86 protein-coding genes (1 of these 86 running past the window's edge) are annotated in these 115,343 nt (G+C 68.4%); 47 read left to right on the top strand and 39 right to left on the bottom strand.

Translation table 11 applies throughout. The annotated features are described in order from the left end of the window. Both ENSA7_RS18250 and ENSA7_RS18245 read right to left on the bottom strand, forming a co-directional pair. Positions 1–493, bottom strand: the 5' portion of a protein-coding gene (locus ENSA7_RS18250) for a hypothetical protein (protein ID WP_146157829.1). Its footprint begins 404 nt before the window's first position; only the first 493 of its 897 coding nucleotides appear in the window; it begins with the start codon at positions 491–493; the stop codon falls past the left edge of the window. 67 nt (positions 494–560) lie between these two features. Next, positions 561–1,190, bottom strand: a complete 630-nt coding sequence (locus ENSA7_RS18245; protein WP_106090577.1) for a hypothetical protein — start codon at positions 1,188–1,190, stop codon at positions 561–563. Positions 1,191–1,333: 143 nt separating this feature from the next. Here ENSA7_RS18245 and ENSA7_RS18240 point away from each other — a divergent pair, with 143 nt between their 5' ends. Beyond that, a complete protein-coding gene (locus ENSA7_RS18240; protein ID WP_146157828.1) occupies positions 1,334–3,172 on the top strand; it encodes a lysyl oxidase family protein in 1,839 nt (612 codons plus the stop codon). 26 nt (positions 3,173–3,198) lie between these two features. Then, on the top strand, positions 3,199–3,885 hold the full coding sequence (locus tag ENSA7_RS18235; RefSeq protein ID WP_106090575.1) for a carbonic anhydrase family protein: 687 nt from the start codon (positions 3,199–3,201) through the stop codon (positions 3,883–3,885). A gap of 38 nt (positions 3,886–3,923) precedes the next feature. Here the strand turns inward: ENSA7_RS18235 and ENSA7_RS18230 are convergent, their stop codons facing one another. Genes ENSA7_RS18230 through ENSA7_RS18220 form a run of 3 tightly spaced genes read right to left on the bottom strand, consistent with a single transcriptional unit; the run spans position 3,924 to position 8,342 of the window. Beyond that, positions 3,924–5,099 carry a sialidase family protein gene (locus ENSA7_RS18230; protein WP_106090574.1) on the bottom strand — a complete coding sequence of 392 codons (1,176 nt, stop codon included), beginning with the start codon at positions 5,097–5,099 and terminating at the stop codon, positions 3,924–3,926. After that, positions 5,099–6,640, bottom strand: a complete 1,542-nt coding sequence (locus ENSA7_RS18225; RefSeq protein ID WP_106090573.1) for a DUF1552 domain-containing protein — start codon at positions 6,638–6,640, stop codon at positions 5,099–5,101. The genes ENSA7_RS18230 and ENSA7_RS18225 overlap by 1 nt, the downstream gene beginning before the upstream one ends. A gap of 19 nt (positions 6,641–6,659) precedes the next feature. Continuing rightward, a complete protein-coding gene (locus ENSA7_RS18220) occupies positions 6,660–8,342 on the bottom strand; it encodes a DUF1592 domain-containing protein (protein ID WP_106090572.1) in 1,683 nt (560 codons plus the stop codon). Positions 8,343–8,564: 222 nt separating this feature from the next. Here ENSA7_RS18220 and ENSA7_RS18215 point away from each other — a divergent pair, with 222 nt between their 5' ends. Further along, entirely contained in the window at positions 8,565–11,024 is a 2,460-nt protein-coding gene (locus tag ENSA7_RS18215) for a GcvT family protein (protein WP_244923840.1), read from the top strand. Between the two features lie 15 nt (positions 11,025–11,039). Here the strand turns inward: ENSA7_RS18215 and ENSA7_RS18210 are convergent, their stop codons facing one another. Further along, the gene (locus ENSA7_RS18210) at positions 11,040–12,503 is read right to left on the bottom strand and encodes a ferritin-like domain-containing protein (RefSeq protein WP_106090571.1); all 1,464 of its coding nucleotides are present in this window, start codon (positions 12,501–12,503) and stop codon (positions 11,040–11,042) included. Positions 12,504–12,743: 240 nt separating this feature from the next. On the opposite strand from ENSA7_RS18210, the gene ENSA7_RS18205 reads away from it, so the two are divergent. The 8 genes from ENSA7_RS18205 (at position 12,744) to ENSA7_RS18170 (ending at position 25,167) form a co-directional block, all read left to right on the top strand. Then, entirely contained in the window at positions 12,744–14,177 is a 1,434-nt protein-coding gene (locus tag ENSA7_RS18205) for an AAA family ATPase (protein WP_181233867.1), read from the top strand. Further along, positions 14,111–16,756, top strand: a complete 2,646-nt coding sequence (locus ENSA7_RS18200) for a tetratricopeptide repeat protein (protein WP_146157827.1) — start codon at positions 14,111–14,113, stop codon at positions 16,754–16,756. The genes ENSA7_RS18205 and ENSA7_RS18200 overlap by 67 nt, the downstream gene beginning before the upstream one ends. A gap of 128 nt (positions 16,757–16,884) precedes the next feature. Beyond that, on the top strand, positions 16,885–20,337 hold the full coding sequence (locus ENSA7_RS18195; RefSeq protein ID WP_106090568.1) for a GMC family oxidoreductase N-terminal domain-containing protein: 3,453 nt from the start codon (positions 16,885–16,887) through the stop codon (positions 20,335–20,337). Continuing rightward, a complete protein-coding gene (locus tag ENSA7_RS18190) occupies positions 20,337–21,905 on the top strand; it encodes a GMC oxidoreductase (protein ID WP_106090567.1) in 1,569 nt (522 codons plus the stop codon). Before ENSA7_RS18195 ends, ENSA7_RS18190 begins: the two co-directional genes overlap by 1 nt. A gap of 2 nt (positions 21,906–21,907) precedes the next feature. Continuing rightward, positions 21,908–22,870, top strand: coding sequence for a sigma-70 family RNA polymerase sigma factor (locus tag ENSA7_RS18185; RefSeq protein WP_106090566.1), 963 nt, complete (start codon positions 21,908–21,910; stop codon positions 22,868–22,870). 104 nt (positions 22,871–22,974) lie between these two features. After that, the gene (locus tag ENSA7_RS18180; RefSeq protein ID WP_106090565.1) at positions 22,975–23,382 is read left to right on the top strand and encodes a VOC family protein; all 408 of its coding nucleotides are present in this window, start codon (positions 22,975–22,977) and stop codon (positions 23,380–23,382) included. 131 nt (positions 23,383–23,513) lie between these two features. Further along, entirely contained in the window at positions 23,514–23,876 is a 363-nt protein-coding gene (locus ENSA7_RS18175) for a DUF1428 domain-containing protein (protein WP_106090564.1), read from the top strand. A 100-nt stretch (positions 23,877–23,976) separates the two neighbouring features. After that, positions 23,977–25,167 (top strand): DUF4215 domain-containing protein, encoded by a 1,191-nt coding sequence (locus ENSA7_RS18170; RefSeq protein WP_244923839.1) that lies wholly within the window; start codon positions 23,977–23,979, stop codon positions 25,165–25,167. A 30-nt stretch (positions 25,168–25,197) separates the two neighbouring features. Here the strand turns inward: ENSA7_RS18170 and ENSA7_RS18165 are convergent, their stop codons facing one another. Continuing rightward, positions 25,198–25,614, bottom strand: coding sequence for an MAPEG family protein (locus tag ENSA7_RS18165; protein ID WP_106090563.1), 417 nt, complete (start codon positions 25,612–25,614; stop codon positions 25,198–25,200). A gap of 22 nt (positions 25,615–25,636) precedes the next feature. Next, positions 25,637–27,148, bottom strand: coding sequence for a c-type cytochrome (locus ENSA7_RS18160; protein WP_106090562.1), 1,512 nt, complete (start codon positions 27,146–27,148; stop codon positions 25,637–25,639). A 946-nt stretch (positions 27,149–28,094) separates the two neighbouring features. Here ENSA7_RS18160 and ENSA7_RS18150 point away from each other — a divergent pair. Further along, complete coding sequence (locus tag ENSA7_RS18150) at positions 28,095–29,243, top strand: AAA family ATPase (protein ID WP_106090560.1); 1,149 nt, start codon at positions 28,095–28,097, stop codon at positions 29,241–29,243. Positions 29,244–30,572: 1,329 nt separating this feature from the next. Here ENSA7_RS18150 and ENSA7_RS18140 read toward each other — a convergent pair. The 4 genes from ENSA7_RS18140 to ENSA7_RS18125 are packed head-to-tail and all read right to left on the bottom strand — an operon-like array spanning position 30,573 to position 43,342. Continuing rightward, positions 30,573–31,904: a reverse transcriptase family protein gene (locus ENSA7_RS18140; RefSeq protein ID WP_106090558.1), complete on the bottom strand. Its 1,332-nt coding sequence runs from the start codon at positions 31,902–31,904 to the stop codon at positions 30,573–30,575. Positions 31,905–31,906: 2 nt separating this feature from the next. Further along, positions 31,907–33,805 (bottom strand): hypothetical protein, encoded by a 1,899-nt coding sequence (locus tag ENSA7_RS18135; RefSeq protein ID WP_106090557.1) that lies wholly within the window; start codon positions 33,803–33,805, stop codon positions 31,907–31,909. Continuing rightward, positions 33,802–40,512, bottom strand: coding sequence for a HEAT repeat domain-containing protein (locus ENSA7_RS18130; protein ID WP_106090556.1), 6,711 nt, complete (start codon positions 40,510–40,512; stop codon positions 33,802–33,804). Before ENSA7_RS18130 ends, ENSA7_RS18135 begins: the two co-directional genes overlap by 4 nt. Before the next feature lie 43 nt (positions 40,513–40,555). Continuing rightward, complete coding sequence (locus tag ENSA7_RS18125) at positions 40,556–43,342, bottom strand: hypothetical protein (protein WP_106090555.1); 2,787 nt, start codon at positions 43,340–43,342, stop codon at positions 40,556–40,558. Positions 43,343–43,633: 291 nt separating this feature from the next. Between ENSA7_RS18125 and ENSA7_RS18120 the strand changes: the two genes are divergently transcribed. Beyond that, the gene (locus ENSA7_RS18120) at positions 43,634–44,965 is read left to right on the top strand and encodes a hypothetical protein (RefSeq protein WP_106090554.1); all 1,332 of its coding nucleotides are present in this window, start codon (positions 43,634–43,636) and stop codon (positions 44,963–44,965) included. After that, the gene (locus ENSA7_RS18115; RefSeq protein WP_106090553.1) at positions 44,962–47,148 is read left to right on the top strand and encodes an ATP-binding protein; all 2,187 of its coding nucleotides are present in this window, start codon (positions 44,962–44,964) and stop codon (positions 47,146–47,148) included. Before ENSA7_RS18120 ends, ENSA7_RS18115 begins: the two co-directional genes overlap by 4 nt. Position 47,149: 1 nt before the next feature. On the opposite strand, the gene ENSA7_RS18110 is transcribed toward ENSA7_RS18115, so the two are convergent. After that, on the bottom strand, positions 47,150–47,974 hold the full coding sequence (locus tag ENSA7_RS18110; protein WP_181233866.1) for a hypothetical protein: 825 nt from the start codon (positions 47,972–47,974) through the stop codon (positions 47,150–47,152). 22 nt (positions 47,975–47,996) lie between these two features. After that, on the bottom strand, positions 47,997–49,412 hold the full coding sequence (locus ENSA7_RS18105; protein ID WP_106090551.1) for an MATE family efflux transporter: 1,416 nt from the start codon (positions 49,410–49,412) through the stop codon (positions 47,997–47,999). Positions 49,413–49,727: 315 nt separating this feature from the next. On the opposite strand from ENSA7_RS18105, the gene ENSA7_RS43835 reads away from it, so the two are divergent. From ENSA7_RS43835 to ENSA7_RS18085, 4 genes are all read left to right on the top strand, one after another. Then, entirely contained in the window at positions 49,728–50,411 is a 684-nt protein-coding gene (locus ENSA7_RS43835) for a hypothetical protein (RefSeq protein WP_181233865.1), read from the top strand. 51 nt (positions 50,412–50,462) lie between these two features. Further along, complete coding sequence (locus tag ENSA7_RS18095) at positions 50,463–53,228, top strand: MSCRAMM family protein (protein ID WP_106090550.1); 2,766 nt, start codon at positions 50,463–50,465, stop codon at positions 53,226–53,228. A gap of 545 nt (positions 53,229–53,773) precedes the next feature. Next, positions 53,774–54,787, top strand: coding sequence for a formylglycine-generating enzyme family protein (locus tag ENSA7_RS18090; RefSeq protein ID WP_181233864.1), 1,014 nt, complete (start codon positions 53,774–53,776; stop codon positions 54,785–54,787). Between the two features lie 108 nt (positions 54,788–54,895). Beyond that, positions 54,896–56,881, top strand: coding sequence for a DUF4215 domain-containing protein (locus tag ENSA7_RS18085; RefSeq protein WP_106090548.1), 1,986 nt, complete (start codon positions 54,896–54,898; stop codon positions 56,879–56,881). 5 nt (positions 56,882–56,886) lie between these two features. Here ENSA7_RS18085 and ENSA7_RS18080 read toward each other — a convergent pair whose 3' ends face one another. After that, on the bottom strand, positions 56,887–57,750 hold the full coding sequence (locus ENSA7_RS18080) for a pirin family protein (RefSeq protein ID WP_181233863.1): 864 nt from the start codon (positions 57,748–57,750) through the stop codon (positions 56,887–56,889). 215 nt (positions 57,751–57,965) lie between these two features. Between ENSA7_RS18080 and ENSA7_RS18075 the strand changes: the two genes are divergently transcribed. The 5 genes from ENSA7_RS18075 (at position 57,966) to ENSA7_RS18055 (ending at position 62,325) form a co-directional block, all read left to right on the top strand. Then, entirely contained in the window at positions 57,966–58,346 is a 381-nt protein-coding gene (locus tag ENSA7_RS18075) for a hypothetical protein (protein WP_146157826.1), read from the top strand. Between the two features lie 307 nt (positions 58,347–58,653). Further along, positions 58,654–59,550: a sulfotransferase family protein gene (locus tag ENSA7_RS18070; protein WP_106090545.1), complete on the top strand. Its 897-nt coding sequence runs from the start codon at positions 58,654–58,656 to the stop codon at positions 59,548–59,550. After that, complete coding sequence (locus tag ENSA7_RS18065; RefSeq protein WP_106090544.1) at positions 59,547–60,176, top strand: RNA polymerase sigma factor; 630 nt, start codon at positions 59,547–59,549, stop codon at positions 60,174–60,176. The genes ENSA7_RS18070 and ENSA7_RS18065 overlap by 4 nt, the downstream gene beginning before the upstream one ends. Positions 60,177–60,229: 53 nt before the next feature. Further along, positions 60,230–61,447: an RCC1 domain-containing protein gene (locus ENSA7_RS18060; protein ID WP_106090543.1), complete on the top strand. Its 1,218-nt coding sequence runs from the start codon at positions 60,230–60,232 to the stop codon at positions 61,445–61,447. 20 nt (positions 61,448–61,467) lie between these two features. Then, positions 61,468–62,325: a metal-dependent hydrolase gene (locus ENSA7_RS18055; protein WP_106090542.1), complete on the top strand. Its 858-nt coding sequence runs from the start codon at positions 61,468–61,470 to the stop codon at positions 62,323–62,325. A gap of 146 nt (positions 62,326–62,471) precedes the next feature. On the opposite strand, the gene ENSA7_RS18050 is transcribed toward ENSA7_RS18055, so the two are convergent. After that, the gene (locus ENSA7_RS18050) at positions 62,472–63,326 is read right to left on the bottom strand and encodes a DUF4215 domain-containing protein (RefSeq protein WP_244923838.1); all 855 of its coding nucleotides are present in this window, start codon (positions 63,324–63,326) and stop codon (positions 62,472–62,474) included. A 388-nt stretch (positions 63,327–63,714) separates the two neighbouring features. On the opposite strand from ENSA7_RS18050, the gene ENSA7_RS18045 reads away from it, so the two are divergent. Together ENSA7_RS18045 and ENSA7_RS18040 are read left to right on the top strand one after the other, a co-directional pair. Further along, entirely contained in the window at positions 63,715–64,302 is a 588-nt protein-coding gene (locus tag ENSA7_RS18045) for a carboxymuconolactone decarboxylase family protein (RefSeq protein ID WP_106090541.1), read from the top strand. Next, a complete protein-coding gene (locus tag ENSA7_RS18040) occupies positions 64,299–65,174 on the top strand; it encodes an RNA polymerase sigma-70 factor (protein WP_106090540.1) in 876 nt (291 codons plus the stop codon). The genes ENSA7_RS18045 and ENSA7_RS18040 overlap by 4 nt, the downstream gene beginning before the upstream one ends. 50 nt (positions 65,175–65,224) lie before the next feature. Here the strand turns inward: ENSA7_RS18040 and ENSA7_RS18035 are convergent, their stop codons facing one another. The 5 genes from ENSA7_RS18035 to ENSA7_RS43830 all read right to left on the bottom strand — a co-directional run bounded on the left by ENSA7_RS18035 (position 65,225) and on the right by ENSA7_RS43830 (position 69,077). Continuing rightward, positions 65,225–65,413 carry a hypothetical protein gene (locus tag ENSA7_RS18035; protein ID WP_106090539.1) on the bottom strand — a complete coding sequence of 63 codons (189 nt, stop codon included), beginning with the start codon at positions 65,411–65,413 and terminating at the stop codon, positions 65,225–65,227. Next, positions 65,370–66,164: a GNAT family N-acetyltransferase gene (locus ENSA7_RS18030; protein ID WP_106090538.1), complete on the bottom strand. Its 795-nt coding sequence runs from the start codon at positions 66,162–66,164 to the stop codon at positions 65,370–65,372. Before ENSA7_RS18030 ends, ENSA7_RS18035 begins: the two co-directional genes overlap by 44 nt. After that, positions 66,161–67,615 (bottom strand): hypothetical protein, encoded by a 1,455-nt coding sequence (locus tag ENSA7_RS18025; RefSeq protein WP_106090537.1) that lies wholly within the window; start codon positions 67,613–67,615, stop codon positions 66,161–66,163. Before ENSA7_RS18025 ends, ENSA7_RS18030 begins: the two co-directional genes overlap by 4 nt. 9 nt (positions 67,616–67,624) lie before the next feature. Beyond that, positions 67,625–68,851, bottom strand: a complete 1,227-nt coding sequence (locus ENSA7_RS18020; protein WP_106090536.1) for a hypothetical protein — start codon at positions 68,849–68,851, stop codon at positions 67,625–67,627. Positions 68,852–68,915: 64 nt separating this feature from the next. Then, positions 68,916–69,077 carry a hypothetical protein gene (locus ENSA7_RS43830; protein ID WP_181233861.1) on the bottom strand — a complete coding sequence of 54 codons (162 nt, stop codon included), beginning with the start codon at positions 69,075–69,077 and terminating at the stop codon, positions 68,916–68,918. Positions 69,078–69,298: 221 nt separating this feature from the next. Between ENSA7_RS43830 and ENSA7_RS18015 the strand changes: the two genes are divergently transcribed. The 6 genes from ENSA7_RS18015 (at position 69,299) to ENSA7_RS17990 (ending at position 76,357) form a co-directional block, all read left to right on the top strand. Continuing rightward, positions 69,299–70,117, top strand: a complete 819-nt coding sequence (locus tag ENSA7_RS18015) for an efflux RND transporter periplasmic adaptor subunit (protein ID WP_106090535.1) — start codon at positions 69,299–69,301, stop codon at positions 70,115–70,117. Continuing rightward, a complete protein-coding gene (locus ENSA7_RS18010) occupies positions 70,114–72,330 on the top strand; it encodes a peptidase domain-containing ABC transporter (RefSeq protein WP_106090534.1) in 2,217 nt (738 codons plus the stop codon). The genes ENSA7_RS18015 and ENSA7_RS18010 overlap by 4 nt, the downstream gene beginning before the upstream one ends. Beyond that, positions 72,327–73,256: an efflux RND transporter periplasmic adaptor subunit gene (locus tag ENSA7_RS18005; protein ID WP_146157825.1), complete on the top strand. Its 930-nt coding sequence runs from the start codon at positions 72,327–72,329 to the stop codon at positions 73,254–73,256. The genes ENSA7_RS18010 and ENSA7_RS18005 overlap by 4 nt, the downstream gene beginning before the upstream one ends. Further along, positions 73,253–73,837, top strand: coding sequence for a 2OG-Fe(II) oxygenase (locus tag ENSA7_RS18000; protein ID WP_106090532.1), 585 nt, complete (start codon positions 73,253–73,255; stop codon positions 73,835–73,837). The genes ENSA7_RS18005 and ENSA7_RS18000 overlap by 4 nt, the downstream gene beginning before the upstream one ends. Next, a complete protein-coding gene (locus tag ENSA7_RS17995) occupies positions 73,809–75,449 on the top strand; it encodes an alpha/beta hydrolase (protein ID WP_181233860.1) in 1,641 nt (546 codons plus the stop codon). The genes ENSA7_RS18000 and ENSA7_RS17995 overlap by 29 nt, the downstream gene beginning before the upstream one ends. A gap of 359 nt (positions 75,450–75,808) precedes the next feature. Next, positions 75,809–76,357 carry an RNA polymerase sigma factor gene (locus ENSA7_RS17990; RefSeq protein ID WP_106090530.1) on the top strand — a complete coding sequence of 183 codons (549 nt, stop codon included), beginning with the start codon at positions 75,809–75,811 and terminating at the stop codon, positions 76,355–76,357. 10 nt (positions 76,358–76,367) lie between these two features. Here the strand turns inward: ENSA7_RS17990 and ENSA7_RS17985 are convergent, their stop codons facing one another. Further along, a complete protein-coding gene (locus ENSA7_RS17985) occupies positions 76,368–81,254 on the bottom strand; it encodes an nSTAND1 domain-containing NTPase (protein ID WP_106090529.1) in 4,887 nt (1,628 codons plus the stop codon). Positions 81,255–81,312: 58 nt separating this feature from the next. Here ENSA7_RS17985 and ENSA7_RS17980 point away from each other — a divergent pair, with 58 nt between their 5' ends. Continuing rightward, positions 81,313–82,101, top strand: a complete 789-nt coding sequence (locus ENSA7_RS17980; protein ID WP_106090528.1) for an energy transducer TonB — start codon at positions 81,313–81,315, stop codon at positions 82,099–82,101. Here the strand turns inward: ENSA7_RS17980 and ENSA7_RS17975 are convergent. Beyond that, on the bottom strand, positions 82,088–83,905 hold the full coding sequence (locus tag ENSA7_RS17975) for a sensor histidine kinase (protein WP_106090527.1): 1,818 nt from the start codon (positions 83,903–83,905) through the stop codon (positions 82,088–82,090). The genes ENSA7_RS17980 and ENSA7_RS17975 overlap by 14 nt on opposite strands. Positions 83,906–84,140: 235 nt before the next feature. On the opposite strand from ENSA7_RS17975, the gene ENSA7_RS17970 reads away from it, so the two are divergent. Together ENSA7_RS17970 and ENSA7_RS17965 are read left to right on the top strand one after the other, a co-directional pair. Further along, positions 84,141–85,025 carry a hypothetical protein gene (locus ENSA7_RS17970; RefSeq protein WP_146157822.1) on the top strand — a complete coding sequence of 295 codons (885 nt, stop codon included), beginning with the start codon at positions 84,141–84,143 and terminating at the stop codon, positions 85,023–85,025. Between the two features lie 18 nt (positions 85,026–85,043). Then, positions 85,044–85,940 (top strand): radical SAM protein, encoded by an 897-nt coding sequence (locus ENSA7_RS17965; protein WP_106090525.1) that lies wholly within the window; start codon positions 85,044–85,046, stop codon positions 85,938–85,940. Between the two features lie 3 nt (positions 85,941–85,943). Here ENSA7_RS17965 and ENSA7_RS17960 read toward each other — a convergent pair whose 3' ends face one another. Both ENSA7_RS17960 and ENSA7_RS17955 read right to left on the bottom strand, forming a co-directional pair. Continuing rightward, the gene (locus ENSA7_RS17960; protein ID WP_219908002.1) at positions 85,944–87,656 is read right to left on the bottom strand and encodes a histone deacetylase family protein; all 1,713 of its coding nucleotides are present in this window, start codon (positions 87,654–87,656) and stop codon (positions 85,944–85,946) included. Positions 87,657–87,666: 10 nt separating this feature from the next. Further along, entirely contained in the window at positions 87,667–88,482 is an 816-nt protein-coding gene (locus tag ENSA7_RS17955) for a class I SAM-dependent methyltransferase (RefSeq protein WP_181233859.1), read from the bottom strand. A 128-nt stretch (positions 88,483–88,610) separates the two neighbouring features. Here ENSA7_RS17955 and ENSA7_RS17950 point away from each other — a divergent pair, with 128 nt between their 5' ends. After that, a complete protein-coding gene (locus ENSA7_RS17950; RefSeq protein WP_106090522.1) occupies positions 88,611–89,738 on the top strand; it encodes a D-alanine--D-alanine ligase family protein in 1,128 nt (375 codons plus the stop codon). Next, positions 89,725–90,153, top strand: a complete 429-nt coding sequence (locus tag ENSA7_RS17945) for a GNAT family N-acetyltransferase (RefSeq protein ID WP_181233858.1) — start codon at positions 89,725–89,727, stop codon at positions 90,151–90,153. Before ENSA7_RS17950 ends, ENSA7_RS17945 begins: the two co-directional genes overlap by 14 nt. Here the strand turns inward: ENSA7_RS17945 and ENSA7_RS17940 are convergent. The 4 genes from ENSA7_RS17940 to ENSA7_RS17925 form a co-directional block, all read right to left on the bottom strand. Beyond that, positions 90,140–90,949 (bottom strand): UPF0158 family protein, encoded by an 810-nt coding sequence (locus ENSA7_RS17940; RefSeq protein WP_106090520.1) that lies wholly within the window; start codon positions 90,947–90,949, stop codon positions 90,140–90,142. The two genes, ENSA7_RS17945 and ENSA7_RS17940, sit on opposite strands and share 14 nt — an antisense overlap. Positions 90,950–90,969: 20 nt before the next feature. After that, entirely contained in the window at positions 90,970–92,322 is a 1,353-nt protein-coding gene (locus tag ENSA7_RS17935; RefSeq protein WP_146157821.1) for a tetratricopeptide repeat protein, read from the bottom strand. Positions 92,323–92,354: 32 nt separating this feature from the next. Further along, positions 92,355–93,671, bottom strand: a complete 1,317-nt coding sequence (locus ENSA7_RS17930) for a hypothetical protein (RefSeq protein ID WP_106090518.1) — start codon at positions 93,669–93,671, stop codon at positions 92,355–92,357. A gap of 113 nt (positions 93,672–93,784) precedes the next feature. Continuing rightward, positions 93,785–95,698: an adenylate/guanylate cyclase domain-containing protein gene (locus ENSA7_RS17925; RefSeq protein ID WP_181233857.1), complete on the bottom strand. Its 1,914-nt coding sequence runs from the start codon at positions 95,696–95,698 to the stop codon at positions 93,785–93,787. A gap of 73 nt (positions 95,699–95,771) precedes the next feature. On the opposite strand from ENSA7_RS17925, the gene pheS reads away from it, so the two are divergent. From pheS to ENSA7_RS17910, 3 genes are read left to right on the top strand one after another with little or no spacing between them, the layout of a single operon-like run. Further along, positions 95,772–96,860 carry a phenylalanine--tRNA ligase subunit alpha gene (pheS, locus tag ENSA7_RS17920; protein ID WP_106090516.1) on the top strand — a complete coding sequence of 363 codons (1,089 nt, stop codon included), beginning with the start codon at positions 95,772–95,774 and terminating at the stop codon, positions 96,858–96,860. A 36-nt stretch (positions 96,861–96,896) separates the two neighbouring features. Next, positions 96,897–99,431 carry a phenylalanine--tRNA ligase subunit beta gene (gene pheT, locus ENSA7_RS17915; RefSeq protein WP_106090515.1) on the top strand — a complete coding sequence of 845 codons (2,535 nt, stop codon included), beginning with the start codon at positions 96,897–96,899 and terminating at the stop codon, positions 99,429–99,431. Between the two features lie 56 nt (positions 99,432–99,487). After that, entirely contained in the window at positions 99,488–99,886 is a 399-nt protein-coding gene (locus tag ENSA7_RS17910) for an amphi-Trp domain-containing protein (protein ID WP_106090514.1), read from the top strand. A 29-nt stretch (positions 99,887–99,915) separates the two neighbouring features. Here the strand turns inward: ENSA7_RS17910 and ENSA7_RS17905 are convergent, their stop codons facing one another. Next, positions 99,916–100,971, bottom strand: coding sequence for a hypothetical protein (locus ENSA7_RS17905; protein WP_146157820.1), 1,056 nt, complete (start codon positions 100,969–100,971; stop codon positions 99,916–99,918). Positions 100,972–101,031: 60 nt separating this feature from the next. Beyond that, positions 101,032–101,931 carry an alpha/beta hydrolase gene (locus tag ENSA7_RS17900; RefSeq protein ID WP_181233856.1) on the bottom strand — a complete coding sequence of 300 codons (900 nt, stop codon included), beginning with the start codon at positions 101,929–101,931 and terminating at the stop codon, positions 101,032–101,034. A 76-nt stretch (positions 101,932–102,007) separates the two neighbouring features. Here ENSA7_RS17900 and ENSA7_RS45785 point away from each other — a divergent pair, with 76 nt between their 5' ends. Next, a complete protein-coding gene (locus tag ENSA7_RS45785) occupies positions 102,008–102,142 on the top strand; it encodes a hypothetical protein (protein ID WP_280524016.1) in 135 nt (44 codons plus the stop codon). Positions 102,143–102,340: 198 nt separating this feature from the next. Here the strand turns inward: ENSA7_RS45785 and ENSA7_RS43825 are convergent, their stop codons facing one another. After that, complete coding sequence (locus ENSA7_RS43825) at positions 102,341–102,511, bottom strand: hypothetical protein (RefSeq protein WP_181233855.1); 171 nt, start codon at positions 102,509–102,511, stop codon at positions 102,341–102,343. On the opposite strand from ENSA7_RS43825, the gene ENSA7_RS17895 reads away from it, so the two are divergent. Genes ENSA7_RS17895 through ENSA7_RS17885 form a run of 3 tightly spaced genes read left to right on the top strand, consistent with a single transcriptional unit; the run spans position 102,491 to position 104,238 of the window. Then, entirely contained in the window at positions 102,491–102,820 is a 330-nt protein-coding gene (locus ENSA7_RS17895; protein WP_106090511.1) for a hypothetical protein, read from the top strand. The two genes, ENSA7_RS43825 and ENSA7_RS17895, sit on opposite strands and share 21 nt — an antisense overlap. 11 nt (positions 102,821–102,831) lie before the next feature. Continuing rightward, complete coding sequence (locus tag ENSA7_RS17890) at positions 102,832–103,107, top strand: hypothetical protein (protein ID WP_106090510.1); 276 nt, start codon at positions 102,832–102,834, stop codon at positions 103,105–103,107. Between the two features lie 39 nt (positions 103,108–103,146). After that, positions 103,147–104,238 carry a DUF2855 family protein gene (locus ENSA7_RS17885; RefSeq protein ID WP_106090509.1) on the top strand — a complete coding sequence of 364 codons (1,092 nt, stop codon included), beginning with the start codon at positions 103,147–103,149 and terminating at the stop codon, positions 104,236–104,238. Positions 104,239–104,241: 3 nt separating this feature from the next. Here ENSA7_RS17885 and ENSA7_RS17880 read toward each other — a convergent pair whose 3' ends face one another. Both ENSA7_RS17880 and ENSA7_RS17875 read right to left on the bottom strand, forming a co-directional pair. After that, the gene (locus ENSA7_RS17880) at positions 104,242–104,517 is read right to left on the bottom strand and encodes a hypothetical protein (RefSeq protein ID WP_106090508.1); all 276 of its coding nucleotides are present in this window, start codon (positions 104,515–104,517) and stop codon (positions 104,242–104,244) included. Between the two features lie 134 nt (positions 104,518–104,651). Further along, positions 104,652–105,194 (bottom strand): lipocalin family protein, encoded by a 543-nt coding sequence (locus ENSA7_RS17875; protein ID WP_106090623.1) that lies wholly within the window; start codon positions 105,192–105,194, stop codon positions 104,652–104,654. Positions 105,195–105,397: 203 nt separating this feature from the next. On the opposite strand from ENSA7_RS17875, the gene ENSA7_RS17870 reads away from it, so the two are divergent. From ENSA7_RS17870 to ENSA7_RS17860, 3 genes are read left to right on the top strand one after another with little or no spacing between them, the layout of a single operon-like run. After that, positions 105,398–106,507 carry a hypothetical protein gene (locus tag ENSA7_RS17870; protein WP_106090507.1) on the top strand — a complete coding sequence of 370 codons (1,110 nt, stop codon included), beginning with the start codon at positions 105,398–105,400 and terminating at the stop codon, positions 106,505–106,507. A gap of 45 nt (positions 106,508–106,552) precedes the next feature. After that, positions 106,553–107,782: a sigma-70 family RNA polymerase sigma factor gene (locus ENSA7_RS17865; protein ID WP_106090506.1), complete on the top strand. Its 1,230-nt coding sequence runs from the start codon at positions 106,553–106,555 to the stop codon at positions 107,780–107,782. 32 nt (positions 107,783–107,814) lie between these two features. After that, positions 107,815–109,170 (top strand): hypothetical protein, encoded by a 1,356-nt coding sequence (locus ENSA7_RS17860; protein ID WP_106090505.1) that lies wholly within the window; start codon positions 107,815–107,817, stop codon positions 109,168–109,170. 309 nt (positions 109,171–109,479) lie between these two features. Here the strand turns inward: ENSA7_RS17860 and ENSA7_RS17855 are convergent, their stop codons facing one another. Beyond that, positions 109,480–110,493 (bottom strand): RHS repeat domain-containing protein, encoded by a 1,014-nt coding sequence (locus ENSA7_RS17855; RefSeq protein ID WP_219908000.1) that lies wholly within the window; start codon positions 110,491–110,493, stop codon positions 109,480–109,482. A gap of 120 nt (positions 110,494–110,613) precedes the next feature. Then, a complete protein-coding gene (locus ENSA7_RS17850; RefSeq protein WP_106090504.1) occupies positions 110,614–110,892 on the bottom strand; it encodes a hypothetical protein in 279 nt (92 codons plus the stop codon). 186 nt (positions 110,893–111,078) lie between these two features. Here ENSA7_RS17850 and ENSA7_RS43820 point away from each other — a divergent pair, with 186 nt between their 5' ends. Beyond that, complete coding sequence (locus ENSA7_RS43820) at positions 111,079–111,234, top strand: hypothetical protein (RefSeq protein ID WP_181233854.1); 156 nt, start codon at positions 111,079–111,081, stop codon at positions 111,232–111,234. A gap of 1,252 nt (positions 111,235–112,486) precedes the next feature. On the opposite strand, the gene ENSA7_RS46155 is transcribed toward ENSA7_RS43820, so the two are convergent. The 3 genes from ENSA7_RS46155 to ENSA7_RS17830 all read right to left on the bottom strand — a co-directional run. Further along, positions 112,487–112,663: an HNH endonuclease gene (locus ENSA7_RS46155; protein WP_106090502.1), complete on the bottom strand. Its 177-nt coding sequence runs from the start codon at positions 112,661–112,663 to the stop codon at positions 112,487–112,489. 261 nt (positions 112,664–112,924) lie between these two features. Continuing rightward, on the bottom strand, positions 112,925–113,194 hold the full coding sequence (locus tag ENSA7_RS17835) for a hypothetical protein (protein ID WP_219907998.1): 270 nt from the start codon (positions 113,192–113,194) through the stop codon (positions 112,925–112,927). Then, positions 113,194–115,343: RHS repeat-associated core domain-containing protein (locus ENSA7_RS17830; protein WP_181233853.1), on the bottom strand; the 2,150-nt coding region annotated here is incomplete at its 5' end. The genes ENSA7_RS17835 and ENSA7_RS17830, both read right to left, overlap by 1 nt.

Raw genomic sequence — 115,343 nt, 5'->3', positions numbered from 1 at the left:
GAGGCGGGCAGCTGTCGGCGTTGCCAGCCTCACAGAACACCTGGCAGTAGCCCTCGAGCTCGTCGAGGCTGTCGACCACGCACATGGTCCCCTCGGGGCAGTTGTCGAGGCAGCTGCCGTCGTAGTCCTGGACCTCGCAGCGATCGCCCAGCGACACGGGCGAGCCGGACAGCGCGCAACACTTGGTCGAGTCGGGGATTCGATCGGGCTTCTCGGACCACGGCATGCACTTGAGCATCGGGTCCATGCAGTCGTTGGCCGCGTACAGCTGACACTCGCCACCGGTGTTGCCGTCGTCACCGTCTCCGTCACCGTCTCCGTCGCCGTCTCCGTCCCCGTCGCCCGCGTGGGTCTCGGATCCGGTCGCGTTCGACGACTCGCCGCTGTGCTCGGCGACGCCTTCGTCGGCGTCAGGCGTGCCACAGGCGAGCGCCCACACACACGCGAACACAGCCAACAACCGCGACGACCAGGTCCAGCCTCGTGCGCACATGCGGGTACGACGCTACCAAAGTTGGCGTCAAACTACACGCTCGCGCACGCTCGCGGCCGAGTCGCGACTAACTGGATTCGGGAGCGGCGACCGACGCGCCCACGGGATCGGCGGCGACCTGTGACTGGTGGGCCTGAAGCCGGGCTTGAACCTGGGCCAGCCGCTGTTGGATGGCTTCGCTCTGCTCGTAGACCAGCTCGCTGGAGGCGGCCATGGGCAAGACGTGCCTGGGTTGGGTGTCGACACCCGCGAAGGCCTCCGCGGGCGGTGTCCTGGCGCCGAAGCGATCGCGCAGCGCCGTGATCCGAGCCTGCGCCGTGATGATCTGATCACCGAGACCGACGGCACGCACCGCGACCCCGAGCTCGTTCCAGCGGTGCGACTCGATGTTGGTCCCCAGCCAGGCGGCAGCCTTGGCCAGCGCGAGGTTGTGCCGGTCGGCCGTGACCACCGCGACCGGCAGATCGAGCTCGCGCATCAGCCGGGTCACCCGGCGCCACTGCTGATGCGAGGGCTGCGTCGCCCCCCACGAGCACAGCATGACCGCCGCGACACCTGGACGACCGATCGCCTCCATCCACTCGTCCCACAGCTCGTCGCTGAACTCGACCTCCTCTTCCAGGTAGGTGATCAGGCAGCGACTCACCATCAACCAACGAAGCTCGCGCTTACCCTCGAACGAGACTTTGGTGGCCATACGGACACCTTACTGTCCTTTGGGACAAGTTCCAATACCAATCAGGATCTTTTTATAATACTGCAATGATTCCAGTGTGGTGTTGTGGGACATTTCCATTGCGCACTGCTCAGACATCGTTTGAACTCGGTTAGACTCCGCGGGTGCAGACTCGACGCGCGCTCCTGCGGCTGGCGGCTTTGGCGTCGCTGCTCGCGTGCGCGGATTCGGACGGCACCGAGCAGGCCGAGCACGATGGCTCGAGCGCGAGCTCGGACACGCAGATTACAACGGAGAGCGAGAGTGACACCGACACCGACACCGACACCGACACCACGACGGAGACGGGCACGGGCACCGATGAGCTCCCACCTGCGCCAACCCTGAGCAGCCCCAGCGACGGCGCGACCCAGCTCCCGATCGAGACCGAGCTGTGCTGGAACCTGGTCGACGATCCCGAGGGCGAGCCGCTGCGCTACCGCGTGTTCATCGACGACACCGTGCTCACGCAGGGCGTGCTCGAGCCCGAGGCCGGCTACGAGGGTCCGTGCGTGGGTCCGCTGCTGTTCGCGCTCGAGCGCAGCTACGTGTGGCAGGTCGAGGCCTTCGAGCTCGACGACCCGACGCGCAGCTCACCCAAGAGCGAAGCGTGGACCTTCTCGACGATCGGCGACGGGCTCAGCGAGACCGTGTTCGTGGATCCCTTCGACGAGGATCTCGGCTGGGCGGTGTCGGGCGACGCGAGCTCCGGCGCGTGGGTCCGCGGCGATCCCCGAGAGGCGCTGAACGACGGCGAGCGCTCGCAACCTGGCGTGTGCGCAGGCGGGACCAGCTGCACCTTCACCGGCCAAAACCCGGATGGGCTGGCGGACCAAGCTGACGTGTCGGGGGGCGCGACGATCCTGACCTCGCCGGCCTTTGATCTGAGCGGCGCCGCGACGGCGAGCGTGCGGCTGCAGCGGTTCTTCTACAAGTCCGAGCTGCTGTCGGGCCCGGCCCTGAAGGTCGAGCTGCTGGTCCCAAACGACGCCGCCCCCGACGGCTACGACGCCCATGATCTCGAGCTGCTCGAGACCGCGACGACCGAGCTGGCGCTCAACGCCTGGAGCCCGCGGGAGTACGTCGCGTGTGGGCTGCCGATGGCCGCGGGTTCGCGCCTGCGGATCACCGCGACCGACTCGGGCGCGGGGATCCTCGAGGCGGCGATCGACTCGGTCTCGGTCCATGCCTACGACGATCCAAGCGTCTGCGCGGCCGCGCTGGGCGGGGCGTGTGATCCGACGCTGGCCAACCCGTGCCCCGGTGAGCTGCTGTGCTGCTCGCAGGGGGCCGTCAACGTCGGCGTGCATCGCTGCGAGCAGCCGGTCGCGGGGCTCGACTTCGACAACCCGCCGCCGACCCCGGCCGACCCTGGCACCGGTCCGCTCGGCTGCGACGCACCCGATCTGATCGTCGACCCGACCTTCATCGAGCCGCTGTTCACCGACATCTTCATCACCGACGCCACCTGTGAGCTGCTGGAGGGCTGCGTGGGCTCGACCGGCTGGCGCACGGTCATGCTGTTCACCCTCGCAACCCCCAACATCGGCTCGACCGACATGGCGCTGGGTGTCCCCGCCAACCTGCCCGATCTGTTCCACTACAGCGCGTGTCACGACCACTACCACTTCGATGAATTTGCGCGCTACGAGCTGCTCGACGGCGACACCGTCGTGGCGACCGGGCACAAGCAGGCGTTTTGCTTGCTCGATCAGAACAGCTGGGCCTGGCCGTTCGAGCTGCCCAAATTCGACTGCGCGAACCAGGGCGTGAGCCGCGGGTTCACCGACGTCTACGAGGCGGGGCTGCCGTGTCAGTGGGTCGACGTGACCGACACGCCTCCGGGTAATTATATGCTGCGCGCGACCCTCAACCAGCCCCGCCCGGCCCACGCGCAGCCCACCCTCAACGAGCGCGACTACACCAACAACACCCTCGAGTTCCCGGTCGTGATCCCCGACTAGGGACGACCCAACTTCAAAACAACCAGATGCGAACACACACCAAAGAAACCCAAGCCACCGTCACCCCCGCCAAGGCGCTCGCGTTCTTGCGCGAGGGCAATGAGCGGTTCACCAACAACCTCCGCGCCCACCGCGACTTGCTCGAGCAGGTCAACCAAACCAGCGAAGGCCAGTTCCCCTTCGCGGTGATCTTGAGCTGCATCGACAGCCGCACCTCGACCGAGCTGATCTTCGATCAGGGCCTCGGCGACGTGTTCAGCGTGCGGCTCGCCGGCAACGTCGTGAACGACGACGTGCTAGGCTCGATGGAGTTCGCGTGCCGCTACGCCGGCTCGAAGCTCGTCGTGATCCTTGGCCACACCGCGTGTGGGGCGATCAAGGGCGCGTGTGACGATGTCCAGCTCGGGCACCTCTCCACGCTGCTCAACAAGATTCAGCCGGCCGTCTACCACGAGCAAGAGACCAAGGAGAACCGAACGTCGAGCAACACGACCTTCGTCCGCAACGTCACGGATCTGCAGGTCCGCCGCTCGGTCGAGATGGTCATCGAGAACAGCGTCGTGCTGCGCTCGATGATCGAGGCTGGTGAGGTCGGGCTCATCGGCGCGCGCTACTCCGTGGAGGACGGCAGCGTGGAGTTCTTCGACGACACGTATATGTGCGGCGAGGTCAAGCACGTGTTCCTGGACTTCCCCGTGGCTGCGCGCGGGTGACCCTGCGCGGCTGATCCTGTGAGGTGGGGCCCGCTGCGTCACTCGACCGGCAAGAACGCCAGGTCGCGCAGCGGGAACCCGCCGTGATTGACATATGCCCACGCGTCCAGCACCTCCGAGGTGCCGCGCTCGTAGTAGCGCAGGCCGGCATAGACGCCGTTGCCGAACACGATCTCGGCGGGGACGCCGGTCGGCGACTCGACGTGGGCGGACCAGCTCTGGCCGTCGACGCTGGTGCTGACGCCGTCGAGGTAGGTGATCACGAAGCGATCGCGCGTGAAGCTGACCGCGCCATAGTTCGCGCCGCCAGCCCCACACGACTCCCAGCTCCCGCCGTCTGCGCTGCGCAGGCACTGGTTGGGACCCACGGCCACGAACACCTCGCCGTTGGACGCGACCGAGCTCAGGTAGTCGCCGTCGTCGCCAGAGTAGACGGGGGCCTCGAAGCTCAGGCCGTTGTCGCTGCTGCGATGCACGTACGCGACCTTGGGCGCGTCGTAGGCGTCCTTGTGGCTGCCGACCAGCACGAAGGTGCCGCCGTGGCCGGCGACGCCGAACGCCGTGGTGTCGCTGTGGTGCTCGGCGTAGACCCGCGTCCAGGTCGCCCCGCCGTCGTCGCTGCGCAGCACGTGGGTCTGGTGGCCGGCCGCGATGAACACCCCGTCCGCGAAGCCGACCGCGTCGAGCTTGCGCTCGTCGAGGCCCTCGAGCCCGCCGACCAGGTCCTCGTCCCAGGTCTCGCCGTCGACGCTGCGCATGATCATCGCGTTGCCGTTCCACTGGGCGCCGCCGCCACCCACCGCGATCACCACGCCATCCCCGACCGCGACGGCGCGAAGGATGTCTTCTTCGCCGGTCTCGGCCTGGGTGTCGACGACGCCGCTGCCGATGATCTCGGTCCAGCTCAGCGCGTCGTTCGAGCTGGCCCGGCGGCCACCGTCACCCACGGCCACGAACACGCCTTGCGGACCGGGGTCGCCGGTCTCGCCGCTGTCGGGATCGCTGGTGGTGTCGTCGCCGTCGCCGTCGCCGTCGCCGTCGCCGTCGCCGGTTGGGTCCTCGCTGCCCTCGGTCTGCCCGTCTGCGGTCTCGCCCACGGTGTCGCTCTCGTCCGCGAGCTCGGCCCCGCCATCGTCCCCGCCGCACGCGAGGATCGAGCAGGCCGCGATCACCAGCGCCGCGTAGCCGTAGCCATGCGCATGCAACCCACGCATCAGCCGTACAGCCTGGTCATGGGACCGGTCAGACCGATCTCGACGGTGTCGCCACCCGGGAACGTGCCCGTGATGCTCTTGCGCCCGAAGTGGTTTTGCTCGCCGCCCATGGCCTGGATCACCGAGACCAGCAGCGGGTTGTAGGGCTGACCCACGAGGCCCTCGGGGTACCAGGCCTGCCCCTGCGGGACCGGGCGCGGCGTGGTCTGACCGAAGCGCAGGTACCGACCGGTCGCGAAGGGGGTGTTCTTGCCGGCGATCATGACCACGGGCACCTGATCGTGGGTGTGGCCGCCGGTCGCGAGCTCGCTAATCCACAAGATGATCGTGTTGTCCATCACCGTGCCCCCGTCCTCGGGGATCGCGGCCAGCTTGTCGGCCATCAGCGCGACCTGCCCGGCGTGCGCGGCCCCCTGCGCCGTGACCACGTCGACCTTGTCCTGACCCGCCCCCGGCGCGGACTGGTGCGCGAAGTCGTGGTGATAGTCGCCGGCCCCACCGAGCATCGAGATCGGCGGCACGTCGGTCTGAAAGCTGACGATCCGGCTGATCCGGCATGACAGCGCGGCGCTGGCGAGATCGAGCATCGCCGGCAGCCGATAGCCGTACATCTCGGGCGTCCACTCCCAGCCGCCGTTCCAGGGCTCGAGGATCGGCTCGTCGCAGACCAGGTTCTCGAGGGCCTCGACGCGATTTTGGAGATCCGCGATCAGCTCGCGATGCAGCTCGAGCTTGGTCTGATCCTCGCTCGACAGCCGCGGCATCAGCTGCTCGTACTGGGCCGCGGCCCGAGCCAGCACGTCGGTGCGCGCGGCCGCGACGGGGTCGCCCTGGGTGTCCGGGAACAAGGTTGCGAACGCGGCCGCGGGATCGACCACGTGCGGGACCTTGATCGCGCTGCCCTGCGGATCGAGCCCGTAGTGCATCTGGTGAAAGGTGCCGTCCCACGGGCGGATCCCGTACTCGAGCGACGCGAGATCGGTGAGCGAGGGATCTTCGGCCCGCACGATCTGCTTGATGACCTGATCAAACGACGGCGTGAGCGCGTGACTCTTGACCTCGTCGTAGGTCTCGCGCGCGTAGTTGCCCGTCATCGCGGTCATCCAGCCCTTGGCGTGGCCGTCGCCGTAGGGGTCGGACATCGCGGTCAGGTAGGCCAGCCCGTCGAGCACGATCATCTTGTCGCGGTGGGCGTGGAGCGGCGCGAGGATCGGGCTGAACTCGGCCTGGCTGAGGTTGCCGAGACCAAACTCGAAGTCGAGCTGATCCGACGCGGGCGAGTTGGGCAGGCGCATCTTCCAGCTGTCGTAGTAGACGCCGTGCTCGTGGAAGAACACGACGAGCCGACACGGCGGCCCGTCGTTGGGCCCGGCGTGGCTGTCACGCGAGATGCTGGGCAAGAACAGCGACGCGCCGCCAACCCCTGCGGCCTGCAGGAACTGTCGGCGACGCAGCGCGGTCGACTTGGTCGACTTGGTCGACTGGGGGGAGGACGGGGCCGAGCGGCGGCGGGAGCGGATGTCAGCGTGTTTGATCTTCATGGTCGTGAGCTCCTGTCGCTCAGTTAGGTGCCGCGTAGCTGCTAAACCGGGGGTGGGTGACGATCGCCACCATCAACTCGGTGATCGAGAAGTCGGCGTCGGCGAAGCTCCCCTCGGTCTGCGGCAAGATGTCGGGGGTCAGCAGCACGCGGCCGCCACCGTAGGCGAAGCGCAGCCACTTCTTGGACACGCAGCGGTGCACGTCCGAGCGCTGCGCGAGCTGGCTCATCATCTCGGGCGCGCCGTTGAACATCGCCTCTTGAAAGTGGCCCGAGGCGTCGACCGGGTTGCCGTTGTCCTGGTCACGCCAGGCCCCGAGCGTGTCGTAGTGCTCGAACGCGAAGCCGACCGGGTTGATGATCTCGTGGCAGAACTGGCACTCGTCGGCGGCGGTCAGAGCCTCGTAGGCCTCGCGGTTGGTCTGCCCGTCGGGCGCCTCGGGGATCATCATGGCCTCGGCGACCGGCGGCGGGGCGCCGAGCGGCCAGCACAGCACGTCCTTGAGGCTGTAGACCCCGCGCAGCACGGGCGAAGGGTTGAGCGGGTGCCCGTGCCCGGCCAAGAACGCGACCTGGGTCATGAACCCGGCGCGCTGGGTCGGGTCGAGCTCGACCTCCGCCCAGACCCCCGGCTCGGGCGGCGCGACCCCGTAGATCGCCGCGAGCCGCTCGTCGACGAAGGTCCGATTCGAGGTCAGGAGATCGTCGAGCGTCCCGTCCTCGTCGAAGATCACGTGCTCGATGAAGCGCAGCGACTCCTCTTTGGCCGAGGCCCGCATCTGGTCGTCGAAGTTGTGCTCGGGCAGCTTCGAGACCGTGTCGATCCGTCCGAGGTCGAACCATTGCTCGTGGAAGTGCAAGAACGCGTCCTTGGCCCGATCGTCGGCGAGCATCCGCCGGGCCTGGGCCTCGAGCTGCGCGGGGGTCGAGAGCGCCCCGTCGTCGGCGGCGGCCAGCAGGGTCTCGTCGGGCATCGAGCTCCACAGGAAGTAGGACATGCGCGAGGCCACCTCGTGCTCGCCCAGCGGCGCGAACTCTCCGGCGGCGGGCAGCTCCTCGCCCTCGGCCGGGAGCTCGAGTCGATACAGAAACTGCGGGCTCTGCAAGAACAGCTGCAGCGTCAGCTCGGCACCGACGCGCATGTCGGCGCTGCCGGGTGACTCGAGAAAGAACGCCATGAAGTCGGCGCGCTCGGCCGCGGTCAGCGGGCGGCGGAACGCGCGGCGGCCAAACTCGTCGACGAACAGCTGCGCGCAGCTCTCACCCTCGGCCGGATCGCAGCCGAGCAGCGTGGGGAGGTCTTCGGTCGCGAGCTTGGCGATCGCGCGCGCGTTGTTGTCGTACTGCTCGATCAACAGGCCCGACGGCACCAGCGCCTCGCCGTCGTTGTCGAACCCCTCGGAGCTGGGGTCGGCGGTCATGTCGAACACCGGGACCTCGATGTGCGGGAACAGATCGCGCAGCGTGTTCTGATACTCGAAGTGACTCAGACGCCGCGCGGGCAGCTTCATCCCCGCGTCGGGGACCTCGCCGTCGCCGTCGCCCGAGTCGCTGGCGTCGCCGTCGCCGTCGCCGTCGCCCGTGGTGCCATCCTCGGCCTGCGTGTCGGTCACGGGGTCATCGCCCCCGCACGCGATCATCGCGAGGCTCACGCAACACGCCACGGTCACCCCGTGTAAATGCAGACCAGCTCGTGGCTTCATGTGACAGATGGTAGTGCGATAGGGCCCGCAATAGCGCGCGATCTTACGTTTGCCCAATTACCCCGAGAACATGCGACGACGTCTGGGGCCCATGACACCCAGAGTCAACTCGCGCGGTCCCGACCCCGAGCAGCGACGCGATAAAATCAGTCCCGGTGGGGGTCGAATCCATGGTCGCAGCGCTCCTGGCCGATCGGCATGGATCTCTGCTACATGCCCGCGATGGCCCCCCAGCTCCCTTCGCGAGCACGCGTCGTCGTCATCGGCGGCGGCGTGATCGGCACCTCCGTCGCCTACCACCTCGCGCACATGGGCGAGCGTGACGTGGTGCTGCTCGAGCGTGATCGCCTGACCTCGGGCACGACCTGGCACGCGGCTGGCCTGATGGTCTGCTTCGGCTCGACCTCCGAGACCTCGACAAAGATGCGCCTGTACACCCGTGACCTGTACTCGCGGCTGGAGGCCGAGACCGGGCAGAGCACCGGGTTCGCGCCGATCGGGTTCATCGAGGTCGCGGGTGATCGGGACCGCCTCGAGGAGTACCGCCGGGTCTCGGCCTTCAACCGCCACTGCGGCGTCGAGGTCCACGAGATCTCGCCGGCCGAGGTCAAAGATCGATTCCCGCTCGCCGATACGCGCGACATCCTGGCTGGCTTTTATGTCGAAGGTGACGGGCGCGTGAACCCGGTCGACGTGACGATGGCCCTGGCCAAGGGCGCGCGCATGCAAGGCGCGAAGGTGCTCGAGGGGGTGGCGGTGACCGGCGTGACCCAAAAGCGCGGCGTGGTCACCGGGGTCGACACCGATCACGGCCACATCGAGGCCGAGGTCGTGGTCAACTGCGCAGGCATGTGGGCCCGGCAGCTGGCCGCGCGCTCGGGCGTGAACGTGCCGCTGCAGTCGGCCGAGCACTACTACTTGATCACCGAGCCGATCCCCGAGCTGTCGTCGAGCTGGCCCGTGCTCGAAGACCCGGGCTCGTACGGGTACTTTCGTGAAGAGGGCGGCGGCCTGATGATCGGCCTGTTCGAGCCAGTCTGCGCGCCGTGGAAGGTGGGCGGCGTGCCCGAGGACTTCTCGTTTGGGACCCTGGCGCCCGACTGGGATCGCATGAGCCCCTACCTCGAAAAGGCCATGAGCCGCGTCCCCGTCGCGCTCGACACGGGCGTCAAGCTGTTCTTCTGCGGGCCCGAGAGCTTCACCCCCGACCTCGCGCCGATCGTGGGCGAGGCCCCGGAGCTGAAGAACTACTTCGTCGCCGCGGGGCTCAACTCGATCGGGATCCTGACCGGCGGCGGGCTCGGCCGCGTGCTCGCCCACTGGATCTCGACTGGGCGGCCCGACGTCGACGTCACGTACATGAACATCGACCGGCTGCACGGCTACCAGGCCAACCCCGAGTATCGAGCGACGCGCACGGTCGAGTCGCTGGGCATGGTCTACCAGTGTCACTACCCCACCCGCTCGATGCAGACCGCGCGCGGGGCCAAGACCTCCGCGTTCTACGAGCGGCTGGTCGCGCAGGGGGCCTACTTTCGGGATGTCTCGGGCTGGGAGGGCGCCGACTGGTACGCGGGCGCGGGCCAGCAGCCAGATCCGGGCCCGCTGTCGTGGGGGCGACCGAGCTGGTTTGGTAACTGGGCGCAAGAGCACGCGGCCGCGCGCGAGGGCGTGGTCGTGATGGACATGTCGTTCATGGCCAAATTCCTGGTCCAGGGCCGCGACGCCGGGCCAGCGCTCGAGCGGCTCAGCGCCAACAAGGTCGACGGCAAGGCCGGGCGGATCACCTACACGCAGTGGCTCAACCACGACGGCAAGCTCGAGGCTGATCTGACGGTCACCAAGCTCGACGCCGAGCGGTTCTTGGTCGTCGCCTCGGACACCGCCCATCGCCACGTCCACACGTGGATGCAGCGGCAGTTTCCGGCTGACGCCCACGCGTTCGTGACCGACGTGACGTCTGGCTATGCGCAGCTCAATGTTCAGGGGCCGCGCTCGCGCGAGCTGATGCAGGCGGTCACGACCCATGATCTCTCGAATGAGGCGTTTGGGTTTCGCAGCGTCGCCGAGCTCGACATTGGGTTTGCGCGAGTGATCTGCGTGCGGATCACCTATTTGGGCGAGCTTGGATACGAGCTGTACATTCCGACCGAGCAGGCCCTGCACGTCTATGATCGGATCGTCGCCGCGGGTGCTCCGCTCGGGCTGCGACATGCCGGGCTCAAGGCGCTATCGAGCCTGCGCATGGAGAAGGCCTACCGCGACTATGGCCACGACATCGACAACACCGACACCGTGCTCGAGGCCGGGCTCGGGTTCGCGGTGCGGCTCGACAAGCCAGGTGGGTTCATCGGCTGCGAGGCCGTGCGCGCGCAGAAACAGGCCGGGCCGCTGAGCAAGCAGCTCGTGCAGATCTTGATCGAGGATCCCGAGCCGCTGATGTTCCACGCAGAGCTGGTGCTGCGCGACGGCGTCGAGGTCGGGTACATCCGCGCGGCGTCGTACGGGCACACGCTCGGCGGGGCGGTGGGGTTGGCGATGATCGAGGCTGAAGGGGTCGCGCTCGATCAGGCGTACCTCGACGCGGGCAAGTGGGAGGTCGAGATCGCGGATCGTCGCTACCCGGCCCGGGCGTCGTTGGCCCCGCTGTATGATCCCCGGAACCTGCGCGTGAAGGCGTAGCGCGCGGCAGTAGCCTCAAGCTTGGCCGCTGATGAGCGCCTGGGCGAGCGGGGCGAGCACCCGGGCGCTCGCTTCGCCGTGCAGCTGGGCGCGCCGTCGGCCGCCGAGTACACCGTCGTCCGGCCGACCGAGATCGTTCGCGCTCCCGCTGGCTTCGCCGACCGAGGCGATGGTCCGGTCGAGCAGCGCGAGCGCCCACCGCCGATCGTCGGCATCGACCGAGGCATCACTGAGCAACCACTCGAGGCTCTGCCACGCGAGCTGTGCGTGGCGCAGCTCGTCGGCGGCGATCCGCTCGAGCACCTCGCGGACGGCCCCCTCGCGCGCTCGCTCGGCGGCGGCCATGGCCTCGGCGACGCCCAGCGTCTCGCCGACGCAGGCCTCGACGATCAACCCGTGCACGACCTCGCGCCAGCTGGCCTCGACCACCAGATCATGCAGATCCAGCCGCCCAGGTCCGATCGGCGCGCCACCGTAGGCAGACGCCAGGCCGTAGGCGAGCCGCGCGTGCTCGACCTCGTCGCGCGCGGCCTGCTTGCACGCGAGCAGCAGCCGAGCCGGCGCACCCAGGGCCAGCAGCTGACTGCCGAACCGAGCGAAGCTCGCGACCGAGGCGTGCTCCAGCGCGGCGATCTCTGCCCAGTGAGCGGCGAGCTGCGGATCCTCGGCGAGCGCGCAAACGCCCGGCGCGAGCTCGGCCCAGTCGGTTCGTTCGCACGGCGCGGCCGTGCATGGGTGGGCGTTGACGAGCAGCGGTCGCCCGATCGCGCAGCCGGAGTACTCGCAGGTCCAGGTCTCGTCGTAGTGCGGGAAGCAGCCCGCACCAGGGTCGCAGTCGTCGTGGGTATTGCAGGCATCGCTGGTCGTCCGGCACTCGGCGGTCTGGTTCCAGCCGCATCCGTCGTCGAACGCCCCGAGCCCGCACTCGCCACACTCCCCGCAGTCGCTGTTGATCGTGCAGCCCCCCGCGATGCAGGTTGGCCAGTTGGGGAGGCCTTCGAGCACGCCCGGTGGCACACACGCGCTGTCCTCGTCGCAGTCGCTGTCCGTCGCGCACGCCGAGACGCAGCCGCAGTAGGTGAACTCATCGCCCTCTAGGAACGAGGTCGCGCTGATGCACTTGCTGTACTCGCCCGGGCACTCCGCGTCGCTCGTGCAGTCGAGGACCTCCTCGGTCCCGAGGCAGCCGGGCGCGTCGATGGCCGGATCGAAGGTGCCGCCGCCGACCCGGTTGATGCGACCGTCGGCACACTCGACGACGCCCTCGGCGATCTCGACGCCCTCGCAGACGTCCTCGCACACGGGGCCATCTTCGCCCGTGCTCGTGTCGGTGTCGGTGCCCTCCGAACCACCGCTGGTGGTCGAGCCGGAGCCCATGCTCGTCGTCGTCTGGCCTTCTGCTCCGCCGTCTTCGACGTCGACGGCACACCCGGTCAAGCCGGCCAACAGGGACACTCGCAACCAGTCCAAGCGCTTCATGGTCCGGTTCTAACACGAACGCGGCGGTCCGGCGCAGGCCGACAGCAGGGTTAGTTTTCCTGTCCGCCATGGCCCGTGTGGCCGACACTGTCGCCACGACCTAGGTGGACGCCAAGGCTTGGCCACTGGTTGCCGAGCGCGGCGCCACCGGATCCGTGTGGGGTGCCACTGAGGCGGCAGCGACAACATGCACTCGTGGCTGCCCTGACCCCCTGGCCAGGTCCTGGTATGGTGCACGGAATGAGCGACGCTCGTCGGTTCTGGCAGGAGACTCATCACTGCTTCGACCCGTCGGAGCCAGTCACGATCGATCAATCTTGGCTCCACGCCGAACGCGACCCTCGCTACAACCCGATCGCCCAGATCGAGCGTCAGCTCCGGCACGTGAGCCAGGACCGCAGCCGGTTCCTGCTCACTGGTGCCGTCGGCAACGGCAAGACCTCCGAGCTCAACCACTTCGCTTCCAAGCTGACGCAGAGCCGCATCGTCGTGCTGGTGGACCTCTGGGAGCACGTTCAGAACAACGTCCGCGATCAGAACGCCCTCGATCGGCTGGAGATGTGGGAGCTGCTCGGTCTGATCGGCGTCGCGATCTACCGAGCGGGCGAAGACAGCCTGGGGCACCAGTGGAAGGACGAGCCAAAGCTGCTTCAGCGCGCGCTGGAGTCTCTGCGTGCGGCGGAGGGAAACGGTGACGGAGCCGAGATCGACCTCGTCAAGCTCGCGCGCGGCATGACCGTTGCGGCTGGCGGTGTGATGGGCGCGGTGCTCGGCGGGCCGGTCGGCGCCGCGGCCGGGGCGGCGATCGGCGAGACCGCGACCGAAGGTGGCACGGCGCTGGTCAAGGCGGTCGCGGACTCGAGTCGGTGGACCTGGAAGGTGGGTCTGCCGGGGACACGTCCCCGCGGAGACCAAGACGGCGAGCTGCGACAGGTCCTCAACGCCGTCAATCGCCTGATCATGAGTCTGCAGCACAGCTACGCGCGCCCGCTGCTGGTGGTCATCGACGGTCTGGACCGGATCCGCGACGAGGAACGGACCCGCGCGCTCTTCATCGACTCGTTGATGCTGAGCGAGCTCGATTGCGACGCGCTGATCACCGCGCCTGTGATGCTGATGCGGCGCCAAGGTCAGAGCGTGGATCACTTCATCGTGAAGGATCTGAACAACATCCCCGTGCTCGATCGAGACGCGCCAGCCTCACCAGGACCTGGCCTCGCGTTCTTCCGTGACCTCGTTGCCAGGCGGGTCGCGTGGATCGGCGAGACTCTCGCGAGCGCTGGTCTCACGCCGCCGCCAGCGCCGTTCCCGGTAGAGATCGTGGACCAGCTCGCGTACTACAGCGGCGGCCTCGCCCGAGAGTTCATCAATTTGGTTCGCCTCGCGGCGATCGAGTCGCTCGACCGTGGGGTCGAGCAGCTCGACCGCGACGTGCTTCAACGAACGCTCCGCGAGGCTCGGACGCATCGTGAGTACTACATGACCAAAGCGGAGATCGAGCTGCTCGAGAGGGTGATGCGCGATCCAGACCGCGAGCTACCGGGCGACGAGCTCGCGCTCACCCTCTTGCAGCAGCGGCGCCTGTTGGCCTATCCAAACGAGACGACATGGTACTACCCGCACCCCCTGCTGACCCTGGCGCTGCTGAAGCCCGAGCGTGGCTCGAAAAAGTAGTCGGGCAGCTCGAGCTCTCGCGGCGACAGATCCTGATCGGGCTTCGGGGCGCGGTTCCGAGTCAGCTCGGTCCGGTCGTGTGGGCGCTGTCCAAGCGCGAGCCTTGGGACGTCGAATTGAACGAGACGCCAGAGCCGCGAGAGCTGCTCGAGGTCTGCCTCCGGGCGCCGGAGCTCGCTTCGCTCGAGCCCGGCAGCCGGGTGCTGCTTCGTGTCCGTGCCGAAGACCTGGGCTGGCTCAACGTCTATCGGCCGATCTTCGCGGACAAGCAGCTGCGCGTCGTGCTCTGGATCGAGGAGGCCGTGCTAGACGGTCTCATGCGGCAGGCTGTGGACTTCTTCGACTGGGTCTCGCGGCTCATCCCGGTCCCCAGCAAGCCTGCGCCAGACTTCGCCGTTGCGGGTGTTCGGGCGGCGCTAGCGGCTGGCGTCGCGTTCTCCTGGCGTGGCGAGTGGCTCGAGGAGACGCTCCAGGCGAGCGGCGCGAAGCAGGATACCGTCAGGATCCAGGCCAGCCGCCCCTACCGCGAAATACTCGAGCGGCTGCGCGAACCGGGGCTGGTGATCGCTGCGGACATTCGAAGCGAGCGTGACGCGTGGCGAGTTCGGATGGCGCTCGCACACGTCGGGCGCGACGATGTTTGGGTGGCTGACAATCCTGAAGTCGAACTCCCGGGGATGTGGTCACTGCACGCCCGCCAGATCGACTGGGATACCGCGACGGCGCAGCTGACAGCGGCCGGCTGGCAGCGGCCGGCGTTGGTCGCCGCATGGTTGGAACTGGAGGCCGAGCGGGTCGAGGCGGCGCTCGAGCATCCCGACGGTCCCCCGCCAGACACCAGCGAGTGGGATCCACAGCAGCTCGCTATCGCTGAGGCGCCCGCCTTCGTCTTGCGGCAGCGAGCCGGGGACCCCACGGTCGTCGCTGCCCGAACAGCGCTGCAACTCGCACCACTGCCGATCCATGAGGCGGCCCGGGTGACGTGGTCCGCCGGTCGAGGTGTCGACACGAGCGCGGACCAACCAGCCAGCTGCCCGGCCGTGCTCGTGCGGCGTATTCGTATCCACGGCCCGACCGCAGGCGCGCCCACCGAAGCGCTGGTCGATGACGCACAGGTGCTGCAGTACGAAGATGTGGCGCTCGAGCTCGCGCTGGTCCGCGCGAGTCACAGCCAGGGAGTTCGCCCCGACCAACTCGTCGCGTGGCTGGCGACACGAGGAAGGACTCGGGACGCGATTGCCTGGTGCGAGCGTTGGATGGAGTCCGCTCGCCAGCAGGCAGACAATGACAACGTCTTATCGGCGTTGGGATGGGCGGGCGATCTTCACCTCAAAATCGGCGAGAGTGTGCGCGCCCAACGTTACTTCGAGGACGGCAAGGCGCTCGCAGAGCAGCTGCGCGCGAGCGACCCCGCGAGCAGGATCTCAGCGATGGCGTCCCGGTTTTCGGCTCGTCTTGGTGACATCTACCGCCTCGTTGGCGATACCCAGCGGGCGAGGGTGTGTCATGAGGAGAGCTTGGCTGTGCGCCAGCGACTGCTGGCGGCCGAGCCCGAGGACGCGCTCCTTCGAGCGGCGGTCGCGGACGCACACCAGCAGCTCGGTGACGTTTGTTACGCTCTCGGTGAATTTGACAGCGCGGCGCACCACCACAGCTCGAGCTTGGCGCTGCGAACCCAACTCGGGGATCCTCAACCCCACAGGGGGTTCTGGCACCAACGCGCGCTCGTCAACCTCGACCGAATCGCAGCAGTCCCGGCCCAGACGGGGCCGCGCGAGCAGGCGATCGCCTCGTATCAATCCATTTTGGCCAGGCAGGAGCGGCAAGTCGAATTCGATCCTTCTAACCTTGAAAGCCAGGCGAACCTCGCCGTGTTCAGCAACAGCCTCGGCAGCCTCCACTTCGAAGCGAAACAGTTCGAGGAGGCGAAGACCTTCCACGAGCAGGCGCTATACTGGCTATCCGGCCTCGTCCGCGCCGAGCCAGACCGGGTTGACCGGCTCGCGCACTTGTCCACGACTTACAACAAGCTCGGCGACGTCTATTTCTCAATCGGCGAGTCGGCACCCGCGCGCGCGTGCTACGAGCGGGCATTCGCTCAGCGCGAGGACCTCGTCAACCGAGAGCCCCGGCGTACCGACTTCGCCGACAAGCTCGCCGCATCCTACGCCAGGCTCGGCGACGTCCATCTCGCGACCGGCCGTGTCGAGCGTGCTCGTGAGCTCTTCAAGCTGAGCGTAGAAGTCACCGAGCCACTGGTCGACCGCGACCCGGACGACTATCAGCTGAAGCTCGGCCTGAGCGGGGGGTATCACCGCATGGCGCTCGTCGACGAGCCAAACGCCCTGACTTGGCTGAGTCGCGCGATTGAACGGGCCCGTGAGTGCGTCGAGCGAGCGCCCACGGCGGTCGCTGCCCGGCACCAGCTCGGCCTGGCGCTCTCGCAGCTTGGTAATTTGCTGCGCGCTGAAGGCGACGAAGCACGGGCCACCGCCGCCCTGCAGGAGGCGGCTGACCTGCTGGGCACGCTCGAGCCGCGGGTCACCCTCGAGTTCGGCGATCTGTCCTCGCGCTCGTAGGCAGTCCGCCCCCCCCATGCCCGCGCACGGCGTCTCCCGCGGGGCAACGCGACAGACGCACCACACGCTGCAGTCGCGAACTGCGAAAACCCTCTTCGACGATCATAACGAGCTATCCTGCCAACCTCATGGCTAGGCTCGCGTCCAAGCTCAGCGAACTTCAGTCGGAGTACACGGTCGTCGTGGTCGGCAGTGGCTACGGCGGCGGGATCGCGGCGTCTCGCCTCGCGCGCGCTGGCCAGCAGGTCTGCGTGCTCGAGCGCGGCCGCGAGTACTCGCCGGGCGAATTCCCCGACACCGAGCTCGAGGCCGCGCAGGCCTCCCAAGTAACCAACCATCAGCTCCCCAACGGCCACCTGGGCTCGAAGCTCGCGCTGTTCGACTGGCACGTCGAGCCAGAGTTCAACGTCCTGACCGGCTGCGGCCTCGGGGGCACCTCGCTGATCAACGCCAACGTCGCGCTCGAGGCCGACCCCAAGGTGTTCGAGCTGCCCGCGTGGCCCCCGGAGCTGCGCTCAGGCACAGGTCAGCACGATCGCCTGCGACGCGGCTACGCGCGCGCCCGCGAGATGCTGTCCCCCACCCCCTACCCCGACGACTGGCCCACGCTGCCCAAGCTCGAGGCCCACGCACACGCGGCCAAGCAGATGGGCGAGCGCCTGGTTCGCGTCCCAATCAGCGTCTCGTTCAAAGCCCACAAAAACCCGTTCGGCGTGGACCAGGCCAAGTGCACCCTGTGCGGCGACTGTGTGACCGGGTGTAACCACCGGGCCAAGAACACGGTCGCGACGACCTACCTGCCCGACGCGTGGAACCATGGCGCGCAGATCTTCTGCGAAGTCGAGGTCTCGCGCGTGGCGGCTCGCGCCGACGGGCGTTGGGCTGTCCACTACACCCCGGTCGGTCGCGGGGCCGAGCGGTTCGAGCAGGACGGTGAGCAGGTCGTGCTCGCGCAGATCGTGGTGCTCGCCGCCGGAACCCTGGGCTCGACGCGGATCCTGCTGCGCTCGCGCGCCGCGGGGCTCCGTACATCGACGCGACTGGGTCACGGGTTCAGCGGCAACGCCGACGTGATCGGGTTTGGCTACAACAATGACCGACGGATCAACGCCGTCGGCGCGGGCCGCCACCCGGTCGACCCCAAGCACCCGGTCGGCCCCACAATCACCGCGGCGATCGACGGCCGCACGCCCGCGCGGTCGCTCGACCAGCAGTTCGTGCTCGAGGAGGCCGCGCTGCCCGGCGCGATCGATGCGATCTACCCGTGGGCGTTCGAGGCGGCCGCCGCCGCGTACGGGCAAGACACGGACCCTGGCCTGCTCGACAGCATCTCCGAGCGTCAGCGGGCGCTGCTCAGTCGGCTGCTCGGGGGCGCGCGCCACGGGGCGGTCGCCAACACCCAGACCTATCTGGGCATGGCGATCGACAGCAACAACGGCAGCCTGCGCCTCGACGAGCGCGAGCAGCTGCGGATCGACTGGCCGCAGGCCGAGCGCGAGCCGATCATCGCCGCGCTCAACCAGCACATGCTCGCCGCGACCGCGACGCTCGGCGGCACCTACGTGCCCAACCCGCTGTGGAGCAACCACCTGCAGTCGTCGCTGATCACCGTGCATCCGCTGGGTGGGTGCTCGATGGGGGTCGACGCCAGCGTCGGCGTGACCAACCACAAAGGCCAGGTGTTCCGCGGGCGAACGGGCACCGACACACACCCGGGTCTGTACGTGGCCGATGGCGCGGTGATCCCCACGGCCCTCGGCGTCAACCCGCTGCTGACGATCTCGGCCGTGGCCGAGCGCAGCGTGGCGCTGCTCGCCGAAGATCACGGATGGACGATCAACTACGATCTCCACCACCGCCCCGTGCCGCCGCGCAACCCATCGCCGCCAGCGGGGATCGGGATCTCGTTCACCGAGCGCATGGCCGGCTTCCTGGCCCCGGCCGGCCCCGACACGACCCACGCGTCCGCCCATGATCAGGGCAAGCAGGCCGGCAACAGGTTCGCGTTCGTGCTCACGCTGGTGACCGAAGACCTCGACGCGACCCTGCGCGATCCTGGCAAGCGCATGCACCTCGACGGCGTGATCGAGGCCCCGTGGCTGTCACCCACCCCGCTGCAGGTCTCGAATGGCCGATTCGCGCTGCTATCCAGCGATCCCGATCATCTCGACACCACCAACATGATCTACGAGATGCAGCTGACCGCCGACGACGGCCGCAGCTGGGCGTTTCGCGGGGTCAAGTACGTGCACGACGATCCCGGCCCGGATCTGTGGCGCGACACGACCACGCTGCGGGTGGTTCTGACCGAGATACCCCATCCGGGTGGCGCTGCACCGCAGGTGTTTCGCGGGCTGTTGCGCATCGCCGTGTCGGACTTCGCCAAGCAGCTGACGACCATGGCGGTCACCGGTACCGAAGATCCCGTCGAGCGGCTCCACGCCAAGACCCGGTTCGGTCGATTCTTCGCGGGCGAGCTGTTCGACACCTACGCCGATGTGTTCGCCCGACCCTCGGCGTTTGATCCAACCGCCCCGCTGCGCCAGCGTCGGCCGCTGCGGGCCAGCGCCCCCGAGATCCGCTACTTCTTCACCAGCGACAACGTCCAGCTGTGCCTGACCCGATATCGCGGCGGCGACAAGGGCCCGGTGATCTTGGCCCACGGGCTCGGGGTCTCGAGCCGGATCTTCACGGTCGACACGATCGACACCAACCTCGTCGAGTACCTGTTCGCCTACGGCTACGACGTATGGCTGCTCGACTACCGGGCGAGCATCGAGCTGGCCGCGTCGGCCCAGCAAGCCAGCGCCGACGTCATGGGGCAGATCGACTTTCCGCAGGCGGTGGCCGAGGTCCGGCGCGTGACCGGGGCCCCGAGCGTGCAGATGGTCGTCCACTGCTTCGGCTCCACGGTGTTCTTCATGTCCATGCTCAGCGGCGCGCTGGAGGGCGTGCGCGCGGCCGTGGCCTCGCAGACGGCGGCCCACGTCGACGCCGCCGGCCTGGTCCGCCTGAAGTCGGGCTTGCACCTGCCCAGTGCCCTGAACGCGCTCGGCGTCGAGTCGCTGACCGCCTACACCGACACCGACGCGCGCTGGTACGAGAAGCTGTACGACAAAGCGCTCGAGCTGTACCCCGTGCAGGCCGAGGAGCGCTGCGCGAGCGCCAGCTGCCGCCGGATCACCTTCATGTACTCGCTGCTCTACGAGCACGATCAGCTCAACGTCGCCACCCACGACACCCTGCACGAGCTGTTCGGCGTGGCCAGCGTGACGGCCTTCGATCAGCTCGCCCGCATGGTTCGGGCCCAGCGCATCGTCGACGCCGAGGGCCGCGATGTCTACTTTGACCACCCCGAGCGGCTGGCGATCCCGCTTCGCATCATTCACGGGGCCGAGAACGCGTGCTTCTTGCCGGCCGGCACCCAAAAGACAATTGGCTGGCTGCGCGAACACAATGACCCAGACCTCTACTCACACATCGTGATCCCCGACTTCGGCCACATTGACTGCATCTTTGGCGAGCGGGCCGCGATCGAGGTCTACCCGCACATCCTCGCCCACCTCGAGGCCAACCTCTAATGTCGGCCCGATATGACGCCGTGATCATTGGCTCGGGCTTTGGCGGCTCGATCAACGCGCTGCGCCTGGCCCAGGCTGGCCGCTCGGTGCTGGTGCTCGAGCGTGGCCGTCGCTACCAGCCCAGCGACTTTCCGCGCGACGTCCAGGACACCGACAAGCTGCTGTGGCGCTACCCGGACAAGCGTGGGTCGCAGGGTCTGTACGATCTGCGCTTTCTGTCGGGGGTGGCCTCGGTCACCGCCGCAGGCGTGGGCGGTGGCTCGCTGATCTACGCCAGCATTCACTACCGACCGCAGGCGCGGATCTTCACGGATCCTCGCTGGCCCGAGTCGTTCAACCTCGACACGCTGGGCAGCTACTACGACAAGGTCGGCCAGGAGCTGGGCGTCGAGCCGGTGCCCACGCAGCTGCGCTTGCCCAAGCGCGACGCGTTCGCCAGCGCCGCGGCGGCGATGGGCCGCGAGCAATTCGACACGCCGCAAGCGGTGAGCTGGAATCAGGTGTTTGGCGCCGGCGAGGGCCGCCGGACCTGTCAGCTGTGTGCCGAGTGCGAGTTTGGCTGCCCCCACGGGGCCAAGAACACCCTCGACTTCACCTACCTGGCCAAGGCCCAGCGCCTGGGCGCCGAGCTCGCGACCGGGCGCAACGTCAGCCACATCGCGCCCAACGCCGCGAACGGCTGGGATGTCCACTACGAAGACACCCGCACGGGCCGACAAGGCGTGGTCACGGGCGCGCGGGTGATCGTCGCGGCCGGGACCCTGGGCAGCAACGAGATCCTGCTGCGCAGCCGCGACGTCGCCAAGACGCTGCCCAAGCTGTCGCCGCGGCTTGGGGTCGGCTACTCGGGCAACGGCGACTTCCTGGGCAACATCCAGAACGCCGCCAGCGAGCTCGAGCCGTGGGTCGGGCCCGACGTGACCTCGGTCATGTGGTGCTTCGATCGAGACCCCGGCTTCGCCATGGCCACGCCCACCTTCAACGAGCCAGTCATGCGGGTGCTCGCGTCGCTCGGACAGCCGCCGCCCAGCTCGTTGATGCGGCTGGTCTCGGAGCCGCTGTATCGCAGGCTCCCGCAGCTGCTGCCGTGGGCCCTGAAGAAGGGACTGCTCAACAAGCCGCTGGCGTGGGCCGGCAAGGGCGCGGGGCCGGCCTCGCGGTTTACGACGGTGTTCGCGATCGGCCAGGACAACGCAGGCGGTCGCGTGATCCTTCGCCGCGGCAAGCTCGACGTGGTGTGGGCGTACGAGCAAGAGAACCGCGCGCTGGTGGCTGCACAGCAGCGCGAGATGAAGCGGCTGGCCACGCAGTACGGGGGGACCTACGGAAATTTGGCGACCTGGGATCTGTTCGGGCGGATCTTGACGGTCCACAACCTCGGCGGGTGTGCGCTGTCCAGGTCGGCGGATGACGGCGTGGTGGGAGTCGACGGCCAGGTGCACGGCCACGCCGGGCTGTACGTCGCGGATGGGTCGGTGATCCCAACCGCGATCGGCAGCCATCCGGTCATGACAATCTGCGCGGTGGCAGAGTGGATCGCGGAGCGAGTCGTGGGTAGCTTCAGCTAATCATGCCACCCACAGAGGCGCTCGAAGATCAGCGCGCGGCGATCACCGGCCACTGCTACCGCATGCTCGGTTCGGCGATCGACGCCGAGGACGCCGTGCAAGAGACCATGCTCCGGGCCTGGCGCAGCCTCGACCGGTTCGAGGCCCGCGCCTCGGTCCGCACGTGGCTGCACCGGATCGCCACCAACGTCTGCCTGGACATGCTCGCGCGCCAGCAACGACGGACGCGGCCGATCATCGATGGCCCGGTCGGCACCGTCGACGACCCCCTCGAGGCGCGCGACCGGAGCCACTGGATTGAGCCGATCCCCGACGCCTGGGTGCTCGGGGGCGCGCCCGACCCCGCCGAGCGCATGAGCTCGCGCGAGAGCATCCGGCTCGCGTTCGTGACGACCCTGCAGCAGCTGCCGCCCAAGCAGCGCGCCGCCCTGCTGCTCACCGAGGTGGTCGGGCTGTCTGCGGCAGAGGCCGCCGACACGCTCGAGACCTCGCTCGCCTCGATCAACAGCGCCGTCCAGCGGGCCCGAGCCAAGCTCAGCCAAGCTGCGCCGGAACAGTCGCAAACGGCGAACGACTCGCTGTCTGCGACGCAGGCCCAGCTCGTGGACCGGTTCGTGCTGGCGTTCGAGAGCTACGACGTCGACGCCTTGACCGCCCTCATGCATGAAGATGCCACGCTCTGCATGCCGCCCTACACGCTGTGGCTGCGCGGTCGGGACAGCATCGGCAGCTGGCTTCGCGGACACGGGATCGGCTGCCGCGGCTCGCGCTTGATCGCAACGGCAGCCTGCGGCGCGCCTGCCTTTGGACAGTACCGGCCCGATCCAGCTGGCGGTCACCGGCCCTGGGCGCTCGTCGTGCTCGAGCTCCGCGGCGGCGCGATCGACGAGATGATCTCGTTCCTCGACACCGAGGCGCTGTTCCCGAAGTTCGGCCTCCCGGACGCGCTCCCGCCCACCGATTGAGCTGCGAGTTTTTTTGGGGGGGACCGATGAATTCCCCGAGCCCGTCGAGTCCAAGCAGTAAACGCGCGGCCGAAGACCGGCCGCACGCAACCAAAGGACCTCCCATGGCTCGCAAGCTCTTCGTCAACCTCGCCGTCTCGGACCTCAGCCGGTCCATGTCCTTCTTCCGCAAGCTCGGCTTCGAGTTCGAGCCTCGCTTCACCGACGAGAACGCCGCGTGCATGATCGTCAGCGAGGAGGCGTTCGTGATGCTCCTCGTGCGCAAGTTCTTCCAGACCTTCACCAAGAAGGAGCTCTGCGACACCAGCCGGTCGACCGAGTCGCTCTTGGCGCTCTCGTGTGAGAGCCGCGAGGAGGTCGATGCGCTGGTCGCAACCGCCATCGCGGCTGGTGGTGCCCACGCCATGGACCCGCAGGACCTCGGATTCATGTATGGCTGGAGCTTCTACGACCCCGACGGCCACCACTGGGAGGTGATGTGGATGGATCCGGCGGCCCTGCAGACGCATTGAATTCGGGCGATCCTACGATCGCCAAAGTCATGTTGCAGGACCTGTCTTCAAGGCGCCGGACACTGCAATTACCCTCAGGCGCGCCGTTCAACAACCTCAGCTAACAAGTCAGCTAAACAAAGGACACACCAATGAGCTACGTCGACGGATTACTCGCAGCGGTACCAACCGCCAACAAAGCCCAATACATCGAACACGCCGCCCAGGCTGCGCCCCTGTTTCGCAAGCATGGGGCCACCCGCATCGTCGAGTGCTGGGGCAGCGACGTGCCCAAGGGCAAGGTCACGGACTTCTATCGCGCGGTCAAGGCCACGGATGACGAAGTGGTCGTCTGGTCATGGATCGAGTGGCCTGACAAGGCAACTCGGGACGCGGGAATGGCGAAGGTCATGGCAGAGATGGAGCAGGTGATGGGCGACAGCCCCATGCCCTTCGACGGCATGCGGATGATGTTCGGCGGCTTTGACGTGATCATGGACACCAACGAGTCCTGACAAAACACCCGTCCGCGAGGCGGGCCTCCACGGTCACCGCGCGTTCGGACGGCGGCGGTCGTGCTGGTGGGAGGCGTCGCTTGCCGGTTATCATGCCGGCATGCGACGCCTCAGTTTGCCTATGTTCGGAGTGGTCGGAGTGGTCTGTGTGCTCAGCGCGTGCCCGTCCGGGGACGGCGATGACGGACGCTTCACCACCTTCACCACCAACGCGACGACGATGGACAACGGTGACGGTGACAGCGAGACCGGAGCCGAAGGTGTTGGCGACGGCGACGGCGACGGCGACACGGGCGGAGAGAGCTGCGGAGACGGGGTCGTCGATCCAGGCGAGGAGTGCGATCTGGGCATGGCCAACGGCGCCGACGCGGCGTGCACCCCCGCGTGCACAATCGCCGAGTGCGGCGACGGCTACCACTATTCGCAGGTCGAGGACTGCGACGACGGCAACGCCGACAACACCGACGCGTGCGTGACCGGCTGCAAGCTCGCCAGCTGCGGCGACGGGTTCGTGCAGACCGACGTCGAGGTGTGCGACGACGGCAACGACGACGAGACCGACGGCTGCAATTCCATGTGCATGCTCGGCAGCTGCGGCGACGGCGTGGTCCAGGCCGGCGAGCAGTGCGACGACGGCAACATGGACGACAGCGACAACTGCCCGGGGACCTGTCAGCTGGCGTTCTGCGGTGATGGGTTCCTGCAAGCCGGGTTCGAGATCTGCGACGACGGCAACATGGTCAACACCGACGCGTGCCTCAACACCTGCACCCCCGCGGTCTGCGGCGACGGGGTGATCCAAGACGGCGTCGAGGACTGCGACGACAACAACATGGTCGACACCGACGCATGCACGGCCGCGTGCGGCGTCAATGTGTGTGGCGACGGCGTGGTCTACGAGGGCGTCGAAGACTGCGACGACGGCAACATGATCGACAATGACGGCTGCGCGCCGGATTGCACCTCACTGTGCGCCAACCCGAACGGCGGAGGGCTGACGGCCGAGAACGGCACCAACATGAACGTCACCTACTGCTACAACCAAAACGACTCCACCCAGGTCCGGGCCCAGAAAGCCTGCGAGTCGCACTTTGGTGAGGGCCAGTGCTGTGTGATCATGGGCGGGTACAACAGTCAGCAGTACGGGCAGTGCAACGGCGGCGGCGGTGATGGGTCGATTCACTGGCACTGGGACTCGCACCCGGACGGGCATTGCGATCCGTTCTATGTGCCGGGCGACGTGGTCTCGCCTGGGTGGTGTGGGGTGATCCTCGGCAACTTCACCGACTGATCGACCGTTGAAACCGGGCGGCGCAGTCGCTCAGGTCAACGTGGCGATCACGGCGCGGACCGTGCTCACCATCAAGAACAGCGAGGCCAGGGCGAACAGCGCGAACCGGATCGGGATGAAGTTGACCAGCGCCTGCCACAGGCTGTGGACCACCCGCGCGCCCACGTACGCCCACGCCAAGACCACGGCGAGCGGGTCGACGAACCCAGCGAGGTGGGTGTAGACCATCAGCGCGTAGAACAGCACGGGCTGCTCGTGCAAGTGGTTGTAGTTGTCCGCGATCTGCCGGACCTCGAGCGGCAGCACGTCGAGGTCCTTCTTCTCCTTGAGCGCGCCCGGCTGCAGTCCCGCGGCCTTGATCGCGGGGATCCGGGTCGCGTACAGCCAGACCCACATGACCATGGTCCAGCAGATCAGCGCGAGCATCGGGGCGAGGATGTTGTGCATGCCCCAGCTTGCCACGTCTTGGTCAGAGGGTCTTGAGGTACTCGAGCACCGCGTCGCGCTCGGTGTCGGTCAGGTGATCCCCGAAGGTGTGCCCGCCGTTGCCGTAGCCGAACAGTGAGGTGTCGTAGATGTACTTGCGCTCGCTCTCGGCCGCGTCGGCCTGGGCCGGCGCGGGCTCCCACGGCCAGCCGAGCGCGTCCTCGTCGAAGTTCGTGCTGTCGTAGTCGACCCGCCGCCACGCGCTGGGCCGCGCGCCGCTCGACAGCACCAGCTCGATGCTGGGCACCGAGCCGTTGTGGAAGAACGGCGCGGTCGCCCAGATCCCGTCGAGCGGCGGCGCCGTGTAGCCGGGCACCGGACCCGCGGTCACGACCTCGCTGATCGTCCCGTAGAACGACTCGTTGAACCATTCCTCGAGGTAATTGTAGAAGCCGCCCTCGCTGGCGCTCTGCACGAAGGCCTGGTCGGTGCCGATCACGTCGGCGGGGATCAACAGATTGGGGAAGGTCTCCGCGCTTGGATCATCGGCGTAGGTGCCATGGCAGCCCGCGCAATTGCACTCGAACAGCTCGCGCCCCTGCTCGGCGAGGGCTTCATCGATCGCAAACGGGTACGCCGGCGGCTCGAGCGACGCGAGGTAGGCCTGAACGTCGGCAAAGTAGTCGACGACCGGCGCGGCCTCCTCGACGCTGTCGGTGCACAGCGACGAGGCCAGCACCATCGTCCCGCGATGGTCACCACGCGACATGCCATTGGCGAAGTTCGTGGCTTTCTTGCGGACCCGCCACCACGGCGGTGGATCGGCGGGAATGATCAGCTCTTCGGACAGCTCGTAGAGCGGCTCGTCGTTCCAGGCCAGCGTGAGCGGGTCGCGGTGAGACAACAGCACGATCGCGAACATCACCGCCGGGTTGGCGCCGATCGTCTTCATGACCGAGTAGGGCCCGAGCGCCGCGGCGCGGGCCTTGAACTTGTTGAAGGAGGCGTTGGCCTCGCTGGTCTCGGGCAGGTCTGGCAGCGGCTCGGCGAAGTCGCTCAGCGAGGTCGTGAAGTCGGCGGACGCCTTGCCGAGGCCGACGATCAGCTCGCCGTTGAAGTAACCGGCATGGCACTGCAAGCAATTCGAGACGACCAGCTCGCTGCCGTCGGACTTGGTGACCACGTTCCAGGCGTGGCCGACCTCCGCGTTCTTGCCCTCGCGGCCGGGGAGCGGCTCTTCGACACCGAGCACGCCCTCGGCGACGCCGAACAGGGCCCATGGGATCCCGCAGCTGACGTAGTCCCTGGTCAGCAGGGCCTGGTAGCCGGCCTCGGGGTCGCCCGACGCGAGGGGTGGGAGATCGATCGGGTGGCCGAGCTCCCAGGGGCCGGTGCAGGAGGCCGGGTCGCCGTCGCCGTCGCCGCTGGTCTCGGCTGCGTCGCCGGTCTCGGGTGCGTCGCTCGTGGTTTCCCCGTCGCCTTGCTCGGACGACGGCACATCGGAGCAGGCACAGGCCAGGATGGCGAGGGTGACGATGGAGAGTGAGCGTGCCATGTCGGCATCCTACCGCCGCGGCACGCTCGATCCAATGCGACCCTCCGCGTGTCAGCCTAGCCGCAGGTTTCGCCGCTCGCCGCCGAACGCTATCCTGTTGGAGCACCGCCCGGCGGGGAAACACGATGGCTCTCGCAGCTGCCCGCGGCACCGGGCGAGCGTTCGCTGCCGTCGCGTGACGCGATCAGAATCGCCCGGCGGGCGCTGGCCAGCCCGAGCACCGGTCCTACTCTGGCGCGCATCGTGGCTGGGCTGCTTGCGCCAGGGCGCCCGAGCACTCGAACCGAGCTACAGCGCGCGCTCGAGAATGCGATCTCACGTGGTCGCTTGGGCGTGGTCGTCCGGGCGCAGCCGCTCTCGCGCCTCAGCCACGAGCCTCTCGTGGACGGGCCGGTTCAAGTCCGGCGCCTACCCGCGCAACAAGCCGAACTCCCCGCTCGAGACGACCTTCGTCGAGACGGACTGGGACGGCGTTCACTGCTTCGACTTCATGAAAGACCGCGTCGACGACGAATTCGCCGGCAGGCGTTATCGACTATGGGACTTTCCGAGGTCGCTCCGGGTCTTTTATGATTTCAACATCTGCCAACATGGCGGGGTTCGCGATGATCGCGGCGGAGGGTGCATCGCTGATCCACCGATTAGCATTGGTGTCGACCATATGGCGCGCGCTGGACGGACACGAGGTTGACGGACTTTGCCAGCTACACGGAGACGGTGGTGACTACGTACGGTTCGATCGCGGCGCGGCGGAGGGTCTTCCTGGAGTACGCCGGACAGACGATGAAGCCGTTGCGGCGCGACCAACGGCACTGGGCCGCGAAGCCGACGTCCCTCGCCGAGGTCCTGAGCGAGGCGCGAAAACGACGAATTGAGCATCGGACTGGGCACGCTCTCCGGTGCTTTGCGGGGGCCCGCGCTCATGAGATACTGTAGCTGAGGAACGATGATCACCGAACTCACCGTCTCCAACTACCGAAGCCTCGGCCCTGAGGTTCGGCTGAGCCTGGGCCAACTCTCATTCTTGGTCGGGCCGAATGGATCTGGGAAATCCAACATTCTCGATGTCCTGACGTTTGTTCGTGACGCGGTCTCCCAGGGTCTCCCGGCGGCGATTACCCACCGCGGAGGCGTCGACAGTGTGCGCCGTCGGAGTCATGGCCACCCTTACAACGTCAAGATCGCGCTGGAGTTCAAGTCCGAAGAATTCGTCGCCGGATACTCTTTCGAGATGACAGGCGACAAGGTCGAGGAATATCGCGTCAAATCGGAGCTAGCTCATATTACACGCGACGGTCACCACGACAAATTCGAGCGGACTGCAGACAACTGGAACGGCCCAGCAGGGCTTGCACCTCGAATCAACGAGCAAGCCCTGGCGCTCACTTCACTGGGAGGAGACGAGCGATTTCGCCCCATTTTCGACTACCTTCGTGATCTGATCGTCTATTCGATCTTCCCCGACACGCTTCGCGCACCGCAGAAGTTTGATTCTACGCGTCCAATGACGCGACACGGCGAGAATTGGGTGTCGGTGCTCAGGGAGATGATCAAGGAAGACGCTGAGGCCAAGTCGGACCTCGTGGCCGGACTTCAGAAGCTCACTGGTGACATCGAGGACGTGAAAGTCAGCAGCGCGGCTGGATACTTGATCGCGGAGTTCAAGCAGCAGCAGATCGGCCAAGGGCGCAAACGGTGGTTCGATGCCGGGCAGCAGTCGGACGGCACGCTCCGTGTCGCGGGCTTGTTGACGGCGCTGCTTCAGTCTCCAACCCTGCCCGTCATCGGCGTGGAAGAGCCCGAGTTGACGGTTCATCCCGGCGCGCTCCCGATGCTGTACCACTACCTTCGCCAGGCAAGTGATCTCTCTCAAATTCTGGTGACGACCCACAGTCCGATCATACTCGATGTCGTCGACTTAGGGCATGACTCTCTCATTGTCGTTAATCGGTCCAATGGAATGACAGGGGCCCAAAGGGTGACACATGACCAGCTAGAGCCCGTCCGCATGCAACTGCTCTCCCTGGGTGATCTCTACCTTTCTGGTGACCTAGAGACGTCGTTCATCTTCCCGAAGGGAGATGAGGCCAAATGACCAACAACAAAGGCTACCTATTGGTCGAGGGTCAGGGAGAGGTCGCTGCCGCGCAGAATCTAATAGCGCGGCTAAGCAAGAATGTAGGTCTCTTTCAACCATGGGCAGCCCCTCGTCGCTGGATAAACCTTCAGCACTGGAACCCCAAACGTCAGGGTGTCATGCGAGCCGCCGAGTTCATTCGCACCAAGCCTGATGCAGGAGCTTTGCTCATCCTTCGTGACGAGGATGACGCGTGTCCTGCCACCATCGCTCCGACCATGGCGAGCAACCTACGGGGCCTCAATCTACCCTTTCCCACAGCCTTTGTTCTGCTGCGGCCCGAGTACGAAGTGCTGTTTCTGCCTTGCATGGCGAAGATGGGGCCGGCCGGGGTTCCAGATGGCGTGAAGTGGCCAGAGAGTTCGTGGGAGGCCAAGCGCGACGTAAAGGGGTGGATATCGGCACAGCTCCCACCGGGTCGCAGGTACAAGCCTACTGTCAGCCAGCTCCAGATGACGCGGTGTATTGACTTCGACCTTCTGCGAGAGGCGGATGTCCCGAGTTTTGGAAGCCTCGAACGAGCGTTGCGATTCTTGGCCGCGCACAGCGGGATGCGGGGCGCCGTATATCCACCTGCCGCGTAATCCGCGGAGGAGACAAAAAGGCGCGCAGCCGCGGGATCATCGTGTCGCTACGATCCCACTTGGGACACGGTAGGCTCACCGGTTTGCGGCCTCGTACGCGTCGAAGACGTCGACGTGACCCACGGTTGCGTGGTTGGCCCAGCCACGTCGACGTCTTCGACGCGTACGAGGCCAGGCAAACCACGAACAGCCTACCTTGTGGAGAGTGTCGGAAGAGTGTGCCCGAGCGGCGCAACGCCGCTCTGTGCTGAGCACGGCTAACGATCCCGGCAACCCCACGGCTGCGCTGAAGCGAGAGACTAAAAAAAGGTGAAGTCCAAAGATCCGTGGACAGCGCTCGGAGGAGCAGGGGTCGCCACGATCCCACCTGGGACACGGTAGGCTCACCGGTTTGCGGCCCTAAGGGGTGCCCGGCGGGCATCTTGAACCGCGGTTGCGTGGTAGGCCCAGCCAAGATGCCCGCCGGGCACCCCTTAGGGCCAGGCAAACCACGAACAGCCTACCTTGTGGAGAATGTCGGAAGAATGTGCCCGGACGGCGCAACGCCGCCCTGTGCTGAGCACGGCTAACGATCCCTCTTTCGCTTGGCCAGAGCCAAGTTTTCTCTCCACGGATCTTTTGGACTTCGAAGCTTGGTGGACCTCCTGGGGTCAGGTCACGGGGTCAGCATACACGCCGCGGGCGTGAAAGTGACCAAAAAAGTTCAGCCTGGCAGTGAGTTAATCTGCTGCATGAACGCGGCCCCCTTGGCGGGGTCGCACATGTGCACGTAGGCGGCCATGCCCCGCAGCTGCTCGAGGGTCTCGCCCTTGCCGGGCTTGCCCTGCGCGCGGTTGTGGATCGCGGCGCGCAGCTCTCGGACGACCTTGCGAGGCACGCGGGCCACGGGCTCGCCCTCGGGCGCCGTGTTGACGACCAGACCGGTGACCTTCTGGCGGCCGCCGCTGCGCATGACCCGGGTCTTGTGCGGGTGCACGATGAAGCCCTCGTCCGCGACGATGTCGACGACGGCCTTTTGCAGCCGGCCCACCGCGATCTTGTGACCCGCCGGTCCGTGGAAGCTGAAGGTCAGATCGTCGGCGTAGCGGGTGTAGCGGAACCCGAGCTTGGCCGCGAGCCCGGTCAGGCGGGCGTCGAGGTTGAGGCACAGGGTATTGGTGATCGACGGGCTGGTCGGCGCGCCCTGGGGCAGCGAGCGTGGACCGGTGGCGACGTAGTGGGGCCGCCCGCCGAGCTCGATCTCCTCGCGCGGGCACTCCGTACACAGCAGCGCGAGCACGGTCGCGACCTGCTCGCCGTAGCCGGCCTTGCGAAACAGGCCCTTGACCCGACGCAGCACGACCGTGGGGTAGAAGTCGCGGACGTCGAACTTGACGATCACGCGCGCGCCCGCGTGGACCCGCGCGTTGCTGAGCGTGCTTCGCCCGGCCAAGAACCCATGCGCGGCGCCGTGGACCGGCAGGTGCTCGGTGATGTTGCGGGCGATCCAGCTCTGGACTCGCTTGAGGTCGGGCTTGGGCGCGCTGATCAGGCGCACGCCCTTGCCGCTGCGCTTGGGCACGGTCCAGCGGTGGTAGTGCGTGCCCGTGTCGACCTCGCGGTGGTAGACGAGCCAGCGCAGCCGCGGGATCGCTAGCCCGAGCGACTTGGCGAGCGCGTGGACATTCTCGAGCTCGGGCAGCTCGTTGAGCTGGCGGCGGCCCTCGAGATCCGGGATGTCCCAGCGATCGATGTCGGCGGTGTCGTGGTACCAGACCCCAACCCCGACATGGACGAGGTGGTGTTGCCGGTAGACGAACCAGGCCTTGGCCATGAGCTCGCGCCGAACCTTGCGCTCTTGCTCGCGCTTGGCCTTGTAGGCCTTGCGCTGCTTGTCAGACAGCGTGGAGGTGTCGACGCCTGGCTCGAACAGGCCGAGCCGGGTGAGCTCGGCGTCGACCCAGCTGCGAATGTTGCCAGCGGCCTCGATGTCCGCCCACTTGGGGAGGTCCGCAGGGACCGCAGAGACGGGGGGAGTTTGCGTGTCGTTGGCCATGGTCAGACCATTTCGGCCGCGGAGGCGTCGATGAAGCCCTTGTCGCCGAGCGACGCGAGCCGCCCGAAGTACTCGTTGCGAGCGTCGTCGGAGCTAGAGAAGCGGAGCCTGTGCATGCGCATGCGTTCCGGGTGTGTGCCCCAGCGGACCACGACCTCGCGGTCGTCGAGCGAGAGGCGGTAGGTGACCGAGCCGGTGTTGGCGGCCGCGAGCCCAGAGCTTGGTGCCTCCGAGGTGACGCGGCGGGGACCTTGGCGACGCACGAGCACGCGAGTCTCGGCGCGGATCAATTTGCGGCCTGCCTCGGTCCCGCGCGCGCGCTCGAGCTCGGCCTGGCGGCGGGCAAACAACAGGCGCAGCGCGATCATGGGGACCGTGGGCCCCTCGCGCAGGCCGCTGCGGCGGTACTGCGGGCTGGTGCAGCTGGCGTCGACCGTCCGGCCCTCGCGGTCGATCGTGAACGAGGTCCGGTAGGTCCGGTGAGCCTGGGGATCCTCGACCTCGCCCTCGATCCGCGTGCCCTCGCCCGCGAGCTCGTGGACCTTGGTCAAGCGGACGGCGTCGTCGATCGCCAGCAAGCGGTGGGCTTGCTGCTCACGCTCGTCGCGGTAGCGCAGCAGCTCGGCGTCGGGCGGGTTCGCCAGCAGCGAGCGCGCGAGGTAGCGATCGCTGGCGATGTCATGGACGACGACGCCGCGCTGCATGTGATGCAGGATCGTCTGGCGGACCTCGTTGACGCTGCGCTCGGTCGCGGTCGCCAGCTCGGCGAGGGTGCTGCCGCTCGCGCTGGCAACCAGCGCGTCGTGGACCTTCTTGGCCAGCAGCTCGTCGACCTCGCCCGCGACCAGCAGATCAAAGGTAGCGATGCCGGCCCAGCCGCTGTCGGTCCAGCCGGACAGCGCGAGGGTCAGCTCGGCGTCGCCGAGATCCAGGATGTAGTAGGCCGGCAACCCAGCGCCGACCAGGCGCACGCGAACCCGCTTGGCGTGGGGCAGCAAGCGGGCGAGCACGCTCAGCCGCTGGCGACCCCAGGTTCGCACGACGATCGGCGCGGCCCCGGTGTAGGCCGGCCCGGTGCCCTCGATGACCTGATCCCAGGGCTCGAGCACCAGGCGCGGGACCTCGCCCGGGACCAGCTCGTAGCGCAGCGCCCGAGGTGAGGTCTTGGCCCGACGCATGCGCAGGGTCAGGAGCACGTTGTAAAGATCGATCGGTGCGATCTCGAATTCCCGAGCCGGGAGCGTGGACGCGGCCTGAACTTGACCGAACGCTCGCAGCCAGCGCAGCGGCACCTGGATGTCGCGCTCGCTGACAGCTGCGCCCTCGGAGCCGCCAGCCTGGCCGGGGCCAAACTCGAGGGTCGAGGCCCGGTAGGATCGCATCCGGCCGATCCCCCGCTGCAGTGCGTCGTCGAGCGAGAGGTGGGTGGTGCCGTCGGTCCGGCTGCCCTCGACCGCCTCGTAGGCCGCGCCCGCGCGCAGGAACAAGCGCGCGTAGGCAGACTCGTCGGCGGAGAACACCTCGAGGCTGACGCCGTGCTCGCTGACGCTGACGATCGGATCCAGCGGGCTCTGCTCGCTGGCCTCGGCGCCGCCAAATTTTTCCTCGAGGTAGGCCTTTTGGGCCTCCCACACCTCGTTGCTCACCCGCTTGCCCTGCGCGATCAGGTACGCCAGGTAGTCGGCGCGGTCGCGGGCCTTGAAGCGCAGATCCGAGGCCAGCACGTCGGCCACGGTCATCAGCGCGTCACGGGTCACGCCCGGGCGAGTTAGCTTGGCGACGAGCGCTGCGTCGCGGACCGCGTCGGTCGGCAGATGCAGGCGGAAGGTCTCGTCGTCAGTGATCGGTTCCGAGGCGGCGACGTAGCGCAGCTTGACCTCGGCGACGTCCGTAGGGCTCATTGGTGTGCAGCTCCCCGAGTGGCGGTGGTGGTCTTGCCGCGCTGGGCCCGGCGCAGGGCCTTGAACGCGACCTTGCGGACGTCCTCGGGCTCGCCTTCGCGATCGAGCAGGCCCTGCAAGACAGAGGTGGCTTGCGCGGTGCCCAGGCGACCGAGCGACGCGATCGCCGTGAGGCGGGCGGGCTCTTTGCCGGTGGCTTGCGCGGCTTCGCTGAGGATCATGAACCGGGCGTCGCCGAGCATGAGCGGCAGGCTCAGGCGGCGGCGGGCCGGTGACTCGAACATGGCCTGGCCGTGGCCAGCGTCGAGCGCCGACGCGACCAGCGGGGCGACGGCGACCTGATCGGCGACGGCGAGCCGGTCAATGACCTGGGTGGCCGCGTCGCTGGCGAGCTTGGCGACCGCGGCTCCGGCAGCGGCGCGGACCGAGGCGTCGCGGTGACTGAGCGCGGGCTCGAGCTTGCCGAGCTGAGCGGCGTCGCCGTGCTCGGCCAGGTAGCGCAGGGCCTCGCCGAGCACCGCGATCGGTGCCTCGGCCTGACCTGCGGCGGTGCCATCGACGACGGCCACGGCCGCAGCCTCCACGTCGACGCCGACCCGTCGCGCGGCCCACAGGCTCGCGCGCCAGGCCCGAGCGGCGTCGGCTTGCGACGCTTGACCGGCGAGCGCGACCCACTGCTTGGCGGAGCTCGTGACAGCTTCACCCAGCGCGGCGCCGAGCTTGGCCTTGGCGTCGGCCCCCGCCGCGCCTGCGATCCAGGCGGCGTCCGCCCGCTGTGGCGCGGCGTCCCCCTTCAGCAGCTCGGCCAGCGACGACGGGCACTCCCCGCGACGGATCAGGCCCCGGCGCAGCCGCTGACGGACCGAGTCGTCGGCGATCTCGGTCATCCGGGCGACGAGCACCTCGGAGTCGCCGTGCTTGGCCAGGAAGCTGGCGGCGGGGCTGCTCAGCTCGGTGTGGACCGAGCGCAGCGCGAGCAGGGCCGTGCGGGTCCGCTCGGTCGGGAACACCCGCTCGAGCGCCTTGTAGGCGGCGTTGCGCACGTTGGCGCTGGCGTCCGAGAGCAGCCCCGCGAGCACCTCTTCGGCGCCTGCGTTGCCGAGCGCGCCGAGCTGCTGGGCGGCGCGCACCCGGATCGGCTCGGGCTCGAGCCGCTCGCGGGCGAGCTTCTCGATCAGCGCGCGGCTGCGGTCGTCGGCGGCGTGGCTGAGCCCCGAGATCGCGCCGAGCCGAAGGTCTTGCGGACCCTGCTGGGCGGAGCGCTCGACGGTCGCGCGCACGCGGTCGCGCTCGTCGGGATCCTCGAGCTTGGCGAGCATGGCCCCGAGCGCCTCGACGGCCGCGGGCGCGAGCGCACGATCCTCGGGGGTGATCTCGGCGTCGGGATCGAGCAGCGGCTCGAGGTCTTCGAGCGCCCGACGATCTCCCAGGGTCCCGAGCGCGACGATCGCCCGACGGCGCTCATCGTCGGCGCCGGCCTTGAGCACCAACAGCAACGACTTGAACGCGGCGCTGCTGCCCCGCGCGGCCAGGCCCTCGGCAGCCGGCAACACCAGCTCGCGCCGACCGGCGGCCAGCGTGGCCGCGAGCGCGTCCAGGGTCGCGCCCGGGATCCACTCGGCCCGGAACGCCAGCACCTCGCACGCGGCGACCCGCACGGCGGGCTCACGATCCTCGAGCAGGCGGGCGAGCAGCGGCTCGGCGCCCGTGTCGTCGACGTCGCGCAGCAGCCGGGCGATCTTCTCGCGCAGCGCCGCGTCGTTGGTCGCGATGATCGTGCCCAGCCAGTCGAGCAACATCGACTCGTGATAGCGGGCCCGGGCGACGCCCCCACCCACGTGGGCGTTGACGCGCTGAGCCGGCCGCGATGGATCGCGGGCGATCGCCACCAGGGCGTCGAAGCAGCGCGAGCGCAGGCCCGCGTCGTCGCCCTCGAGCAGCCCGAGCAGCACGGGCGCCCCCTTGGCGTCGGCGATCCGCATCAGGGCGCTGATCAGCGCGTTGCGGTCGGCGGTCCGATCGGGGTCGTCCTCGATCCGCGCGGCGATGCACTCGGCCGCGGCGGCGCTGGCCTCGGGCACGGCCTCGGTCTCGCCGGGCTCGCCCCCCTCGACCGGTCGGCGGACCTTGGCCAGCGAGACCAGGGCCTCGACGGCCCGCGACGCCACCCGGGCGTCCTCGGCCCGCAAGAACGCGGACAGCACGTCGATCGTCCGCAGATCCCCGCGCCGCGCCAGCGCGCTGGCGGCCTTGAGGCGCAGGTCCTCGTGGTCGCTCTCCATCGCCCGCATCAGCGCCTCGCCGACCCGATCATCGCGGGCGTCGACCAGGCGATCGACGACCGACAGGCGCAGATCCGCGTGGGTGCTGCCGAGCGCGACGAACCATGGCTCGAGGCTCTCGGCGTCGAACAGCTTTTGGATCTGCAAGAGCGCGTGGGCCCGGACTTCGGCGTTGGGCGCGTCGACGCCCTCGAGCGCCATCGCCCGGGCGGCCTGGGCCTGATCACCGCCGCCCGACAGCGCCTGCTGCACGAGCTCGTCGACGGCGGCCCGACCCACGTCGGACGCCGACGACTGCAGGGCCAGGCCGAGCGGTTCGACGGCGCCAGGCTGATACAGCCCGCGCAATGCAGTGACGGCCGCGCGGCGGACGAGGTGGTTGGGATCACTCAGGGCCCGGCGCAGGACCGGCAGCACCGAGTCGCGGCCGACCTCGGCCGACTCGCCCAGCTTGCCGAGCCGATCGATGCTGTCGCGGCGGACCCGATGGGTCTCGTCGGCGGCCCCGGGCGCGGGCGCCTGCCGGACCAAGCCAGCGTAGGTGCCAAACACCAGGCGACGGATCTCGCCCAGCTCGGGGGCCGGCGCCTCGCCACCGGGGGTTGGATGCAGCCGCGTGACGTTGCTGTCGCCGGTCGCCGCACCCGTGGCGGTCTTGGCCAGCTCGACCGCGTTGCCGATCAGCCGGCGGATCCAGCCGCTGCGGCGTGGCTGCGACGCCTCGCCGTCTTCCCAGTTGGTCTGCGGCGTGGGCGGGGCGTCCGAAGCTTGCGGGCCCTTGAGCCGGCCGGACTCGCGCCAGAACGCCAGCGCCTGGCTGCGCAGCGACAGCACCCGGGCGGCCGCGTAGCGCAGCGAGGGATCGTCGCTGGCCAGTGAGTCCACGATCACCCGCAAGCGAGCGCTGCGTTGGTCCTCGTCGGGCCACTTCTTGAGGTCGGCAGCCTTGTCGGGCTTGGGCGGGCCGACCAGCTCGGTCGCGAACGCCATCAGCTGCTCGCCGTCCTGCCGCTCCTCGAGCGCGCGGGCGGCCACGTAGCGGATCTCGGGCTGCGAGGACGCGAGCGCGGCGAGCATCAGATCCGGCGCTTGCTTGGCGCGCACGCGAGCGACGTCGCGGGCGACGATGATCGCAAACACGAGATCCTGGACCTCGCGGTCGGTGTCTTCGAGCCCACGCAGGAGCCCGCGCGAGCCGTCGGGGCCGAGCGCGGCCAGGCTCAGGATCGCACCGAGCCGGATCGGCCGGTGGGTGTTGGCCAGGGTTCCGACCAGGACCGGGACCGCGCGCACGTCACCGAGCCGCGCGAGGCCCTCGGCGATCCAGCTGCGGACCGGGAGATCATTGTGGGACAGCGCGGCGAGCAGGATCTGGGTGTCGCGCTTCTCGCACGCGGTGGCGAGCCCGCGGCTGGCCATCTCGCGGACGATCGGATCGGGATCCTCGAGCAGCTCGACGAAGAACGAGATGCTGCCGCGGTCGCCGACGTCGGCCATGGCCCGCGCGCCCCGCTGGCGCAGCTCGGCGCTGGGCCGGTTGGGATCCGTCTGCGGAATGGTCAGCAGCGCCCGCATCGGGCTGATCGCCCGATCGTCACGCCGCTTGCCGCACAGCTCGGCCGCCCGGACCCGCAGCGCCCAGAACTTGCTGGCGAACGCCTGGCTCCACGCGTGCTGATCTTTGGGGAGCAGCCGATCGATGCTCTCGATCGCCTTGGTGTGGACCTCGAGGTGCTCGTCGTCGAGCAGCTCGATCAGGCGCTTGCGGACCAGGTCGCGGTCGGCCCGGCGCGCGCCGTGAGCCCCGATCGCCCGCACCTGCGGCCGCGGCGAGTCCATCGCCGCGAGGTAGACCTCGGCCCGATCCTTGTAGCGCGCGACCCGATCTTTGCTGGACTTCGAGTTGGTCAGGGCCTCGAACGCCGCCTTGCCGACCGCCACGTGTTGATCGGTGATCAGGCCGAGCAGGAGCTCGTCGGCCCAGCTGTGTTGCTGGCGATCGAGCTCCTTGACCACGTCCTCGCGGATGTCCGCGTGGCGCGAGTGAGCGCCGCGGGTCAGCGGGGTCTGGGGGTTCTTGCTGTGCCACGCCCACAGGGTGCGGAACGCCTCTTTGCGGACCTTCTGGGCCTCGTCGTCGAGCGCGTCACCCAGCAGCTGATCGGCCCGGCGGGCCAGGGTCTCGTCGCTGGCCCGCTTGCCCTTGCCGCCAAACTCGACCAACACCTGCAGCGCGCGCACGCGCATGTCCTCGCTCGCGGCACCGAGCGCGAGCTCGGCCAGGTCGAGGGCGCCGGCGTCCTGGCGGTCGGACGACAGCAGCTGAAGGTTCTCGAACACCGCGTTGCGCACGGTGCTGTCGGCGTCGTCGAGCAGCCACTGCAAGCGCGCGGCCAGGCGATCGTCGCTGGGCATCGCGAGGATCCCGACGAACAGCGCGTCGGCGACCAGGCGCCGAACCCCAGCGTCACTCTCGCGCGAGAGCTGCAGCAGCGCCCCGGTCGAGCGCCCGTCACCGAGCACCGCCAGGCTCTTGGCCCCGCGCAGCGCGGTGTCGGCCTCGCGGCAGGCCATGGCGGCGAACAGCGGCTCGAGGTCGGCCTCGCTCGGCTCGCCGTCGGCGGCCGTCAGCGTGGTCCCGAGCTTGGCGAGCTTGCCGATCTCGGCCTTGAAGGTCTCGCCGAGCTTGGCCAGCAGCTTGGGCCGGGTCCCGACCGACAGCAAGAACGCGGTCTCGCGCACGTCGCCGTGCTTGTCGTCGAGCGCGTCCTCGAACAGATCGCGGCCGGTTGGATCCTCGGCGCCCTCGATCTTGTCGCGCCGCAGGGTGTAGAGCTTGCGCAGCGCGGCCACGCGAATGTCAGGCGGGCCTTGCTCGAACGCCGTGCGCAGCGGGACCCGCGAGCCCGGGGGCTCGAGCGCGCACAGGGCCTCGAGCGCCGCGGCGCGGACCGTGGTGTCCTTGTCGTTGAGCCGCTCGGCGACGAGCCCGGGGACCAGCGGCGAGACGGCGCGCAGGGCCGGCAGCTGCTCGACCGCGAACTTGCGCAGATCCGCGTGCTTGGACCCGAGCGCGGCCCGGACAGGCGTCAGCGCGCGGGCGCCCTCGATCACGCGCAGGGCCTCGAACGCGGCGAAGCGCACGGTCGCGTCGCCGTCGTCCAACGCAGATCGCAGCGCGGGCCGACTGCGCCGACGCTGGCCCTTGGCCACCGCTTCACACGCGAGCTTGCGGACATCGGGCTTGCGATCGCGGGCGATCACGCGGTCGAGCAGGACCCGCGCCGAGTCCTCGGGCAGCGCCGCGAGCTCGCTGACGGCCTGCTCGCGCAGCTCGTCCTTGCGGGCGTCGAGGTTGGACCGCAGGGTCGCAAAGTGCGACGACACCCGATCGATGTCGTCACTCGGAGACGACTCGGCGTCGAGCTTGACCAGGTGCAGGCGCCGCTTGGCGTCGACGATCAGCAAGGTCCCGCCCTTGTTGTCGTCCTTGGCCCGATACGGGCGCAGCCAGGCCATCGCCCGGAGCTCGAGGTTGGCCCCGATCTCGACGGTCTTGGGCTGGCGGCGGGTGTCGTGGATCCACGCCTTGAGCTTGCCGTCGTGTCCGATCGACAGCAGCCGCCGGGTCAGATCACGACCGGCCTCGTCCGCGAGCTGCAGGCCCAAGACCAAGCCGCGGACCGGACCCACGTGGGCCTGATCGCCCGAGCGGTCTTCTTCGTCGGCGGCGCCCTCGAGGTAGCTGACGCGGATCGAGCCGTCGCCGCAGCCTGCGATCACGCGCCCGTCGCCCGTGAAGGTCAGCGCGGTGATGCCCTTGTCGCCGGTCGGGAGCTCGTGGACCTCGCCCGCGACCGACCCGCTGGGATCGAGCGCGAGCACCCGGACGATGCCGTCGTCGCCACCGACCGCGAGCTTGCCGGAGCTGGCGTCGAACGCCGCGGTCCGCAGCGGTCGCGCGCTCAGTCGGGCCCGGTAGGTCTCACGCAGCTTGGGCCCAGCCTGCGGCCCGGTTCCCTCGGGCCGCTCGAGCGCGTAGATCGCAAGCTGCCCGCCGTCGTCGACGACCGCGATCGTCGTGCCCTTCTCGTCGCTGGCGATCGCCCGAATGTGGAGCTTGATCCCGTGAGTGTGCGTGAGCACCTCGCTCGCGGTCTCGCCGCTGACATCGAAGCCATGCAGCTCACCGCGCTCGCCACCCGCGAGCAGCAGATCGTCGTCGGCGAAGTCCAGCGCACAGATCGAGCCAGCGACCTCGAGCGCAGCGAGCGAGTCGAGCTTGCTCTTGCTGTAGACATGCACCGAAGAGCTGTCGACCGTGTCGGCGTCGCGCTCACCCGCGACGGCGATCACTCGTCCGGAGCGCGAGCCAGCCACGGCCCACAGGTGCTCGAGGTGCGTCCCGTTTTTTTGCGTACCCATCGTCGATCTCGTGCCTCGTAGGTCCCGAATACCCAGTCGCCGCTCAGGCCGACTGCCGCGTCTCTTGCGTGGCTGCGGGCAGCAGCGTGCTGATGTCGGGGTGAGCCTGGCGGATCCGCGCGATCGCGGCCACGCAGCCTTGCCACTCGCCGCGCGCGTGCGAGTGCATGAACTCGTCGAGCACGCTGACGGCGATCGTCGCGAACTCCCGATCTTCGACCGCGAGTTCGCGGACCACACCGATCAGCCGCCGCTTGCCCTCGCTGGCCGACAGCCGCCGCGTGGGCAGGCCCTCGATCGGCTCGCGTCGCTCCACGCGACCCGGCGGCAACCCAAACATGACCGTGCGCAGGAACTGGCGCAGGGCCTCGCCGGTCTCGAACCGCTCGGCCCCCTCGGGCAGCGGATCCGTGGGCGCACCCGGCCGCGCGCCCGGGCCCTTCTTGGGCTTCCAGCTCGCGGGGATCGTGAGCGGCCGATGCTGATCCCACAGCAGGCGGACCGCGAACAGCCGGACCTCGCGGTCGGGGCTCTCCATCAGCCACGCCAGCTTGGCCGCGCCGCCGAGCCGGTGATAGTGACGACGGATCAGCGCCGACGCGACCTCGCGGCTGGACTTGACCGAGCTCTCGGCCAGCGCGAACACCCGCGCTGCGACCAGCCAGTCGACCGGCGCCGAGCGCTTGCCCTCGTGGTCCTCGCCGATCTCGAGCAGCACCTCGCTGCCGATCTTGCGCGGCTCCTTGTACTCGTGGGCGGCGAGCCGATAGACCAGCTCGCGGTCGCCCCAGCGGACCAGCTCCTGGCTGCCGACCTCGGCCGCGAACCGGCGCACGTCGGGGCGCGGATCGACCAAGCTCGGGGCGACCCGCTCGAGCCCATAGTCCTGCGACGTCAGCTTGGGCACGAGCACGCCGTGCAGCGGGTCTTCGCTGTTGGGCCCGATCTGCGGGTGGTGAAACAGAAGGTAGGTCTGCGCGACCTTGCGGACCGACTCGGGCTCTTGCTTGCCGACCGCCATGGCCCACAGCCGATCCAGGCCGCCACCCGCGGCGGAGCCGACCCCAAAGTCTGCCGGCTCGAAGTGCTCGAGCAGGTGGTTGCGGGCGAACCCATAAAGCTCGGGATCCGCCTGGCGGGCCATGACCAGCAGCCACGCGAGGCCGACCCGCTTGGGCGCGACGAGCTTGGTGTTGCCGAGCACCCGCAGCGCCACGCCGCGCAGGCGCGGGTTCATCGACAGGCCCTTGAGCCACTCGACGTCGAGCTGATCGCCCACGAGCATGCCCTTGCTGAGCCACCCGCCGACCTCGTCCGAGAACTCCGGCTCGAGCAGCTTTTGCTTGATCCACTCGACGCCGATCTCGGTGGCCTTGCGCGAGCCGAGCGACTCGAACGCCGAGCGCTTGTCCCAGTAGCCCAGCTTGGGGCTCTGGACCGCGAACTTGAGCAGCTCCGCCGAGGGCTTTTGCTTGTGCTTGTTGAAGAATTCTTCGACCCAGCGGCGCTGCTGCCAGCCGCCGACGAGCAGGTTCACGTACAGCTCGGGGCTCAGATCCGCCGGGGTGAACCCGGACTCGATCATCTTGGTCGCAAATTTTTGGGCCGAGGTGCCCAGCAGCCCGACCAGGCCGACCAGTCCGATGTCCTTGGGCGTGAGCTTCTCGAGCCGGGCCTCGGCGAACTTCTGCGCCGCCTTGGTCCCGCTGCCCAGCAGCTCGATCAGCCGGGCCGCCGTGATCTTGCCGCCGTGCGCGTTGGCGTAGTCGATCGCGTACTTGGCCGCCTTCTCACTCGGCGAGCCGAGCAGCTCGAGGACCATGTCGTGGAGCCCGAGATCCGCCAGCTTGCTCTGGTGAAACTCCGGGCTGCGCTCGAGCAGCGAGACCACGAACTCGTGGACCGAGCCGGCCGGCTTCTTGCCCAGGCGCTTGAGCCAGGCCGGGTCGACCTCGCGCAGGGTCTCGGGGAAGTCGGCCTCGAGCGAGCGGGTCGCGAAGCGCAGCACCCCGTCGTTCTCCGAGTCTTCGATCAGGCGCAGCAGCGGCTCGGCCGAGATCTTCCAGGCCTCGTCGTAGGCCCGGTTGCTGAGCTTGTCGGGCGGCTGCGAATTGTAGCCCGCGTTGCGCCGACCGATCAGCGCCTGGTGGTTCCAGATCTGCTGGATGATCCAGCAGCCGTAGGGGTTGAAGTCGCGCTCGTAGTGACGCAGCACCTGCACGGCGAACTGCGGGTACAGCTCGGGCACCGCGTTGCCGAGCTGTCGCAGGTATCGCCACGCCCGCCGACGCATGTACGTGGTCGTGGCCTGCGAGACCTCGTTGGCGTGGTTGGGCGTGCGACCGTAGACGTCCAGGCGCCAGGCCAGCACGCCAAACAGCTCCGCGTCGTGGCGCTGCTCGGCCTGCTTGTAGATGTGCTTGGCGGCCCGCCACACGCCCCAGCCCAGCTTGGCGGAGCGGAAGATGTCGACCAGGGCCGAGCGATCGGACTCCTCGCCGCGCTCGTAGATCGAGATCAGCAGGTCGCCCAGACGCAGCCGCGGCGGCGGGTGAGGAGCGGCCATGAGCTGCTCCCACGCGTCGACGCGGATGTTCTTGACCTCGTCCGCGCTCTTGCCCCACAGCGAGTACGGCGCCAGCGTCGTGCGCAGCTTCTGCAGCGTCCACGCGTCTTGCGACAGCGGCCGCGCCTCGCTCTGCTCGGCTTCCTCCGCCCGATCCTCGGGTGGGTCGGCCAGAAGGAGGTAGCGGACGACGAGATCGGCGAGCTGCGGATCCCGGTTGTCGACCGCTCCAGTGATGTCCTCGTAGGTGACTTCCCGATTCATGACTGTCTCAGCTCGGGCGAGGCTTCTCTCCCGCTCGCGGGCGCCTCGACGGACTGCAGCGACGAGCCGCTGCGGGACTATTGATCAGCCGGCGCGGCGGCCGCAAGCAAGAATTTCGCGAACCCGGAGACCGGCCTGCAGAGCGGGCTTGCGGGCCTCGGTGTCGATAGTCGGTGTGGTGTGCAGCCGCGAACGCGCGACAGCGCGCAGGCGATGACCTGGAGGTCGGTCGCCGAACGACGCAGATTCGTCAGAGATGGCCCCGGGTTGGCACGCGACGGTGGGGGGCGCATGATCGCCGCGATGCCGCCTGCGCAGTCGATCAACGAGGCCGCCCACAGTGGCCTGCTCGACCCACGCTTCAGCCCGTGGTCGGACGAAGACGACGCGTCGGGGCTGTATGTCGAGCGGCCGAGCGACTGGACCGGGCATCCTGGAGGGCCGGCAAAGACCTTGGCGTGGCGGCTCCGGACCCGGCTACTGAGCACCAAGGGCGATCTGAAGATCCTGTTCACCGGGCAGGTCGGCAGCGGGAAATCGAGCGAACTCGAGCAGCTGTGGCAGGACCAGGACGTCGCCAATCACTTCGAGCGGCTCCGCTTCGTGGCCACGGACGAGCCGCTGGACCTGCATAACGCCGACATGCGGCAGCTGCTCGTCGCGCTCGCCGCGGCGCTTGCGCGGCACCTCGCGCAAGCTGGATACAACAAGCGCGGGGGCGAGTTCATCGAGACCAACCTCCGCAAGTGGATCGAGCTGCTCGGGAGCTCCTACGACGTCGTGCCGCCAAATCCAGGTGACGAGCCGACCGTGCAGTTTGGCGCCGTGTTCATGAAGTTCTCGGCCAAGCTGCGCTCGGAGGCGAGCCTGCGCGCGAGGATCCGCGAGGACGACGCGTTTGGGGTCGTCGAGCTGCGAACGCTGACCTCGGACTTGATGACCCTGCTGCGCCAGGCCGCCGCGCGTCCGGTGCTGATCGTGTTCGACGACCTCGACAAGCTCTCGCTCGACGCTGCCAAGGACATCTTCTTCGATCACATGGAGGTGTTGCAGCGACTCGGGTGTAGCGCGGTGATCACCTATCCGTACGTGCTCAGTTATCACAAGCGCGCCAACGCGGTGATGACCACGGAGCCGGTGGTGCTCGAGAACGTCGAGACGATCCAACAAGAGACCCCCGGTCAGCCGCTACAATCGGCCATCGCATTCTTCACCGAGCTGATTGAGCATCGGGTCCAGCGCTCATTGGTGAGCGACGAAGCGATCTCGCTGGCCGTGGCCAACTGCGCCGGGATCCCCCGCGAGTTTGTGCGTATTTTGCAACGGGCGTTCTTGCTGGCCGACGAATACGGGCAAGCGCAAGTCGGGGGCGTCGACGTGCAGGCCGCGATTCGCTTCTTGCTGCGACACCTGTCCCGCACGACGCAGTCGGAGGCGACGCGAAATGGCTTGATCCAGATTCGCAAGCACCATCGCCTCGCCGGACCTGACGACTGGGAGTTAGTCCAAGCGCTGCTGGCCGTCGAGTACACGAACGGCAGCCCGTGGTACGATGTGCACCCGATCTTGGCCGCCCACATTGACGAATTGATCGCGGGTGAAGCGGCATCGAGCTCGCCATGAGCGAGGGTCTGCCGCCCGTGCTCGCAGGTGAGCTCGACCGCTGGGTGCGGGAGCTGAGCGCGGACGCGGGGGGGTTGCTGATGATCGCGGTCGGCGTGTCGGCGCGGCGGCGTGTGGCCGTCGAGGCGGGGCTGCGCGCGGCGCTCGAGGGTTGGCGGGTCGTCGATGTCACGATCGAGGGGGCGTGCAGCGACCCCTGGGCGCCCGTGTTGGCCTCGGTGGCGCGAGGCGCCGCGCGGACGCTGGTGTCGCTGTCGGGGCTGGGTGATTGTGACGATCCCGATCGGACCTTGGCGGCGCTGAACCTTGGACGCGAGCACTTGCGACGCGGCTCGATGTCGCTGGTGCTGTGGACGGGGAGCCTCGAGGATCTGGATCGGGTTCGCCGCAAGGCGCCGGATCTGTGGTCGTATCGGCGCCGGGTTGGGTTGTTCCTGAGCGCGGAGGATGTTGATCGCGGTTCGCCCGAGATCGATGAACGCGAGATTGTCACGAAGGGTATCGAGCAGCTGCGGGGGCGCCTCGACTCGCTCGAGCCAGACGACCCGCATCGCGTGCAGCTGTTGTTGCCGCTCATCAGTCATCTACATGCGCTCGGGGACAAGGACGCAGCGGCGGCAGCGCTGGACAGCGCCGCCTCGTTGATCGGCGAAGACTCACCGGAGGTCGTCCAGGCTGGGCTGCTGAATGTGCGTGCGCGGTCAGCAACAAGCTTCGAACGGTTTGACGAGATACTGGCGTTGGCAGGCCGCGTTGATTGGACGGCGCTCGACTCGCTCATGGCGTACGAGGCAGCGTATTTCTCGGTCCTCTGCTTCAAACAACGCAGGAAGTTTCGGGACGCCGACCGAGCGTCCGAGGCTGTCCGGCGACTGTCCACACTTGTCAGGGTGCCGGGCAGGGCAAGCTCTTTCGCCGTGAACGGTGCGGCGATGTGGCTGCTGCTTGGCGATCTTCCCCGAGCCCGCCAGCGCTGCATGGAAGCCACAGAGGCGCTCGGAGATCGCTGGGCATACGATGCCTCGTTCATCGCCATGCGGCGCGCCGAGATCGCAGACGCGCAGCTCGAGACCCACGTCGCGCTGACGTTTCTGCACGAGGCTTGGACACTTCAATCTCGCATGGGGGCCGCTGGCAGCGCCGCAGTGGCGTCCTGGCTTGTCGCGGCGTTTCACGGACTCGGCCTGTTCGACGACGCCGAGCAGCTGGGTTCCAATGCCATCGCTCAGCAACTTCATAGTTTCGAGCAGACCGTGGCGCTCGGGCGCCAGCTCGTGCGGACCCAAGCTTGTCTCGACCTGAAAGCTGCTCAGGAGACGCATCGGGAGCTCCGCGAGCAGCTCGATCGCCGCATCACCACGTGCCCAGCGTGGGAGCGAGCGATGCTCCGAAGGGCTCGTGTCACGCTCTTGCGTCTCGCGTTCGAGCTCGAGCCCGCGCGCGAACCCGAGCTGCGCCTCGAATGCCTCGACACTCTCGACCTCGCAATACGCGACGCGATCGATCAACGTCAGTTTGACCTCGCGCAGTGGGCCCGCCTGCAACAGGTGGAGCTCACGCGCAACCACCAGCTATTCGATCGCTCACTCGCCCTCGGGAGCACGGCGCTCGATTGGGCGACGGAGCACGAAGGCCCCTCCCGCGTGGCCGAGTGTCATATCGAGCTCGCAGTCACCCATCGCGCAGCCAACTGCCTCGACGCCGCGACCGAGCAGCTCGACGCCGCCGAGCGAGTCCTGAGCAGCGACGATCCGCGCTATCAACCACGCGCAACGTGGAAGCGCTTGCTGATCGAGCGGCACCACGTGGCCCTCGCCCTCGACGATCCGCCGACCGCCCTCGCCCACCTCGAGCAAGCGCTCACGCGGATGCGCGCCGCCAGCCTGCGAAAGCTCGAGCTCGAGCTGCTGCATTTGGTCGCCGAGCTCCCCGAGCTCCCCGATCACCCGAGCACCAACGCCCGCCGCGAGCAAGCCGCCCGCGAAGCGCTCGAGCTCGCCCGGGACGCGTACCTCGTATTCGAACAAGCCCGAGCCCTGGCAAACCTGGCGATCATCCAACACGCCCAGGCCCCACAGCGGGCACGCCGCCACCTCGATGACGCCCTCACGCTCGCACCTTCGTGTGTGCTGGAGCCCGCCCACAACCGCATGCGCGAGGCGGAGCGAGCACTCGCAGGATGACTCAGTCGTTCGCGCCGCCCTCGAACCCAGGACAGGCCCCTGCCCCGCGCACGCCACCGAGCTCGCGGGTGAGCTCGACCATCGTATCCATCAACCCCGCGGCCTCGAGCTCGTCATTGGTGACCTGCCCGTCCACGTTGGCGTCGGCGTCGAAGATCGGCTGAAACACCAGCGGCGCGTCATCGGCCTCGGCCTCGGTCCGAAACAGCGCATCCCCCATGATCTCGATCACCGAGGTCTCGGTCCCGTCGGCGGCCAGCGCCACGACCTCGTCGCCCTCGAATTTGCAGCGGTAGCGGGTGTTCGTGTCAAAGGTCCAGTCGAAGTCGACCGACTGCATGCCGTCGCTGGCCTCGCCGATCACGTGGATCGACCACCCACCGTCGACGGCGGCCTCGACCTGCTCGGTCGTGGCGTTGCCGATCACGGCGTCGTAGCCACTCGCGCTGGCGGGCGCGATCCGAAAGTCGGCGCCGTCGTAGCTGGTCGCGCGGATCTGCCGGCTGAGCGCCTCGCCCTCGGCGAGACCGCTGACGAGCTCCCAGACCGTGACCCCGTTCTCGCGCACCCAGGTCGGCTCGTTGTCGGTACGCTCGATCAACCCGGGATCGTGGACGACGACCACGAAGCTGGTGAAGGTGATCGTCCAGCCGTCGGTCGCGCTCGCGTCGATGCTCTGCGTGATCGCTTCGTTGCCCTCGATCGCCAGCTCGTGGGTGCCGATGTCGCTGCACCCGAGCGCGCCAAGCATGCCAGCGAGCAGCAGCGAAGAAGAACAGACACGGCGAAAGGATGAGCGAGGCGCGAGCATGATCGAGGCGTCCACGGGCGTGAGCGTGACTCTCATATCATGCGCCCAGCTCGATCGGGGGCCGATCTGCAGTTGCCGAGGTCCGCGTCTCCGGGCCCCGCAGGCGGACCCAGACCAGCATGGTCCCGGCGACCAGCGCCAGACCGAGGGCCAGTGACCACCAGATCGCCGCCAGCCCGGCGCCACGGACCAGCACGAAGTAGCCCGCCAGCGGCAGCGCGACGCCGTAGTAGGCGACCGCGTTGAACACGGCGGCGGGCAGCGTGTCACCGATCCCGCGCATGATCCCGCCGCCGACCACCTGCACGCCGTCGAACAGCTGGAAGGCGGCGGCGATCGGCAGGATCCCCGCCGCGAGGGTCACGACCGCGAGCTCGTCCGTGTACAGCCCGGGCAGCAGCTCGCGCAGGGAGATCAGCAGCACGGCCGAGACCAACATCGCCCCGCCCCCGAGCGCGAACCCGATCCAGGCGGTCCGCTGCGCGGCCTGCAGGCGACCGGATCCGAGCAAATTACCGATCACCGTGCTGACCCCAAACGAGATGCCCAGCGGGACCATGAAGGTCAGGGACGCCACGTTGAGCACGATCGTGTGGGCCGCGAGCGCGTTGCGGCCGAGCTCGCCCGCGAGCAGCGTCGAGGCCTGAAACGCCCAGACCTCGAGGGTGTACTGCAAGCCAACGGGCACGCCGTAGCGCAGGATCTCGAGCAGGCCGCGCGGATCCAGAGCCCGCGCGCTCCACGGCTGCCAGGCGCCGTGGTGCAGGCCCTTGACCCACGTCCACGCGACCAGGCCCACCGCCAAGAAGGTCCGGGTGATCGCGCTGGCGAGCCCGGCCCCCTCGAGACCCATGGCCGGAATCTCGAGCCCGCCCACTGATGCGCCAAAGATCAGTAGCTCGTTGCCCGCGATGTTGAGGACGTTGGCCAGCAGGGTGACCCACAGCGCGGCGGCGACGAGCTCACGACCCTGGAGGTACTGGCGGAGCACGTAAAAGCACAGCAGCGGCAGCAGGCTCCACACTTGCACGCGCAGGTAGACCTCGGCCAGGCGGGCGAGTTCGGGGTCCTGACCCAGGCCGATCAGCGCCTCCTCGGCCAGCCACCCCGAGCCGATCAGCGGGATCGAGAGCAACACCGCGACGACCATGCCCTGCTGCAGCGCGAGCCCCGTGCGCTCGCTGTCACCGCGCCCGTGGGCCTGGGCGATGATCGGGTCGAGCCCAAACACCACGCCCATCGCGAAGATCGACATGCCCCACAGCCACACGTTGGCGAGCGCGGCTGCGTCCAGCTCGGCGACACCCACGCGACCCAGCATCAGGGTGTCGACCAGGCCAAAGCCCATCATGCCCAGCTGCGTGAGCACGACGGGCCCGGCGATCGTCAGCAGCTTGCGGACCAACTCGAGCGTCGACCCGGCCGCGACCGGGTGCTGGGTTTGCGACTGCATGGCACATCCGCGCGTTCGCGGCGAGGCGCGAGGCTAGTCTGCGATACCGAGATTTCCAGTCGCACTGGCCACCGCCGTGAACGCGCATGCTCACGCCCGTCCCGGCACCCATTGTTCCGCAAGTAGGCCAAGCCTGACCCGAGCTGAAACACCCCGCTGCCCACGGTGAACCAAACTACGAATGACGCCTGCAAGCGGGCGAGGAGCCTCGCCCGCGCTGAAAACAGCCTGACCCGAGCTGAAAACAGCCTCGCCCGAGCTGAAAGCAGCCCGCCGCGGTTGCCGGGTCCGCGGGCGAGCTGACATGCTCCACGCATGCACCGCCTTGGGTCTCTGGGTCTCGCCACGTGCCTCGCGCTCGCGCTCGCCTGCAGCTTCGACGGAGCTGGAAGCGGAGTCGGAGGCGGAACTGACGCAACGTCGAGCGGCAGCGACAGCGACTCGTCGAGCACCAACGCGGAGTCCGGGAGCGCCTCGATGTCGGGCGATGGCGACGCGGACGGAGACGGCGACGGTGATCCCGGCGATGGTGATCCCGGCGATGGTGATCCCGGCGATGGCGATGGCGACGGCGACACTGGCGATGGCGACGGTGACACTGGTGACGGCGACGGCGACGGCGATACTGGCGACGGCGACGGCGATACTGGCGACGGCGACACCGGCGACGGCGACGGCGACACCGGAGACGGCGACGGGGACGGCGACCTCGGGGACTACTACGGCAACTGCCCCAACAAACAGGACGCCCAGTGCCTGCCCGACGAGTACTGCTTCGTCGACAACTTCGACAGCTATCAGGTCTGCTCGCAGGACTGCAACAACGTCAACGACTGCCCCAGCGTCCCCGAGCACACCATCAAGTGCATCTTCATGAACGGCAACTTCTTTCAGAAGCGCTGCTACATCAGCTGCGACAACGACCAGGTCTGCCCGATGGGTATGAAGTGCCAGTCGGAGAACGTCGGGATCGATCCGATCTGCGTCTACGGCCAGTAGTTCAGTCGTCACGTTTTTGCCGCGACCTCGTAGGGGTCCGCAGCGCCCGCGATGCCGACCCCTACGACGCCTCCCCCCACCCCATCTTCGAAGCTGTGGCTGTTCATCGGCGCCGCGCTGCTCGCGATCAGCGCGCTGTGGTTCGCGTTCGGCCGTGACGCGGGCACCAACGTTAGTTCGCCCGAGCCGTCGGCGACCGCTGGCGAGCGAGGCTCAGGGGTCGAGCCGACGCCCAGCAAGATCGACGCAGACCAGCGAGCCTCGACCAGCGCGGCCGGCCAAGTCCGGTCGACCAACGGCGAGGCGATCCCCGACGCGCTCGTGACCCTCGTTTCGCTCGACGCCGACCAGGACAGCTCGGCTGAGCCCCACACCACGCGGACCGACGACGAGGGCAGCTGGTCGCTCACCCACATCCCCGCGGGCCGCTACGCGCTGTCAGCCACGGCTCCAGGGTTCCTCGCGGGCGTGGTCCCCGAGCTCACGCTGCGCCCGGCCGCCGAGCACACCGGACTGGATCTGCGGCTCGAGCCCGGCGGCAACAGCCTCTCGGGCGTCGTCGCCGACAAGACCGGTGGCGTGATCGAGGGCGCGCTCGTGCAGGTCACCCCGCAGTCGGGGATCCTCCACATGCGCGAGCGAGACAGCTACTTCACCGTGACCGACGAGCAGGGTCGCTACCTCGTGCAGCTGCCCGACGGTCGTCACCGCGTGCGCGCCAGTCACCCCGACTACAGCAGCGAGTCGGTCGTGCTCGAGCTGGCCAGGCAGGCGCTCACCCACGACTTCGCCCTGGTCCCGACCGCCGTGATCGAGGGCGTGGTCCTGCGCGAGTCGGACGGCAGGCCGGTCCCGGGCGCCATGGTCGAGTGGGCCAAGCAGCGGGCGATCGTGCTCCCGGACGGCGGCCAGGTCAGCGTGCGCGAGCGCGGCGGCGAGCTGTTCGCCGACGCCAACGGTCGGTTCCGCATCAGCGGGCTGCCGCCAGGGCTGATCGAGCTCAGCGGCCGCGCGACCTCGCTGGCGAGCGAGTCGCCGATCCAGATCCCGGTCGGCATCGCCGAGCGCGTCGAGGGGATCGAGCTGATGCTGACCGCGGCCCAGGATCTCAGCGGCCGCGTGGTCGCCAGCGGCGACGGCCAGGCGATCGCGGGCGCGCGCGTCGAGCTGATGTCGCAGCTCAACCCAGGCCTGTCCGCGCTCACCGACGCGAGCGGCCAGTTCACGATCCAAGGGGTGCTGCCCGGCAGCTACCGCGCGCTCGCGTCGGCCGAGGGCTGGACCACCCCCGACGGCCCGCCGACGATGATCGACATCGGCGAGCGAGCGAACTCGGTCGTGCTCGAGCTCGAGCGAGGCCTGAGCATCCGCGGCCGGGTCGAGCCGGCGACCCACGCGGAGGTTGCGATCGAGCTGCGGCCCGAGAACATGCGGATGGGCGGCGGCATGATGATGCTCGCGGCTGCGGGTTCGACCCACGCGGCCGCGGACACGGGCGCGTTCGAGCTCGGCCCGGTCGAGCCGGGTCACTACACCCTCGACGCCCGCACGCCCGACGGCCGGGGTGGCAGCGTCGAGGTCGAGGTTGGTCCCGACGGTGCACGAGACGTCGTCATCGCGCTGACCCAGCGGGCGATCTTGTCGGGCCACGTCGAGGACTACGCAGGCAAGCTGGTCAGCGACGTCAGCGTGCGAGCTCGCAAGCGCCAGGGGGCCAGCTCGCTGAGCGTCAACGTCAACGGCCGGGAGCTGACCGCCGCGAGCTCACCGACGTCCACCGAGGGCCGGTTCGAGATCGCCGGCCTCGCAGCGGGTGCGTGGTCCATCGAGGTCGTCGACGCGCGCGGCGACTTGCTGCCGATGCAGACCGGTGACCGACTCGAGCTCGAGCTCGCTGACGCTCAGACCAAGGAGCTCGTGCTCCGCATCGAGCCGCGCGACGGAACAATTACGGGGACCGTGCGCGACGCCGAGGGCCAACCGGTCGCCGACGCGTGGGTCAGCGCGGCGTTCATCCCGAACGAGCAGCCCCAGCCAGACGAAGATGGGGAACCCGAGCAGCGCTCCGAGATGCGCATGATCGTGGCGAGCAACGACGGCAGCACGATCAGCACCCTGCCGCCCGTGCTCAGCGATCAGGCCGGCCGGTTCGAGTTCACCCAGCTGCGCCGCGGCGACTACACGCTGACCGCCGAGCTCGACGGCGGCGTCAGCAAGGCCACGCTCGAGCGCGTCCGCCCCGACGCCAACGTTCGCCTGGACCTGGCTCCACTCGGCGCGCTCACGGGCAAGGTGCTCAGCGATGATCGGCCAGCCACCTGTATGCTGCGGGTGATCGGCCCGAGCGAGCGAGTCGTGCGCGTGCGCGATGGGAGCTTCGAGATCGAGCGGCTCGAGCCCGGACGCTACACCGTCGAGGCCAGCGCAGAGGACGGGGCGACCAGCGTCAGCGTCGAGATCAAGCCGGGCGAGACCGAAGACCTCGAGCTCGCGCTCGCGCGCATCGCCAAGGTCACCGGGACGATCGTGGATGAACACGGCGCGCCGATCGCCAACGCCGAGATCCTGATCGGCACCGGCGACGGCGGGCGGGTGGAGATCAGTCGGGACGACTCGGACCCGGTGATCGTGACCAAAGCGGACGGCAGCTTCGAGGCGCGCGCTGCCGCGGGGGCGCGGGTCTTGATCGCGCAGGCGCCAGGCGTGCCGATGCCGATCGTGATCAAGCCGTTCGTGGTCGAAGGCGGCCAGGATGTCGAGCTCGGCGAGCTGCGCGAGCAAGCAATGGCAGGGATGATGCAAGCCGAGCCCGAGTAGCAGAGCGCGGAAGTTCGGCACGCGCCAGTGGTGCTTGGACCACGCAGCACCGCCGCTGGGTGTTCGCCGCCGACAACGCCGACGCTCGCATACTTGCTCGCGGACGAGATTCCGTTGTCCGAGCTACGCGAGTTGGCGACGGGCTCAACGAACTGGCTCTCGCATCGCGCGCTGTGGCTCTGCGCGGGACGGGCAGATGGGTGACCTTGGTCCAGGCGGTCCGGAAGCGATCGCTGTCATCGCGTGCCGTCGACGCGTCTTCCGTTCATCACTTGCTACAGCCTCGACCCAGGATGTCCGCGGAGCGGACCCACCTGGCGCAGTCGGTGAAGTGTGACGAACATCAACGCTCCGCGCGTGTGCCCCGACAGCCGCTCGAAATCGATCGCCACTGCGCAAACATGCCCCCTCACACCCGCAGGCGGGGCGCAAGTGAGGGACAGTTGGCAGCTCATCATCCGCGAATTTCGTGCGCCCTAGGCCTCGTTCGACGCATACTCGTGGGCCCCGGCCCTCGACATGATGGCCGGCGCGGAGTTTTGAGCATGCGATCACTGCGGTACCTGTCCTTCACCTGCCTTCTCACCCTGCCCCTCGGCTGCGCCGATCGGGGTCTCGTCGAGGCCGCCACCAGCGACACTGACGACACAGCCACCGACACCCTCGATACCTTCGACACTGGTGAGACCGACGACACCGTCGGCACCACGACCACCGGCGACGGCGACGGCGACGGCGACGGCGACCCCGCGGGCGACGGCGACGGTGACGGCGACGGCGACGGCGACACTGGTGACGGCGACGGAGATGGCGACGGCGACACTGGTGACGGAGACGGCGACACCGGAGATGGCGACGGCGACGGCGACACGGGCGACGGCGACGGCGATGGCGACGGCGACGGCGACGGCGACGGCCTGATCGACCTCGGCGACTTCTCGATCCGCGCGACCGAGACCACCGTCGCCGACTACGCAGAGTTCCTCGCCGCCGACGTCGGGCTCGAGGTGCTGCCGTCCACCTGCTCGTGGAAGGTCAACTTCGTGCCCGACTCGTGGGTTGGACAGGGCAACGGCGATCAGTCCCTGCCCGTCGGTGGCGTGGACTGGTGCGACGCGTGGGCCTACTGCGACTGGGCTGGCCAGCACCTGTGCGGTCTGGTCGGTGGCCAGCCGGCCGGCCTCGCCGACGTCAACAACGCGATGACCAACGAGTGGTACCGGGCCTGCTCGGCCGACGGCGCCGTGACCTATCCCTATGGCCTCGGGTACGACCCGATGGCCTGCAACGGCTCGGAGCTCGGGCTTGGCCAGCTTGCGCCGGTCGGTACGATCGACACCTGTGAGGGCGGAGCGCCCGGGCTGTACGACATGAGCGGCAACGTGTGGGAGTGGACCAGCGCCTGCGGCACCATCCAGAACATCGCCGACAGCGATCAGGACTGCCGCCGCCGGGGCGGCTCGTACTTCTCGATCCCGAACGACCTGCGCTGCGCCATCGACTCGAAGCGGCCTCGCAACACCCGCAACTCGAGCACGGGCATCCGCTGCTGCCAGTAGCGACTCGACGCGAAGGAGCCCGATCCTACCCGGGCTCCTTCGCTCTATCTTGTCTCCAGTCCTGCTGATTTTCGTACGCCGGGATCTGAAATCCGCTCAGATCCCGGGATGCAGACCCACTACCTCGTGTCCCGGTTCACGGCGGCGTCACTGCTCGCCTCGCTGACGCTCGCTTGTGTCGACGACGCCGCCATCATCCCGCCGAGCTCCGACTCCGACTCCGACACGGGATCGTCAGTCGGCGATGGCGATGGCGACACGCTCGGCGGTGATGGAGATGGTGATGGTGATGGTGATGGCGATGGCGATCCCGGTGACGGTGATGGCGACACGCTCGGTGGTGATGGCGATGGCGACGCCGACGTGAGCTACTGCGGCGACGGGGTCGTCGACGACGGTGAGAGTTGCGACGACGGCAACCTCGACGACGGCGACGCCTGCACGAACATCTGCAGCGACGCGGCGTGCGGCGATGGGATCACCTACCTCGGCGTCGAGGCGTGCGACGACGGCAACACCGACGACCTCGATGGCTGCAGCGCCACGTGCATGGTCGAGGGCTGCGGTGACAGTGTCCAACAGCTCGACGAGGCCTGCGACGACGGCAACACCGATCCCTTCGATGGCTGCGGCCCCAACTGTCAGCTCGAAGTCTGCGGAGACAGCATCGTGCAGCCGGGCGAGCAGTGCGACGACGGCAACACCGCCGCGTTCGATGGCTGCGATCCCACTTGCCAGGACGAGCAGTGCGGCGACGGCCTGATCCAGCCGGGCGAGGGCTGCGACGACGGCAACAATGACCCCTTCGACGGCTGCAGCCCCAGCTGCGAGCTCGAGGTCTGCGGTGACGACGTGGTCCAGCCGGGTGAGCAGTGCGACGACGGCAACATCGAGGCCTTCGATGGCTGCGGCCCGACCTGCCAGGACGAGGTCTGCGGCGACAACCTGGTCCAGCCGCCCGAGACCTGCGACGACGGCAACAACAATGACAACGACGGCTGCACCAACATGTGCACGGGCGCGGTCTGTGGCGACATGATCGTCCACCAGGGCGTCGAGGCGTGCGACGACGGCAACGACATCAGCACCGACGCCTGCATCTTCTGTGTGGACGCGACCTGCGGCGACGGCTTCGTGCACGAGGGGGTCGAGGAGTGCGACGACGCCAATCAGTTCGACACCGATCTGTGCACCAACGCCTGCATGGACGCGGTCTGTGGCGACGGATTTCAGCAGCCGGGCGAGCAGTGCGACGACGCCAACATGATCAACACCGACGCGTGCACCAACGCCTGCACCGCCGCTGCCTGTGGTGACGGCTTCGCGCAGCCGGGCGAGGCGTGCGACGACGGCAACCTCGACAACACCGACGCGTGCACCAACGCCTGCACCAACGCGGTCTGCGGCGACGGCTTCGTGCAGATGGGTGAGGCGTGCGACGACGGCAACCTGTTCAACACCGACGCATGCACCAACGCCTGCACCAACGCGATCTGCGGTGATGGCTTCGTGCAGCCCGGCGAGCAGTGCGACGACGCCAACGTCGAGCCGAACGACGGCTGCGACATGTGCCAGGTCGCCGTCAAGCTCGTGTTTGCGACCAGCACCGTGCACACCGGGGCGATCGGCGGAATCGTGGGCGCCGACGCGATCTGCAGCGCGCGGGCGGCAGCTGCCAACTTGCCCGGCGACTACATGGCGTGGATCTCGACCAACGTCGTCGGTGAGAACCCGGCGGCGCGGTTTACCCACTCGCTGATGCCCTACTACTTGGTCACCGGGACCAAGATCGCCGACAGCTGGACCGACCTCACCGACGGCACCCTCCACGCCCCGATCGACCGCACCGAGCTGGGCACACCCACGCCGACCACCGCCGCCACCTGCGGTGGGTTTCGCGTCGCTCGGACCGGGACCGCGTTCGACGGCACCCCGGCGCCGGGAATGGGTCGGTGCAACAACTTCACCCAGGCCGCGGGCTCGTCGGGCTCGATCGGCAACACGGTGTCGGTGACCAGCACCTGGACCGCCTGCAACTTCGCGCCGGGCACGAGCTGCACCGTGGTGATGCCGATCTACTGCTTCCAGCAGTAGTTCGACTAATCTACATACGGTCCGCGATGGTTGATCGGCTCGCCGTGCGGCTTGCCCGACAGCCACAACACCCGACTCGGCTGCGCCGCGCTGATGTTCACGACGCCGGACGTGGGCAGCAGCGCCTCGCCGCGGGCGAGTCGCTGACCGAGCAGCGAGACCTCGCCCTCGAGCACGTAGATCAGCGCGTTGCGGCCGACCAGCACCTCGTGCTCGAAGCTCGCGTCGGCGAACAGCTCGAGGTCGAAGTACTCGACCTCGGTCTGCAGCGAGACCGGCGAGCGCGGACCCACGACCTCGCGCAGCACGTGGCCCTCACCGGGAAACACGGGCATGTCGGCGCCAGCGATCCCCACGTAGTTCGGCGCCATCTGCTTGAGCCGCCGCGGGAGATTGACCCACAGCTGCAGCCCCCGGTTGGCCCCGTCGGTGCCAGGCATCTCCGAGTGCCGCGCCCCGCTGCCGCTGCAGAACCGCTGGGTGCCACCTGGGCCGATCACCGAGTCGTTGCCCATCGAGTCGCGGTGGTGGAACGCGCCCTCGATCATGTAGGTGAACGCCTCGAACCCACGGTGCGGATGATCAGGGAAGCCCGCGGGCCGCCGCACGTCGAAGTCGTCGAGCACCACGAAGGGATCGAGGTGGCGCAGATCCGGACCGGGGAACACACGCTGCACCGTCGCGCCCGCCCCGTCGATCGCGGCGTGCGACGTGATCCGCTGCAGCACCCGGGCCGGCGCCCGCCTGGCCGACGCGCCCGCCGACCCAGCCGCCGCGCCGCTCGGCGGCTCCACGCACCCAAGCACCTGACTCACAGGCGCGACCGCCCCCAGCGCCAGCGCCCCCTCGAGGATCTCACGACGTCGCATCGAGCCCCGACGATAGGCCAGTCCCCGGGTACGCATCTCGCGCGGGGGAACAAAATTTTTTCTGGTGCGTCTTGGGCCTGCACGTGGGACGACGCGCGCAGCAGCCAGGGCGAATTCCCCTCCCACCAGTGGAGATCGTCGAGTTGATCGACGGGGCGCCTGCAACTCCAGAGCCAGCCAAACTTCGAGAGCGAAGTGGCTGGCTCTTTCACGTGATGGCCCGATTCGGCGGTCACGACCGCGCGAGCCGCTTCGTGCTTGATCCAACGACCACCCCCGCCGAGATCCTGGGCGGGCGTGAGGACTTCGCGCTGCTCGAGATCGACGCGACCGGCCGCCCGGTGCTGCAGGTGCTCCCCGGCATGATCGGCGAGCTGCGCATCGGTGTCAGCCGCATGACCGTCGCCCACATGCTCGTCGACCCGGCCCTGACCAACCGGGAGCTCGGCGGCGCCCGGCTGCCCCTGCCCTACGGCGCCCGCATCCGCATTCAATGCGGGCCGCGAACCTTCGTCGCCCGGGTTGGCGGACCGCCGTTGATGCACACGATGCTCGGCGCGCCCGCGACCTCGCGCCCACAGCTGGCCCGCTCTTAGGATTCCAAGCAGCACCGACCAAACGACAGCCGCCCGGCCTCGCGCCGGGCGGCTCCTTCTACGAAGCGCGGGACGCCGTCGCCACCGCTCGGCGCAGACAGGTGAGTCAGGCCGTCGAGGGCATGCCACGAAGCGTTGAGAGCGTGGTGTTGCGAATGTGCTGTGAACCTGCGCTAGGAGCCCGTGGTGCAATGCCTAGCGCACGACGGCTCGTGGATGACCCACCCTCCCTCGAACGGGACATCCAACTCGAGGGTTCGCTCGTGCCGCCGGGCGGCTGCTTTATTGGTTACCCTCAGGTGCCTCCATGATCATCATCACTGGCACCAAGCGCTCCGGCACCTCGATGTGGATGCAGATCCTGATCGCGGCCGGGTTTCCGCCGTTCGGCGAGGCGTTCCCCGCGAACTGGGGCGAGACGATCCGCGACGCCAACCCCTCGGGCTTCTACGAGTCGCTGCTGCGCCAGGGCATCTACTGGCGGACCAACCCCCACCCGCGCACGGGCGCCTACTTCTTCCCCGAGCAGGTCACGCGCCACGTGGTCAAGGTGTTCATCCCCGGCCTGGTTCGCAGCGATCGCGCCTACATCAGCAAGGTCGTGGCCACGGTCCGCGAGTGGCGGGAGTACGAGAGCTCGCTGACGCGCCTGTATGACATGGAAGATCAAGCCCGGCGCGAGCGGTCGCCCGACTCGCCCGACCCCGTGCGCTTCTCCCCGGTGCTCGAGTGGTGGAGCGAAAATTTCGCCCTGGTCCGCGACATTGCGATCCGCCGGTTTCCCGTGCACGTGCAGAGCTACGACGGGCTGCTCACGGATCCCGAGGATGTGATCCGCAAGACGCTCGCGTGGATCGGCGATCCCGAGATCGACGCGGACAAGGCCGTCGCCGCCGTCGAGCCGCGCAACCGCACCCAGACCCGGCCCAGCTCCGACAGCATCGAGCCCGAGTTCGCCGCGCTGTTCGACGAGCTCTACAACACGATCCACGAGAGCAAGGGGCTCGAGCACAGCTTCATTCGCAAGCTCAACGCTGCCAATCAAAAGCTGGTGCCGCGGATCCAGGCGGCGCAGCAGGCCGTGCAGGAGGATCAGCTCGCGCGACGCAAGCGGCGGGCAGCGGCGGGCAAGGCTGAAGCGGCCGAGCCCGAGCCGGGGTCCGACGGTGGCCTGCCGCCCGGATCGATGGACTGGGGAGGATGAGCGAGCTCGCGGCGCTGCCCGACGAGGAGCTGCTGTCGCGCTGGCGAGCGGGTGAAGCATCGGCGGGCGCAACCTTGCTGCAGCGCCACCACGAGAGCATCGCCCGATTCTTCATGAGCAAGGTCGGCGCCGAGGCCGAAGACCTGGTTCAGGCGACCTTCCTCGGGTTGCTCGATGGTGGCCTCGCCCGGTTCCGCGACGACGCCAGCTTTCGCACCTTCTTGTTTGCGATCGCCCGCAAGAAATTGCTCGAGCACCTGCGCAACACGATCCGCGATCGTGAGCGGTTTGATCCCCAGCACGCCACGATCGCGGGCCTGCATCGCTCGGCGCCGTCGCTGCTCGACGCCCACGGCCAAAACAAGCTGCTGCTGGCCGCGCTGCGCCAGCTGCCGATCGACACCCAGCTGATGCTCGAGCTGCACTACTGGGAGGACATGCGCATCAACGACATCGCGCTGGTCCTGGACTTGCCGGCCTCCACGATCAAGACGCGCATGCATCGAGGGCGGGCGCGGCTCGACGAGCACATGCGCGCCCTGGCGGAGTCGAACGAGCAGCTCGAGACCACGCTGCGCGGGCTCGACGGCTGGGCCCTGCAGCTGCGGCGCGAGCTCGACGAGTGAGCGGAGCGGTTCCGTCGTGAAGCACCTGCGACCGTAAAACGCTACGATTCAGCATGCCCCGCAGCCCCGAGCAGCTCGCAGCCCGTCGCGCCCCGAACATCGGCGCCGCGTGGATCCTGACGATGGGCCTGGCGCTCGGCTGCGACTGGAGCACCTCGCCGAAGACAACGTCACCCAAAACTCCAGCCGCGACAGGGTCAACGCAAGCACCCGCAACGCCACGACCCGCCGCCCCTCGCGTCGACCCATTTGTCGAGGTGTCCGCGGGAAACATGCACACTTGCGCGCGCCGAAAGTCGGGCGCCGTGATGTGCTGGGGACGCAACACCTACGGACAGCTCGGCAACGGGGCTCGCGAGGACAGCACGGCGATGGTCGCCGTCGTGGGGCTCACCGACGCCGTCGAGATCGAGGCCGGCGGAGACTTCAGCTGCGCCCGGCGCAAGTCTGGCGCGGTTGTTTGCTGGGGCAACAACCAGAACGGGCAGCTCGGAGACGGGCGAGGGGCCAAGGTCGGCGTGTGGAGTACCCGACCCACAGCGGTCGCTCAGCTGTCCGACGCGACGGACATCGGGGTCGGCGACGGGTTTGCGTGTGCGCTGCGACAGGGGGGCAAGGTGGTGTGTTGGGGCGTGGGCACCAACGGCCAGATCGGATCGGGCGACGAGCGGGCCTTCCCGCAACCGCAAGCGATCGGCGGCATCTCTCCTGCAGTTTCGATGGCGGTGGGCGGTGAGCATGTCTGCGTGGCCGAGCACGGCGGACGTGTGATGTGCTGGGGACGCAACACCGAGGGGCAGCTGGGCGACGGGGCCATCGCCTCCAGGTCCAACGCGCGGCCCGTCAAGGGACTGACCGACGCGCAGTGGGTCATTGCTGGGGGGCGGCACACCTGCGCGCGGCGGCACGGCGGCGAGTTTGTCTGCTGGGGCGACGGCCGCCAGGGGCAGCTGGGGCTCGGGGCCGGGACGGATCGGGAGCGCACGCCTCGGGTCGTGGGTGGGCTGGCCGGCATGAAGGACATCGTCGCCGGCGACCAGCACACCTGCGCGCTGTTTTCCGCCGCCGACCTGCGCTGTTGGGGCGACAACGCCGACCGCCAGATCGACGCCAGCCGGAGCTCCAAGCCGACCCCCTCCAAGTTGGCGGGCGTCCGCGGCGTGGTTGATGTCGCGGCCGGCCATCGACACACCTGCGTCGTGTCCGGCGGCAAGGTCTACTGCTGGGGCCTCGCGGACCGCGGGGCGCTGGGGCCGAACCCCCGCGGCTGAGTGAGAGAAAGATAATAGACATGTCTAACCTCGAGATTCGAACGATCGCGTGGGACCTGGACGGCGTCCCCTTCCTGTGGAACCCGGACCAGCCGCGCTTCGCCATCTTGCTCAACCAGATCAGCTTCTTGGCGATCGGCTTCGAGCGATACATCTGCCGGGCGACCCGCAAGGCCGAGACCCAGATCACCGACCCCGAGATCGCCGCCGAGGCCAAGCTCTTTCGCAAGCAGGAGGCCGTTCACTCGGCTGCCCACAAGACGCACGTCAAAGCGCTGATCAAGCAATACCCGGGGCTGCAGTCCACTCTCGACAAGGTCATCCAGATCTACGATGACCTGTACGACGCCCATCCGCTCAACTTCGCGCTGGCCCACTCAGGCGGACTCGAGGCCATCTTCACCCCCTTCTTCAAGATGGTCCTCGACAATCGCGCCGTCTTGTTCGGCGGCGGGGACCCCCGCGTGGTCTCGCTGTTCTTGTGGCACTTCTGCGAAGAGATCGAGCACCGCAGCTCAGCGCTCGCTGTCTACAACCACCTCGTGGGGAACTACGGCTATCGCCTGCGCAACACCCGTCGCTTCATGAAGTTCAGCATATCGCTGGTCGACATGTTGCTCGAGGAATTCAAGCTTCATGTGCATGACGTGCCAGCGTCTTGCTACAAAGGCGACCCCTTCGCCAGCGTCCCGCTCTCGTCCAAGCTCCGGTCGACGTTTGGCATCTTCGCGTCGCAGGTCCCCTGGCACAATCCCGAGCACCAGCCGCTGCCCGACTACTACCAGGAGTGGCTCGGCCACTGGAACAATGGTGACGACGTGACGCGCCTGTACGGGAACGCTGCCATGCTCCCGGAGCCCCCTGTGCCGGCAGGGTGAGACAGCGAAGGCAGTCGGCGAGAGCTCTGGGCCTCACGCGGTGTCGGCGGTAGCGCTGTCCAAGGTATGCGACCTGCAGCGCTTCGCGCCGACGTGCGGTGGTCGCAGGATCCGTCCTGCTGGCCTCACGAGTGGTCCCACTCCCACTATTGGGGGATCGGCACGCACTGCGTATCGCAGGTGTCCATGTTGTTGTTGTTGCCGTCGTCGCACAGCTCGTGGCCCTCCCACACGATGCCGTCCCCGCACACGGCGTCCTCACACGCGATGCAGGCGTCGTTGCTGTTGTTGTTGGCGTCGTCGCAGTCCTCCATGCCGGCCCAGACCAGGCCATCGCCACACTCAGCCTGATCGCAGGTATTGGTGCAGGCGTCGGTGTTGACGTTATTGGCGTCATCGCAGGCTTCTCCAGCCTGGACGATGCCGTCGCCACATGCCGGGAGCGCGCAGGTGTTTGTGCAGCCGTCGTTGTTGACGTTGTTGGCGTCGTCGCAGCCTTCGCCGGCTTGGACGATGCCGTCACCACACGCCGGGAGCGTGCAGGCGTTTGTGCAGCCGTCGTTGTCGACGTTGTTGGCGTCGTCGCAGCTCTCCCCTTGACCCACCATGCCGTCGCCGCAGACGGACCCGTCGCCGTCGCCGTCGCCGTCGCCGTCGCCGTCGCCGTCGCCGTCGCCGTCGCCAGTGCCAGTGCCGCTGCCGCTGCCGCTGCCGCTGCCCTCGCCTTCGCCTTCGCCTTCGCCTTCGCCTTCACCTTCACCGTGCGCCTCGGCGGATCCGCTGCCATCACCGTCGCCGTCGCCACTCCCGTTCCCGCTGCCCCCGCTTCCGTTCCCGTCGCCGCCCTCGGCGGTCACGCTCGCGTCGCCGGACTCGTAGCCGGTTCCCCCGGTGCCAGTCTCACTGTTGGTCATCGAGAGATCGTCACCGCAGGCGAGCGCCCCGGTGGAGACGAGGACGGCCAACAGCCGGACGAACGCAGGCATACGCGGAGTGTTCATGGTTTCAGAGTCGAGCAAGCCGAGTGTGCGTGTCAACATGTGACCAAGTGACTCAGAGTCGGAACCAGCCATCAGAGTTTGGCCTCCTCGATGATCCACGTGAGCTCGCTGAGCTCCGGCAGCAGAGCAGCTCGATGCGGCGGCATTTTTGCGCCCGTTCTTGTTGTTCTTGGCCACCGGATCAAACCCGGCGTGGCCGGCGGCGCTGAGGTGGGGCCCAGGACACCTTGCTCGATCAGGAACGTGGCAAGTGTCGTGCCGCTGGTCGCCATGCTCAACCCGGTGAGCCCGCCACCACCAGGTCGCGCGAGCGAGCCCTGATTTTGGATGTCACATCGCCGCTGCCTGCGGTGTCTCGATGCTGAACCCATCTACGACAGGAGCAGACATGGCCAGCACAACCCGGATCCCCAGGACCGAGCTCACCGGACTCAGCGGTGCCCTCGTGAAGATCATGACCCGCAAGAGGTTCGGCGCCGTACCCGAGCCGGTCGAGGTGATGTGGAACCACCCCGACGTGTTCAAGGACCTCAGCGCGTTCAGCCGCAAGACCAAAAACTGGAACCAAGTCGATCCGAGCCTGAAGTCGTTCGCCCACATGGCGGTCGCGTCGCTCGTCGGCTGCAGGTTTTGCCTGGACCTCGGCTACTTCCATGCTCACAACCAGGGGCTCGACGAGGTCAAGGCCCGCGAGGTGCCCCGCTGGCGCGAGTCCACGGTCTTCACCCCGCTCGAGCGGCAGGTGATGGAGTATGCCGAGGCGATGAGCCAGACTCCACCCACCGTCACCGACGAGATGTCGGCCGCGCTGCTCGAGCAGCTTGGTGCTCCCGCGCTGGTCGAGCTCACGTCCTTCGTCGCGGCCGCGAACATGGGCGCTCGCACCAACACCGCGCTCGGGATCGAGGCGCAGGGGTTCGCGGCGTCCTGCGGCCTGCAGCCCCTCGCACAACCCACGACGACAAAGCATTCATGAGCGACGACCCCTTCGTTACCCACCGCAGCCTGCTGTTCACGGTTGCCTACGAGATGCTCGGCTCCGTTGGCGACGCCGAGGATGTCGTGCAGGAGACCTGGCTCCGCTGGGCGGGCGTCGAGCAGGCCGAGGTCCATGATCCGCGGGCCTACCTGGTGCGGACGGTGACCCGGCAGGCGCTCAACCGGCTTCGTACGCTCACGCGGCGGCGGGAGGACTACGTCGGCGAGTGGCTGCCCGAACCGCTGCGGACGGGCCCCGATGTGGCTGACGACGTCGAGCTCGCCGAGAGCGTCTCGATTGCGATGCTCACGGTGCTCGAGACGCTCACCCCGACGGAGCGGGCGGTGTTCGTGCTGCGCGAGGTGTTCGATACGCCGTACGACGAGATCGCGGCCGCGATCCAAAAATCACCGGCCGCGGTCCGGCAGATCGCACGCCGGGCTCGCGTGCACGTGGCGGCCCGTCGGCCACGCATGAAGGTCAGCGCCGTCGAGCAGCAGGCCGCCGTGGAGCGGCTGCGCTCGGCGATCCAGACCGGTGATCTGCAAGGTCTCCTCGACGTGCTCGCGCCCGAAGTGGTGGCCGTCGCCGATGGCGGCGGGCTGGTCCCCGCGCTCCGCCGCCCAGTCGTGGGCGCGCACCGTGTGGCCCGGACCCTCGCCGGTTTCCCCAGGGTCGCGCCCGGAGCCCGCGTCGGAGCCATGTGGCTCAACGGCGCCCCCGCGCTGCGGATCGACCTCGACGGGGAGCTTCACGCGGCGATCAGCCTGGTCATCGAGGCAGGACGGATCACTCGCATCTATGCCGTCGCCAACCCACACAAGCTCGCCCGGCTCGGAGAAGCGATGCAACTGAGCCGGACCTGTTGACGCGCGGGGGTGGGCCGATGGCGCTCTAGCAAGCCGGGGGGTACAAACAACTACCCCGCGTAGGGCTGCGAGAGTTCGGCCCAGTCGCCGGTGGGCGGCAGCCCGGTGCCGGGGTACGCGTCGCGGTGGGCCTGGGTCCGCAGCTCGGTGGCCGCGGCGGCGAGATCCTCGATCGAGATCAGCGAAGCCCGGCGCTCAGTCCTGTCGCAGCGGCTGCCAGTGCAGGCAAGTCGCCACACAGCGAAGCCCTGCACGCTCGAGGTTGCGACCGCTGCCCGACCCAACCTGAGTATCGGCGACGATCCACGTCTTGCCCCGGGCCCGCGCGAGCTCGATGTGCGCGCGCAACAGTCGAGCGTGCAGACCTCGGCCCTGGCACTCGGGCAGGGTCAGCGCGTTGGCATGAAACGCGTAGGCCCCGTCAAAGAACAAGCTGGCGCCTGCGACGGGCCGCCCGTGCTCGATCACGGTCACGCAGCTCCACTCGGATCCCTCGTGCTGACGGGTCAGCGCCCGTGCCCGCGCGGGATCCCCTTCGCTCCACATCTGCGCGCCCAGCCGGCCGAAGTCGTGGGGGTCCAGGCTGACCTCGACGTCCGCGCCGGCTTCTCCAGACCCGAGCGACCCGAGCGGCGCAGCAAAAAACGCGTGAGCGTGATACGGCTGATAGCCAAGCAGGGTCAGCGCCTGGGCGGTGGTCTGAACCGATTCGCCACAATAGGTCTCGAACATCGGCGCGACCCCGCTCTGAAACCAGTCGAGCAGCTCGTCGAGGCGCGCGAGCGCCTCGTCACCGAAGTCGTGGACCCAACGGTAGCCGTCCCAGTCGAACCCAAAGCCGCCGCCGATCTCGACCCAGCGCCCGCCTGCTGCCTCGCCGTCGATCCGCGCGGCGAAGGCCCGTGAGCGCAGGGCGAACAGCTCGTGAGCGCGCCGCGGATCCCCGTAGCTGAGCTGCGGCCGCGCCGTCACGTCACCGTTCGAGCTCACGCGGCGGCCCCCTGGCGAGCGCGCGGCCGCACGTGGGACCGGATCTGATCCGTCGCCTCCCGCAGCCCGCGAAGCAGCTCGTCGACGTGAGTGCACTGATCGAGCTCCTGCACGAGGCCGTTGATCAGCGCACGAGCGCCGTCGGCGTCCTCGGGCAGCGACGCGCCGTCGGCAAAGAAGCTGGCGACGGAGATCGCTGGCTCGGGATCGGCCAAGCCGAGCTCATGGCGGCGAAGCGCGATGCTAACCGACGACTGACCAAGCAGCGCCTCGACCAGCGGCTCGGGATCGTAGGGACAGCCGACCTGGCCCACATAGCGCGAGCGCAGCTCCCGACGCCACTGCTCGCGATCGTGAATCCAGTGGTCAGGACCAAAGGTCTCGCCCAACGCCTCGACGGTCGCGCGACAAAACGCCGCCGCGCTCTCATGCTCGCAGCGCGAGGCCAGCTCCGAGAGCCGCGTGCGCAGCAGCGCGACGCATGCAGCGAGCGCCTTGGCGGCGTCGATGAACTCGGCCCCGAACCATTGATAGATCGGCGTCGCCGCGCTCGACAGGCCAGTGCGCTTCTTGTGGGGGGCGAGCGCGACGACCATCGGCTCGGTCAGCAGGGTCGGCAGCTCCAGATCCAAGAAGCGACCGTCGAGCGTCGCGTTGTTGGTGAACGAGCCCCAGTAGATCCCGGCCTCGAAGAAGCGCGCGAAGTTGCGACGGGTTCGCTCGACCGCGGCGTCGAGGCTGGCGGCGATCGCCGTGGGCGTGCACGCGTTGGTGTCGACCTCGGCGGACGGGTCGCTGAAGTGATGCAGGGCCAGGCCCATGCGAATCACCTCGTCGAGCTCGCCATACGCGTGGGTCGCCAGCCACAAGAAGTTGGACCAGCGCGCGAAGTTGCCGGGCTTGAAGGTCAGCGCCTGCAGGCACGCGTCAGCCGGAGCCAGCGCGACCCCAATCTGCTCGGCGTGGGCTCGCAGCGCGCTGCCAAACGCGGCAGGGAGCGGCCTCACGGCGAGGCCCTCACACGGCACCACCACATCGCCAAGCCCGCGCGCCTCGAGGTAGCGCGTGACGATGTACTCGCGGATCGCCCCGCTCGGATACATGTGCCCCGAGCTGTGCAAGACATCGCTGGCGTCAGCCCAGTTGGCCGCGAGCTGGGTCCGGCCGACGCCCTTGATGTACTTCCCCTGATGAAACACGGCGCGGCCCGAGCCGAGCCGCCGGGCCACGGGGTAGCGAGCAGGCAGCTGAAAGTCGGCGAAGCCCACGCTGAGATCACCGTCGTCAAAGCCGGCCACACCAAAGGCCTGCATGGCGCCGAGGTCCGTCCGCAGGCACCAGCTGCGGTGCTCGGCGTGCAGCGGCTCGAAGTCGGCCGCCGCGAGCGGGACAGGCGTGGCCCAGGGGCTGGCAGGTCGCCACTGGATCGTTCGTGGGTCGTCGATGTTCATGACGTTCGCTCACTTGAGGAAGAACATGTCGAGCGGCTCGTCCTCGGACCGCCCGTACGCGGGGAGCTGGTTGGCCGCCCACGCGACCACGGCGTGGTCGGGGCTGTGGATCAGCGTGTTCACGGCCGCGATCGCGTCGGGATCGCCGATCGGATAGCGACGACTTCGCAGCAGCTGCTCACGCCACTGCGGACGCGAGGGCTCGAGCACGCTGCGGCGGGCGAGCTCACGTTCGGCGTCTGCGAACCCGGCGAGGTTGGTGAACCGACAGTCGATCGGACCGCGCTGCGGCGCCCGCCAGGCCTGCTCGGGGGCATGCTGCGCCCCAGGCAACCATGGATCGCCGTGCTTGACCTTGGCCCACAGGCGCTCGCCGAGCTCCTCGATCACGTCCTCGCCCCAGTCCGGGATCTCGATCGGGGCTTCGAGCGCGCCAGCGTCGTAGTGCTGGACACCCGCGAGGTGTTGCAGCCACTGCCTCGAGTAGCGTCGCTGGGATCCGCCATACAGCAGCTCATGCCGAAGCCAGCCCAGCGTGACCGGGCTGCGACGCAGGGCCTCGCCGTCAAACCCCGGGAACGCGCCCGTGCAGTAAAATCGTGCGATCAAGCCAAAAAAGTCGGGGGTCTGCGCGGTGAAGTCCTCGCAATAGCGGCGATACTCGGGCTCGAGCGAGGCCTGATACGAGACCGTCAGCCGGGCAAACGATGTCCCAATGTCGAGCTCGCGACCGAGGTTGCGGCAGCACAGATCCCAGTAGTCGAGGCCGACGGTCGCGACAGCCTCGGTCACGACCAGCACGAACGCGTGCTCCTCGAGCCGGGCCGGGTCCAGGGTCCCGTGGCCGAACGCTAGCTCGGGGCGCAGCTCTGCGATCGTGCGGGCCCCGAAGATGTGCAGGTGATCGTGCAGCAAGAACGCGAATTCGGGCAGAAATAGATCATTCTCGTTGAGCACCCGAAGATCCATGGAAGGATCGTCGAGCCACTGCGCAACCAGCGAGTTGTCGGCAATATAGATCTCGCCCCGAAACGGGTTCCACCCGGCCGATGTCTTGGAGCTGCGGGTCTCGTACAGCCAGTTCGCGTCAATTGAACGCCGAACGATCCGGGTGTGGGGGTCTTGAAGAATATGACGAGTGGCACTGAGCGCCGCGAGCTGGTCGCCGGCTCCCTGCACCTGTCGCTCGGACGGGCGCGCACCTGACATATCGATGAGTTGCAGCGGCTCGTTCACGCGAGTGTTCCTCGATACTGAAGGCAAAAAAAGGGGCCGACGGAGTCGCCGGCCCCAATCAGGACTAGAGCGCGCCGAGGGCGGGAGTGGCCTGCTTGCCGATCTCGCTGCTCTTGCAGGAGCCGTCCTCGCAGTTGCGGGTGTACTCCTCGCGACCGCCACCGAGTTCGGCGGCGCCACGGACTTGCTGGAGATCGGAGATGCGGAGTTCTTTGATGGTCTTCATGATGTTTTCTCTTTGTCGCGCCCGACGTCGTGTCGAGCACTGACCCCCTTGTGCGCCGGTCGGTGAAATCTGACGAAGAAATTTTTCGTCAGATTTCCTCCCTGTCTGCGCAATGGGGCAGCGTGGATCTGAGGCCCGAAGCGCTCGCCGAGCTCACCAAGGAAGGTTGGGCTCGGGGCATACCCAGCCGCCGAGAACGGGCATGGTTCTCAGGCCCAGTCATGAGTCTGGGTCTGCTCCTGCTCGCCGCGGCGCTCTCGCTGGTGATCCCCAGCCCCGAGCGGGTCTCGGGTCGCGGGGTCGTGCGAGTGCCCGGCACCATCTATCTACGCAGCGAAGCGGCGGGCGGCATCCATGCGATCGCAACCTCGCCCGGCGACTCGGTCGTCGAAGGTCAGGCGCTGGTCCAGCTCCACGACCCCGAGATCGACGGCGAGCTTCGCCGGGCCCGGCATCGCTATGACGAGGCCCTCGCGGCGATGCTGCGCAGCCCGACCAACCCGGCGCTGCGCGGCGAGGTCGGCAGCGCCCGCGTCGCGCTCTCGGACCTCCGCGATCGGGCCGCGGCGCTGACCCTGCGCAGCCCGATCGACGGCGACGTCATCTCGGTTCGCGCGCGTGAGGGTGGACTCGTCAACGCCTCCGATATCGTCGCCACGATCGGGCGTCGCTCGGCTGATGATCAGGACTCGCGCCCGTACCTCGTCGCGACCTTTCCAGACTCGACGCTCGGGGTCATTCAGGTCGGCACCGAGCTCGAGCTGATCGTCGAGCGAGCCGGCGACCACCGCCACATCTTCGTGGTCCGCTCGGTCTCGAGCGAGGCCATCTCGATCGAGGATCCACTTCAGCGCCACGAGCTGGCTTCGGCCCAGGCCTCGGACTCGGTGCTGGTGGTCGAGGCCGAGCTCGCGCACGACTCGGGGTCGGCTCCCGTCGTGCTGTTCGACGGCATGGTCGGCGAGGTCCGGGCGCTGGTCCGCCAGCGCTCGCTGCTCGTGCGGATCTCCGAGGCGATGGGCTGGAGGGGGCGACCATGACCACCGCGAGCTCCGAAGCGTTCGCCGAGCGAGTCAGCGGCCGGCTGTTCGCGTCGCGCCGGGGGGGTCGACTTCGCCTGGTCCGCCAGCTCTCGTCCGCCGAGTGCGGCGTCGCCTCGCTGTGCATGGCGATCGGCTACCACGGCCTGCAGCTGCCGCTGGGCAAGGTTCGGCGCCTCGTCGGCGACGTCTACGACGGGGTCAGCCTCGCTCACCTGGCCCGCGCGGCCTCGGATCTCGGGTTCATCGCGTGTGGCTACCGGCTCGAGGTCGAGGACCTGACCGAGTTCGAGCCTGGCACGATCCTGCACTGGGAGATGAACCACTTCGTGGTGCTCGGCCGGGTCTCGCGGGGGCGCTTTCAGATCTACGACCCGGCCCGTGGGGTCCGCTGGTGCGACGCGAAGGAGGTCGGCCGCGCGTTCACGGGCGTCGCGCTCACGCTGACGCCGGGTGAGAGCTTCGACCCCAAGATCGAGCGCGAGCGGCCGCTGCGTCGCCACCTGCGCTGGGTGCTCTCGCAGAAGCGTCGGCTCGCGACCGCGGTCGTCAGCTCGCTGTTCATTCAGGTCCTCGCGTTTTGTGTCCCGATCGCGATGGCGATCGCGGTCGAAGACCTGATCCCGTGGCGCGACTTGGGCGGCCTGACGATCACGGCGATCGCCCTGGTGATCGCCTCGTTCGCCCGGTTCTGGGCCATGTTGATCCGCGGTCGCACGCTCAAGGTCATCGACGTCTCGCTGGAGTCGTCGATGCGCGCGAGCTTCCTCCACCACCTGCTTCACCTGCCCTACCGGGTGTTCCTGACCCGGTCGCAGGGTGACCTGCTGCAGCGGATCAACGCGCATCGAGAGATCCGCGACGCGCTGTCCTCGGTCGCGCTGGCCAGCGTCCTGGACGCGACGACGGCGGCGGCGTTCTTGCTCGCGCTGTTCATGCTGCACCCGACCTTGGCCTTCGCCGCGCTCGGTCTCGCGGCGCTGCAGGGGCTGGTCACGGCGTGGAGCTGGGGTCGGCGCGAGCGCCTGACCGAGACCTACCTCGAGGCCGACGCGGTCTGTCAGACCCGCCAGGTCGAGGCGCTGGCGACCGCCTACAGCACCAAGGCCATGGGTCGCGAGCAGGCGATGCTGCAGCGCTGGTCGAACGCGTTCGTCACCCAGCTGCAGGCCGATCGCAACCGCGGCAACTTCGAGGCCTTGCTCGACGCGATCCGCCCGAGCATCGGGATGTTGACCCCCGCGTGCATCCTGGGGTTCGCGGGCGCCAGCGTGGCCCAGGGCGACATGAGCCTCGGCGCCCTGTTTGCGGCCAGCGTGCTGATGCCCAGCTTCATGGCGCCGGTCGGTCAGCTGGTCGGCGCGATCCAGTCGCTGGCCGACGCGCGCAGCGTCGCCGCCCGGGTCAACGATGTGCTGGAGGAGACCTCGGAGCTGCCAACGGAATTCTCGGACGCGGCGAACGTGCCCTCGCAGCGGATCCAGGGCGGGATTCGGTTTGAGCAGGTGAGCTTCGGGTTTCGCCCCGAAGAGGCGATCGTCGACGACTTCGATCTCGAGATCTTGCCGGGTCAGACCGTCGCGCTGGTCGGCAGCACGGGCTCGGGCAAGAGCACGATCATCAATTTGCTGCTGGGGCTGCTGCGGCCCAGCCAGGGTCGGATCTTGCTCGACGGCGCCGACCTGACCACGTTTCACCCGCAGCAGCTGCGCCGCCAGTTTGGCGTGGTGCCGCAGCGCGTTCAGCTGATCCAGGGCACGTTCCGCAGCAACATCTTGTTTGGCGCCGAAGAGGCGGCCGATCGGGTCGAGTGGGCGGCCAAGCTCGCGTGCCTCGACGCTCGGATCGCCCGCGAGCCCGCTGGGTTCGAGACGCCGATCGCCGAGGCCGGGAGCTCCCTGTCTGGCGGCGAGGCCCAGCGCCTGGCGATCGCGCGCGCCGTGGTCACGCTGCCGCGGATCCTGGTCATGGATGAGGCCACCAGCGCGCTCGACACGGCGACGGAGGCCAAGGTCTACGAAGCGCTGCGTCAGCTCGAGTGCACCCAGGTCGTGGTCGCCCATCGGCTGTCCACGATCCGCCGCGCCGACTTGATCGTCGTGATGGAGAACGGGCGCTGCGTCGAGCGAGGCAGCCACGCAGAGCTGGTCGCGAAAGGTGGCAGCTACGCGCGCCTGGTCGCGGCGCAGCTGGCCGAGGACAGCGCAGCATGAATCGCTCGATCCGATCTTTGTTCGTCTTGCTGTTGGCCTGCGCGGGCGGGCTCGGCTGCGATCTGCGGTTCCACCCGCGCGCGAGCTCGGACGCCGCCGCGCTCGACGACCACTCGCGCGAGGACGGCGAGGCATCGAGCGTGCGCGCGCCCGGGCTCGACGAGATCGATCCCTGCACGGAGCTCGGCGTGATCGTTCCGCGCCTGAGCGTCGAGCTGCATGCCCCTCGCGCGGGGCTGCTGCGCGGCGGCGGGGCCGAGCTGCGTGCGGCCGGGGACCTGCTCTATGAAATTGAGGCCGGCGACGACGTCGCGGCGCTCGAGACCCAGCGCGCCGAGCTCGACGAGGCCAAGGCGACCCGCGAGCGCTACGCGGCCGAGCAGATCGCCCGCGCCCGAGAGCTGCGCGGCGCCGAGCAGCTCGGCGAACACCTGGCCGACACCGAGCGCGAGGCGGCCCGCGACGCGCTCACGATCTCCGCTCGCGAGCTGCACGGCGCCGACGCGCAGCGCCGTGCCGCCGCCGCCCGGCTCGAGGCCCAGCGCGCCCGGATCGCGGCCGGTCGGCTCGAGGCCCCGTTCCCCGGACGGATCGTGCGGGAGTCGGTGGTCCCCGGAGCCTGGGTCGAGACCGGACAGGCGCTGGGCCGATTCGTCTCGACCGAGGACCTGGTGCTCCGCGTCGCCCTGCCGGCCGAGCAGGCCCTGCGCTCACCGATCTCGGCGCGCTGGCGGTTTGTCGATCACGTCGGCGAGCCGGCGACCGCCATGCTCCACCCGACCCACGACGACGTCGACGAGCTCTCGGGGCTCCGGGTCTACGAGGCCCGAATTGCCGCGGCCAGCCTCGACAATCACCCGCTCGGCGGCAGCGTCGAGGTCGAGCTCCCGACCTGCCACGGACACGCACGAGGACCCGAACGATGAACCCCACGCCCACTCGCTCCCACTCGATCGGCGACCGCCTGATCCAGATTTACGACGACCTGCTCGACAGCGAGCAGATCACCAATTTCGCCAACGTCGTGATGCAGCTCGACTACGAGCGCAGGCCGTCGTTCGATCGCGAGCTGAGCGCGGCGGTGAACACCGAGATGTTCCGGGCCGCGCCGTTCTTGTTCCCCTACACCGAGGCGGTGTTCACGAGCATGCGCGAGACCTTTGGCTTGAGCGATCCAAGCGTCGGGCTCAGCCACGTCTACGCGGCGTCGATCTCCTCGGACGCGTGTGGCACCGTGCACACCGACACCGTCCACCCGCAGGCCCTGACCTTCCTCTACTACGCCAACTCGAGCTGGCGGGCGGGCTGGGGCGGCGAGACCGTATTCTACGACGACGACGGCGACGCGATGATGGTCGTGGCACCGCGGCCCGGGCGACTCGTGGCGTTCCACTCCAACATCCTGCACCGGGCGGGAATCCCCCACCCCGACGCGCCGACCCATCGCTATACGGTCTCCGTCTTCTATTATGCCGAGTGTGAGCGCACCAGGATGGCGGCCGCCTGAACGTCGAGCCACGCTGCATGTCGCCGGGGTGCTCGGCGTGTTGTTGGCGTTGATGAGCTCGGGCTGCTCGGGCGAGACACCGCCGAGTCAACCCTCGCAGGCGGCTGCGTCCTCGCAGGCGACCACGCCGGGCGAGACCGCCGTCACCTCGACCACGATGCAACCCAGCCAAGCAGATACGCCCGCCCCAGTCTGGCTCCCCGAGCTCGCGCCCGGGCCCCACGCGATCGGATACCGCCAGCAGTGGTTCGAAGATCCGACCCGCTCGCTGATCGATCCGGTGACCGGTGATCGGATCAAGCGACCGATCTTGCTCGCGGTCTGGTACCCGAGCGACGCCAGCGTGCCCAGCGGGGAGGCCATGCTGGTCGACGACTACCTGCGCGTGGCGGCCCCCAAGGCGGGAGCCTGGCGAGCGCGCCTCGAGCAGCACGTGCAGCGCGTCCGTGACCAGGAGGTGTTCGACGGTGAGCCGACCGACGAGCTCGCCGGGCTGAAAACCATGGCCCGGCGCGACGCTGAGTGGGCCCAGGGCTCGTTCCCGATCGTGCTGGCGCACCCGGGGCTCGGGGCCAGCTTCGCCGACAACTTCGTGCTGTGGGAGCACCTGGCCTCGCATGGGTTCGTGGTCGTGTCGGGTGCGTTCCTCGACGCGAGCGGGCTGGGCAGCGCGATCGAGTGGGATCCGGGCACCTCGATCGCCGACCTCGATCGCATGTTCGAGGCCGCGGCGACCTGGCCTAGCGTCGATCCGGCTCGCGTCGTCGTGATTGGCCACAGCTACGGCGCGCAGGCGGCCCTCGCCTACGCCATGGCCGGGCGCGATCTGCTCGCCGTCGTCAGCCTCGACTCGACCCTCGAGTACGCGAGCGCCGACGACCCCTGGTACGAGCGGCCCGAGCCGGCCCGCTACCTCGGTCGGCGCGACAAGCTGCGGATCCCGGCGCTGATCATTCACGCGGGCGGCCGCACCGACTATGTCGAGGGTCTGACCCACGCCGAGCGCACGCTCGTCAGCATGCCGGGCCTGCGCCACAACGACTTCATCGCCCACGGCGGAGTGCTGCGGGCGGCTCACACGGCGCACGCCGACCCCGAGATCCGTGCGGGCTTCGTGCAGGTCGCGGACGCGGTCCGTGAGTTTCTCTCGCAGGTCACGACCGGCACTGAGCGCCCGGGCGCCGAGTCGCTGCCGCCCAACTGGACCCAGCTCCCCGCCTCGCCGCCGCCCGCCGATCTCGCGCTGGTGCTCGCCTGGATCCGCGAGCTTGGGCCCGCCGCCGCCTACGATCGCTGCGCCGGGCAGGCGCGCTGTGACGCCGAGCTGCTGCTCAATGACGCGGGCTACGTGCTCGCGCGCTCGGGCTCGCCAACCCTGGCCGAGCAGGTGTTCGCGACGGTCGTGGACCGGGTCCCCGACTCGTGGAATGCATGGGACTCGTGGGCCGAGCTCGCCGAGCAACAGGGCCTGACGGCCGAGGCGATTCAGCGCTACCGCGAGGCGCTCGAGCTGGTCCGCGTGGTCGAGCGAGCGCAGGGCGAGTCCAAAGGTGTCGTTCACAGCGCCAGGATCGAGGCCCGCCTCGCTGACCTCGCGTCGGCTCGGCGCTGAGCAGATCTGGCGGTTGGGCTGGGCCCTCTCGCAGGTTGGCGGGTCGACAACCCCCATCATTGGGTCAGCCGATCAACCCGCCTGCGGCGTCACCACGCGGGGGATTTGCGCGTTGTCGATGATGCTTGCCTGAGCTCGGCTGCGACCACGATCGATCCAATTTCGCGTGACTCGCTCAGCCGCGCTCGAGCGTGACGACGCGATCCGCGACCACGCTAGTCGCCATTCGTCCGGCTTATGCTGTGCACCGCGAACCAGCGAGCGGCCCGTCCGGGCCGGCGTTGGCGCGACGAGAATTCATGCAAGTAGCTCTCAAACCTGAACAGGTTGCGCGAGCGCTCGATGGCGATCGTGAGGCCTTGGAGCGACTCGTGCGGCGGCTGCTGCCCGTGCTGCAGGCCGAGGTCGGGTACGCGCTGATTCGTGACGCCCGCAGCGAAGGTCGTGATCCTCGCCAAGAGGTCCGCGACTTCGTCCAAGAGGTGTTCATCTCACTGCTCGCCGATGACGGCAGGGTCCTGCGTAGCTGGGATCCCGCGCGCGGCCGCTCGTTCGAGAGCTTCGTGCGGCTGGTGGCGCGGCGGCAGGTGGCCGCGACCTTCCGATCTGCCCGGCGCAATCCATGGAGCGTCGAGCCCGTGCCCTGCGACGAGCTCGAGCGTCGGATCAGCGACGACGGCACGCCGGCCAGGCGGTTCGAGGCCAACGACGCGCTCAACCGGGTGCTCGAGCGCCTCGGCGGCCGCCTCGACGAGCGCGGCATGCTGTTGTTCGCGATGCTGTACGTGGAGGAGCGCAGCGTCGAGGAGGTCATGGACGCGACCGACATGAGCCGCGACGCGATCTATGCCTGGCGGCTGCGGTTTCGCAAGCTCGCCACGTCGCTGGCTGCCCACGCGCGCGGGTGAGCCAGGCCAGTCACGGCAGTCGCCCGCAGATCGTCGCGACGCGATCGCGGGTCAGGTACGGCGCGACCCGATCGCAGGCCAGCCTCAGCGCCTGCGCGGGCAGAGGCCACAGGATCACGCTGCCGCCCGCCCCCGCGCTGGCGAGGTACGAGCCGTCGGGCGAGAACACCACCTGCTCGACGTCACCGGTGTGGCCGGTGAGCTTGGCCAGCTGGCGACCGCTGCTCAGCTCCCACACGCGCACGCTGTCGTCGACGCTCGCGGTCGCGAGGCGGGTTCCGTCGGGGGACAGATCGAGGACGACCACGTCGTCCCTGTGCCCGACAAAGGTCTGCGCGAGCCGGCCGCTGTCGACGTCCCACAGCCGCGCGACATGATCGGCGCCGGCGGTTGCGAGCTGGGTTCCGTCGGGCGTGAACGCCAGCGCGAGCACCCGATCGCCGTGGCCCTCGAGCGCGTGCAGCTGGGCGCCCGAGCTCGCGCTCCACAGCCGCGCGCTGCGATCCCAGCCGGCCGACGCGATCGTCGAGCCGTCACCCGAGAACGCGACAGCGCCGACGTAGCCGCGATGGCCCTCGAGCACCGCGAGCTGATCTCCAAAGTTCACGTCCCACACCCGCACGCTCGAGTCGTAGCTGGCCGTCGCCAACCGCGAGCCGTCGGGCGAGAACGCCAGCGCGACCACGTAGCTGGCGTGGCCCTCGAACACGCCGAGCGGTTCGTGAGACTGGGTGCCCCACAGCCGCGCGGTCGCGTCGTAGCTGGCGCTGGCCAGCTGCAGGCCGTTTGGGGAGAACGCCAGCGCGACGACGTGGCTGCTGTGGCCCTCGAACACGGCCAGCGAGCTGCCCGAGACCACGTCCCACAGCCGCACGCTCGAGTCATAGCCAGCGCTGGCCAGGCGCGCGCCGTCCGGGGAGAACGCCAGCGCGGTCACGCCGTTGGTGTGGCCATCGAGCGCGTGCAGCTGCCTGCGCGCGCTCGGATCCCACACGCGCACGCTGGCGTCGTCGCCGGCGCTGGCCAGGCGCGCGCCGTCGGGGGCGTAGCGGAGCGCGGCGACGTTGCCCGCGTGACCTTCGAGCCGAGGGCGCGGGGCCGCACCGCTGAGCGACCAGATCCGCGCCGTCGCGTCGGCGCTCGTGGTTGTGAACCCGGAGCCATGGACGGCGACCGCCAGCACGTCGTCGGTGTGGCCGGCCAAGGCCGCGAGCTCGCGGCCGGAGCGAGCGTCCCAGACCCGCACGGTCGCGTCGGCGCTGCCGGTGACGAGGCGGGCGCCGCCGGCCACGAACGCCAGCGCGAGCACGTCATCGGTGTGTCCCGTGAAGCTGGCCAGCAGCTCGCCGGAGTCTGGATCCCACACCCGCGCGGTGTCGTCGAAGCTGGCCGTCGCCAGCCGCGAGCCGTCGGGCGAGAACACGGCCGCGACCACGCTGCTGCGGTGCGCGTCGAGCTCGACGAGCTGGGTTCCCGTCGTGACCTCCCAGATCCGCGCGACGCCCTCGTAGCCGCAGGTGACCAGGCGCGCACCGTCGGGCGAGAACGCGACGTCGAGCATTCGACTGTGGTGGCCCGCGAGCTCGTGCAGGGCGGCGCCGGAGTGGGCGTCCCAGATCCGCGCGGTCGCGTCGTGACTGGCCGTGGCCACCCGCGCGCCGTCGGGCGAGAACGCGACCGCGCTGACGTTGCCCTCGTGGCCCTCGAGCGTATGGATCAGCGCCCCGGAGTCGGCGTCCCAGATCCGCGCGCTGTCGTCGGAGCTGGCCGTGGCCACCCGCGCGCCGTCGGGCGAGAACACGACCTCGACCACGTCATCGCGGTGGCCTTCGAGCTGCGCCAGCTGGGATCCGGAGTCGACGTCCCACACTCGCGCGCTGTGGTCCCAGCTCCCGGTCGCCAGCCGCGAGCCATCCGGAGAGAACGCGACCGAGGTCACGCTGCGGGTGTGGCCATCGAGCACCGCGAGCGGCTGACCCGAGCTGGCGTCCCACAGCCGCGCGCTGCCGTCCCGGCTGCCAGTCGCCAGCGTCTGACCGTCGGCCGAGTAGGCGACCGCGACCACGCTGCGGGTGTGGGCCTCGAGCGCCGCGACCGGACCCACGATGCCCCGCATCGCGAGCGCGTCGAGGGTGCCCTGATAGACGTCGGCGGGCGGCGGCCGCACGAACGGCGGACCATAGGCACCGAGCGCTTCGATCGCGAGCGCGACCGCTTCAACGTCGATCCGGCCCTCGGCCAGCATCGACGCGCGCAGGCCTTTTTGGGCGTTGAGGCCGTCGTCCGCCCGCGCGCGCTGGGCCAGCTCGGCGTCGGCGAGCGCCTGGTAGTCGCTGGCCTGACGCTGGTTCTCGAGCGCCAGGCCCAGCGTGAAGCCCGAGAACACGATCAACACGACGAACGCGGCCGCGACCGAGATCCGCACCCACCGCTCGCGCTTGCGAACCCGCGCAATGCTGCGCTCGAGGAACCTGCGCTCGACGTCCCCCAGCTCGACGGTGCTCTGGCCGAGCACCCGCGTGGCCTCTTCGACCCGGCCCTTGCCCCACAGGTACTCGGGATCGGTGTGGGCCGCGTACTGGTCTGCCCCCTGGGCCAGCTCGTGGCGCAGGCGCAGCGCGTCACGATCGATGTCGAGCCACTCGACCAGCTTGCTCCACTCGCGCAGCAGCGCCTCGTGGGCGAGCTCGATCACCTCGACGCCACCGACCTCGGACGCGACCAGCACCCGGGCCTCGCTCACGAACGCGGTCAGCACCTGGGTCGTCCGTGGATCCGCGCCGAGCTCGTCACGGGTCGCGCGGCGCCGGGTGTCGCCGCGCGCGACCTCACCAGGGTGAACGAGGCGAGTCATGACCCGCCGGACCGCGTCGTCGGCCTGCTCGCCGAGCTCGCGTCGCAGCTGGTCGAGCGCGGCGTCGGCCGCCACGGCGATCGCCCCCTCGAGGCCGCCAGTGGCTTCGTAGGCGGCGTAGCAGAGCCGACGGGCGTCGGCGTCGCGGCGCAGCCACAGCTCGCGCAGCACGTGCTGCAGCAGCGGCAGCCGGCCCGGGTTCTCGGCCGCGGCGTTGACCAGCTCGGCGACCAAAGTCGGGTCGACCTCGTAGCCGACTCGGCTGGCCGGCTGCTCGATCGCCGCCTGGATCTCGCGCTTGGTCATGGGCGCGAGCACCAGGTGGGTGCCCGCGTGCAGCACTCGCGCGAGCGACCTGAGCTCGAGGCAGCGGTGCACGAAGTCGGCTCGCAGCGTCGCGACGACCCACAGCTCGGTCCGGCCGCGGGTCGCGGTGATCAGGTTGTCGAGGAACGCCGCCACCTCCGGCGACGCATACCCAGGTCTGAGGCCGGCCTCGGTGAACAGCTCTTCGAGCTGGTCGACCACGAGCAACACCCGGCGCTGCCGCGGCTCGAGCTCGGTCGGGACCGCCACCAGGTCGCCCACGGTCTTGGCCAGCGTGCTCGTGTGGTCGAGCAGCGCCCGACCCAGCTGATCAACGTCGGCGTCTCGGACCGGCTCGCCCGCCTCGGCTCGCAGCTCGATCAGCGCGCGCGCCAGCGACTCGCACGGCCGCGCACCCGGGCGCAGCACCGCGATCTCCCAGCTCAGGTCAGCGCCCAGCGCCCCACGCCGCAGCGCCGGACACAGGCCCGCCATCACCAGCGACGACTTGCCCGAGCCCGACCCACCGACCACGCACAACAATCGGCTGGCGCTCGACCGGACCCGTTCGACCAGCTCGCCGGTCTCGCGCTCGCGCCCGAACATCCAGCGGGCGTCGCACTCGCGGAACGCCTCGAGGCCGCGGTAGGGGCTGAACTCGTGGGCCGGGACCCCCGCGAGCCGGGCCTCGTCGGCCAGCCAGCTGCCGCGGTCCCCCTCGCTCTCGATCGCGTCGAGCAGCGCCCGCATCGACTCGAACCGCTGCCCGGCGTCGGAGCTGAGCCCGCGGGCCACGATCGCCCGCAGCCAGGCTGGGACCTCGGTCCCCTCGATCCCGCTGCTCGGCGGTGGCGGCAGCTCACCCGCTTCGACCACCGCGCGCAGCTCGTGCAGCGTCGCGCCCACGAACGGGCGCGCGCCATACAGCGCCTCGTAGAGCGCGACACAAAACGCGAATTGATCGCTGGCCGCGTCGGCCCAACCGCCCCGCAGCTGCTCGGGTGCCATGTACGCGGGCGTCCCGACCAGCGCCCCCGTCTGCGTCATGCTGGTGTCCGCGCCCGTCCACGGTCCAGGCCCGTCGACGGGAGACCCGTGCCCGTCACCCGCGTGGACCGAGCGGGCCACGCCAAAGTCCATCACCCAGACCTGCCCGTCGTCGCCGACCATCACGTTGTCGGGCTTGAAGTCGCGATGAACGAGGCCCTTGGCGTGAGCGGCCGCCAGCCCCTCGCCGGCTGCCCGAAACACCGCGAGGATCTCACCCGTGCCGCGGGGGGCCTGGTCCAACCAGCTGCGCAGGCCAACGCCATCGACACAGGCCATCACGATGAAGGTCGTGTCCTCGAGCTCACCGATCTCGTAGACCGGCACCACGTTGGGGTGCGCGAGCTTGGCCATGATCTGGGCCTCGCGGATCAGTCGCTGGCGCAGCTCGGGATCCCGACCCGCGACCAGGGTCTTGATCGCAACCTTGCGATCGAGCCGGCGATCGTGGGCGGCATGGACCACGCCCATCGACCCGCGCCCTAGCTCGTAGAGCAGCTCGTAGTGGTTGAGCAGCGGGACCTCGGCCTGGGTCCCAAACACCGCGGCGAGCAGGCGCTGCTGCTGGCGCCGCAGCTCGACCGCGTCAATCTCGAGGCGCGGAAACGGCTGCTCGAGATCCTCCTCCACCCGCTTGGTTTTACCCCACGCGCGCGGGCACGCGCTCGCGCGGTTCTCGCCCGCGGTCATCAAACTTTTTCTGAAACCACCACCGGCCTGCCGCAACCGCCCTCGCGGAGGCCAAGAGATGAACTTCGAACACTACCTCGACCACAACCGACCCAACCCCAAGCGCGCCGCGATGCTGACCTTCGCCGCCGCGGTGGCGATCACCGGGACGACCCTGATGATCGCGGCCGGGTGGGTCGCCGGGAAGATGACGATCGCCCGGGTCGCCCCGCCCTCGACCGAGTACATCCTGCTCGCGCTGACCGCCGAACAACCGCCTCCGCCCCCGCCTCCACCGCCGCCCCCCGCTGGCAGCAGCGTCGAGGAGCAAAAGCCCGACACCAACGAGGAGGTCCCCGAGGAGCCCGAGCCGATCGAGGAGACCCAGCCCGAGAAGCTGCCGACCAAGATCCCCGAGCAAAAGTCTGGCGGCGCGCCGCAGGGCATCCCCAACGGCGTGCTGGGGGGTCAGGTCGGCGGCGTCATCGGTGGCATCCCGATCGGCAAGCTCGGCGATCGCAACCCGGCGATCGCGGTCAAGCCCCCGAGCGCCGACACCACCACTGTCAAGCCGCTGGCCGCGGTGATGGCCCGGGCCGTGTACTCGCCCGACCCTGACAAGGCGCTGCTCCAGCAGACCAAGGCCGCCCGGTTCGACAAGCGCGACGGCAAGAGCACGATCGCGTTTTGCATCGACGCCAACGGTAGCGTCGTCGATGTGAAGACCAAGGTTAAATTCCCGGGCGATCCTCAGGTCGACGACATCCTGCGTCGGACCCTGAAGACCTGGCGCTTCAAGCCGCTCGAGGTCGGCAGCAAGAAGCTCAAGACCTGCACCGAGCGCACCTTCTCGCTCAAGTTTCACTAGCAGCGGGCAGGTATACGCTGAACACCGTGCCGACCGCGAGCTGCGAGCTCACGACGACGGTCCCGCCGTGCGCTCGCACGACCCCCAGCGTCGCGGCGAGGCCGAGCCCGTGCCCGTCCGGCTTGGTCGAGAAGAACGGGTCGAACATGTGCTCGAGCGTGGGACCGTCCATGCCGCAGCCGTCGTCGCGCACGCGCACGTGCACGTAGTGACCGGGCGGCAGCGCTCCGGTCACGCCGAGGATCGGCTCGGTGTCTTCGTCGACTTGGACCCGACTCAGGCACACCTCGATCCGACCGCTGGCGTCGCCGATCGCGTCGGCGGCGTTGGTGATCAGGTTCATGAGCAGCTGGCGGATCTGCACGAGATCGCCGTCGACCCAGCTCTGATCGACCTCGCGGTCGACGACGATCTCGATCGACCGCGAGATCGTCGGCGCGAGCAGCCGCGTCAGCTTGTCCAACTCCGCGCCGAGCTCGAGTCGCGTCGCCTCGACCTCGGCCCGCCCGGCGTAGGCCAGCATCTGCCGACACAGCTCCATCGCGCTGCGAGCCGCGTCGCGGATGTCGACGAGGTACTCGCGGATCTCCGCGGCGCCCTGGCTGCCCCCGCGGTAGTCGAGCAGCGCGAGATCGACGTTGCCGAGCATGCCGACCAGCAGGTTGTTGAAGTCGTGGGCGACGCCGCCCGCGAGCAGCCCGAGACTCTCCGTCCGCTGCAGCTCGAGCAACCGACGCTCGGTTGCGAGTCGCTCGGCCTCGAGCATCGCGCGGCGCAGGTCGAACGCGACCTGCTGCTTGAAGGCGCGGACCACGGGCTGCGCACCGATCCGCCGGTTGAGCGGACGGTCGTGCATGATCCCGAGGTGGCCGATCGGCCGGCCGCCCGCGCCGGTCAGACTCAGCACCAGAAACGAGCACGCGCCGAACTGCCCCAGCGCCGTCGAGCCCGGCCAGGCCGTGGCGAGCTGGTCGCGGACCAGGATCTCGCCGGTCCGCTCGACCTCGGCCAGCGACGCGTACTCGACCGGCTCGTGCACCTCGCCGTCGACGACCAGCGCCGCGGTGCGCAGGCGCTGGCATGACTTGTCGATGAAGCTCGACGCGAACGCCCCGCGGACCTGCATCGCGTAGGCAAAGGATCGCATGAGCTGCTCGAGTGGATCGCCCTGCTCCGAGTGTGTGATTCGGTCGCTGAGCAGCTCCATGTCCCGTCGCGCGCGACGGTTGATCAGCACCGTCTCGACCCGTGGCCGGAACGCCTCCATCAGGCCCAGCGCCTCGCGCATGTGCGGCTCGGTCCACGGCTGCGGATCGAGCAAGGTCACCAGCCCGAGCGGCCGCCCGCCGGGGTCGAACAGCGGCACCCCGGCGTAGCTCTGCACGCCCAACTCGGTCAGCATCTCGTCCTTCGGGAACAGCTTCGCGACATTGCGTGGGTAGAGACACGCGGTCCTGCCCACCACGTTTGAGCAGGGCGTGTCCACGAGGTCGTAGATCACGTTGACCTCGCGGCCGCTCGGGCTGCGCATCTCCAGGGTCTGGACCCGATCCCAGTCCTCACCGTGGAGCTCACCGATCATGACGAACGGCGCCTTGGTCAGGCGCTGGAGCTGCTCGACGATCCACTCGAGGTAGCCGTCTTCACTGCCACCAAGTAGACCGCGCAGCATGATCCCGGGTGCCCTGGCCAGCTCGGCGCTCAACACAGCCTCGACCTGCGGGTCCGGCAACCTGTGCAGCACGTCGCTATCACAGACGAGCGCGTGGTCACGCGCGCCGTCATCGAGGTGCGACAAGTGCATGTATTGATGTGTACCCGCTCCGCGGGCTACCCGCACATCATTTCCGCCCCTGGAGGTTACGACCCCAATAGACCTACGAACGGGGCGACCTGCGCGGGGTCGCCGGGGCCCCCGCCGGACCCACCAGCTGGAGGTCTCACGCTCACCGAGTCCAGCTCAGTTTGGGCAGCAGGGTGTCTGCGGCGGTCGAGAACCGCGGTAGACGATCCGTGGCCGTCACGCGTAGGCTGGACCGGTGACTTATCTCATCGCCGCCAAGCCATGTCGGGGGCGCGGATGGAGGCGGCCCGAGTTGGTGTTGGCGATCGGCTTGTTCGCGTGCTCGAGCATCGACGCCGCCAGCGATCCGAGCGGGAGCAGCACCGGAAGCGGGACCAACAACACCGGACTCGGCAGCACGGCTGACAGCGGCGACGGCGATGGCTCAGAAGAGAGCGACGCGGGCAGCACGGGCGCGGGCCCGACCCTGGACATCGCCGACACCGAGCTCGCCTGCGACGTGTGGCTGCAAGACTGCCCGCCCGAGCAAAAGTGCAGCTGGGAGGTGATCGACGCCGTCGCGCATCCAAGCTGTGTGCCGCTGGTGGCGGACGCCAGGCCCCCCGGCGAGCCCTGCATGACCCTGGGTGACCCCGGCTCTGGCCACGACGACTGCGAGCTCGGGGCGATCTGCAGCTGGCTCGACGAGCAAAACGTTGGAGTGTGCCTGGCCCTGTGCAGCGGCTCGCCCGTCGCGCCGAGCTGCGCGGACGAAGCTGTGCCCGCGATCTGTCAGCCGTGCAGCGGCTGCCCGTCGCTGTGCATCCCAACTTGTGATCCGCTCGCCGACGACTGCGGACCTGGCTACGCGTGTGCTCCCAACGCCGGCAACTTCACGTGCACGCCCGCCGCCAACCTCGGCGCGGGCGTGCTGGGTGATCCTTGCGAGTACGCGGTGCAGTGCGCGGAGGGGTTCGCGTGCATCGACGGCGCGACCGTACCGGGCTGCGAGCAGGTCGGCTGCTGCTCGCCGTTTTGCAAGCTGTCGCTGCCCGAGTGCCCCAACTTCATGACCTGCGAGCCATGGTTTGAAGGGCGCGAGCCGCCCGTGGACGACGTCGGGGTCTGCAAGACCATCTAGATTGAGTATAGAGCGGGGGTGGACTACGTCGGTCGCATCTACCGCCCGCCGAGCGAGGCACACAGCTTGCTGCTGCAGGTCACGATCGGTTGCAGTCACAACCGCTGCGTGTACTGCGACATGTACCGCGACAAGCAGTTTCGGCCCAAGCCATGGGCGCAGATCGAGGCCGATCTGATCGAGCTGGGTTCGAAGGCCGCCAGCCACGGTCGCCGCGGCCTGCTCCCCAAGCGGGTGTTCCTGTGTGACGGAGACGCGCTGATCCTCAGCACCCGCAAGCTCTTGCAGATCCTGCAGGGTATCCGCGAGCACTGGCCCTGGGTCGAGCGTGTCGGCACCTACGGCGATACGCGCAGCGTCGGGCGCAAGTCGGTCGACGAGCTCGTGCAGCTGCGCGAGGCGGGGCTTGGCATCGTCTATCACGGCATGGAGACCGGCGATGAGCAGGTGCTCGAGCTGATCGACAAGGGCGGCACGCGGCCCGAGCTCATCGACACCGCGGCCAAGCTGCGCGCCGCCGGGATCACCCACTCGGTCATCGTGCTGCTGGGGATCGGCGGCGTCGCGCTGAGCGAGCAGCACGCCACGCGCACCGCCGCGACCCTCACCGAGATGGACCCGCCCTACGTCGGCGCGCTGACCACCACGATCGTCCCGGGCACGCCCCTGCACGACATGGCCACGCGCGGCGACTTTCAGCTGCCCAGTAAATTTCGGATGATCGAGGAGCTGCGCACGATCGTCGCCGAGTCGCGGTTTAGCGGGTGTCGGTTCTCCAGCAACCACGCCAGCAACTACCTGCCGCTGCGCGGGACCCTGCCTGCGGACCAGCCCGCGATGCTGGGGGTCCTCGACGAAGTGATCGCCCGCGGCGACGAGCGCCTGCTCAAGCCCGAGCGGCTGCGCGGGCTGTAGCCGCTACTCGAGCTCGCGCAGCGAGCCACAAAACCCGTCGAACAGCGCGTGCCCGCCCCGCCGCAGGTTTCGCAGCGCGTACCCGCCCTCTTGCACGAACAAGGTCGGCCGCTCGAGCCCCGCGAGCGCGGCCCCGATCCCTCGCATGCCCTCGGGCGTCACACGAAATCCACCGGTTGGGTCGCCCTGCATGATGTCGAAGCCGAGCGAGATGACCACATACGCCGGGTCGAACTTCCGAATCGCCTTCAGGCCGCGCTCGAGCGCGCGAAGGTAGGTCGCGTCGTCGGTGTCCTCGCGCAGCGGAACATTGAGGTTGAAGCCCTCGCCGGCCCCGACGCCGCGCTCGTCCGCGAACCCACAAAAGTACGGATAGCTGGTCCGCGGGTGCCCGTGCAGCGACACGAACAAGACATCGCTGCGATCGTAGAAGATGTCCTGTGAGCCGTTGCCGTGGTGATAGTCGATGTCCAAGAACGCGACACGGCCACGGGAGGCCAGCGCGTCAGCGGCGAGCGCGGCGTTGTTGAAATAGCAAAACCCACCAAACACGCGCCGCTCGGCGTGGTGGCCCGGCGGACGGCACAGCGCATAGACCGGGCTGTGTCCGGCCGCGAGTAGATCCGCGCCCGTCAGCGCGCAGTCGACCGCGCCGCGGGCCGCCGCGAGGGCCGACTGCGACAGCGGCGTGAACGTGTCGATGCAGTAGTAGCCCGCGCGAACCCAGTGATCCTTGGGCTTTCGCTCGGGGCGGCGGAGCGGGAACACATAAGGATAGAGCGTCTCGGTCGGCGCGAGCTTGCGACACATGCGGTCGAGGTAGCGGACGAACTCACGATCATGGACCGCGCAGACAGCTTCGAGCGCGCGGTGCTTGGCAGCGTGGGTGGTCGTGGTCAGCGAGCGCAGCCCGTCGAGGATCGCGGTGACTCGGGCCGGGCGCTCGACATAGCCGCGCTCGCGGACGTGGTGGATCTCGTGGTGCTCGCTGACCACGAGGTGCAAGACCGGCGCGTCGGCGACCTTGGCGGTGGCGCGCTTGGCATAGCGCGGCGCTCGCAGCTGGACCGGGTCGTCCTCGAACGACGCGACGATCCGCCGGGTGTAGGGATCGGACTTCGCCCACCCATACTTGCGCGACAAGATCGCGGCGACGATCTTGCGCGCGCGCGCCCGGTCGAGCGGCTCGTCGCCATCGAGCGGGTCGTAGACCAAGAACGGGGGATCGTAGGTCTGCCCGAGCGGCGGCGGGCCATCGTAGGCCGTGCCGATGATCGGCCGGGCGCCGTACCGCTCATAGAATCGCAGCCGCGCGCGGTTCGAGGGCAGCCGGGCCGGATCGGCGACCATCGCCGGCTCATCGGGCGGCACGTCCATGAACATGCCCGTGGCCCCGAGACCCTTCATCGTGTCGCGCAGCGCCTCGTACAGCGCCCCGCCGCGTCCGCCCCCCGCCCGGGTGCTGGTGCTGCCCACCAGGTAGTCGAGATACCCAAACGCCAAGTCGGCGTGATAGTGCGCCAGCGCGAACCCACGCACCCGACCCCGCGCGGTCTCGAAGGTCATGAGCACGATCTGGTAGCGCTTGCGATGCCGACGGCCGAGCTGCTCGGGCAGCGTGTCGGCGTACTCGGCCACGTCGGGGAACGCCTCTCGAAACAGGGTCTGCACCTGCTCGAGCCGCGCGTGCTCGGCGGGCGTGCCCAGGTCGTTCAATCGTCGGATGCTAAACATGTGATGGCGCTTCTCGCCGAAACACGAAGATCGCTCGCCAGGCGGCCTCGGCCGTGACCGGACCGCCCTCGAAGTCACCGAAGCACGCGACCGGAACCAGCGCGCCTCCGGCCAGCCGGCTCGCCGCCCGGACCTCGTCGAGCGTCCAATCCCGCATGACGATCGTGGTATTGACAACGCGGGTCTGCCCGGCATGAACCAGCGTGAGCTGGACGCTCGCGTGAAAAAGCTGCGCCACCGCGTCGTACTCGTCATCGGCCAGACCCCAGCGCGTCGTGAGCGTGACCCCATCTCGCTCGACCTGCCACGGCTGGCTGACCCCGGTCGTGCGACCTCCGCGACCCAGAAAGTCGCGGGGATGGCCCAGCTCGATCACGTACAGACCACCCGGGACCAGCGCTCGCTCGACGGCCGCAAAATGCGCGACGAGCTCATCTAGCGTGTGCACGTGGGCGAGCGAGTTGATCAGCGTGAACGCCAGCTCGACCGGCTCAGCCAGCTGAAAGTCGATCATGTTCGCGCACACGACCTCGAGCGAGACCCCGGCCTCGGCCGCGCTGTTTTGGGCGTAGCGGCACATGGCCGCCGACAGATCCAGCGCCGCAGCGTTGGCCCCCCGGCGGGCGAACTCCTGGGCGTGGTCGGCCGGACCCGCCGCGAGCTCGAGCGCTGAATTAGGTTCGCCCAACCCAAGCGCGCTGGCCCAGCCTGCCAGCCGCGAGACCTCCTCGCTCACGTCGCGGTAGCTGAACGCCAGGCCATAGAGGTGCGCCTCGTCATCGTAGAACCCCACATCGGGACTGATCACCGCCGGGATTCTGGACCGGCCCCGTCCGATTGGCCAGATCCAACCAGTTGAAGTTTATCGAGGGGGCCCCCTCGACAGCGCCGCGCGCCGCAGTAAAGTGCAGCCACGCAGACGTTCGGTCGCGGCACATGACTGCTCAGCCCCCCCTCCCCGGGTCTCATCGAGTCGCTGTCGTCCACAACCTCGACTTTGTCGAGGACGACGACGACATACCAAGTACCAACGACTTCGACGCGCGCGCCAACGCCGACGTCGCCGAAGTCGCCACCCACGTCACTCGGGCGCTCCGCAGCGCAGGGCACACGCCGATCCAATTCGGCGTGCGGGGTTCGATCGAGGAGTTGATCCCGCAGTTGCACGAGCGCGAGATCGGCGTGGTGTTCAACCTCGTCGAGTCGCTGGGCGGGGATCCGCGACGCGAGCCAGAAGTCCCGCGAGCGCTGGCCAAGGCCGGGTTCGCGTGCACGGGCAACCCCGGGCGCGCGCTGACCAACGCCCTGCACAAGGACGTCGTGCGAGCCGTGCTCGCGACCCACCGGATCCCGATCGCGCGGGGCTGCACCGTGGGCGGGCCGACCCGACTCGGCGCCGTCAAGCGGGCCCGGCTTCGCTATCCACTGTTCGTCAAGCCGGCCGCGGCCGACGGCTCGATCGGGATCTCGCAAGCGTCGGTCGTGGTCGATGACACCCAGCTGCGCGAGCGCGTCGAGTTCCTGGTCGCCAACATCCCGGGTCCGTACTTGGTCGAGGAGTACCTGCCGGGGCCGGAGGTCAATGTGGCGATCTTCCCCGCCGACGACACCGTCGGCGGCGCCCGCCTGGTGCCCACGACGATCGACTTCTCGGGCAACCCCCGCGAGTGCCTGCCGATCGTGACCTATGCATGCAAGTGGGACGAGTCCTCGCCCGAGTATCACGCCCGCACCGTCCCGCTGGGTGAGCTCCTGTCGGTCTCAGCTCGCCGCGATCTCTTGCGCACAGCAGAGGCGGCGTTTTACGTGATCGGTGGCAACAGCTACGGTCGCGTTGATCTTCGCATTGACGCAGCCGGCCGCGCTTGCGTCATCGACGTCAACCCCAATCCTGATCTGCACCCCGAGGCTGGCTACGCCGTCGCGCTTCGGGGCGCCCAGGTGCCCTATGCCCAAGTCGTCGACACCATCGTCCAACAAGCGGTCCGCCGCGCGCGGCCCGTTGCTCCGTCCATTGTTCGCCCGCGATCGGGAGCCGCTCGTTGCGCTTTTGCGGTCGGTTGATAACTTCGGTGAGCCCGAGCTCGAGGTCGCGCTCGAGCTAATCGACGAGGTCATCGCCCGCGGCGAGCAGACCAGCTATCGGGTGCTGGTCGCGGTTGGATCCGGCGATGACGAGCCGATCTTGGGCTACGTCTGCTTTGGGGCGACGCCGATGACCGACACGACCTTTGATCTTTATTGGATCGTCGTCGCTCCGAGCGCGCGGGGTCGCGGGGTCGGCCGGGCGCTGTGTGACGCGCTAGATCTGCACGTGCGTGACGTCGGCGGTAAGAACATTCGGGTCGAGACCTCGAGTCAGAGCGAGTATGAGGCGGCGACGTGCCTGTATCGGCGGCAAGGGTTTCGCGAGTGCGGGCGGATTCCGGATTTTTATCGGGATGGGGATGATCTGATCACCTTCATCAAGCGGGTGTGAACGCGCGCCACACCGACGGCGAGATTGCCACGTACACGTCGACCGCGAGGGAACGACGGACGATCGTGATGTCACCCACCGTCACGCGGTCGCGGCCATCGACCAGCGAGCGTCGGTAGGCGATCCCGTGCAGGCTGCAGGCTTCGCTCACCAGGCGACGGACGAGCTGGTCGGCTTGCTTGGCGGTTTGGGCCGTGATGGTGCGTCGCACCTCGCCGTCGAGCAGCTCGGTCTTGCCGTCCGGTGCGCCGAGCAGCAGTACGTGCACGAGGCCGAGCTTGGTCGACGCAGCCGGCTTGGCGCTCTGCTCAGGCGGGGCTGCGAGCGCTCGCGGGGGGGAGAGTGGATTGCGGATGTTGTGGGCCTCGAGCCAGGCGGTCGCACGCTCGAGCAGTCGCTCGCTGCGCAGGGCGTTCCAGCGTGTTTGGAGATCGGGGTGTCCCTCGAGGACGTCTCGAAACCGCCGAAACGCGCCCCGCCCATCGAGCGCGACGGCGAGCAACTCGACGATGTCCGGCGCGTCGTCGAGCGAGTCCGCGAACTCGCGCATCCATTGATACTGGACATGTGTCTCGACCCGCTCGACCTCGCGGTATCGGTCGGGGTGCTCGTCGAAGTCCTCGAGCTCTTCGTTCCATAGACCGGTGTCGTCTGAGGGTAGCGTGATCACCTCGCCGGTCTCGAGATCGAGGATGACCTGGAATGAGTCGTCCATGGTCATGCCGTCGCAGAGCTCGTCGGCGTTGATGGTTGCGAGCGGCTCGTCGTGCTTGGGGTCGTCTCGGCGGGGTCCCATTGGGTGCCATGATAGACGCGTCACGCGAACGGTGGCGCGTCTGGATCTTCGCCGAGTTGGCGGACCAGCTGCACGATTTGCTGGGTCTCGGGGAGCCGGAGACGCCGGGCGTCGCGCAGCGCGAGCGCCAGCAGCTCGATGATCTCGTGGATGTCCGCCGGTTCCCGGCGTTGCAGCAGCGCGCTGGCCAGGTTGGCTCGGGCAACGAGGAGCGAGCGCACGTCCCCGAGCCGTTCGAAGACCGGCAGTTGCTCGTCTCGCCGGATGCGGAGCGCCTCGTCTAGCTCGCCCCTCGCTGAAAGGATGTCCGCAACCTTTCCCATCGTAACCGCCCGCGAGCGCACGTCCCCCAGCCGTTCGTAGACCGGCAGTTCTTCGTCTCGCCGGATTCGGAGCGCCTCGTCTAGCTCGCCCCTCGCTTCCAGGATATCCGCCAGTCGACCCCAAGCATCGGCGAGAGCCCAGACGTCCCCTGTTTCACCCAGTGTCTGGATCGCGGACTCGACCAGGCCAGCGGCTTCGTCCAGCTCGCCCCGCGCGATCAGCAGATCGCTCCGTACCAGCTGTGTCGCGGTCCGACCGCCCGAGTCTCCGAGCGAATCGTCGATCTCGCCAGCTTCATCGAGCAGCCGCTCGGCTTCTTCGAGTTCACCAGTGCGTCGCTTCGCGCCGACAAGCCGGAGCAAGAGCACGCGCAACATCCGGCGAACAGCAGGCACCCCGCTCTGCGCTTGCATGCGCGCCCGCTCGACCTCGCCCACCAGCGCCTGGATGTCCTCCACTCGCCCGTAGCCGTCGTCGTAGGCGTTCAGCAACACCGTCCCGGGGGCGGGGGCCGCATCGTCAAGATCGTCGATTTCGACGGCGACGCTGCGGATCGATCGCAGGTCCGGCGCGAACCGAGAAAAATCACCCTCGAGCGTGGGCGGAATAAGCAGCGTGAGCGGCCCGCCCAGCGCACTGGCGATCGCATTGCGACGCTCGTTGAGCCGCATCAACAGCAGGAGCCAAGCCTCGGCGTCGGCTTCTCGGGCCCGCACTGCGTCGATGAAGGTCAGCCCCCCATCAGCCCCAGATGGTGCCATGAGTCGCGGCAACACCAGCTCCGCGAGCTCGGCCGCCTCGAGCGACGTCGGCCCAGCCGCGATCGGGTCAAAGGGATACGGCGACAGCCGCTCGACCGGGACCCTCGAGCCACGGTCGAGACTCGCCACTTCGGCCAGCCACAGCTGCAGCGCCGTGCTCGCCCGCGTCGAGCTACAGACCACCACCAGAAACACGAAACCGTCAGCGAGGTCCAACGCGAGCCGGAGCTTGCGAGCGCCCGCCTGCTGGGCGATGTGATCGATCGTCGGCTGCAGCCGCTCGCGCAACCCACCAGCCTCAGTCGACCCGATCCCGATCATCATGGACGAGACAGGCGCTCGATCTCCGCGGCCACCCCAGGGATCTGCCGAACCGACGGGTGGAGATCAAACCAGTCCTGGTCGTTGAGGTAGCGCAGCACGACGTTGTGGGTGAGCATGGCATCGGCCGTCTGCCGCTGCTCCTCAGTATCCACGGTCAGGTAGCGCTCGGTGGCCACCCGGGCGAGCCACGCAAAGGCGTCGGCAGGGATTAGCTTGCGGTATTGATCCCCGACCTCGTTGAGCAGGCGGCGAAAGTCGCTGTCACTCAGCGGAATCGACTCGCTCAACAATGAATCGTGAAGCAGGCGGACCAGCTCGCGCGGGTATCCGCCCGACCACTCGATCAGCTGCTCGACCCGCGCTTCGGTGTCTGGCCCGAACAGCTCGGCGAGATCGCGCTCGGGCACCCGCTGCAGCAGCAACTGCATGGCGGCGTCGTATCCGTCCTCGAAGCGCCCGCCGCCATCGTGCGGATGCTGGTGCAGCTTGATCATCGGAATGAAGTCGACCTGGGCGAAGCGCTTGCGAGACACCAGCGCGGTTGGAATCGTGTAGAGGGTGTGGACCGGCAGCTGCAGATGCGGCGCACCATCCGAGAACACCCGCTCGGCGCTGGCGAACACGTGATCCCACGGGGTGCTGGTTCCGCGTAGTTTCTCGAGCGAGTCGACGATCACGACCAGCCCCGTGCGCCCAAGCGCCACCGCGCGACCTTGCATGACCTCGAGCTCATCACGAACCTCGGCGAGAAACCGGTTGAGGTGGACGCCGATCGTCTCGCGGAAGCGCTGCCGCAGGTTGGGGCGAGTCTTGAGCTCGGCGGTCAGCTTGCCGACCTTCTCGATCGAGAATTCCGCCCGCGTGAAGGTGACGTCCGTTCGCGTCAGCCACGTCCACAGTCGCGCAAAGTAACCGCTCTCCATCGCGGTCTCGGGATCCTTGCCCTCGGCCTCGAGCAGCGTGCGCTCGCAGGCTGCCACCACGGCGAGCACGATGTCGGGCACATCGATCGGCGCGAGCAAGTCGAGCACCTCTTCGGCACTCACGAAGACAGTGAGGAGGTTTGGCCCATCGCGCTGCTCGAGGCGCTCGGCGAGGCGCAGCAGCTCGGTGGACTTCCCCGACCCCGGCAACCCCGTGAACAACTGGCAGGTGGGCGTGTCCGACAGCTCGATCCGAGACGCCAGCCGCGCGACCCAATCGACGCCGCGGACCCGGCGCGCGTCGAGATCGATGTAGCGATCGTCGCTCGGGCGTAGCGCGACGTCGGGTTTGCATCGGTTGAACAAGTAGCGGCGGCGGTCTTTTTCCATGACGGTCCCGACTGACAGCCCGTGTAGCACGATGACACTGCCAACTCGAAGAACAACACGGCGTGGCCCCCTCCGCCAGCGCTGAGCCCGCGGCCCGGGTGCTCGCTGGCAGCTCACCCGCGCGCGACGGGCATCGCCAGCGAGCTGGCCGGGTCCACCCCGTCCTCGTCGGTCCAGCGCAGCACCTCGATCTCCCCGCCGAGCGCGGGCAGGTCGACCGTGAGCGACTCGATCTCCACCCCGAGCTCCCCAAGCACCTCCACCACACCAGGCGCGTCGCGGACCGCGGTCGAGAAGGTCACCTGCCCAGCCCCCGCGCTCCCCTGCAGCTTGGCCGCGAGGTTGACCGCGTTGCCGAAGTAGTCGATCTCCGTATTGAACCGCACGGCGATACACGACCCGCGATTGAGCGAGACCCGAACCCGAATGTCCAGATCCTCGCGACTGGCCGGAAACCGGCGCTGGATCGCGTGCGCCGCCCGAACCGCCGAGGCCGCGTCGACGAACGCGGCCATGACCGCGTCGCCGATCGTCTTGACGACCACCCCGTCCTGCGCGGCCACGACCTCGAAGATCTCGGCGAAGTGACGGCGGACCTGCACGAACGCTTCGGCGTCCCCGCGGGTCGCGTAGAACCGGGTCGAGCCGACCATGTCGGTGAACAGCAAGGTCTGCATGCCGACCGCCAGCTGCACGTCGGCGGCCAGGTAGTCGGCGCTGAAGATGTCCCGAAACTCGCGGAGGCTCAGCAGGTCACCCGGGCGCACGGCCTCGTCGGACCAGCGCGCGCGCTCGAGCACGAAGTCGATCGGCTGGTCGCGGTCGTTGTGCAATTCCAAGATCGGCCGCGGCGCCCGGCTGTGCTCACCACCGCTGTTCGTCGGCGTCCACGCCAAGGGGGCCGGGTCCGCGGCGGGGCTCAGGTCGAGCATGGTCGTCGCGCCCTCGCTCCCGCGCAGCCGAAACAACCCCTCGCCCACAGTCAGCGTCACGCGGCGACGCTCGTCCGGGGCCAGCCGCAGCTGGACCAAGATGTGCTCGCGGTGCGACGGCTCCGCGGCACACCAGGCGTGCAAACCGACCTTTCGGATCGCAGGGTTGACGCGAAAGCTGACCTCGACGCTGACCTCGGACCGGGTGTCAAAGTCGATCTCACACACCTCGCAGCGGCTCTCGCCGGGCACCCGGCTCAGGCTCGCGTGCTCCTCTCGGGTCCCGCGACAGTGGGGGCAGACGATATCCCACGACAGATCCAGCAGCCCCACCCGCGTCGCGTGCAAAGCCACGCGCAGCAGCGTTCGGGTGTCCGCCCCCCAGCGGCGCGCGAGCACTTTCGGCTGGATCCGCGCGAGGTCGAGATCATCGGCGCTGCGCAGGTGCGCGGCCAGCTGCCTCACCAGCGGCGCTGGCAGCTCGGCGCTGATCAGCTCACGGACACCGACGGCCAGCCGCGCCTCACTGGCCTCGTCGAGGCTGGGCCGGCTCACCTCGAAGCGCGGCGAGACCTTGGCCTGGCGGGCCGCCGTCGCCAGCTCGGCGAGCAGCCGCCCGTAGTCCTCACCGAGCTTCGGGAACGCGAACGCGAGGATCTTCTCGCCCAGCCACCCACGCGGAATCCAGCCAAAGTAGACGAGCAACTCGAAGCTCGACTCGCGGACCTCGGTGACCTCGTAGATCGCCCGGACCCAGCGCCCAAACCCCTCGCTGTAGTCGCGCACGGCCTCCATGTGGTGCCCGTGGATCCACTGCCAGGGCACCTCGACCCAGGTCTGGCGAAACCCGCCGTTGATCACCGTGCCGTGCAGCCGGCCGTCGCGCTCCTCGTAGTTCATCTCGGTCAGGCCCAGGGCCCGGTTGAAGCGCGAGGTGTCGATCAGCAGCGGCCACATGCTGGCGATCGGCGCGTCGACCTCGAAGCGCCACAGAAACTCGAGCGGCGCGCGCCCGCCCGCGAGCATGTGCTCGGGCCACGCAAATCGCTCGAGAAACGCGGTCAGCTGCTCGGGCGAGACGCTGGGAGCGGCCATGCCAGACAGTACCAGCGCCAACCCTGGCTGGTAATAGAACTCGCCGCGGATACCGTATAGATTGCGCCAACTCATGGCCGCAGACGCAAACCCAACGCCGCAAGAGCAGCTCGACGCCGCGCTGCTCGGCTTCGAGTCGGCGCTCCCCCAGGTCAGCAGCGAGGCCGAGCTCTACGAGCTGCAGGTCCGATTCCTCGGCAAGAACGGCGCCGTCACCAAGCTGCGCTCGCTCATGGGCAAGGTCCCGCCCGCGCAGCGCAAGGAGCTGGGCCAGGCGTTCAACCGGGTCAAGCAGGCGATCGACGACGGGCTCGCCGGGCGCAAGCTCGCGCTCGCGGAAGCCGCCCGCGAGCGCAACCTGAGCCGCCACGTGGATCTGACCTTCGTACCGGATCCCCCGCGCCCAGGCACGCTGCACCCGATCACCCAGACCCGCCGCGAGCTCGAGCACGTGTTTCGGCGGCTGGGCTTCGACGTCGTCGACGGGCCCCACGTCGAGGCCGAGCTGTACAGCTTTGACAAGCTCAACATCCAGCCCGACCACCCCGCGCGGGACATGCAGGACACGTTCTTCATCGCCCGGCCCGAGCACGACCCGCGCGAGGGCGCGCCGTCGTTGGTGCTGCGCCCGCACACCTCGCCCGTGCAGGCCCGGACCATGCTCCGGCACGGCGCGCCGATCCGCATCATCGCGCCTGGCACCACGTTCCGGCGCGACGACGATCCCACCCACAGCCCAATGTTCCACCAGATCGAGGGGCTGTACGTCGACCGCAACGTGACCATGGCCGACCTCAAGGCCACCCTGTATCGGTTCGTCGGGGCGTTCTTCGGCGAGGGTCTGGCGGTCCGGTTTCGGCCGTCGTACTTCCCCTTCGTCGAGCCAGGCGCCGAGTTCGACATGCAGTGCGCGTTTTGTTTTGACGGCCAGCTCAGCCACGGCTGCGGGCTGTGCAAGCAGTCCGGCTGGATCGAGCTGGGCGGCTCCGGCATGGTCCACCCCGCGGTGCTCGAGCAGTGCGGCATCGACCCCTCGGTCTACACCGGGTGGGCGTTCGGGTTTGGCATCGATCGCATGGCCATGCTGCGCCACGGGATCTCGCACCTGCGTCACAACTTCGAGGGCGACCTGCGGGTCCTCGAGCAATTCACCTCACCTTGATCTGCTGACCCTGCTCAGCCCCCATCGGAATTTCAGATGCTGCTTTCATGCACCTGGCTCAGCGAGCTGCTCGGGCGTCCGCTCGACGTGTCCCCCCCATTTGATGCCGGCAATCCGTTTAGCGCGGTCAACATCGCCGCGCGCCTGACCAACCTCGGGCTCGAGGTCGAGGGCGTCGAGTACTTCGAGCTGCCCAAGATCATCGTCGGTCGCGTCGACGACGTCAGCCCCCACCCCGACGCGGCCAAGCTCAACGTCGTGCAGCTGTTCGACGGCGCGCGCACGATCCAGGTCGTGTGTGGCGCGTCCAACCTGCCCCCGGTCGGAGGCAAGGTCGCGTTCGCGCCGGTCGGCGCCGTGCTGCCCGACGGCCTCGAGCTGAGCGAGCGAGAGCTGCGCGGCGTGGTCTCCAACGGGATGATCTGCTCCGAGACCGAGCTGCGGATCGGCAGCGACGGCGACGGCATCTTGGTGCTGCCCAGCGACTGGGAGCCCGGAACGCTGCTGCAGGATCTGGTCCCCGGCATTCGTGACGCGGTCATCGAGATCTCGGTCACGCCCAACCGCCCCGACGCGCTCGGGCACCTCGGCGTCGCTCGTGATCTCGCGCTCGCGCTCGGCTGCGAGCTCACGCTGCCGCCTGTCTCGGAGGTCACCACCGGCGAGCCCATGCCCACGCTCGTCACGCTCGAGGCCGGCGATCGCTGCCCGCGTTACCTCGGCTACGCGCTCGAGGGGTGCCGCGTCGGTCCGTCGCCGCTGTGGCTGCGCGTGCGCCTGCATCGGGTCGGGCTGCGGCCGCGCAACAACGTCGTCGACGTGACCAACTTCGTGCTGTTCGAGACGGGCCAGCCGATGCACGCGTTCGATCGCCAGCGGCTGAGCGGCGAGCGGGTCGTCGTCCGCCAAGCTGCGGCCGGCGAGCCGATCACCACCCTCGACGACACCAAGCTCGAGCTCGACCCCGACGACCTGGTGATCGCCGACGCGAAGACCCCCCAGGCGCTCGCGGGGATCATGGGCGGCGAGGGTTCCATGGTCGAGGCTGCGACGACCCGGCTGCTGCTCGAGGTCGCGTTCTTCGAGCCGCGGGCGATCCGTCGCAGCGCTCGCCGCTACGGGCTGCGCACCGACTCGAGCCATCGCTTCGAGCGTCAGGTCGACTTCGCGGCGCAGCTCGAGCTCGCCGCCGCCCGGGCCGTGTCGCTGCTGCAACAGCTGAGCGGGGCCCGCTGCGTCGGCCACTGTGACGCGCGCGCCGAGCTGCCCGTGCCCGCGCAGATCAGCCTGGATCCCGACCACGTCGGCCGGCTGCTGGGCATGGACGTCTCGGCCAGCGAGATCGCCCGAATCCTCCAGGGCCTCGGCGTCAGCGTGGATCGGACGAACCCGCAGGCGTGGCGCTGCGAGCCGCCGAGCTACCGGCCCGACCTTGGCCGCGATGTCGATCTGATCGAAGAGGTCATGCGCCATCACGGCCTCGACGAGCTCCCGGCCCGGCACTCGAGCTCACCCGAGGAGCTCCCCGTGCTGCCCGAGGATCCCCTGCGCGCGCTCGCCAACGCGCTGACCGACGGCCTGCGTGCGTGTGATCTGCACGAGCACGTGTCGTTGGCGTTCACCGCCGAGGAGCACACGCTGCCGTTCGTGTCGGAGTTCCAGGCGACCCAGCTGGTTCGACCGGTCAATCCGATGCGCAGCCAGCAAGGCTGCATGCGCCCGCACTTGCTGCCGGGCCTGCTCGACGCAGTCGCCTACAACCTCGGCCGCCACACTCGCCCGCTCGGGCTGTTCGAGGTCGGTCGCGTCTACCTGTGGCCGCTCACCAGCGACGACGCGCCCGATTCAGGCAACCCGACCGACGAGGTCGACCGGTACTTGCCGACCGAGCCCTCCCGCGCCGCGGCGATCCGGGCTCAGCGTGTGAGTGGCGACTCGCCGACCGGTGAGCTCGCGCGCGCGCTCACCCGCGACCTCTCGGCTACCCTCGCGCGCGTGGGCCTGCCCGCCCAGCTGCGCGCGCCGACCCAGCCGCGGCCGTGGCTGCACCCGGGCGTGCAAGTTGGCCTGTGGATCGGCGATCGAGAGGTCGGCGTCGCGGGCGAGCTGCACCCGGACCTGCTGGCTGGCCGCGACCTCGGCGAGTTCGAGCTTGGCTACGGCGAGCTGTGGCTCGAGGCTCTGCCGCCGCTGCCGACCGTGCAGTTTCAGGACGTCGCCCGGTTCCCGGCGACGACCCGCGACCTGTCCCTCGATCTCGACACGCGCATTTCTAGCGCGGAGGTATTGGCGGCGCTCACCCGCGCGGCCGAGTCGGCGGCAGCCCCCGGCGACGTCCAGGATCCGCCTAGGCTGGCCAACGCCGACGAGCCACGCCGCCCGATCGAGCTGCTCGAGGACTACCGCGGTGCAGGTATCGAGAGCGGCCGCCACGCGCTGCTGTTGCGCCTGAACTACCGCGCTGGGCAGCGCTCGGTCACGGACGCGGAGGTCCAGGCCTTGCATGACAAAGTGGTCGCTGGTGCGCTCGAGCAGCTCACCCGCGTCGATCCGGCCGCCCGTATCCGCTGATCTCGAGCTGCCCACGGGCGACGTCGCTCGGCTATGCTGGCCGCCACGGGTAAGCCATGACCGACGAACACACGAGCGACACCAGCGAAGCCGACACCGTCGAGCCTGTCGAGGATTCCAGCGACCGCGAGGCGCAGGAGCACGACGACGACGACGACAAAGACAAGGACAGCGACGACGACTCGAAGTCCGAGAAGCGCAAGAAGCCGAAGAAGGTTGCGATCGGCTACGAGGCCGCGATGCCCCGGACCGAGGCGGTGTCTTACTTCGAGTCCCTCGTCGGCGGGCTTCGTTCTGGGCGGCTCGAGTTCAAGCAGGACGACCAGTCGCTGGTGCTCAACCCGCCGGACCAGCTGTTGATCGAGGTCAAGGCGCAGCGCAAGGGCGACAAGGCCAAGGTCGTGTTTGAGATCGCGTGGCGGGACGACGTTCGGCCGCTCGAGATCTTGGACTGAGAGACCTTTGGAGTCTCGGCTGAACCGGATCACAGCTCGGTAACCCACGACGCGTCTTCGACCCGCAACACCTCTTCGAGCGCAACCTCGCCCTGGGCGCTGACGACGTAGCGCGCACCGAGGCGTACGCCGAAGCCGAACTCGCTCTCGCTGTGTTGCGGGCCGTGGTCCATGCCGCCCGTCGAGCGCGGGCGATGGGTGTGGACGGTCACCGAGGCCGCGCGGCGATATACGATGATGACCGCCAGCTCGTGGGTCTCGACTCGCCACGTCGGCGCCAACGCGACGCGCTCGCTGGCCTCGACATGCTCGATCGTCGCCTTGAAGAACTGCGCCTGTACCCACTGCTCGTGCTCGTCCGCGCGTGCGTTGGCTCGCCTGGACGACTCGGCGTACATCCTTTTCAGTGCTGGCCGGTTGTCGTTGACGAGCAGGTCGAAACGCTCGCGAACCTGAACCAGCTGCGCGGTCGGATCCGCTGGGATCCGCTCGTGGCCATCGAGCACCCGCAGATCGGTGGCGACGAAGTGCAGACCCCGACCGCCGCGGCCCTGGTTGACTTCGATCTCGACGATGTGCGCGGGATGTTGCAAGCCCCAGCTGTTTGGCGTCGAAGCCTCGAACATCGCGGCGTCGAAGTGGGTGACGCCGCCGGGGGTCTCGACCTGCCAGCGCGAGATGTGGTTGTTGCCCCCGCCGTTCGGCGACAGGAAGTACAGCGCGTAGGGGCTGCTGCCATCGGTGCTGAACGCGTACTCGGTGCGCTTCAGATCGCGGTCCGACAAGAACGCGCCAGCGTGGTGCAGCGCCTCGCCCCATGGTTGCTGGCCGCGTTGGTACAGGAGTCCGACGACCCGGCCCGGGACGTCTGGCCAGCGCTGTGACGGGATCACGTCGCTAAACCCACGCTCGCCTGGCTCGCTCTCGTCTGGGTTGGTGTCGGAATCCCATCCTGGATCTGGACCTGGATCTGGACCTGGATTCGATGGCGACGTGATGTCGCGTTCACTCGTGGCGCCCTTGCATGCCACGAGCGCGACGGCGATGACCAAGCCAGCGAGTCGTGCCGATCCAGCGAGCCTCATGGCCTCGACTCTACACACATTGAAGACTCAGAGTCCGGTCCTGTATTCTCCCCGCACGGTTCACTCGCCAGCGGAGACCCAGCTGGTGAGGTCATCCACGAGCACCCCCGACACGGTGTCGGAGTGGCCGGGAGGCTCGGGCGTGAGCGGCACGAAGATGTGCGTGTGCTCCGGATACATCTTGGTGGTCGCAGCCGCCGGGATCCCCATCGCCGCCCAACTCTCGAACTGGTCGAAGTGGGCCGGGCCAACGTTGAAGTCGGAGCCGGCAAACGCGGCATACACAGGCAGGTCGAGGTCCGCGAGCGACGTATGAAAATTCGCCTGCATCGCTATCCAGTCGGCCCAAAACTGCGTCGGCGCACCCATCCACGCCGAGGCAGCATAAGTCCCCGCCTCGATCTGTGTGAGCACCGAGAGCGCCTCGTCGGCTTGCATGCGCAGATCCGCGATCGCCGGGTTACCCGGATCGACGGACTCGATGTAGTCCGCGAACTCGTTGAGCTGGCCGCTGACCGTGTCCACGAGCGAGAGCGTGGCGCCAGCGAGCAGGGCCACGCCACACACCCCTGGCTCATCGGCCCCGATCAACGCCCCAAACATCGCCCCCTGGCTGTGCCCGACGACGATCACGTCTTGGTCGAGCGTCTCGTGCAGCGTCCGCGTGGCCATGCGAGCGTCTTCGAGGAAGTCATCGATAGAAATGAAGTAGTAGTCCCCCGGGTAGTCGTCGATCGACTGCGGACACTCGGCCGAGTTCTCCGCGAAGCAGGAGCGCTTGTCGTACGTCAGGACTGCGAACCCACGCAGCGCGAGTTGCTCGGCGAGCGAGGCATAGGCCGGAATCGGCGGGTCGTAGGCGATACCGAGACCAGCCTCAAACAGCCCCCTTCGACCCTGAGGACCGCTTCCGTGCAGGATCACCGCCCCGGGTGGGTCATACTCGTCGGCCTCGACCACGGGACGGTATAGCGTACCGAGGAGAGTCCAGCCGTCACGTTCGAACTCGAACGGCTCGCTCGCGACCCCCGTGACGGTGACCGGCTCGCAGGTGTCGGCGACGCGAGCCTGGAGCTTTGGGCACGGGAGCAGCTCGGCGCCGTCGGTGCTCGTCTCGGTCTCGGTCTCGGTCTCGGTCTCGGTCTCCGAAGACTCGCCACCCAGCGGCTGACTGCAAGCGACCAGCGTGCACAGGAGTGTCGAGAACGCCCCGGACTTGGCGACGCGGAGGAAGGGGGGGGTGATGCATGACGCATCTTAGTTATAGTGCGGACAATAGCGAGATGCCTATTTCTCACGTGCTCCTGAGTAGGCGAGCCGCCAGCCCAGCCGCGTCACGGCGCGGCTGGGTCGGTGGGACGCCGCAGACTCACCGGAACTGCTGCGCGTAGAAGCTGCCGCCGCTGTTGTTGCCCTCGTTGGTCTCGGGGACGGCGTTGGTCGGATCGATGACCGTCCCGCTGTAGTACGCATCCTCGCAGGTGCGCAGCCCGATGCACAGACCTGCCAGATCGAAGGCATGAACCACGTCCTCGAGCACGAGGTCTCTGCATCGGCCACACTACGGCAGAGCCAGTTACAGCTATCATTCCGCGACATGTCGCTCGATCCACAGGACGCAGAAGACGTCGAGCTCGTCCGCGCGGCTTTACAGTCCCCGGCCCAGGTCAAGCCGAAGCGAGGCACCGGCCACGCGGTCGCCCTCCTCGCGGTCAGCCTGCTGCTGTTTTGGGCCCAACAGCAATCGATCGCCGGGCAGACGGGCACCTGGATCGCGGCCCTGGTGATCGTGCTGGCCGTACATGAGGGCGGGCACTGGTTGGCGATGCGGGCATTTGGCTATTCATGAGTCAGGGTGCAGTGGAGCTGCGCAAGCAACTTCAGCCTGGTGAGGGGCCCCCCGAGGCGTTTCCAGACCGGCTGATACCTGCCGGGCTGGAGCTCGCCAACATGTTGGTATTCTCCAAGTCGAACGGGTCGTCGGCGCCGGATGGCTACGCGAACGTCCTCAGCAAGTTCTGGGCTCAGGTCGGACACGAGCCGCCTTCGGCGGCGATGACCTTGGTGCTGATGCTGACGTACGTGGGCGCAATCGGTCTGGTCGCCATGGCGCTTGCGCAGCTCGACGTAGTCTGAGGCCGTCGGCACCTCGTCCACCTGCTAGAATCGCCGTAGATGGCCGACAACACTTTTGCAGTAGATCGCCGCGACATCCGTCGAGTCCGCCCCTACAACGACCACAGCGCGACCGCCGACCTCGCCGAAGGTCAGGCCCGGCTGAAGGTCGGGCCGGTCGCGCTGACCGCCAACAACGTCACCTACGCCCAGCTCGGCGACGCGTTGAACTACTTCGACTTCTTCCCCTCGACCGAGCCGTCGCAGGGGCGGCTCCCGGCGTGGGGCTTCGGAGACGTGGTCGAGTCGAAAGCCGCGGGCGTCAACGTCGGCGAGCGGGTCTACGGGTACTTCCCAATCAGCTCGCACCTGATCCTCGAGCCCGTCGGCGTCGGCGCCGACGGCTTCACCGACGGAGCCGCTCACCGGACCGGGCGCGCGCCGTTCTACAATCGCTACTCGCGTGTCGACCACGACTCCCTCTACGCGCAGGCTCATGAGGCGCAGCTCGCCCTGCTCCGGCCACTGTTCACCACCGCCTTTTTGATCGACGATCACATCGCGAGTGAGTCCCGGTTCGGCGCCACGCAGATCGTGCTGGCCAGCGCGTCGAGCAAGACCGCCTACGCGACGGCCTTCTGCCTCGCCAAGCGGGGCGACGCGCGCGTCATCGGGCTCACCTCGGAGCGCAACCGGGCCTTCGTCGAGGGCCTCGGCTGCTACGATGTCGTCGTCACCTACGCCGCCGCCGAGACCCTGCCCGACGGTCCGACCATGTTGGTCGACATGGCCGGCGACGCGGCGGTGCGCTCGGTGGTGCACCACCGCTACGGCGACGCGCTGAAGCAGAGCTTGCTCGTGGGCGCGACGCACTGGGACGCCGCGGGCTCGGAGCAGGAGTTGCCTGGCGTGAAGCCGACCTGGTTCTTCGCGCCCGCCATCGCCCAGGACCGCGTGAAGCAGTGGGGCCCCGCGGGCTTCGCCGAGCGCATCGGTCGGGCCTGGGCGAGCTTCATGGAGCCGGTCTGCGCGCCCGAGTCTGCGTGGCTGCGGGTCGTCGCGCACCAGGGGCTCGACGCTGCGCTCGAGGTCTACCGCGGCCTGCTCGACGGCGAGATCGTCCCGAACGAGGGGCACGTGGTCCGAGTCTGACCGTCAGTCGCTCGCCGCTCGTAGCTCGACGGGTGTCCCCCCGATCTCCAGCACCCGGAGCCGAGGGAAGCGGACGTTGATCAACTCCAGCTCCGGCGCTGCAATCGGACCGTCGATCCAAAGCTGCTCGAGCGAGTGCGCGGGCGTGGCCTCGAGATCGGGCTGCGCGTTGCTCCTCAGGTCGAGACGGAGCAGCCCGGGGATGGCCCCCAGCACTCGGCTCATCGCCGAGCGCGAGAGTTGGTTGGACATGACGCCGAGCGAACGCAGCGACTGCATGGTCTCGCGACGAGCCAGACCTGGTCGTTGATGAATTGGCAGCGAGAGATGTAGGCGCCGCCGTGGTCGTAACTCGCAGTGTGTTTCCAGCTGAGCTTGGTCATGTTCGTGCAGGCGGAGGAAGAGCGGGAACTCTACTCCGTCTTCGCCTGCAGCGTCTTCACCAGCCGATCGGTGTCGTAGCCCTGATCCCGGAGGCGCTCGAGGATCGCGTCGTACAGCTCCGGGCTCATGGATGGTTCGCGGGACAAGATCCACAGGTACTCGCGGGTTGGATGCCCGACGACCGCGTACTCGTAGTCCGGGCCGAGGTCGATGATCCAGTAGTCGCCCCAAAAGGGCCGAAAGAAGCTGACCTCCAGCTTCGCGTTGGTCGCGGGGTCGACCACGCGGGCGCGTCCCTTGGCGGTGGCCAGCCGGCCGTCGAGCGAGCGCTTGCGGCAACGGTTGATGACATTGATCTGCCCGTCCGGGCGCAGCTCGTAGGTCGCGGTGGTGCCTGTGCAGTTGCGCTGAAACCTTTGGGGGTAGTGGGAGATCTCGTACCAGGTGCCGGTGTAGCGCTCGAGGTCGACGTGATCCACGGTGTCGAGCGGCGCTCGCTCGTGTTGGCCCTTCAGGCTTCCGGCGCAGGCGGTGCTGAATAGAGCCACGAGCAGGGGGATGAGGCGTTTCACGGTGAACCTGTGATCTGGATTGCTCGGGTTTGCAATCTGCGCTCGGCGAATTTGACGGCAATTGTTGCCCAGACAGCTGTCGGTCGGTCGGGTCGCCGGATCTGTCACACCTCGTCGAGCCGCCCGCCGGAGCCAGAACGACCGGTGACGTCGAGCGCCGTGCACGGTGGCTTGCGGCGTCGGACCCTGCTAGTTCAACGGGGATGGCGTTCGGTCCCGGGCTCGCGCTTGCGCTGATCTTGGCGAGGGGACCAGGCGAGGCGCGGCTCACGTGGGAGGCCCCGCTCGCCTGCCCACGCGCGAGCTGGCTCGAGGCTCGCGTCGATGCCTACCTCGGACATGCGTTCACCAGCGAGGCTGAGGTCGAGGTCGCCGGGTATGTGCACGCAGACAGTGCGGGCTTCGTGCTCGAGCTGGTGACGCTGGTTGGCGGTGTGCGAGAGCAACGGCAGCTCACCCACCACGACTGCGACGCGCTGGTCGAGATCGCGGCGAGCCTGGCCGCGATCGTCATTGATCCGCTGGCGCTGCCTCAGCCATTGGTCGCGGCGGCTGATCCTCGGGCGGCGCCGCCGAGCCGCGCACCGGTCCCAATCCAGCGGCCGCAGACCCGCCCGTCTGCGTCCCCGCCAACGTCGCCACCGCCCGATCCTGAACCATCGAACAGCGGATCTGCCAGCGGATCTGCGAAGCCGCTCACCGCCGAGCCGCCGTTCGAGCTGCACGCCGAATCGGGCTACCTCAGCAATGATCGGGAGCGGCGTGGGCCGACTCGCGACACCGCTGACCAGCAAACCCGCATGCTGGTGTCGGCCAGCGGCGGACTGGCGCTCAACCTATTTCCCAACCCCGCGCCGCAGGTTCGCGCGGGCGTCGGTGTGCAACACGGGGGTCCGCGGTCCAAGCTCCGCGTGGCGCTCGAAGGTGGGGCCGCGCTCGGGGGTCGGTTTCGCTCGGTCGATGGCGCGGCCGGTGGTGATCTGACGGCCTGGGACATCAGCCTCCGGCCTTGCGGCGTGCCGCGCTGGGGCATCGTCGAGCTGCGTGTATGTGCGGCCGTCGGCGCGGGACAGATCCGCGCGCGCGGCGTTGGGGTCGAGCCGGCCCGGACCCTGGCACATCCCTGGGTGTGGCTGGCGCTGGATCCAGGCCTGGCCGTCGAGCTTCACACCAACCTGGCGGTGTTCTTGGATCTCGGGGCGGACTTCAGCATCTATCGGCCCAACTTCAGCATCTCGGGTCCAGACGCGGCGTATGCGACGCCGATCGTGGCCGGCCACGGACGCCTCGGCGTCGAATTGCGATTCTTCTGAGGTCGCCGTGACGCGCACCAGCCAAACCGGACATCGACCGATCACGTGAACGCTCCCCTGCAAACCGGTGAGTTCGGTCGCCCGCTCAGCTCGGACTTCGAGCGTCTGTATCGCGTAAATTACGCGTTTGTGTGGCGGTGTGCCCGGCGGATGTGCGTCGACGAGGCCGAGCTCGACGATGTGATCCAGGACGTGTTCGTGCTCGCCTACCGACGCCTCGACCGGCTCGAGCCCGAGGTCGCACCGAGCACCTGGCTGTTCGGGATCCTGCGTAACGTGGTTCGCAATCGGTCGCGCGGCCGCAACCGCTACCGGCGGCGGGTCGATGCGTTTGCGACCCACGTCGACGCGCGCGAGCGCCATCGCCAACAAGTCGAGACCGAGCTGGCCGAGCGGGCGCTCGCCAACCGACTGCTGAGTGGGTTCTTGCGCGAGCTCGATGAGCCGCAGCGCGCCGTGTTCGTGCTGGCCGAGCTCGAGGGATACACGGGCTCGGAGATCGCCGAGGCCCTGGCGATCAACCCCAACACCGCGCACTCACGCCTGCGGCTGGCGAGGCGGGCATTTCGTCGCCACTTCGAGCTCGAGCCCAGTCGCGGAGCTGTCGACGCGGCGACTCGGCGGCTGCGCGAGCAGCCGTGCGAGCCGCCAGCGGAGGCCCGCAATCGGACCTGGGGGTTGGTGCTGGGTGGTGTCGCTCGTCCAGTGTGGTGGGGCGCGAAGGTGGGCGGGTTTGTGTCGCTGGTCAACGCGAAGGTGACGGTCATCGTGGCTGGGGTGACGCTCACCGCGGGGCTGGGGGTTGGCGCGGTGCTCGATCGAGCGGAGAGCGACGCGGCGCCGGTTCGCGAGCTCGTGCGGGCGAATGAGGATCGTCCGCCGGTGATGTTGTCGGCCGAGGTGGCCCCCGTCGCGGCGACGGCCGATTCTGTGGTTCTGATGGACTCGCTTGATTCGCTCGATTCACTTGATACAGCCGATCCGATCGTTGGTCGATCCGTGCCCGGAGCTAGGCGCGTCAAGGCGGTCGCGGTGCCTGAGCAGCTGGGCCTCGCTCGCGCGGCGCTGATCGAGGGAGATGCGGCGCGAGCGCTTCAGCTGCTCGACGGGATCCCGAGCCGTGACGGGCAGTTGCTGGGTCCGCGCGCTGCGACGCGTGTGGCCGCGCTGTGTAAGCTTGGTCGTGTCGATCAGGCTCGCGCGGCTGTGGAGGAGTTGCGCGCACGCGAGCCTGAGGCGTCCATACTTTCTCGGATCGATTCGGCGTGTTGGTGACGAGCGTGGCTTGAACTGGACATCTACCGTCCATGCGCAACTCCGGCACGACAATCACGATGGTGATCACCAGCTACCTGCTTGGCGGCTGTCTGGTTCTGAAAGATGGCAATCTCGAAGGTGGTGACGAGGACACCACGGGAGCTCCCGGTGATGGTGATGGCAGTAGTGACAGCGACGGCGGCGGCGACGGCGACGGCGATCAGGAGCCGCCGGTTCCCATCTCGATCGACGGCGACGGGTGTCAAGCTGGGCTCGATATTCTGCTGATCCTCGACAACTCCGGCTCGATGGGAAAGAAGCAGGCGCTGCTGGCCGGGGCGCTGTTTGATCCGCTGCTCTCGTCGCTCGAACTCGACGGGCTCGACTGGCGCCTCGCCGTCACGACCACCGACATTGGCGGGAATCCCTGGTGTGTGCCGAACGGAAATCCTCCCGAAGACGGTCACTTCCAGCTTCGATCCTGCAACGAACATCTGGATGATTTCGTGTTCAACGGTGAGACCGACGCTCGGGACATCGCCTGCAACGACATCTGTGCGTACCCTCCGGGCAAGATTCATACGCTGGAGACCACGACCGCGGACGACCCTCAGCCGGCGTCGCGCCCGTGGCTCGAGCGGATTGGCGGTAAGAGCAATCTGTCCATGGACCTCGATCCGGTGGCCGCGGCGTTGTGTCTGGTGCCGCAAGGTATCAACGGCTGTGGGTATGAGCAGCCGCTCGAGGCGATGGCCGCTGCGCTCGAGCTCGCAACTACGCCCGGGAACGCCGAGAGCGGGTTCTTGCGCGACGAGGCTGGCTTGCTCGTCGTCATCGTGACTGATGAGGCGGACTGCTCTTTCGCTGATGAGTCGATCTTCTTGCCAGAGGGCGAGAGGACGTTCTGGTCGGACCCGAATGATGCGTTTCCGACCAGCGCGGTGTGCTGGAACGCGGGGGTTAGCTGCACCGGGGATCCGTCGGGGTATGACGACTGCGTGGCGGCTGACTTCGATGTCCATGGGAGTCCGACGGCGCCGGCGCTGGCGGTGCTTCGGCCGGTGGCGGGGTATATTGATGTGCTTCGGCAGATTGAGCAGCAAAAGCGGGCGCTTGATCCGGGGGCGGATGTTAGTGTGCTGGTGATCAGTGGGGTGGGGACGGATGGGGAGCTTCACTATGGGACGGCTGCGGGAGATGAGGCGTTCGAGTATAGTTTTGGGATTGGGCCTGGGTGTGAGGCGGCGGCGGTCGGCGGGGGAGAGTCGGTTCAGGCGGTGCCGCCTGTGCGGTTGCGGGAGGTTGGTGAGGCGATGAGTAGTGAGGCTTTGGCTTCTATTTGTGCGTCTAGCTACTTTGACGCTTTGTCTGGGGTCTATGATCGGTTGTTGGGGGCCTGCGAGTAAAGGCGGAGAGTCGCACATCCCATGCCGTCGGCGGGTCGCCAACGAGATCTTCACGTTCTCGACGATGCTCGCCCACAACCTCGGCCGCGAGCTGCAGATGCAGACGAGCGAGCCCACCCGCCGAACGACACCGACGCGCGGCACGCTCCGGCACCTGCTGCTTCGTCAAGCGGGCCGACTCACCCATGGCCTTCAGCTCTTTGATGCGGCGGTCCGATCGTCTGGTTGTGTGGCCCTTCACCCCAAGGCTTCGGCCCGCGCTTCTTGCCTTTGCGCTTGACCGTCCCCGCGACCAGCGGTAGCGCCTCCTTACCACTCCGCCGCGCGACGACATTGACTCCGCCCTCGATCAGCGCCCCCACCGCCTCGGCGGACACATTCAGCCGCCGCCGCTCCTGCGACGGCCCCTCGCTCGGCAGCATGCTGTCGGTGAAGCCCTCGAGCGGGTGCGGCGTGGTCACGCCCGCGCCAGGCGTCGACGACTTCACGCCGTCGAGCATGAAGCCCGCGATCAGCCCAGAGATCGACGGCCCACCGCTCGGCGGGAGCGCGTCGCCGCGCGGGGGCTTGCCGCCCGCGCCTGGGCCCTGCTCGCCAGCCCCCTTGGCTGGCCTTCGGCTCCGAGCTGCCGCCGGGTTGCATCTCGCGCGGTTTGGGTGGGCCTTGTGTGGTTGTACCGCGGCCCTCCATGCCTTTCGCGTCTCGCTCCGGCGGTTTGGCTTGCTCAGAGTCGGCGTCCCCCGCGGGCCTCTCCGTCGGCTCGAACCCGCTCGGATCCGTCAGCGAGAGCGGCTGGTTGAGCACGTACGCGTAGCGGTTCCACCCCTGCGTGCTGTTCGGCGCGACCACGAAGGGATCCGCGCTCGCCATCCGCCCCAGCTGCGGGTCGTACATGCGGCCGCCCATGTTGAGCAACCCGCCGTCTTCTTGCGCTTCGTGCCCGGTGTAGCCGAGGTTCACGGCGCCGAGCTGCGCAAACTCGTCGGGCAAGCTCCAGTCCTCGGCGTCGCGCCGCTTGCCCCACACGTCGAAGGACATGCGCTGCTCGACCACGCCGAGCTCGTCGCTGACGGTGTCGGTCGAGCCGAGATGATCGACGTGCAGATAATGGGTGGTCCGAGTCGCGTTGACGCCATCGTCGGTGTCGTCGACGCTGGCCACGATCCGCTCGATCCCCGGCACATAGTAGTGATGCTGGATCTCGCCCGTGAGCTCGTCGCGGTGGCGCTGGTACAGCTCGGTCACGTAGATCGTCTCGCGCGCGTCGGCTTCGCTGTACCGGTACACGCGATCCTGATCCGCGTCGTACTCGAAGGCGATCAACCCCGCGTGACCGTCGAGCTCGGCCGGCTTGTCGAACGCGGTGTACGCCAGCGTGACCGGCCGTCGGCGTCATACTCGTACTCGCCCCGATCCGTGGCGAACACCAGGTTGCCCAAGCTGTCATAGGGTCTGCTGCGCGTGGGTCGTGTGCACCGCCGCGACGCGATGCAAGTAGTCGTACTCGAACGCCTCGTGCTGATCGTGGATCAGATCTTCGCGGCCCGCGAGCGTACCGTCGGGGTTCCACTGGTACGCCAGCGACTGCAGCGTCCCGCCCAGCTCGGAGCTGGTCTCGATCGTCCGCGTGAACTCCCGCAGCGGGTCGTAGCTACGCTGGGTGATCGTGCCGTTGCCGAAGCTCTCGGTGGTCACGCGGTCGAGCCCGTCGACGTCATCCACCCGCCACAGCAGCTCGTGGCTGCGGATAGTGGGTCTCGGCGAGATGACTACTGCTCAGCGGTCCACGCTGCGCGAATATGAAGGTGCCGGACCTTCGGGCAGGGTCACACCCGTTGGGCCGCGGAGAATTACGCCAGCCTGCTGCTGTCGACGCTGCCCAAGGGTGACGAGGAGTGGAGCAAGACCGTGCTCGCGGTGCTGCAGCCCATGCTCGCCACCGACAACACGCGGACAAAATCCGGCGCCGATGCACAGACGGAGGCAGGCGAGGCGAGCGAGGCGGGCGAGGAGATCGACGGGGCTGAGCCACCGGTGCCCGTGGATCAGCCCGAGGGCGAGTAGCCGACAGGTCTTCGGAGGTCTCGTCGGGAGCTGGCCACGGCGGCGGTGGGTCGACCGAGGTTGGATCCGAACGGGGCCGCACTGACCAAAAGTGGTCTGGGGTTGCATCCGAACGGGGGTCGCACGGGCTGGAGGTGGGCCGAGGTTGGATCCGAACGGGGGCCGCGCTGGCAAAAAGTGGTCCGGGGTTGCATCCGAACGGGGGTCGCACGGGCTGGAGGTGGGCCGAGGTTGGATCCGAACGGGCCCGCGCTGGCCAAAAGTGGTCCGGGGTTGCATCCGAACGGGGGTCGCACGGGCTGACGGTGGGCCGAGGTTGGATCCGAACGGGGCCGCACCGGAACGCGACTACCTCCGCGGACTTCCCGCCGACCTCGGCACGGACGGGGGCTACCCGGACGTATGTCTCGGACGTCCCTGAAGCAGGTTCGGGCTACCTTCGCGGACTTCCCGCCGACCCCGGCACGGACGGAGGGTACCCAGGAGTATGTCTCGGACGCCCGCGGGCAGGATTGGGCTACCCTCGCGGACTTCCCGCCGACCTCGGCACGGACGGAGGGTACCCAGGAGCATGTCTCGGACGCCCGCGGGCAGGATTGGGCTACCTCCGCGGACTTCCCGCCGACCTCGGCACGGACGGAGGGTACCCGGGAGTAGGCGATCTGAGCAGCGATCAGTTCTGCCGATCTGAGTGCGATCACCTAGCCCGGTCTGTAACATCTCGCTCAGCTGCTCCGACCTGCACCGCGAGCTTGGCGCGGTGAGAACATGAAGGTCCAGGACCTTCGGGCAGGGACCACTCAGGAAGGCAGTCCGCCTTCTGAGTGCAGGAAGCGCCGAACTGCCGGGTGCTCCGTGGCAACGAGTTCCGCTACTTCGAGCACATCTTGCCTGGCTGGGTGGGACAGCGCTCGCTCCCTGGAGACCATCTCTCAGAGTATGTCGGTGCTCCCCCACGGCGATTCATCGCTGTTGATGAACCGGAAGTTGATTCGAGCGCCATCCTCTCGTACCTCCAGTCCGAGAGATGCCCGGTCACCTGGCCCGGAGTCCTCGGTCCATTCTCCAACGGCGACTGCCATTGTGACGCCATCTTCACGATGCGCATCCGTCGCTCCAACGTAGTACACGGCAAAGGGTTCGTCGCCCTTGTATACGAATCCGTGCCCTGTCCAGGAGTGCGCGCCGCAACGAACACGTGCTCGAGGTTTGGTCTTCGCCTACTTCGAGCTTCAAGTCGGTCATCAGCTTCTCACAGGTCATCCAGGAACTCGTCGGAGGTCTTGGCTCCCTTGCGTCGGTCGCAGGTGCGGCACGTGTTCTGGGCGTTGTCGATAGAGTTGTTTCCACCACGAGACTTCGGAATCGAGTGATCGATTTCTGACCTCCGAGGTCCAGGCGTGCCGGTAGTCTTCCGCCCGCAGAACACGCACGTGTTGCCGCTCTCGGCTCGTGCCCTCGATCAGCGCCCCCACCGCCTCGGCGTCCCCGCCGATCATGAACAGCGTGATCTCGATCGAGATCACGACGTAGGTCGGCGGATCCTGCATGACCTGCGACACCCGGTCGGCGGTCTCGGCGGACACGTTCAACCGGCGCCGCTCCTGCGACGGCCCCTCGGATGGCAGCATGCTGTCGGTGAAGCCCTCGAGCGGGTGCGGCGTCGTCACGCCCGCGCCGGGGGTCAACGCTATTGAGGCTCGCGCTTCCACTCGCCGCCCACCGCATCACGGAAGGCGAGCCAGCCGAGTGGCAAGTCGGCGACCTCGCATACCGTGGAGTCCATCGCAACGATCTCATCGAGGTGGACAATCTTCCCGTCAGCGGAGTCGTTGGTCGTTCCACAAAGAAACTGCCACCCCCCATCGTCGGCATCGTGAGAGACCATCAAGATTGGGGAACCAGCGAGCACGCGCGAAGTCGTGAGCACGCCGACCTTCGGGTCTTCCGTGAAGTTCATCATAGCTTCTCCAAGTTGCAGTCGCGGCACAAGATCTGCCCATTTTCGGGAGTCCCAGAGCCTCCGTTGCGCCGCCGGATCACGTGGTCAACATGCCCTTCATTTCGAGGCGGACTGACTCCCGCTTGATGACGCTGTGGCTTCACCACCTCGACGCCGCAGTTGTCGCACTTGGCGACGCCGCCGTTCTTGGTCGCGTTCGCCCAGACCTCCTGTTTGCCCGCCGGGGTGAACGGTTGCCCTGGTCGGGACCCGGGCGTGCCGCCCTTCCCGGCTGATGCGCCTTTTTTCCCTTCTTTCTTGAGAACCCCCGCAACCAGTGGCAGCGCCTCCTTGCCCCCACGGCGCGCGACGACCTGGGCCCCGCCCTCGATCAACGCCCCCACCGCCTCGGCGTCGCCGCCGATCATGAACAGCGTGATCTCGATCGAGATCACGACGTAGGTCGGCGGATCCTGCATGACCTGCGACACCCGGTCGGCGGTCTCGGCGGACACGTTCAGCCGGCGCCGCTCCTGCGACGGCCCCTCGTTTGGCAGCATGCTGTCGGTGAAGCCCTCGAGCGGGTGCGGCGTCGTCACGCCTGCGCCGGGGGTCAACGACTTCACGCCGTCGAGCATGAAGCCTGCGATCATTCCGGAGATCGACGGCCCGCCCGGAAGGCCATCGCCGCGCGGCGGCTTGCCGCCCGCGCCGGGACCCTGCTCGCCAGCGCCCTGATTGGCCCGCGCTTGCGAGCTGCCGCCTTGCCGCATGCCGTTGTTGCTCAGCGTGCCCTGGTTGGTCTGCCCGACGCCAACCATGCCGCTCGCGCCTCGCGGTGGATCTGCGCCACTCGATTGCTCATCGCCGCCGGCCTCGGGCGGCGCGCCCGTCGGCTCGAACCCGCTCGGATCCGTGCGCGAAAGCGGCTGGTTGAGCACATACGCGTAGCGGTTCCACCCCTGCGTGCTGTTCGGCGCGACCACGAAGGGATCCGCGCCCGCCATCCGCCCCAGCTGCGGGTCGTACATACGCCCGCCCATGTTGAGCAGCCCACCGTCTTCTTGCGCTTCGTGCCCGGTGTAGCCGAGGTTCACGGCGCCGAGCTGCGCAAACTCGTCGGGCAAGCTCCAGTCTTCGGCGTCGCGCCGCTTGCCCCACACGTCGAAGGACATGCGCTGCTCGACGACGCCCAGCTCGTCGCTGACGGTGTCGGTCGACCCGAGATGATCGACGTGCAGGTAGTGGGTGGTCCGAGTCGCGTTGACGCCGTCGTCGGTGTCGACGACGCTGGCCACGATCCGCTCGATCCCCGGCACATAGTAGTGATGCTGGATCTCGCCCGTGAGCTCGTCGCGGTGGCGCTGGTACAGCTCGGTCACGTAGATCGTCTCGCGCGCGTCGGCTTCGCTGTACCGGTACACGCGATCCTGATCCGCGTCGTACTCGAAGGCGATCAAACCCGCGTGACCGTCGAGCTCGGCCGGCTTGTCGAAGGCCGTGTACGCCAGCGTGGCCGGCCGCGCGCCGGTGCGGGCGAGCAAGTTGCCGTTGCCGTCCCACTCGTGCCCGCTGCCATCCGCGACCGCGAGCCGACCGTCAGCGTCATATTCGTACTCGCCCCGGTCCGTGGCGAACACGAGGTTGCCCAGGCTGTCATAGGCGAAGTGGCGCTCGTGGGTCTGCTGCGCGTGGGTGGTGTGGACGGACGCGACGCGATGCAGAAAGTCGTACTCGAAGGTCTCGTGTTGTCCGTGGATCAGATCCTCGCGGCGCTCGAGCGTGCCTTCGGGGTTCCACTGGTACGCCAGCGACTGCAGCGTCCCGCCCAGCTCGGAGCTGGTCTCGATCGTCCGCGTGAACTCCCGCAGCGGGTCGTAGCTACGCTGGGTGATCGTGCCGTTGCCGAAGCTCTCGGTGGTCACGCGGTCGAGCCCGTCGACGTCCTCAACCCGCCACAGCAGCTCGTCGGTCGGCCCGCTTCGAACCTCGCGCAGCTGCCCGCTCCCCGTGTAGCTGTTGCGCACCCAAAACGGCGGCAGCAGCTCGGCCTGCGGATAGTGAATCTCGGCGAGCCGATCAAACCCGTCGTACTCGAACTCGAGCTCGAAGCTCTCGCCCGCGATGACCTTGGTCAGCGCCTCGACCCGACCAAACGCGTCGTACT

Source organism: Enhygromyxa salina, assembly GCF_002994635.1.
Lineage (GTDB): Bacteria > Myxococcota_A > Polyangia > Nannocystales > Nannocystaceae > Plesiocystis > Plesiocystis salina_B.
The sequence above is the reverse complement of the archived record's forward strand: the minus strand, read 5'-3'. Positions and strand labels throughout refer to the sequence as shown.

Bases quoted from the DNA above. Each gene is read 5' to 3' on its own strand.
- ENSA7_RS18245 (WP_106090577.1), bottom strand. From the start codon at position 1,190: ATGGCCACCAAAGTCTCGTTCGAGGGTAAGCGCGAGCTTCGTTGGTTG.
- ENSA7_RS18235 (WP_106090575.1), top strand. From the start codon at position 3,199: ATGCGAACACACACCAAAGAAACCCAAGCCACCGTCACCCCCGCCAAG.
- ENSA7_RS18230 (WP_106090574.1), bottom strand. From the start codon at position 5,099: ATGCGTGGGTTGCATGCGCATGGCTACGGCTACGCGGCGCTGGTGATC.
- ENSA7_RS18225 (WP_106090573.1), bottom strand. From the start codon at position 6,640: ATGAAGATCAAACACGCTGACATCCGCTCCCGCCGCCGCTCGGCCCCG.
- ENSA7_RS18220 (WP_106090572.1), bottom strand. From the start codon at position 8,342: ATGAAGCCACGAGCTGGTCTGCATTTACACGGGGTGACCGTGGCGTGT.
- ENSA7_RS18215 (WP_244923840.1), top strand. From the start codon at position 8,565: ATGGCCCCCCAGCTCCCTTCGCGAGCACGCGTCGTCGTCATCGGCGGC.
- ENSA7_RS18210 (WP_106090571.1), bottom strand. From the start codon at position 12,503: ATGAAGCGCTTGGACTGGTTGCGAGTGTCCCTGTTGGCCGGCTTGACC.
- ENSA7_RS18205 (WP_181233867.1), top strand. From the start codon at position 12,744: ATGAGCGACGCTCGTCGGTTCTGGCAGGAGACTCATCACTGCTTCGAC.
- ENSA7_RS18200 (WP_146157827.1), top strand. From the start codon at position 14,111: ATGGTACTACCCGCACCCCCTGCTGACCCTGGCGCTGCTGAAGCCCGA.
- ENSA7_RS18195 (WP_106090568.1), top strand. From the start codon at position 16,885: ATGGCTAGGCTCGCGTCCAAGCTCAGCGAACTTCAGTCGGAGTACACG.
- ENSA7_RS18190 (WP_106090567.1), top strand. From the start codon at position 20,337: ATGTCGGCCCGATATGACGCCGTGATCATTGGCTCGGGCTTTGGCGGC.
- ENSA7_RS18185 (WP_106090566.1), top strand. From the start codon at position 21,908: ATGCCACCCACAGAGGCGCTCGAAGATCAGCGCGCGGCGATCACCGGC.
- ENSA7_RS18180 (WP_106090565.1), top strand. From the start codon at position 22,975: ATGGCTCGCAAGCTCTTCGTCAACCTCGCCGTCTCGGACCTCAGCCGG.
- ENSA7_RS18175 (WP_106090564.1), top strand. From the start codon at position 23,514: ATGAGCTACGTCGACGGATTACTCGCAGCGGTACCAACCGCCAACAAA.
- ENSA7_RS18170 (WP_244923839.1), top strand. From the start codon at position 23,977: ATGCGACGCCTCAGTTTGCCTATGTTCGGAGTGGTCGGAGTGGTCTGT.
- ENSA7_RS18165 (WP_106090563.1), bottom strand. From the start codon at position 25,614: ATGCACAACATCCTCGCCCCGATGCTCGCGCTGATCTGCTGGACCATG.
- ENSA7_RS18160 (WP_106090562.1), bottom strand. From the start codon at position 27,148: ATGGCACGCTCACTCTCCATCGTCACCCTCGCCATCCTGGCCTGTGCC.
- ENSA7_RS18150 (WP_106090560.1), top strand. From the start codon at position 28,095: ATGATCACCGAACTCACCGTCTCCAACTACCGAAGCCTCGGCCCTGAG.
- ENSA7_RS18140 (WP_106090558.1), bottom strand. From the start codon at position 31,904: ATGGCCAACGACACGCAAACTCCCCCCGTCTCTGCGGTCCCTGCGGAC.
- ENSA7_RS18135 (WP_106090557.1), bottom strand. From the start codon at position 33,805: ATGAGCCCTACGGACGTCGCCGAGGTCAAGCTGCGCTACGTCGCCGCC.
- ENSA7_RS18130 (WP_106090556.1), bottom strand. From the start codon at position 40,512: ATGGGTACGCAAAAAAACGGGACGCACCTCGAGCACCTGTGGGCCGTG.
- ENSA7_RS18125 (WP_106090555.1), bottom strand. From the start codon at position 43,342: ATGAATCGGGAAGTCACCTACGAGGACATCACTGGAGCGGTCGACAAC.
- ENSA7_RS18120 (WP_106090554.1), top strand. From the start codon at position 43,634: ATGATCGCCGCGATGCCGCCTGCGCAGTCGATCAACGAGGCCGCCCAC.
- ENSA7_RS18115 (WP_106090553.1), top strand. From the start codon at position 44,962: ATGAGCGAGGGTCTGCCGCCCGTGCTCGCAGGTGAGCTCGACCGCTGG.
- ENSA7_RS18105 (WP_106090551.1), bottom strand. From the start codon at position 49,412: ATGCAGTCGCAAACCCAGCACCCGGTCGCGGCCGGGTCGACGCTCGAG.
- ENSA7_RS43835 (WP_181233865.1), top strand. From the start codon at position 49,728: ATGCACCGCCTTGGGTCTCTGGGTCTCGCCACGTGCCTCGCGCTCGCG.
- ENSA7_RS18095 (WP_106090550.1), top strand. From the start codon at position 50,463: ATGCCGACCCCTACGACGCCTCCCCCCACCCCATCTTCGAAGCTGTGG.
- ENSA7_RS18090 (WP_181233864.1), top strand. From the start codon at position 53,774: ATGCGATCACTGCGGTACCTGTCCTTCACCTGCCTTCTCACCCTGCCC.
- ENSA7_RS18085 (WP_106090548.1), top strand. From the start codon at position 54,896: ATGCAGACCCACTACCTCGTGTCCCGGTTCACGGCGGCGTCACTGCTC.
- ENSA7_RS18080 (WP_181233863.1), bottom strand. From the start codon at position 57,750: ATGCGACGTCGTGAGATCCTCGAGGGGGCGCTGGCGCTGGGGGCGGTC.
- ENSA7_RS18075 (WP_146157826.1), top strand. From the start codon at position 57,966: ATGGCCCGATTCGGCGGTCACGACCGCGCGAGCCGCTTCGTGCTTGAT.
- ENSA7_RS18070 (WP_106090545.1), top strand. From the start codon at position 58,654: ATGATCATCATCACTGGCACCAAGCGCTCCGGCACCTCGATGTGGATG.
- ENSA7_RS18065 (WP_106090544.1), top strand. From the start codon at position 59,547: ATGAGCGAGCTCGCGGCGCTGCCCGACGAGGAGCTGCTGTCGCGCTGG.
- ENSA7_RS18060 (WP_106090543.1), top strand. From the start codon at position 60,230: ATGCCCCGCAGCCCCGAGCAGCTCGCAGCCCGTCGCGCCCCGAACATC.
- ENSA7_RS18055 (WP_106090542.1), top strand. From the start codon at position 61,468: ATGTCTAACCTCGAGATTCGAACGATCGCGTGGGACCTGGACGGCGTC.
- ENSA7_RS18050 (WP_244923838.1), bottom strand. From the start codon at position 63,326: ATGAACACTCCGCGTATGCCTGCGTTCGTCCGGCTGTTGGCCGTCCTC.
- ENSA7_RS18045 (WP_106090541.1), top strand. From the start codon at position 63,715: ATGGCCAGCACAACCCGGATCCCCAGGACCGAGCTCACCGGACTCAGC.
- ENSA7_RS18040 (WP_106090540.1), top strand. From the start codon at position 64,299: ATGAGCGACGACCCCTTCGTTACCCACCGCAGCCTGCTGTTCACGGTT.
- ENSA7_RS18025 (WP_106090537.1), bottom strand. From the start codon at position 67,615: ATGAACATCGACGACCCACGAACGATCCAGTGGCGACCTGCCAGCCCC.
- ENSA7_RS43830 (WP_181233861.1), bottom strand. From the start codon at position 69,077: ATGAAGACCATCAAAGAACTCCGCATCTCCGATCTCCAGCAAGTCCGT.
- ENSA7_RS18015 (WP_106090535.1), top strand. From the start codon at position 69,299: ATGAGTCTGGGTCTGCTCCTGCTCGCCGCGGCGCTCTCGCTGGTGATC.
- ENSA7_RS18010 (WP_106090534.1), top strand. From the start codon at position 70,114: ATGACCACCGCGAGCTCCGAAGCGTTCGCCGAGCGAGTCAGCGGCCGG.
- ENSA7_RS18005 (WP_146157825.1), top strand. From the start codon at position 72,327: ATGAATCGCTCGATCCGATCTTTGTTCGTCTTGCTGTTGGCCTGCGCG.
- ENSA7_RS18000 (WP_106090532.1), top strand. From the start codon at position 73,253: ATGAACCCCACGCCCACTCGCTCCCACTCGATCGGCGACCGCCTGATC.
- ENSA7_RS17985 (WP_106090529.1), bottom strand. From the start codon at position 81,254: ATGACCGCGGGCGAGAACCGCGCGAGCGCGTGCCCGCGCGCGTGGGGT.
- ENSA7_RS17980 (WP_106090528.1), top strand. From the start codon at position 81,313: ATGAACTTCGAACACTACCTCGACCACAACCGACCCAACCCCAAGCGC.
- ENSA7_RS17975 (WP_106090527.1), bottom strand. From the start codon at position 83,905: ATGCACTTGTCGCACCTCGATGACGGCGCGCGTGACCACGCGCTCGTC.
- ENSA7_RS17950 (WP_106090522.1), top strand. From the start codon at position 88,611: ATGACTGCTCAGCCCCCCCTCCCCGGGTCTCATCGAGTCGCTGTCGTC.
- ENSA7_RS17940 (WP_106090520.1), bottom strand. From the start codon at position 90,949: ATGGGACCCCGCCGAGACGACCCCAAGCACGACGAGCCGCTCGCAACC.
- ENSA7_RS17930 (WP_106090518.1), bottom strand. From the start codon at position 93,671: ATGGAAAAAGACCGCCGCCGCTACTTGTTCAACCGATGCAAACCCGAC.
- ENSA7_RS17925 (WP_181233857.1), bottom strand. From the start codon at position 95,698: ATGGCCGCTCCCAGCGTCTCGCCCGAGCAGCTGACCGCGTTTCTCGAG.
- pheS (WP_106090516.1), top strand. From the start codon at position 95,772: ATGGCCGCAGACGCAAACCCAACGCCGCAAGAGCAGCTCGACGCCGCG.
- pheT (WP_106090515.1), top strand. From the start codon at position 96,897: ATGCTGCTTTCATGCACCTGGCTCAGCGAGCTGCTCGGGCGTCCGCTC.
- ENSA7_RS17910 (WP_106090514.1), top strand. From the start codon at position 99,488: ATGACCGACGAACACACGAGCGACACCAGCGAAGCCGACACCGTCGAG.
- ENSA7_RS17905 (WP_146157820.1), bottom strand. From the start codon at position 100,971: ATGAGGCTCGCTGGATCGGCACGACTCGCTGGCTTGGTCATCGCCGTC.
- ENSA7_RS17895 (WP_106090511.1), top strand. From the start codon at position 102,491: ATGAACCACGTCCTCGAGCACGAGGTCTCTGCATCGGCCACACTACGG.
- ENSA7_RS17885 (WP_106090509.1), top strand. From the start codon at position 103,147: ATGGCCGACAACACTTTTGCAGTAGATCGCCGCGACATCCGTCGAGTC.
- ENSA7_RS17880 (WP_106090508.1), bottom strand. From the start codon at position 104,517: ATGCAGTCGCTGCGTTCGCTCGGCGTCATGTCCAACCAACTCTCGCGC.
- ENSA7_RS17870 (WP_106090507.1), top strand. From the start codon at position 105,398: ATGGCGTTCGGTCCCGGGCTCGCGCTTGCGCTGATCTTGGCGAGGGGA.
- ENSA7_RS17860 (WP_106090505.1), top strand. From the start codon at position 107,815: ATGCGCAACTCCGGCACGACAATCACGATGGTGATCACCAGCTACCTG.
- ENSA7_RS17835 (WP_219907998.1), bottom strand. From the start codon at position 113,194: ATGAACTTCACGGAAGACCCGAAGGTCGGCGTGCTCACGACTTCGCGC.